This window comes from Pseudomonas sp. WS 5503 (genome assembly GCF_012985385.1).
GTDB lineage: Bacteria > Pseudomonadota > Gammaproteobacteria > Pseudomonadales > Pseudomonadaceae > Aquipseudomonas > Aquipseudomonas paracarnis.
The window spans coordinates 281,470-396,812 of the sequence record NZ_JAAQWI010000004.1; the positions used below are offsets into that span (position 1 = coordinate 281,470).

General features: G+C 61.7%; 98 protein-coding genes (2 of these 98 only partly in view). 49 read left to right on the top strand and 49 right to left on the bottom strand.

Going from position 1 to position 115,343, the window contains the following annotated elements; translation table 11 throughout:
• From flhA to yegS, 15 genes are all read left to right on the top strand, one after another.
• A protein-coding gene (gene flhA / locus HBO10_RS13185) for a flagellar biosynthesis protein FlhA (RefSeq protein ID WP_034126796.1) crosses the window boundary here: on the top strand, positions 1-1,665 show its 3' portion. It extends 450 nt beyond the left edge of the window; the window shows 1,665 of its 2,115 coding nt (coding positions 451-2,115); its start codon lies beyond the left edge, outside the window; it ends in the stop codon at positions 1,663-1,665.
• Positions 1,666-1,676: 11 nt separating this feature from the next.
• Positions 1,677-2,993 carry a flagellar biosynthesis protein FlhF gene (gene flhF, locus HBO10_RS13190; protein WP_003192914.1) on the top strand — a complete coding sequence of 439 codons (1,317 nt, stop codon included), beginning with the start codon at positions 1,677-1,679 and terminating at the stop codon, positions 2,991-2,993.
• A gap of 105 nt (positions 2,994-3,098) precedes the next feature.
• Entirely contained in the window at positions 3,099-3,932 is an 834-nt protein-coding gene (gene fleN / locus HBO10_RS13195; RefSeq protein ID WP_003192912.1) for a flagellar synthesis regulator FleN, read from the top strand.
• On the top strand, positions 3,929-4,669 hold the full coding sequence (gene fliA / locus HBO10_RS13200) for an RNA polymerase sigma factor FliA (RefSeq protein ID WP_003192909.1): 741 nt from the start codon (positions 3,929-3,931) through the stop codon (positions 4,667-4,669). Before fleN ends, fliA begins: the two co-directional genes overlap by 4 nt.
• 167 nt (positions 4,670-4,836) lie before the next feature.
• Positions 4,837-5,211 carry a chemotaxis response regulator CheY gene (locus HBO10_RS13205; protein ID WP_003192908.1) on the top strand — a complete coding sequence of 125 codons (375 nt, stop codon included), beginning with the start codon at positions 4,837-4,839 and terminating at the stop codon, positions 5,209-5,211.
• An 18-nt stretch (positions 5,212-5,229) separates the two neighbouring features.
• Positions 5,230-6,018 (top strand): protein phosphatase CheZ, encoded by a 789-nt coding sequence (locus tag HBO10_RS13210; RefSeq protein WP_003192906.1) that lies wholly within the window; start codon positions 5,230-5,232, stop codon positions 6,016-6,018.
• Positions 6,019-6,029: 11 nt separating this feature from the next.
• The gene (locus HBO10_RS13215; protein ID WP_034126797.1) at positions 6,030-8,237 is read left to right on the top strand and encodes a chemotaxis protein CheA; all 2,208 of its coding nucleotides are present in this window, start codon (positions 6,030-6,032) and stop codon (positions 8,235-8,237) included.
• Positions 8,238-8,285: 48 nt separating this feature from the next.
• Positions 8,286-9,416, top strand: coding sequence for a chemotaxis response regulator protein-glutamate methylesterase (locus HBO10_RS13220; protein WP_169922004.1), 1,131 nt, complete (start codon positions 8,286-8,288; stop codon positions 9,414-9,416).
• Positions 9,416-10,156, top strand: a complete 741-nt coding sequence (locus tag HBO10_RS13225; RefSeq protein ID WP_003192902.1) for a flagellar motor protein — start codon at positions 9,416-9,418, stop codon at positions 10,154-10,156. The genes HBO10_RS13220 and HBO10_RS13225 overlap by 1 nt, the downstream gene beginning before the upstream one ends.
• 205 nt (positions 10,157-10,361) lie before the next feature.
• Positions 10,362-11,249, top strand: a complete 888-nt coding sequence (gene motD / locus HBO10_RS13230) for a flagellar motor protein MotD (RefSeq protein ID WP_034126799.1) — start codon at positions 10,362-10,364, stop codon at positions 11,247-11,249.
• A gap of 51 nt (positions 11,250-11,300) precedes the next feature.
• Complete coding sequence (locus tag HBO10_RS13235; protein WP_014719332.1) at positions 11,301-12,089, top strand: ParA family protein; 789 nt, start codon at positions 11,301-11,303, stop codon at positions 12,087-12,089.
• On the top strand, positions 12,089-12,880 hold the full coding sequence (locus HBO10_RS13240; protein ID WP_034126800.1) for a CheW domain-containing protein: 792 nt from the start codon (positions 12,089-12,091) through the stop codon (positions 12,878-12,880). Before HBO10_RS13235 ends, HBO10_RS13240 begins: the two co-directional genes overlap by 1 nt.
• 79 nt (positions 12,881-12,959) lie before the next feature.
• Entirely contained in the window at positions 12,960-13,442 is a 483-nt protein-coding gene (locus HBO10_RS13245; protein ID WP_003192896.1) for a chemotaxis protein CheW, read from the top strand.
• Entirely contained in the window at positions 13,443-13,835 is a 393-nt protein-coding gene (locus tag HBO10_RS13250; protein ID WP_034126801.1) for a DUF2802 domain-containing protein, read from the top strand.
• A 273-nt stretch (positions 13,836-14,108) separates the two neighbouring features.
• Entirely contained in the window at positions 14,109-15,029 is a 921-nt protein-coding gene (gene yegS, locus HBO10_RS13255; protein ID WP_034126802.1) for a lipid kinase YegS, read from the top strand.
• On the opposite strand, the gene HBO10_RS13260 is transcribed toward yegS, so the two are convergent.
• The 3 genes from HBO10_RS13260 to HBO10_RS13270 all read right to left on the bottom strand — a co-directional run bounded on the left by HBO10_RS13260 (position 14,988) and on the right by HBO10_RS13270 (position 17,339).
• The gene (locus HBO10_RS13260) at positions 14,988-15,647 is read right to left on the bottom strand and encodes a response regulator transcription factor (RefSeq protein WP_034126803.1); all 660 of its coding nucleotides are present in this window, start codon (positions 15,645-15,647) and stop codon (positions 14,988-14,990) included. The two genes, yegS and HBO10_RS13260, sit on opposite strands and share 42 nt — an antisense overlap.
• On the bottom strand, positions 15,644-16,537 hold the full coding sequence (locus HBO10_RS13265; protein ID WP_034126804.1) for a sensor histidine kinase: 894 nt from the start codon (positions 16,535-16,537) through the stop codon (positions 15,644-15,646). The genes HBO10_RS13260 and HBO10_RS13265 overlap by 4 nt, the downstream gene beginning before the upstream one ends.
• 358 nt (positions 16,538-16,895) lie before the next feature.
• Positions 16,896-17,339 carry a hypothetical protein gene (locus HBO10_RS13270; protein WP_169922005.1) on the bottom strand — a complete coding sequence of 148 codons (444 nt, stop codon included), beginning with the start codon at positions 17,337-17,339 and terminating at the stop codon, positions 16,896-16,898.
• A gap of 547 nt (positions 17,340-17,886) precedes the next feature.
• Here HBO10_RS13270 and HBO10_RS13275 point away from each other — a divergent pair.
• The gene (locus HBO10_RS13275) at positions 17,887-18,822 is read left to right on the top strand and encodes a chemotaxis protein CheV (RefSeq protein ID WP_034126805.1); all 936 of its coding nucleotides are present in this window, start codon (positions 17,887-17,889) and stop codon (positions 18,820-18,822) included.
• Positions 18,823-18,860: 38 nt separating this feature from the next.
• Positions 18,861-19,667 carry an MOSC domain-containing protein gene (locus HBO10_RS13280; protein WP_034126806.1) on the top strand — a complete coding sequence of 269 codons (807 nt, stop codon included), beginning with the start codon at positions 18,861-18,863 and terminating at the stop codon, positions 19,665-19,667.
• Positions 19,668-19,714: 47 nt separating this feature from the next.
• Here the strand turns inward: HBO10_RS13280 and HBO10_RS13285 are convergent, their stop codons facing one another.
• The 8 genes from HBO10_RS13285 to HBO10_RS13320 all read right to left on the bottom strand — a co-directional run bounded on the left by HBO10_RS13285 (position 19,715) and on the right by HBO10_RS13320 (position 29,122).
• Positions 19,715-19,999: a pyrimidine/purine nucleoside phosphorylase gene (locus HBO10_RS13285; protein ID WP_003226701.1), complete on the bottom strand. Its 285-nt coding sequence runs from the start codon at positions 19,997-19,999 to the stop codon at positions 19,715-19,717.
• Positions 20,000-20,221: 222 nt separating this feature from the next.
• Positions 20,222-20,764 (bottom strand): exonuclease domain-containing protein, encoded by a 543-nt coding sequence (locus tag HBO10_RS13290; RefSeq protein ID WP_019818536.1) that lies wholly within the window; start codon positions 20,762-20,764, stop codon positions 20,222-20,224.
• A 74-nt stretch (positions 20,765-20,838) separates the two neighbouring features.
• Complete coding sequence (locus HBO10_RS13295; protein ID WP_034126807.1) at positions 20,839-22,722, bottom strand: acetyl/propionyl/methylcrotonyl-CoA carboxylase subunit alpha; 1,884 nt, start codon at positions 22,720-22,722, stop codon at positions 20,839-20,841.
• A 109-nt stretch (positions 22,723-22,831) separates the two neighbouring features.
• Positions 22,832-23,593: an enoyl-CoA hydratase-related protein gene (locus HBO10_RS13300; protein ID WP_034126808.1), complete on the bottom strand. Its 762-nt coding sequence runs from the start codon at positions 23,591-23,593 to the stop codon at positions 22,832-22,834.
• Complete coding sequence (atuD, locus tag HBO10_RS13305) at positions 23,590-24,747, bottom strand: citronellyl-CoA dehydrogenase (protein ID WP_034126809.1); 1,158 nt, start codon at positions 24,745-24,747, stop codon at positions 23,590-23,592. Before atuD ends, HBO10_RS13300 begins: the two co-directional genes overlap by 4 nt.
• Positions 24,748-24,840: 93 nt before the next feature.
• Positions 24,841-26,454 carry a geranyl-CoA carboxylase subunit beta gene (gene atuC / locus HBO10_RS13310; RefSeq protein WP_169922006.1) on the bottom strand — a complete coding sequence of 538 codons (1,614 nt, stop codon included), beginning with the start codon at positions 26,452-26,454 and terminating at the stop codon, positions 24,841-24,843.
• A gap of 4 nt (positions 26,455-26,458) precedes the next feature.
• Positions 26,459-27,331, bottom strand: coding sequence for an SDR family oxidoreductase (locus HBO10_RS13315; protein ID WP_034126811.1), 873 nt, complete (start codon positions 27,329-27,331; stop codon positions 26,459-26,461).
• A 12-nt stretch (positions 27,332-27,343) separates the two neighbouring features.
• The gene (locus HBO10_RS13320) at positions 27,344-29,122 is read right to left on the bottom strand and encodes an acyclic terpene utilization AtuA family protein (protein ID WP_034126812.1); all 1,779 of its coding nucleotides are present in this window, start codon (positions 29,120-29,122) and stop codon (positions 27,344-27,346) included.
• A 153-nt stretch (positions 29,123-29,275) separates the two neighbouring features.
• Here HBO10_RS13320 and HBO10_RS13325 point away from each other — a divergent pair, with 153 nt between their 5' ends.
• Both HBO10_RS13325 and HBO10_RS13330 read left to right on the top strand, forming a co-directional pair.
• Positions 29,276-29,899, top strand: coding sequence for a TetR/AcrR family transcriptional regulator (locus tag HBO10_RS13325; protein ID WP_034126813.1), 624 nt, complete (start codon positions 29,276-29,278; stop codon positions 29,897-29,899).
• A 92-nt stretch (positions 29,900-29,991) separates the two neighbouring features.
• Positions 29,992-30,780 carry a transporter substrate-binding domain-containing protein gene (locus HBO10_RS13330; RefSeq protein ID WP_034126814.1) on the top strand — a complete coding sequence of 263 codons (789 nt, stop codon included), beginning with the start codon at positions 29,992-29,994 and terminating at the stop codon, positions 30,778-30,780.
• Positions 30,781-31,246: 466 nt separating this feature from the next.
• Here the strand turns inward: HBO10_RS13330 and HBO10_RS13335 are convergent, their stop codons facing one another.
• Positions 31,247-31,798 (bottom strand): RNA polymerase factor sigma-70, encoded by a 552-nt coding sequence (locus HBO10_RS13335; protein WP_032904207.1) that lies wholly within the window; start codon positions 31,796-31,798, stop codon positions 31,247-31,249.
• A gap of 301 nt (positions 31,799-32,099) precedes the next feature.
• Here HBO10_RS13335 and HBO10_RS13340 point away from each other — a divergent pair, with 301 nt between their 5' ends.
• The gene (locus HBO10_RS13340) at positions 32,100-32,852 is read left to right on the top strand and encodes an alpha/beta fold hydrolase (protein ID WP_034128165.1); all 753 of its coding nucleotides are present in this window, start codon (positions 32,100-32,102) and stop codon (positions 32,850-32,852) included.
• Positions 32,853-32,903: 51 nt separating this feature from the next.
• Complete coding sequence (locus HBO10_RS13345; RefSeq protein WP_034128164.1) at positions 32,904-45,800, top strand: non-ribosomal peptide synthetase; 12,897 nt, start codon at positions 32,904-32,906, stop codon at positions 45,798-45,800.
• Between the two features lie 645 nt (positions 45,801-46,445).
• Here HBO10_RS13345 and dsbG read toward each other — a convergent pair.
• From dsbG to dsbD, 3 genes are read right to left on the bottom strand one after another with little or no spacing between them, the layout of a single operon-like run.
• Positions 46,446-47,207, bottom strand: a complete 762-nt coding sequence (dsbG, locus tag HBO10_RS13350) for a thiol:disulfide interchange protein DsbG (RefSeq protein WP_020302229.1) — start codon at positions 47,205-47,207, stop codon at positions 46,446-46,448.
• Positions 47,183-48,028, bottom strand: coding sequence for a TlpA disulfide reductase family protein (locus HBO10_RS13355; RefSeq protein ID WP_034126122.1), 846 nt, complete (start codon positions 48,026-48,028; stop codon positions 47,183-47,185). Before HBO10_RS13355 ends, dsbG begins: the two co-directional genes overlap by 25 nt.
• The gene (gene dsbD / locus HBO10_RS13360) at positions 48,028-49,755 is read right to left on the bottom strand and encodes a protein-disulfide reductase DsbD (protein ID WP_034126123.1); all 1,728 of its coding nucleotides are present in this window, start codon (positions 49,753-49,755) and stop codon (positions 48,028-48,030) included. Before dsbD ends, HBO10_RS13355 begins: the two co-directional genes overlap by 1 nt.
• Positions 49,756-49,930: 175 nt before the next feature.
• On the opposite strand from dsbD, the gene HBO10_RS13365 reads away from it, so the two are divergent.
• The 5 genes from HBO10_RS13365 (at position 49,931) to HBO10_RS13385 (ending at position 54,803) form a co-directional block, all read left to right on the top strand.
• On the top strand, positions 49,931-50,611 hold the full coding sequence (locus HBO10_RS13365) for a response regulator (protein ID WP_034126124.1): 681 nt from the start codon (positions 49,931-49,933) through the stop codon (positions 50,609-50,611).
• Entirely contained in the window at positions 50,611-51,930 is a 1,320-nt protein-coding gene (locus HBO10_RS13370; protein ID WP_020302232.1) for an ATP-binding protein, read from the top strand. The genes HBO10_RS13365 and HBO10_RS13370 overlap by 1 nt, the downstream gene beginning before the upstream one ends.
• Positions 51,931-52,053: 123 nt before the next feature.
• Positions 52,054-52,821, top strand: a complete 768-nt coding sequence (locus HBO10_RS13375; RefSeq protein ID WP_034126125.1) for an N-acetylmuramoyl-L-alanine amidase — start codon at positions 52,054-52,056, stop codon at positions 52,819-52,821.
• Positions 52,822-53,095: 274 nt separating this feature from the next.
• Positions 53,096-54,496: an aspartate aminotransferase family protein gene (locus tag HBO10_RS13380; protein ID WP_034126126.1), complete on the top strand. Its 1,401-nt coding sequence runs from the start codon at positions 53,096-53,098 to the stop codon at positions 54,494-54,496.
• Between the two features lie 82 nt (positions 54,497-54,578).
• On the top strand, positions 54,579-54,803 hold the full coding sequence (locus tag HBO10_RS13385) for an MbtH family protein (protein WP_003192847.1): 225 nt from the start codon (positions 54,579-54,581) through the stop codon (positions 54,801-54,803).
• A gap of 110 nt (positions 54,804-54,913) precedes the next feature.
• Here the strand turns inward: HBO10_RS13385 and HBO10_RS13390 are convergent, their stop codons facing one another.
• The 8 genes from HBO10_RS13390 to minC form a co-directional block, all read right to left on the bottom strand.
• The gene (locus tag HBO10_RS13390; protein ID WP_034126127.1) at positions 54,914-56,260 is read right to left on the bottom strand and encodes an amidohydrolase; all 1,347 of its coding nucleotides are present in this window, start codon (positions 56,258-56,260) and stop codon (positions 54,914-54,916) included.
• Between the two features lie 16 nt (positions 56,261-56,276).
• A complete protein-coding gene (locus HBO10_RS13395) occupies positions 56,277-58,442 on the bottom strand; it encodes a mechanosensitive ion channel domain-containing protein (RefSeq protein ID WP_034126128.1) in 2,166 nt (721 codons plus the stop codon).
• A 72-nt stretch (positions 58,443-58,514) separates the two neighbouring features.
• Positions 58,515-58,682, bottom strand: a complete 168-nt coding sequence (locus HBO10_RS13400; protein ID WP_003192842.1) for a hypothetical protein — start codon at positions 58,680-58,682, stop codon at positions 58,515-58,517.
• 200 nt (positions 58,683-58,882) lie between these two features.
• Entirely contained in the window at positions 58,883-60,172 is a 1,290-nt protein-coding gene (locus tag HBO10_RS13405; protein ID WP_034126129.1) for a M18 family aminopeptidase, read from the bottom strand.
• Between the two features lie 171 nt (positions 60,173-60,343).
• Entirely contained in the window at positions 60,344-60,979 is a 636-nt protein-coding gene (locus HBO10_RS13410) for an RluA family pseudouridine synthase (RefSeq protein ID WP_034126130.1), read from the bottom strand.
• 106 nt (positions 60,980-61,085) lie between these two features.
• A complete protein-coding gene (minE, locus tag HBO10_RS13415; RefSeq protein ID WP_003175252.1) occupies positions 61,086-61,340 on the bottom strand; it encodes a cell division topological specificity factor MinE in 255 nt (84 codons plus the stop codon).
• A gap of 3 nt (positions 61,341-61,343) precedes the next feature.
• Positions 61,344-62,156, bottom strand: a complete 813-nt coding sequence (gene minD, locus HBO10_RS13420; RefSeq protein ID WP_003192835.1) for a septum site-determining protein MinD — start codon at positions 62,154-62,156, stop codon at positions 61,344-61,346.
• Positions 62,157-62,355: 199 nt separating this feature from the next.
• On the bottom strand, positions 62,356-63,093 hold the full coding sequence (gene minC, locus HBO10_RS13425; RefSeq protein ID WP_003192832.1) for a septum site-determining protein MinC: 738 nt from the start codon (positions 63,091-63,093) through the stop codon (positions 62,356-62,358).
• Positions 63,094-63,212: 119 nt separating this feature from the next.
• Here minC and HBO10_RS13430 point away from each other — a divergent pair, with 119 nt between their 5' ends.
• Together HBO10_RS13430 and HBO10_RS13435 are read left to right on the top strand one after the other, a co-directional pair.
• Complete coding sequence (locus tag HBO10_RS13430; RefSeq protein WP_034126131.1) at positions 63,213-64,148, top strand: lipid A biosynthesis lauroyl acyltransferase; 936 nt, start codon at positions 63,213-63,215, stop codon at positions 64,146-64,148.
• Between the two features lie 160 nt (positions 64,149-64,308).
• Positions 64,309-65,451: a patatin-like phospholipase family protein gene (locus HBO10_RS13435; RefSeq protein WP_034126132.1), complete on the top strand. Its 1,143-nt coding sequence runs from the start codon at positions 64,309-64,311 to the stop codon at positions 65,449-65,451.
• 112 nt (positions 65,452-65,563) lie between these two features.
• Here HBO10_RS13435 and HBO10_RS13440 read toward each other — a convergent pair whose 3' ends face one another.
• From HBO10_RS13440 to puuE, 8 genes are all read right to left on the bottom strand, one after another.
• Positions 65,564-66,349 carry an outer membrane protein OmpK gene (locus HBO10_RS13440; RefSeq protein WP_003192827.1) on the bottom strand — a complete coding sequence of 262 codons (786 nt, stop codon included), beginning with the start codon at positions 66,347-66,349 and terminating at the stop codon, positions 65,564-65,566.
• A 23-nt stretch (positions 66,350-66,372) separates the two neighbouring features.
• The gene (locus tag HBO10_RS13445) at positions 66,373-66,741 is read right to left on the bottom strand and encodes a hypothetical protein (RefSeq protein ID WP_152612737.1); all 369 of its coding nucleotides are present in this window, start codon (positions 66,739-66,741) and stop codon (positions 66,373-66,375) included.
• 44 nt (positions 66,742-66,785) lie between these two features.
• Positions 66,786-68,129 carry a nucleobase:cation symporter-2 family protein gene (locus HBO10_RS13450; protein ID WP_032896003.1) on the bottom strand — a complete coding sequence of 448 codons (1,344 nt, stop codon included), beginning with the start codon at positions 68,127-68,129 and terminating at the stop codon, positions 66,786-66,788.
• Between the two features lie 195 nt (positions 68,130-68,324).
• Positions 68,325-69,608, bottom strand: a complete 1,284-nt coding sequence (locus HBO10_RS13455) for a urate hydroxylase PuuD (RefSeq protein ID WP_003192825.1) — start codon at positions 69,606-69,608, stop codon at positions 68,325-68,327.
• A 51-nt stretch (positions 69,609-69,659) separates the two neighbouring features.
• Positions 69,660-70,163, bottom strand: coding sequence for an ureidoglycolate lyase (locus HBO10_RS13460; RefSeq protein WP_003192823.1), 504 nt, complete (start codon positions 70,161-70,163; stop codon positions 69,660-69,662).
• Positions 70,164-70,298: 135 nt separating this feature from the next.
• Positions 70,299-71,294, bottom strand: coding sequence for an allantoicase (gene alc, locus HBO10_RS13465; RefSeq protein ID WP_017137848.1), 996 nt, complete (start codon positions 71,292-71,294; stop codon positions 70,299-70,301).
• Between the two features lie 41 nt (positions 71,295-71,335).
• Entirely contained in the window at positions 71,336-71,851 is a 516-nt protein-coding gene (uraD, locus tag HBO10_RS13470; protein ID WP_014719293.1) for a 2-oxo-4-hydroxy-4-carboxy-5-ureidoimidazoline decarboxylase, read from the bottom strand.
• On the bottom strand, positions 71,848-72,774 hold the full coding sequence (puuE, locus tag HBO10_RS13475; protein ID WP_014719292.1) for an allantoinase PuuE: 927 nt from the start codon (positions 72,772-72,774) through the stop codon (positions 71,848-71,850). The genes uraD and puuE overlap by 4 nt, the downstream gene beginning before the upstream one ends.
• A 411-nt stretch (positions 72,775-73,185) precedes the next feature.
• Between puuE and uraH the strand changes: the two genes are divergently transcribed.
• Entirely contained in the window at positions 73,186-73,569 is a 384-nt protein-coding gene (gene uraH, locus HBO10_RS13480) for a hydroxyisourate hydrolase (protein ID WP_169918711.1), read from the top strand.
• A 158-nt stretch (positions 73,570-73,727) separates the two neighbouring features.
• Positions 73,728-78,959 (top strand): DUF6543 domain-containing protein, encoded by a 5,232-nt coding sequence (locus HBO10_RS13485; protein WP_034126135.1) that lies wholly within the window; start codon positions 73,728-73,730, stop codon positions 78,957-78,959.
• Here HBO10_RS13485 and HBO10_RS13490 read toward each other — a convergent pair.
• Positions 78,943-79,581, bottom strand: coding sequence for a LysE family translocator (locus tag HBO10_RS13490; protein ID WP_034126136.1), 639 nt, complete (start codon positions 79,579-79,581; stop codon positions 78,943-78,945). The two genes, HBO10_RS13485 and HBO10_RS13490, sit on opposite strands and share 17 nt — an antisense overlap.
• 66 nt (positions 79,582-79,647) lie before the next feature.
• Complete coding sequence (locus tag HBO10_RS13495) at positions 79,648-80,994, bottom strand: NCS2 family permease (RefSeq protein WP_034126137.1); 1,347 nt, start codon at positions 80,992-80,994, stop codon at positions 79,648-79,650.
• Positions 80,995-81,285: 291 nt separating this feature from the next.
• On the opposite strand from HBO10_RS13495, the gene HBO10_RS13500 reads away from it, so the two are divergent.
• Positions 81,286-81,888: a glutathione S-transferase family protein gene (locus HBO10_RS13500; RefSeq protein WP_034126138.1), complete on the top strand. Its 603-nt coding sequence runs from the start codon at positions 81,286-81,288 to the stop codon at positions 81,886-81,888.
• Positions 81,889-81,990: 102 nt separating this feature from the next.
• Here HBO10_RS13500 and HBO10_RS13505 read toward each other — a convergent pair whose 3' ends face one another.
• Complete coding sequence (locus tag HBO10_RS13505; protein WP_034126139.1) at positions 81,991-82,887, bottom strand: LysR family transcriptional regulator; 897 nt, start codon at positions 82,885-82,887, stop codon at positions 81,991-81,993.
• Between the two features lie 110 nt (positions 82,888-82,997).
• On the opposite strand from HBO10_RS13505, the gene HBO10_RS13510 reads away from it, so the two are divergent.
• Genes HBO10_RS13510 through HBO10_RS13520 form a run of 3 tightly spaced genes read left to right on the top strand, consistent with a single transcriptional unit; the run spans position 82,998 to position 85,934 of the window.
• The gene (locus HBO10_RS13510) at positions 82,998-84,290 is read left to right on the top strand and encodes a citrate:proton symporter (protein WP_034126140.1); all 1,293 of its coding nucleotides are present in this window, start codon (positions 82,998-83,000) and stop codon (positions 84,288-84,290) included.
• A gap of 1 nt (position 84,291) precedes the next feature.
• The gene (locus HBO10_RS13515; protein ID WP_034126141.1) at positions 84,292-85,617 is read left to right on the top strand and encodes an acyclic terpene utilization AtuA family protein; all 1,326 of its coding nucleotides are present in this window, start codon (positions 84,292-84,294) and stop codon (positions 85,615-85,617) included.
• Positions 85,614-85,934 carry a hypothetical protein gene (locus HBO10_RS13520; RefSeq protein ID WP_034126142.1) on the top strand — a complete coding sequence of 107 codons (321 nt, stop codon included), beginning with the start codon at positions 85,614-85,616 and terminating at the stop codon, positions 85,932-85,934. Before HBO10_RS13515 ends, HBO10_RS13520 begins: the two co-directional genes overlap by 4 nt.
• 120 nt (positions 85,935-86,054) lie before the next feature.
• On the opposite strand, the gene HBO10_RS13525 is transcribed toward HBO10_RS13520, so the two are convergent.
• The 5 genes from HBO10_RS13525 to HBO10_RS13545 form a co-directional block, all read right to left on the bottom strand.
• A complete protein-coding gene (locus tag HBO10_RS13525) occupies positions 86,055-86,426 on the bottom strand; it encodes a glutathione S-transferase N-terminal domain-containing protein (RefSeq protein ID WP_020302241.1) in 372 nt (123 codons plus the stop codon).
• A 101-nt stretch (positions 86,427-86,527) separates the two neighbouring features.
• Positions 86,528-87,073 carry a GTP cyclohydrolase I FolE gene (gene folE / locus HBO10_RS13530; protein ID WP_014719282.1) on the bottom strand — a complete coding sequence of 182 codons (546 nt, stop codon included), beginning with the start codon at positions 87,071-87,073 and terminating at the stop codon, positions 86,528-86,530.
• Between the two features lie 78 nt (positions 87,074-87,151).
• On the bottom strand, positions 87,152-87,709 hold the full coding sequence (locus HBO10_RS13535; protein WP_003192796.1) for a Smr/MutS family protein: 558 nt from the start codon (positions 87,707-87,709) through the stop codon (positions 87,152-87,154).
• A gap of 75 nt (positions 87,710-87,784) precedes the next feature.
• A complete protein-coding gene (locus HBO10_RS13540; protein WP_014719281.1) occupies positions 87,785-88,105 on the bottom strand; it encodes a hypothetical protein in 321 nt (106 codons plus the stop codon).
• A 136-nt stretch (positions 88,106-88,241) separates the two neighbouring features.
• Positions 88,242-88,832, bottom strand: coding sequence for a cysteine hydrolase family protein (locus HBO10_RS13545; protein ID WP_014719280.1), 591 nt, complete (start codon positions 88,830-88,832; stop codon positions 88,242-88,244).
• A 240-nt stretch (positions 88,833-89,072) separates the two neighbouring features.
• Here HBO10_RS13545 and prmB point away from each other — a divergent pair, with 240 nt between their 5' ends.
• The gene (gene prmB / locus HBO10_RS13550) at positions 89,073-89,981 is read left to right on the top strand and encodes a 50S ribosomal protein L3 N(5)-glutamine methyltransferase (RefSeq protein WP_034126143.1); all 909 of its coding nucleotides are present in this window, start codon (positions 89,073-89,075) and stop codon (positions 89,979-89,981) included.
• Positions 89,982-90,109: 128 nt separating this feature from the next.
• On the opposite strand, the gene HBO10_RS13555 is transcribed toward prmB, so the two are convergent.
• Positions 90,110-90,913 carry a hypothetical protein gene (locus tag HBO10_RS13555; RefSeq protein WP_034126144.1) on the bottom strand — a complete coding sequence of 268 codons (804 nt, stop codon included), beginning with the start codon at positions 90,911-90,913 and terminating at the stop codon, positions 90,110-90,112.
• Positions 90,914-91,012: 99 nt separating this feature from the next.
• Positions 91,013-91,975, bottom strand: a complete 963-nt coding sequence (locus HBO10_RS13560; RefSeq protein WP_019818577.1) for an alpha/beta fold hydrolase — start codon at positions 91,973-91,975, stop codon at positions 91,013-91,015.
• A gap of 143 nt (positions 91,976-92,118) precedes the next feature.
• Between HBO10_RS13560 and aroC the strand changes: the two genes are divergently transcribed.
• The 4 genes from aroC to HBO10_RS13580 all read left to right on the top strand — a co-directional run bounded on the left by aroC (position 92,119) and on the right by HBO10_RS13580 (position 95,455).
• On the top strand, positions 92,119-93,210 hold the full coding sequence (gene aroC / locus HBO10_RS13565; protein WP_003192786.1) for a chorismate synthase: 1,092 nt from the start codon (positions 92,119-92,121) through the stop codon (positions 93,208-93,210).
• A 75-nt stretch (positions 93,211-93,285) separates the two neighbouring features.
• The gene (locus HBO10_RS13570) at positions 93,286-94,449 is read left to right on the top strand and encodes an MFS transporter (protein ID WP_034126374.1); all 1,164 of its coding nucleotides are present in this window, start codon (positions 93,286-93,288) and stop codon (positions 94,447-94,449) included.
• Positions 94,446-94,976: an acireductone dioxygenase gene (locus HBO10_RS13575; protein WP_034126145.1), complete on the top strand. Its 531-nt coding sequence runs from the start codon at positions 94,446-94,448 to the stop codon at positions 94,974-94,976. Before HBO10_RS13570 ends, HBO10_RS13575 begins: the two co-directional genes overlap by 4 nt.
• A gap of 209 nt (positions 94,977-95,185) precedes the next feature.
• Positions 95,186-95,455: a helix-turn-helix transcriptional regulator gene (locus HBO10_RS13580; protein WP_034126146.1), complete on the top strand. Its 270-nt coding sequence runs from the start codon at positions 95,186-95,188 to the stop codon at positions 95,453-95,455.
• Positions 95,456-95,514: 59 nt separating this feature from the next.
• Here HBO10_RS13580 and HBO10_RS13585 read toward each other — a convergent pair whose 3' ends face one another.
• Positions 95,515-95,793, bottom strand: a complete 279-nt coding sequence (locus tag HBO10_RS13585; RefSeq protein WP_003172952.1) for a DUF3509 domain-containing protein — start codon at positions 95,791-95,793, stop codon at positions 95,515-95,517.
• Positions 95,794-96,245: 452 nt separating this feature from the next.
• On the opposite strand from HBO10_RS13585, the gene HBO10_RS13590 reads away from it, so the two are divergent.
• The 5 genes from HBO10_RS13590 (at position 96,246) to HBO10_RS13610 (ending at position 101,998) form a co-directional block, all read left to right on the top strand.
• Positions 96,246-98,072: a long-chain-acyl-CoA synthetase gene (locus HBO10_RS13590; RefSeq protein ID WP_034126147.1), complete on the top strand. Its 1,827-nt coding sequence runs from the start codon at positions 96,246-96,248 to the stop codon at positions 98,070-98,072.
• Between the two features lie 106 nt (positions 98,073-98,178).
• Positions 98,179-98,694, top strand: a complete 516-nt coding sequence (locus tag HBO10_RS13595) for an ankyrin repeat domain-containing protein (RefSeq protein WP_014719271.1) — start codon at positions 98,179-98,181, stop codon at positions 98,692-98,694.
• A gap of 41 nt (positions 98,695-98,735) precedes the next feature.
• Positions 98,736-99,266 (top strand): hypothetical protein, encoded by a 531-nt coding sequence (locus tag HBO10_RS13600; protein WP_034126148.1) that lies wholly within the window; start codon positions 98,736-98,738, stop codon positions 99,264-99,266.
• Between the two features lie 67 nt (positions 99,267-99,333).
• Entirely contained in the window at positions 99,334-99,525 is a 192-nt protein-coding gene (locus HBO10_RS13605) for a PLDc N-terminal domain-containing protein (RefSeq protein ID WP_003192770.1), read from the top strand.
• A gap of 385 nt (positions 99,526-99,910) precedes the next feature.
• Positions 99,911-101,998 (top strand): LTA synthase family protein, encoded by a 2,088-nt coding sequence (locus HBO10_RS13610; protein ID WP_034126149.1) that lies wholly within the window; start codon positions 99,911-99,913, stop codon positions 101,996-101,998.
• A gap of 173 nt (positions 101,999-102,171) precedes the next feature.
• Here the strand turns inward: HBO10_RS13610 and HBO10_RS13615 are convergent, their stop codons facing one another.
• Complete coding sequence (locus HBO10_RS13615) at positions 102,172-102,324, bottom strand: DUF3309 family protein (RefSeq protein WP_003192767.1); 153 nt, start codon at positions 102,322-102,324, stop codon at positions 102,172-102,174.
• A 329-nt stretch (positions 102,325-102,653) separates the two neighbouring features.
• On the opposite strand from HBO10_RS13615, the gene HBO10_RS13620 reads away from it, so the two are divergent.
• A complete protein-coding gene (locus tag HBO10_RS13620; protein WP_034126150.1) occupies positions 102,654-103,469 on the top strand; it encodes an SDR family oxidoreductase in 816 nt (271 codons plus the stop codon).
• A 127-nt stretch (positions 103,470-103,596) separates the two neighbouring features.
• Positions 103,597-103,800, top strand: a complete 204-nt coding sequence (gene csrA, locus HBO10_RS13625) for a carbon storage regulator CsrA (protein ID WP_034126151.1) — start codon at positions 103,597-103,599, stop codon at positions 103,798-103,800.
• Between the two features lie 10 nt (positions 103,801-103,810).
• On the opposite strand, the gene HBO10_RS13630 is transcribed toward csrA, so the two are convergent.
• The 5 genes from HBO10_RS13630 to mnmC form a co-directional block, all read right to left on the bottom strand.
• Complete coding sequence (locus HBO10_RS13630; RefSeq protein ID WP_003192759.1) at positions 103,811-104,038, bottom strand: YheU family protein; 228 nt, start codon at positions 104,036-104,038, stop codon at positions 103,811-103,813.
• Between the two features lie 72 nt (positions 104,039-104,110).
• The gene (locus HBO10_RS13635; protein ID WP_034126152.1) at positions 104,111-105,295 is read right to left on the bottom strand and encodes an osmoprotectant NAGGN system M42 family peptidase; all 1,185 of its coding nucleotides are present in this window, start codon (positions 105,293-105,295) and stop codon (positions 104,111-104,113) included.
• A 157-nt stretch (positions 105,296-105,452) separates the two neighbouring features.
• Entirely contained in the window at positions 105,453-107,198 is a 1,746-nt protein-coding gene (gene ngg, locus HBO10_RS13640) for an N-acetylglutaminylglutamine synthetase (RefSeq protein ID WP_034126153.1), read from the bottom strand.
• A gap of 3 nt (positions 107,199-107,201) precedes the next feature.
• Positions 107,202-108,974 carry an N-acetylglutaminylglutamine amidotransferase gene (locus HBO10_RS13645; protein WP_034126154.1) on the bottom strand — a complete coding sequence of 591 codons (1,773 nt, stop codon included), beginning with the start codon at positions 108,972-108,974 and terminating at the stop codon, positions 107,202-107,204.
• A gap of 136 nt (positions 108,975-109,110) precedes the next feature.
• Complete coding sequence (gene mnmC, locus HBO10_RS13650; protein WP_034126155.1) at positions 109,111-111,111, bottom strand: bifunctional tRNA (5-methylaminomethyl-2-thiouridine)(34)-methyltransferase MnmD/FAD-dependent 5-carboxymethylaminomethyl-2-thiouridine(34) oxidoreductase MnmC; 2,001 nt, start codon at positions 111,109-111,111, stop codon at positions 109,111-109,113.
• Between the two features lie 154 nt (positions 111,112-111,265).
• Here mnmC and pap point away from each other — a divergent pair, with 154 nt between their 5' ends.
• From pap to HBO10_RS13665, 3 genes are all read left to right on the top strand, one after another.
• Positions 111,266-112,780, top strand: a complete 1,515-nt coding sequence (gene pap / locus HBO10_RS13655) for a polyphosphate:AMP phosphotransferase (protein WP_014719262.1) — start codon at positions 111,266-111,268, stop codon at positions 112,778-112,780.
• A gap of 199 nt (positions 112,781-112,979) precedes the next feature.
• Entirely contained in the window at positions 112,980-114,164 is a 1,185-nt protein-coding gene (locus tag HBO10_RS13660; RefSeq protein WP_034126156.1) for a thiolase family protein, read from the top strand.
• 188 nt (positions 114,165-114,352) lie between these two features.
• Positions 114,353-115,309, top strand: a complete 957-nt coding sequence (locus HBO10_RS13665; RefSeq protein ID WP_034126157.1) for a DMT family transporter — start codon at positions 114,353-114,355, stop codon at positions 115,307-115,309.
• On the opposite strand, the gene HBO10_RS13670 is transcribed toward HBO10_RS13665, so the two are convergent.
• Positions 115,306-115,343, bottom strand: the end of a protein-coding gene (locus tag HBO10_RS13670) for a class II fumarate hydratase (RefSeq protein WP_014719259.1). It continues 1,345 nt past the right edge of the window; the window shows 38 of its 1,383 coding nt (coding positions 1,346-1,383); its start codon lies off the right edge, out of view; its stop codon occupies positions 115,306-115,308. The two genes, HBO10_RS13665 and HBO10_RS13670, sit on opposite strands and share 4 nt — an antisense overlap.

Sequence of the window (115,343 nt, forward strand, 5' to 3'; positions counted from 1 at the left end):
ACCCTCGACGCCATGCCCGGCAAGCAGATGGCCATCGACGCCGACCTCAACGCCGGCCTGATCGACCAGGGCCAAGCCAAGGCGCGCCGGGCGGAAGTCGCCCAGGAAGCCGAGTTCTACGGTTCCATGGACGGTGCCAGCAAGTTTGTGCGCGGCGACGCCATCGCCGGCCTGTTGATTCTGTTCATCAACCTGATCGGCGGCGTGGCCGTCGGTATGTTTCAGCACGGCATGACATTCGGCGATGCCGGCAAGGTGTATGCCTTGCTGACCATCGGTGACGGTTTAGTGGCGCAATTGCCATCACTGTTGTTATCCACAGCGGCGGCCATCATGGTTACCCGTGCTTCGGGCTCCGAAGACATGGGCAAGCAGATCAGTCGGCAGATGTTCGCTTCGCCCAAGGCCCTGGCCGTGGCGGCGGGCATCATGGCGATCATGGGCATTGTGCCGGGCATGCCGCACTTTTCGTTCCTGAGCATGGCGGCCCTGGCGGGTGGTGCGGCGTACCTGTTCTGGAAAAAGCAGAACCAGGTCAAAGTCCAGGCCCAGCAGGAAATCGCCCGTCAACAGGAGCTGCTGCCATCCCCGGCCCGCGCCCAGGAAACCAAGGAATTGGGCTGGGACGACGTCACGCCCATCGACATGATCGGCCTGGAAGTCGGTTACCGCCTGATCCCGCTGGTCGACCGCAACCAGGGTGGGCAACTGCTGGCGCGGATCAAGGGTGTGCGCAAGAAGCTGTCCCAGGACCTGGGTTTCTTGATGCCCACGGTGCATATCCGTGACAACCTCGACCTGGCCCCCAGCGCTTATCGCCTGACGCTGATGGGGGTAATCCTGGCCGAAGCCGAGATCTACCCGGACCGCGAACTGGCGATCAACCCCGGCCAAGTGTTCGGTACCCTCAACGGCATTACCGCCAAAGATCCGGCTTTCGGCCTGGAAGCGGTGTGGATCGAAGTCAGCCAGCGCAGCCAGGCGCAGTCCCTCGGTTACACCGTGGTGGATGCCAGCACCGTGGTCGCCACGCACCTCAACCAGATTCTCTACAAGCACTCCCACGAGTTGATCGGCCACGAGGAAGTCCAGCAATTGATGGGCTTGCTGGCCAAATCGTCGCCAAAACTGGCCGAAGAGCTGGTGCCTGGCGTGCTGTCACTGTCGCAGTTGCTCAAGGTGTTGCAAGCGCTGTTGGCCGAACAGGTGCCCGTGCGCGACATTCGCAGCATTGCCGAGGCCATCGCCAACAATGCCGCCAAGAGTCAAGATACTGCCGCTCTGGTGGCGGCGGTGCGTGTCGGCGTGTCCCGCGCAATCGTGCAAAGCATTGTAGGGACTGAGTCGGAGCTGCCTGTGATCACCCTGGAGCCCAGGTTGGAACAAATATTGCTCAATAGTATTCAGAAGGCAGGGCAAGGCCAGGAAGAGGGCGTTTTACTGGAGCCAAGCATGGCTGAAAAGCTGCAGCGTTCGTTGATCGACGCCGCACAGCGCCAGGAAATGCAGGGCAACCCGGTGATCCTGCTGGTGGCCGGCCCGGTTCGCGCGATGTTGTCGCGGTTCGGACGCCTGGCCGTACCGAATTTGCACGTGTTGGCTTACCAGGAAATTCCTGACAATAAGCAAGTGACTATTGTCGCGACAGTTGGGCCCAATGGCTGAGGTAGTGGGTTATGCAAGTTAAGCGTTTTTTCGCCGCCGATATGCGTCAGGCCATGAAACTGGTCCGTGATGAGCTGGGCGCCGATGCCGCGATTATCGGTAACCGTCGGATTGCCGGCGGTGTCGAGCTGACGGCTGCCCTGGATTACACGCCCCAGGCGCTGGCCCCGCGCGTGCCAAACATGGAGCTCGAAGACGAGCTGCGCAAGACCGCCTCGCGCATTGTGTCGGCCCAGGCTGAACTGAGCATGCGTGGCGACAGCGATGCCAGCACCAATCGCCAGTTGTTTGCCGGCCTGCCGCTGACCGCCGCCGAGCCGCTGGTTGAACCCACCTTTGTCGAACCGCCGCGTCCTGCAGCGCCTGCCCCGGCTGCCGCAGTTGACCAGCGCGTGATTGACTCGATGCGTTTTGAACTCAACGGCCTGCGTGAATTGCTCGAAGTGCAGCTCGGCTCGCTGGCCTGGACCCAACTGCAAGGCAGCAAGCCGCAGCAAGCCAACCTCTGGCGTCGCCTGCAACGCATCGGCCTGTCCGGCCCGTTGTCCCGCGACCTGCTGGCCTTGACCGCTGAAGTCGAAGAGCCGCGCCAGGCCTGGCGCATGCTGCTGGCGCACTTGGCGCGCATGATTGCCACGCCGGAAATCGAACCCCTGGAAGAGGGCGGTGTAATCGCCATGGTCGGCCCCGCCGGCATGGGCAAGACCACCACCCTGGCAAAGCTTGCGGCCCGTTACGTGCTTAAATACGGCGCGCAGAATATCGCCCTGGTGAGCATGGACAGTTACCGTATCGGCGCTCAGGAGCAGCTCAAGACCCTGGGCCGCATCCTCAACGTGCCGGTAACCCATGTCGACCCGGGCCAGTCCCTGGCCAATGCCCTCGACCCGTTGCTGCGCAAGCGCGTGGTGCTGATTGATACCGCCGGCCTGCAAGCCAGTGATCCGGCGCTGCGCATGCAGCTCGAAAGCCTGGCCGGGCGAGGCATCAAGTCAAAAAATTACCTGGTGCTTGCAACCACCAGCCAGAAACAGGTTCTTACCGCTGCTTATCACAGTTACAAGCGTTGCGGCCTGGCCGGTTGCATCCTCACCAAGCTCGATGAAACCGCGAGCCTGGGCGAGGTGTTGAGCCTGGCCATCAGCCATGAATTACCGGTTGCCTACCTCACCGACGGGCCGCGGATCCCGGATGATCTGCATCTGCCGCGCCGTCATCAGTTGGTCAGCCGTGCCGTGAGTGTGCAAATGCAAGACGAGCCTAGCGAGGAAGCGATGGCCGATATGTTCGCCGACCTTTACCACCACCCGGCTAAACGGGTGGGTTGAGGCAGGATGAACACCGTGAAATGTACCTACATCGATGGTCTGCAAGCGATTCACGCGGCCAAGCCATGTAGCCTGCGTCTAAGCAAGACAAGGTAAAGAAATAAAATGGGCAGCATGCATCCCGTACAGGTGATCGCGGTGACCGGCGGCAAAGGTGGCGTCGGGAAAACTAACGTGTCAGTGAATTTGTCCCTGGCCCTGGCAGAGCTTGGCCGTCGCGTCATGCTGCTGGATGCTGACCTGGGCTTGGCGAACGTGGACGTTCTGCTGGGGCTGACACCCAAACATACCCTGGCCGATGTGATCGAAGGCCGTTGTGAGCTGCGCGACGTGCTGCTCCAGGGCCCCGGAGGCATTCGCATCGTGCCGGCGGCCTCGGGCACCCAGAGCATGGTGCACCTGAGCCCCGCGCAGCATGCCGGGCTGATCCAGGCGTTCAGCGACATCGGCGACAACCTCGACGTGCTGGTGATCGACACCGCCGCCGGGATCGGCGAGTCGGTGGTCAGCTTTGTGCGCGCAGCGCAGGAAGTGCTGTTGGTGGTGTGCGACGAACCCACCTCCATCACCGACGCCTATGCGCTGATCAAACTGCTTAACCGTGACTACGGCATGAACCGCTTTCGCGTGTTGGCCAACATGGCCCAGAGCCCGCAGGAAGGGCGCAACCTGTTCGCCAAGTTGACCAAGGTCACGGATCGCTTCCTCGATGTGGCCTTACAATACGTCGGCGCAGTTCCCTATGACGAGTGTGTGCGCAAGGCCGTGCAAAAGCAGCGTGCGGTCTACGAAGCGTTCCCTCGTTCGAAATGCGCACTGGCGTTCAAGGCCATTGCCCAGAAGGTCGATACCTGGCCGTTGCCCGCCAACCCGCGGGGGCATCTGGAGTTTTTCGTCGAGCGTTTGGTGCATCAGACGAGCGCAGGACCGGTGCTATGACATCCAGCGGCTACAACCTTTACAAAAAGTCGGCACGTGACAGCCAGGGCGAATTGATCGAGCGCTATGCGCCGTTGGTCAAGCGCATTGCCTATCACCTGTTGGCGCGCCTGCCCGCGAGTGTGCAGGTCGAAGACTTGATCCAGGCCGGCATGATCGGCCTGCTTGAAGTCTCGACCAAATACGACGCCAGCAAGGGTGCCAGTTTCGAAACGTATGCGGGTATCCGTATCCGTGGCGCGATGCTCGATGAAGTGCGTAAAGGCGATTGGGCGCCGCGTTCGGTACACCGCAATACGCGCATGGTCAGCGATGCAATTCGTGCAATTGAAGCAAAAACCGGCCGTGACGCTAAAGATCATGAAGTTGCGGCCGAACTCCAATTGAGTCTCGACGATTACTACGGGATTTTGAACGATACCTTGGGCAGCCGCCTGTTCAGTTTCGACGACCTTTTACAGGACGGCGAGCACGAAGGGCTGCACGAGGACGGCGCGAGCGCGCATACGGAGCCGTCGCGCGACCTGGAAGATGAACGTTTCCAGGGCGCGTTGGCCGATGCAATCGCCAATTTGCCAGAGCGTGAGCGGCTGGTGCTGGCGCTGTACTACGACGAAGAGCTGAACCTCAAGGAAATCGGTGAGGTCCTGGGGGTCAGCGAATCGCGTGTCAGCCAGTTGCATAGCCAGTGCGCAGCCCGCTTGCGGGGCCGATTGGCCGAGTGGCGCGCGCGCTGACAGGCAGTGTGGGGGCACTGCAGACGCTGCCGTGAGATCGCAAGGTTTCGCGGCTGTGTGCCGTGGTGCCCTGGGCAGTCCTTTTTGTGTAACGCCTGTTGATTGAAATGGCGCGTCCAGGTGCTGGGCGCGTTTAAGACTGCTTGGAGGTCGAATTGGACAAGAACATGAAAATCCTCATCGTTGATGACTTCTCAACGATGCGGCGGATCATAAAAAACCTGTTGCGTGACCTTGGGTTCACCAACACGGTCGAGGCGGATGACGGCCTGACGGCCATTCCGATTCTCAACAGCGGGAGCATCGACTTTCTGGTGACCGACTGGAACATGCCGGGCATGACCGGTATCGACCTGCTGCGCCATGTGCGCGCCGATGAAAAACTACGCAGCCTGCCTGTGCTGATGGTGACCGCCGAAGCCAAGCGCGAACAGATCATCGAAGCCGCCCAAGCCGGGGTCAACGGTTACGTGGTCAAGCCATTCACGGCACTGGCCTTGAAAGAGAAGATCGAGAAAATCTTCGAACGCATCCACGGCTAATGCCATCGCGGGGGAGCTATGGAGCATAACGAAACGTCACAGGGCGACTTTGAGTCGACCCTGAAAAAACATGCTCACCAGTTGGTCGACAGCCTGGAAAAAGGCCAGTTCGCCGATGCGGTGCAGTTGATCCATGAGCTTAACCAGACCCGTGACCGCGGCCTGTACCAGGAAGTGGGCAAGCTCACACGCGAGCTGCACAGCGCAATCGTCAATTTCCAGATTGACCCGCGCATGCCCCAGGCCGAAGAAATTTCCCAGATCACTGATGCCACTGAGCGCCTGTCCTATGTGGTCAGACTGACTGAGGCGGCGGCCAACCGCACCATGGACCTGGTGGAAAACGCCACGCCTCTGGTCAACGGCATGGCCACCGAAGCCCAGGCCTTGAGCCAGGACTGGGGCCGCTTCATGCGCCGCGAAGTGGGCGCTGAAGAGTTTCGTGAATTGGCGCGTCGCGTCGACGGGTTCCTGTCGCGCAGCGAACAGGAAAACCGCACGGTGGCCAGCAACCTCAACGACATCCTGCTGGCCCAGGATTACCAGGACCTCACCGGCCAGGTGATCAAGCGCGTGACCCAGTTGGTCACCGAAGTGGAAAGCAACTTGCTCAAATTGGTGCTGATGGCCGGCCAGGTCGATCGTTTTGCCGGCATCGAACATGACCGCGAAGCGATCCTCTCGGAAAAAGATCCACAAAAACATCTCGCCAAGGGTGAAGGTCCGCAGATTCATGCCGATAAACGTGAAGACGTTGTGTCAGGTCAGGATGACGTAGATGACCTGTTATCCAGTTTAGGCTTCTAAGGAGCACCCACATGAGCTTCGGCGCCGATGAAGAAATCCTTCAGGATTTCCTTGTAGAGGCCGGCGAAATTCTAGAGCAACTGTCCGAACAACTGGTCGAGCTGGAAAGCCGACCGGATGATGCGAACCTGCTCAATGCAATTTTTCGCGGTTTTCACACTGTAAAAGGGGGCGCCGGCTTCCTCCAGCTCCATGAGCTGGTGGAGTGCTGCCACATCGCCGAGAACGTCTTCGACATCCTGCGCAAGGGTGAGCGTCACGTCGACTCGGAATTGATGGACGTGATTCTCGAAGCACTGGATGCGGTCAACGGCATGTTCAGCCAGGTGCGTGAACGTGCACCGATCACTGCCGCCACCCCGGAACTGCTGGCTGCCCTGGCGCGCCTGGCCGAACCTGCCGACACCGCGGCTGCGCCGGTGGTCGAGGCTGCGCCGGAGCCGGTGGCGCAAGCCGAGCCGGACGTGACCGACAGTGAGTTCGAACAACTGCTCAACTCCCTCAGCGCGGTCAAGGCCGAAGCTGAAGCGCCGGTGCAGCCTGCCGCGACGCCGAGCAGTGAAGACATTACCGACGCCGAATTCGAGTCGTTGCTCGACCAGTTGCACGGCAAAGGCCAGTTCGCAGCAGATGCCGTGGCCCCGCCTGCAGCTGCGCCAGAAGCACCCGCTGCCAACGCCAGCACCGACATCACCGACGACGAGTTCGAGGCACTGCTCGACCAACTGCATGGCAAAGGCACCTTTGTGGCCGAAGCCTTGCCCGAGGTGGCGGCCACTGCCGCCGCTGCGCCAGCGGCCAGCACAGCACCTGCCGATGATGGGCTGATCTCCGATCACGAATTCGAAGCCCTGCTCGACGAGTTGCACGGCAAAGGCAAGTTCAGCGAAGTGGCCCCGGCCGCTGCCGCCCAGGTTACAGCGCCAGCCGCTGCCACTGCGGCACCGGTTGCTGCCAAACCTGCGCCGGCTGCCAAGCCAGCACCTGCCGCCGCCCCGGCCCCTGCGCGTGCAGCCACGCCGGCTGCTGCGGAAAAACCCGCCAGCGAAGCCGAAACCACCGTGCGCGTGGATACCGCGCGCCTTGACGACATCATGAACATGGTGGGCGAACTGGTGCTGGTGCGTAACCGCCTGGTGCGCCTGGGCCTTAACAGTGGCGACGAAGCCATGCAGAAGGCCGTGTCGAACCTCGACGTGGTCACCGCCGACCTGCAAACCGCGGTGATGAAAACGCGGATGCAGCCGATCAAGAAAGTCTTCGGCCGTTTCCCGCGCCTGGTTCGCGACCTGGCGCGCCAGCTCAAGAAAGAAATCAACCTGGAGCTGGTGGGCGAAGAAACCGACCTCGACAAAAACCTCGTCGAGGCCCTGGCCGACCCGCTGGTCCACTTGGTGCGCAACGCGGTCGACCACGGGGTAGAAACCCCGGAAGAACGCGAAGCCGCCGGCAAGTCCCGCAACGGCAAGGTGATTTTGGCGGCGGAGCAAGAGGGCGACCACATCCTGCTGTCGATCACCGATGACGGCAAAGGCATGGACCCGACCATCTTGCGCAATATCGCGGTCAAGCGCGGCGTGATGGACAAGGACGCCGCCGACCGCCTGACCGACACCGAGTGCTACAACCTGATCTTTGCCCCGGGCTTTTCGACCAAGACCGAGATCTCCGACGTGTCCGGGCGTGGCGTGGGCATGGACGTGGTGAAGACCAAGATCAGCCAGCTCAACGGCTCGATCAATATCTACTCGACCAAGGGCCAGGGCTCCAAGATCGTCATCAAGGTGCCGTTGACCCTGGCGATCATGCCGACCCTGATGGTGATGCTGGGCAACCAGGCGTTCGCCTTCCCGCTGGTCAACGTCAACGAGATCTTCCACCTCGACCTGTCGCGCACCAACGTGGTGGACGGCCAGGAAGTGGTGATCGTGCGCGACAAAGCGTTGCCGCTGTTCTACCTCAAGCGCTGGCTGGTGGCCTCGGCCGCCCATGAAGAACAGCGCGAAGGCCATGTGGTGATTCTGTCCGTGGGTACCCAGCGCATCGGCTTTGTGGTCGACCAACTGGTGGGCCAGGAAGAAGTGGTGATCAAGCCTTTGGGCAAGATGCTGCAGGGCACCCCGGGCATGTCGGGCGCAACCATTACCGGTGACGGTCGCATCGCACTGATTCTCGATGTTCCGAGCATGCTCAAGCGTTACGCCGCACGGCGTATTTGATTCTGGTGGGGCAGGGCGGTCATGCCCGCCCCGCCTAACGGAGTGTTTATGGCAGTCAAGGTCCTGGTGGTGGACGATTCGGGTTTCTTCCGCCGCCGCGTCTCGGAAATTCTTTCCGCTGATCCAACGATCCAGGTGGTCGGCACGGCCACCAACGGCAAAGAGGCGATCGATCAAGCCATTGCCTTGAAGCCGGACGTGATCACCATGGACTACGAGATGCCGATGATGGATGGCATCACGGCCGTGCGCCACATCATGCAACGCTGCCCCACACCGGTATTGATGTTTTCGTCGCTGACTCACGAAGGCGCGCGGGTGACCCTCGACGCCTTGGATGCCGGCGCGGTGGATTTTTTGCCGAAGAATTTCGAAGACATCTCGCGCAACCCCGACAAGGTCAAGCAGATGCTGTGCGAGAAGGTGCACAGCATTTCCCGCAGTAACCGTCGCAGCTTGTTCAGCACGCCCGCGCCAGCTGCCACGCCTGCGCCCGCAGCAGCGGCGCCGACCTCGTCGTTTGCGCGCCCGGCGCCTGCGCCCGTGGCCCGGCCTGCGGTCGGACCGGTACGTGCCGCCGCAGCGCCGAGTGCGCATTCGCCCGCGCCCAAGCGCAAGGCTTACAAACTGGTCGCCATCGGCACCTCCACCGGCGGCCCGGTGGCCTTGCAGCGGGTGCTGACCCAACTGCCGGCCAACTTCCCGGCGCCGATTGTGCTGGTGCAACACATGCCGGCGGCGTTCACCAAAGCCTTCGCCGAGCGCCTGGACAAGCTGTGTCGTATCACCGTCAAGGAAGCCGAGGATGGCGACATCCTGCGTCCTGGCCTGGCACTGCTGGCGCCGGGCGGCAAGCAGATGATGGTGGACGGGCGTGGCGCGATCAAAATCCTGCCGGGCGATGAGCGCCTGAACTATAAGCCGTGCGTGGACATCACCTTCGGTTCTGCAGCCAAGTCCTACGGCGACAAAGTTCTGGCGGTGGTGCTCACCGGCATGGGCGCCGATGGCCGTGAAGGTGCGCGCCTGCTCAAACAGGGCGGTAGCGCCATCTGGGCCCAGGATGAAGCCAGTTGCGTGATCTATGGCATGCCCATGGCGATCGTCAAGGCTGACCTGGCCGATGCGGTCTACAGCCTGGACGACATCGGCAAGCACCTGGTGGAGGCCTGCCTCTGATGGATGTCTTGAGCCTGATCGGCATCACCATGGCATTTGTCGCCATCATTGGTGGCAACTACCTGGAAGGCGGCCACCTCGGCGCCTTGGCCAACGGCCCGGCAGCGCTGATCGTGATCGGTGGCACCGTGGGCGCGGCGTTGTTGCAGTCGCCCCTGAGCTCGTTCAAGCGTGCCATGCAGATTCTGGTGTGGATCATTTTTCCGCCACGGGTCGACCTGGCAGGCGGCATCGACCGCGTGGTCAATTGGAGCCTCACCGCCCGCAAGGAAGGCCTGCTGGGCCTGGAAGGCGTGGCCGATGCCGAACCTGACAGCTACGCGCGCAAAGGCCTGCAACTATTGGTCGATGGCGCCGAACCGGAAGCGATCCGCAGCATCCTCGAAGTGGATTTCTACACTCAGGAAAGCCGTGACATCAATGCCGCCAAAGTCTTTGAAAGCATGGGCGGCTATGCGCCGACCATCGGCATCATCGGCGCGGTAATGGGCCTGATCCATGTGATGGGCAACCTGGCCGACCCCTCGCAACTGGGCAGCGGCATTGCCGTGGCGTTTGTCGCGACCATCTACGGCGTGGCCAGTGCCAACCTGGTGTTGCTGCCGGTGGCCAGCAAGCTCAAGTCGATTGCCATGCGCCAGTCGCGTTATCGCGAAATGTTGCTCGAAGGCATCCTGTCGATTGCCGAGGGCGAAAACCCGCGCTCCATCGAATTGAAGCTTCAGGGCTTCATGGATTGATGGGTATGCACATTGACCTGTGGCCAGTGAGCTTTATGTGGCGAGCGAGCTTGCTCGCGCTGGGCTGCGAAGCAGCCCCAAAACCAGGTACCGCAATCTGTCTGAACAAACGCGTTGCCTGGATGGGGGCCGCTTCGCGCCCCAGCGCGAGCAAGCTCGCTCGCCACAGTAGAGCGGCCAATAGCGGTCAGGGAGGTATTTGCCTGTGAGCCGTCGCCGTCGCGAGCCTGAAGAACACGTCAACCACGAACGCTGGCTGGTGTCCTACGCTGACTTCATCACCTTGCTGTTCGCGTTTTTCGTGGTGATGTACTCGATCTCGTCGATCAACGAAGGCAAGTACAAGATCATTTCCCAGGCGCTGGTCGGCGTGTTCAACGATGCCGAGCGGGCGCTCAAGCCGATCCCCATCGGCGAAGAGCGGCCCAAGACGGTGACCCCGGCCAAGCCCCTGGTCAATGACAGTGATGAAACCGCCGCCGGCATCGGCGGCACCAGCGACCCGCTCAAAAGTATCGCCGACGATATCAGTGCCGCCTTTGGCGACCTGATCAGTTCCAACCAGATGACCGTGCGCGGCAATGAGTTGTGGGTGGAGATCGAGCTGAACTCCAGTCTGTTGTTCGCCAGTGCCGATGCGTTGCCCAGTGACCAGGCGTTCACGATCATCGACAAGGTGGCGGCGATCCTCAAACCGTTTGAAAACCCGATCCACGTGGAAGGCTTCACCGACAATTTCCCCATCAGCACCGCGCAGTACCCGACCAACTGGGAACTGTCCTCGGCCCGCGCGTCGAGCATCGTGCGCATGTTGGCCATGCAGGGCGTGAACCCCCAGCGCCTGGCGTCGGTGGGCTATGGTGAATTCCAGCCGGTGGCCAATAACGCCACGGTGGAAGGCCGCGCCCGTAACCGCCGGGTGGTGCTGGTGGTCTCGCGCAACCTGGATGTGCGTCGCAGCCTGACCGGTACTGGCACTGCCAATGCCACCCCGGATGCGGCGTTGAAGCGTGCTGGCACACAAACTGCACCGCCCGTTGTCAAGCCGCCGGTCCGACCGAGTAACGTCAATTCTCCGTCGCTGGCTCAATAACCGTATGCAATGTCTCGGTCGCGCCTGTGCCCGCCGGGAGGAACCAACCGAATGAGAGTCTGGGCAGTTGCCAATCAAAAGGGTGGGGTCGGCAAGACCACCACTTCCATCGCCTTGGCCGGCTTGCTGGCCGAAGCGGGCAAGCGTGTGGTCGTGGTTGACCTGGACCCCCATGGTTCCATGACCAGCTATTTCGGCTACGACCCGGATGCGCTGGAACACAGCTGCTATGACTTGTTTTTGCACAAGGGCAGCGTGCCGGCGGATCTGCCTGGGCAACTGCTGTTGCCCACCAGCAACGAGAGCATTTCCCTGCTCCCGTCGAGTACTGCCCTGGCCACCCTGGAGCGCCAGTCGCCAGGCCAGAGCGGCCTGGGCCTGGTGATCGCCAAGACCCTGGCGCAGCTGTGGCAGGACTTCGATTACGCGATCATCGACAGCCCGCCGTTGCTCGGCGTGCTGATGGTCAATGCGTTGGCGGCCAGCCAGCAATTGGTGATCCCGGTGCAGACCGAGCACCTGGCGGTCAAGGGCCTGGAGCGTATGGTCAGCACCCTGGCGATGATCAACCGTTCGCGCAAGCAGGCGCTGCCGTTCAGTATCGTGCCGACCTTGTTCGACCGTCGCACCCAGGCGTCCCTCGGCACCTTGCGCGTATTGCGCGATGCCTACCCGGACACCATCTGGAATGGCTACATCCCGGTGGACACGCGCCTGCGTGACGCCAGCCGTGCCGGGCTCACACCGTCGCAGTTCGACGGCAAGAGCCGTGGCGTGCTGGCCTACCGTGCGTTGCTCAAGCACCTGCTGTCGCAACAGCTTGTGGCGCAGGTGGCGTGATGAACCGTCCTGTCGAATTCAAGACCCGCCCGCAACTGGCTCTGGAATCCTACCTGGATGCCTTGCTGCAGGATGCGACGGCCGAGGAACTGCCAGAACCGATTCTGGTACTTGAGCCTGCTGTCGAACCCGAAAGCCCGCTGGATGAATTCCAGCAGGCGGTGATGGAAGAACAGGCGCGGGATGCGCAGGTGGTGGAGGCTCCCGTGGTGGTGCCAAGCGTCCCGGCGGTGTTGGCGCCCCCGGTGGTTGAACCGCTGGTGGAAGTGCACCTGCCGCCCAGCCTCACGCCGCCGCCGGTGACGGGCGACGGTCGCCCTTCGTGGGCCGCCGAGCCGTTCGAGTGCCTGCTGTTCGACGTCGCCGGGTTGACCCTGGCGGTGCCGCTGGTGTGCCTGGGCTCGATCTATTCCCTGGAAGGCCAGGAGCTGACGCCGCTGTTCGGGCAGCCGGAGTGGTTCCTCGGCATCCTGCCCAGCCAGGCCGGCAACCTCAAGGTGCTGGATACGGCGCGCTGGGTGATGCCCGACCGCTACCGCGATGATTTTCGCCAGGGCCTGCAATACGTGATCTCGGTGCAGGGCTACGAGTGGGGGCTGGCGGTGCATCAAGTCAGCCGCTCGTTGCGCCTGGACCCCAATGAAATCAAATGGCGCAGCCACCGCGGCCAGCGGCCGTGGCTGGCGGGCACTGTGATCGAACACATGTGCGCGTTGCTGGATGTCGCCGAACTGGCCGAGTTGATCGCCAGTGGTGCGGTGAAGGCAATGCCACAGAACAAACGCAGTTGATTGAACAATAAGGGCCGTGCGGTTGCGCGGCCTACGTGCACACACGCCGTCGATAGCGGCATTTGAAGGGGTCAGATGAATGAACAAGTCAGCGTCCGCACAAGGTTTGGATGATCCGATCCTGCAATGGGTGACCTTCAAGCTGGACAACGAAACATACGGCATTAACGTGATGCGCGTGCAGGAAGTGCTGCGCTACACCGAGATCGCCCCGGTTCCAGGCGCGCCAAGCTACGTGCTGGGCATCATCAACCTGCGCGGCAATGTGGTGACGGTGATCGACACCCGCCAGCGGTTCGGCCTGGACACGGTTGAAGTCAGCGACAACACCCGTATTGTGATCATCGAGGCCGACAAGCAAGTGGTCGGCATCCTGGTCGACAGCGTGGCCGAGGTGGTTTACCTGCGCCAATCGGAAGTGGAAACCGCACCGAACGTCGGTAACGAAGAGTCGGCCAAGTTCATCCAGGGCGTGTGCAACAAGAACGGCGAACTGCTGATTCTGGTTGAGCTGGACAAGATGATGAGCGAAGAAGAGTGGTCGGAACTGGAGAGCATCTGATTGTTCCTTGAGGCAGCGGTGATTGTCCTGGCCCTGTTGTGGGCCGGGACCTTGGCGTTTGTGCTGCGCTATGTGCGCCAGCAGCGGGAGTTGGCCTTGCAACAGGCCGAGCGCGATGCGGTGCGTGACCGGCGCATTCTGGAACTGGTCAAGCGTGTTGATCACTTCCAGCAAAGTGCGGTGCGGGTTGGGGATGAAGTGCATGAACTGCGCGCGATTCTCGCGCCGTTGCCCGACAGGTTGGTGCAGTTGGAGCAGCGTGATCCGTCGAACCTGTCGTTTGCCCAGGCGGCCAAGCTGGTCGGCATGGGGGCGACGGTGGATGAGCTGACCCAGTCGTGTGGGCTGACCCAGGCTGAGGCGCAGTTGATGAGTAAGTTGCACAAGGGCTGATTCTCGACGCGGCTTGGCCGCCGCAGCGATCAACTGTGGGAGCTGGCTTGCCTGCGATGACGGCCTACCAGCCGACACCTCTCTACCTGACACCCCCCGATCCAACTGTGGGAGCTGGCTTGCCTGCGATGACGGCCTGCCAGCCGACATCTATCTGCCTGACAGCCCACATTTTGATCTGCATACCTCAATCAATTTTCTCCAGCCACAGACTTTTCCTGTTCCCCAAAGGTCAACATCCTTCAAGCACCTTGACCCAGGAGATTCTCCCAAATGACCGCCCCCAAAGCCCTGTTGATCCTCCACGGCAAACAAGCACTCAACGAGGATGTGCGCGCTGCTGTGCTGGCGCGGCGTGAGCAGGGTGGGGAGTTGGCGGTGCGGGTGACCTGGGAGGGCGGTGATGCCCGGCGACTGGTCAATGAAGCCCTGGCCGAGGGGTACACCCATATCATTGCCGGCGGTGGCGACGGCACCTTGCGCGATGTGGCCGAAGCCATGGCCCATGCCAACACTGACGCCAGCCTGGTGCTGATGCCCCTGGGCACCGCCAATGATTTCGCCAAAGCCGCCGGCGTGCCGTTGGAGCCGGCTGGCGCCCTGGCCTTGCTGGACGTACAGCCCAGGGCGATCGACCTTGGCCAGGTGGGTGGGCAAATCTTCTTGAACATGGCCACCGGTGGTTTTGGCAGCCAGGTCACGGCCAACACCTCCGAAGACCTGAAGAAGGTCTTGGGCGGTGCCGCGTACCTTTTCACCGGTTTAACCCGCTTCAGTGAATTGAAAGCCGCCTACGGTGAATTGGAAGGCCCGGATTTCCATTGGAAAGGCGAGTTGCTCGCGTTGGGCATCGGCAACGGTCGCCAGGCCGGTGGCGGGCATGTGCTGTGCCCCGGAGCATTGGCTGATGACGGGCTGTTGGATGTCAGCATCTTGCCGGCGCCTCAAGAGGTGGTCGGCACGTTGCGTGAGTTGATGAACAACGGCTGGGGCCTGGACACCATGTTCGTGCGCGCACGCCTGCCCTGGGTGAAGATCAAGGTCGCACAAGGCTTGTACATCAACCTCGACGGCGAGCCGCTGGAAGGCGACGACCTGCACTTCGAGGCGCTGCCCAAGGCCCTGCGCGTGCACTTGCCGCTGGGTTCGCCGTTAGTCGTCCAGGCTGATGATCTGCTCACGCACGGCAAATAGCACCAGGCCCGCCACGTCAAAAATCTGCAAGCGCTTCATGATCTGCGAGCGGTGGGCTTCGACAGTCTTGATGCTCAGGCCCAGGCCGTGGGCAATTTCCCGGGTGGATTTGCCGCGCACGATCAAGCGCAGGATTTCCAGTTGCCGCGCCGTCAGGTTGTGGCTGTGGGCGACAGGCGCGCTGGAGTCCTGGCTACGGATCAGCGCCTGGTTGATCACTGTGTGGGCGATGGCGGGGCTCAGATAGCGTTCGTTGTTACGCAGAGCCAGCAGGGCATGTTCCAGCTCGTTGGCGGTGGTGTCCTTGAGCAGGTAGCCGTGGGCACCAGACTCCAGGGCGCGCATGATCATCTCGGGATCGGTGTGCATCGACAGGATCAGCACTTTGCACTTGGGGTAGGCGCGCTTGAGCTGCTGCAAGGCATCCAGGCCCCCGGTGTGTTTCATCGACAGGTCCAGCAGCACAATGTCGGGCTGCAGGGCGCAGAATTTCTCAAGCAGTTGCGCGCCATCGCTGGCCTCTCCAACGACGGCGTAGCCGGGGATATCCAGGATCAGTGCACGCACGCCGGCGCGGATCAAGGCATGGTCATCGACCAGGAGCAGATTGCAGGTCACCGGAGAACCTTATGGGCACTGGCCCGTTCGAGGGCGCGGGGGGCCCAGGGGAAAAGTGCGTGGATGCGTGTGCCGTTGCCCGGCTGGCTGCTGACGGACACGGTGCCGCCCAACTGGTGGGCCCGTTCGCACATGCCGGCCATGCCCCGTTGGCCTTCCTTGCCGGGGTCGGCGGCAGGTGCGAAGCCCTGACCGTCATCGCATATCGTCAGTGACAGCCCTTCCGGCAAGCGTTGCAGGCGCACCAGCAGGTTGTGTGCCTTCGCATGGCGCAGCATGTTGGTGACCGCTTCCTGGGTGATGCGAAAGGCCGCCACGGCCATTTCTTCGGGAATGCCGGTGAGGCGTTGCTGACACTCCAGGCTCCAGCACACCTGGGTATTTTCCAGGGCCTTGAGCAGGTGCGCGCGCAGGCTGGCTTCCAGCCCCAGGCTTGCCAGTTGGCGAGGGTTGAGAATGGCGGACACGTCGCGCACCTTGGCCAGGGTTTCATTGAGCGTATTGCATAGCACCGAGCAATGAATTTGCAGGTCTTGGGGTAGTCGACGCTGCAACCATTCGCTCTGCAACTTGGCGGCGGTCAGCAGTTGGCCGATGTCATCGTGCAGCTCGCGGCTGAGGCGGTGGCGTTCGTTTTCCTGGACTTGCAGCAGGCGGTCGGCCAGCTCCTGGGGCTGGAACTTGATGGCTTTGCGCGAGCGCCACTGGTGCAGGGCGACCACTGCCAACGTGACCAGGTTGAGCAACACAATCACTAATGGCAGCGGCGCGCCTTGCAGGTAAACCCACAGGCTGACCAGCAGTGAGCACAGGCACAGGGCAAGGATGAGGGGGCGCGCATGGCGGCGGGACACGAACCTTGCGATGAGTGACTTGAGGCTGGCGTACATAGCGGATGGAGCCAATGAGGGTTCACTGCGCGAAGACCGGTCACGGCGGTTGACTGGGCTCTGTCGAGAGTGCGGTGCCGGATCGTGGTTATCCATAATGAAGTTGCTTCATTTCGAGCGGGGCATGGTACCACCACTATTACCGTTGGTCGCCTGGCATATTCCTCCCTCGATATATTAACCACGTCAATGCCCTGACGGTCAGGCCAGCGCTCTTGAGTTGTATTAGTTAGACTGATTTGTACAATTTTCAAGGTGCTGGCTAATTGATATTTCTTCAGTCTCTAGAAGTGTTTCATCTTTGCCTTAAACGGTCGCTTTTAGATAACACGGGTATTAAATACGACCTCTCCTTGATTTAAGACCTCTGGTGTAGACGCTGCTGATGGCCGTAGTCTTTTTGCGGAATCTGCGAGGTCACCGTGGCAATCAGCGAAGTTTGCTCACTGTCATCCAGGCCCAGTTCTCCGGTACGGATGTCAATCAGCTCCAGTTGCCAAGCCAGTAACCTCAGGCAGTCGTGCAACGCCTCCAGGGCCTGGTCATGCAGTTGCACCGGGCTCACGGCATTGGCGATCAGGTATTGAATATGCCGGGAGAACTCGCTGATCGCCTGCAAGGCCAGGCCATCGGCTTTTTCTGCCAGTTTGGCCAAGCTGGTTTTCATGCAGTCGATGGCGTCGCTGTCATTGCGGATCAAATGCAGGTGGTTCAGGCATTCCTCGGACTTGGCCAGCAGCATTTCGGCTTCCAGCAAAAACTCGGGAAGCGCGGTTTGCCATTCGTTCGCGCTATTCATCATGCAAGTCTCCACAACTTAAGGTCGGGTGATGAGATGTCGCACCGGGTGAATGGCTTAAAACTAGCGCTGAAATACGACTGGGGCGTGTAGGTTGCTTCCGATAAACCAGTAGGACGTTTATTGAAAAACTCACGAATGCCGCCTTTAACCGCTGTTAGGCGGGATGACGCAACTTCAGTTGCCGATACGTGAGTGCCTGAAAGGCCCGTAGACCAAGGGCTTGGGTGGGCAAACAAAAGCCTGACTCCATTCATGCAATGAGAATGGCGTCACATTAATGGCTATTAGATATCGCGAATATCAGGTTGGGCCTGATTGCGTATAGGGGAATCCCCTATGTGGTGGAACTGCACGTCAATTCGACTGTCGCGCAAGGCGGCTTGATAGAGCATCAAGGGCCCAAGCAGTAAAGCATGATGTCAGTGTGACATCAATGGATTTACATGGCATTTTATTGGGGTCAAGGTCCGGCGCTTGCCGCCGATAACGTGCTTATACAGCTGCATACCCTTTCGCGCGCCTGCGGCGTGTACACCAGGAGCTTTTAATGGCCGGCATTCTCGACACGGTAGATCAACGCACGCAATTGGTGGGTGAGAATCGCCTGGAAATTCTCATGTTCCGCCTCTTCGGACGGCAGTTGTTCGCGATCAACGTGTTCAAAGTGCAGGAAGTGCTGCAGTTGCCCAAGCTGACCCTGATGCCCCAGCGCCACCCGTTCGTGTGTGGGGTGGTCAACCTGCGTGGCCAGACCCTGCCGGTGATCGATCTGTCCCAGGCCATCGGCATGCGTCCTTTGGTGCCGGGCCCCAACAGCACCATTATCGTCACCGAATATAATCGCTCGGTGCAGGCGTTCCTGGTGGGCGGTGTCGACCGCATCGTCAACATGAACTGGGAAGCCATCCTGCCGCCGCCGACCAGCGCCGGTCGCCAGCACTACCTCACCGCCATCAGCAAGGTCGATGAGCAACTGGTGGAAATCATCGACGTGGAAAAAGTCCTCGCCGAGATCGTGCCCTACAACGCCAAGGTCTCCCGGGACAAACTTGAAGACCCGGTGCTGGAGCGTGCCCGTGGCCGCGAAGTGCTTCTGGTGGATGATTCCAACGTGGCGTTGTCGCAGTTGCGTGACACCCTGGGCCAGTTGGGCGTGAAGATGCACGTCGCCAGCGACGGTCTCAAGGCACTGAACATGCTCAAGGCCTGGGCCGACAGCGGCCAGGTGATGACCGACAAACTGCTGATGATCTTCACCGACGCCGAAATGCCCGAGATGGATGGCTACCGTCTCACTACCGAAATCCGCAACGACCCGCGCCTGCGTGGTCTGTACGTGGTGATGCACACCTCGCTGTCGGGCAGCTTCAATGACTCGATGGTCAAAAAGGTCGGCTGCGACAATTTCCTCTCCAAATTCCAGCCGGACAAGCTGGTGGACGTGGTACGCCAGCGACTGATGTTGGACGAAATGCCCGCCTGACTTTAGGATGACACTTTGTTTCCTAGGAAGGCAGGCCCATGCTGCGTCTCAGCGCGTTGTACCGTTACCCCTTGAAGTCCGGCAAGGCCGAAGCCTTGCAGCAGATTGGCCTGGATAAACTCGGGTTGGACGGGGATCGACGCTGGATGCTGGTGGATGAAGCCAGCGGGCGGTTCCTGACGCAACGGGCCGTGGCGAAGATGAGCCAGCTCTCGGCGTTGTGGAACAGCAGCGGGGGCCTGACCCTGAGTTCGCCGGGCTACGCGTCTTTGGATGTGGCATTGCCGGGCAGCGCCGGCGAACTGCGTGGTGTGACCATCTGGCGCGACACCCTGCGTGTGCCGGATGCTGGCGATGAGGCCGCGGCCTGGGTCAGTGCATTCATTGGCAAGCCGACGCGCTTGGTGCAACTGCCCCTGGAACGTGCGCGCACCACCGAAGCCGGGTATGGCAAGGATGACGACAAGGTCGGCTTCGCTGACGGCTACCCGTTGCTGTTGATCGGCCAGGGCTCCCTCGACGACTTGTGTGAAAAGATCGGCCGCCCGATGGAGATGCTGCGTTTTCGTCCCAACCTGGTCATCGAGGGCGCCGAGGCTTTCGCCGAAGACGGCTGGAAGCGCTTGCGCATCGGCGACGTGGAGTTTCGGGTGGTCAAGCCGTGCTCGCGGTGCATCCTCACCACAGTCGACCCCCAGACCGGTGAGCGCAGCCCCGACCGCGAGCCTTTCGCGACGCTGGAAACCTACCGCAAGACCGAAAAGGGCGCGATGTTCGGCCAGAACCTGGTCAACGATGGCATCGGGCGCCTGGAAGTCGGCATGCCGGTAACGGTGCTGGAATAAAAAAGCCCGTCTCGTGGGAGACGGGCTTTTTGTGTGCCGGGTACCGCTTAGCCGCGGTATTCACACAGGTAGGCGGTGTCCACCGCAACCTTCAACTGGAACTTGCTGTTGGCCGGTACGTTGAACTGGCTGCCGGCAGCGAAGGTTTCCCAGTCGCTGCTGTCGGGCAGCTTCACGGTCAGGGCGCCGGAGACCACGTGCATGATTTCACGTTGGGCGGTGCCGAATTCGTATTCACCCGGAGCCATCACGCCGATGGTCGCCGGCCCTTCTGCGGTGCCGAAAGCGATCGACTTGACGGTGCCGTCGAAGTACTCGTTGACTTTGAACATGGGTGAATCCTCGGAAAAGATGGATGCTTACGCTCATCACTGCAGGCGCGGGCTTCTGTGGCGAGGGAGCTTGCTCCCGTTGACTGCGTAGCAGTCCCCGTTTTTTGGGGGAGCTTCGCACCCCAGCGCAAGCAAGCTTGCTCGCCACAGGATTTCGTTGGTGCAGGTGGGCAGCATCAAAGGAAAATGGCTGGCCAGTATGCCCAAGGCTGTGGACGCTGCCTAGACCGGCAATATCAGCGGCAGCAGGCGTGCGGTGTTGCGTGCATCCTCCAGGGCGCGATGCTGCTGGCCATTGAACTGCATTCCGGCCAATTGCAGCGCACCATTGAGCCCCAGCGGCTTGTCCAGGCGCCGGGCCTTGGCAAAGCGTTGCTTGAGGTTCACATGCGGCGTATCGCCCAGGGCGCTGGCGAGGCCATGGCGCTGCCACTCCAGCTCAAGCTGCACGCGATCATAGTCACCCCAACTGGCCCAGCCTTCCAGGCGTGGCTGATGTTGGCCCAGCCAGCGCTCGAACAGCGGCCACACCTCGGTGATCGGCGCGGCCATGTCGATATTGGCCTGGGTGATATGGGTGAGTTTGCGGCAAAAGGGTGTCAGCAATGGCCGGCGCAAGGGCCGCACAAAGCGCTGGAAGTGGTCCAGTTCGCGGCCCTGGCGGTTGACCAGGCTGGCGCCGATCTCGATGACTTCCATCTCTGTCACGGGCCAGCCGCCGTCATCCGTTGTGGCTTCAAGGTCAATAATCAGCCAATGAGGCATGTGCAGGTTCCCGTACTCGTCCCTTCCTGATGGGGATAGAGCGTAGCCCGGCCCTGTAGTTCCGCCTAGGGGCGTTATTCGATCTCCAGCAAAACCTGACGGTTGCGCACCTGGTCGCCCGTCATGACGCGCATCTCCTTGACGGTGCCATCGATGCCGGCCTTCAACGGGTGCTCCATTTTCATCGCTTCGAGCACCAGCAACAGTTGGCCTTTGCTGACGGTCTCACCGACGCACACCCGTATATCGACGATGGCGCCGTCCATGGGCGCCTGGACCGTGCCGCTGCTGGCGTCGGCCTGGCGGCTGGCGACTTGCTGGGTGCGGTCTGTGACGGTCAGCCCTGGTAGCCATAGCCGGTTGCCGTCCAGGTGATAAGCGATGCGGCGGCGGACCCCCTTGATGACGAGGCTGGCGTGACGGCCGTCGGTGGTGAGTTGCAGGTCGTCAACGCTGACGCTGTGGAGTTGGCCGTTGGCCTCCAGACGGTACGTTACGGGGACACTCGCCGTATTGCGCCAGCGCGCAAGTGTTTGGGTGTGCTGGTTGGCGCTGTGTTGATAAAACAGCGCGGCGGCCAGCTTGAGCTGTTCAGCGGTCGCCGTTTGCTGTGGGATGACGCTGAAGTGTTCGGCGATCAACCCCGTGCTGAAGTCGCCATTGATAAAGTCCGGGTGCTTGAGCAGGTCGATGAGCAAACGCTGGTTGGTCGCCACGCCCAGCAATACGCTGTCTTCCACGGCCCGCAGCAGTTTTCGCCGGGCTTCTTCGCGGCTGGCGCCGTGGGCGATGATCTTGCCCAGCATCGGGTCGTAGAACGGGCTGACGGTTTGGCCTTCAAGCAATCCATGGTCGATGCGTACGCCGGGGGCTGGTTCCCAACGCAACACGTCACCGGTTTGCGGCAGGAAGCCCTGGGCCGGGTCTTCGGCGTACAGGCGTACTTCCATGGCGTGGCCGGTCAGGGTCACCTGTGATTGGGTGAGTGGCAGCGGTTGGCCGGCGGCGATCTGCAACTGCCAGTCCACCAGGTCGAGGCCGGTAATTATCTCGGTGACGGGGTGTTCGACTTGCAGGCGCGTGTTCATTTCCAGGAAATAAAACTGGCCGTTGCGGTCGAGCAGAAACTCCACGGTGCCGGCACCTACATAGCTCACCGCCCGCCCGGCCTTGAGCGCGGCTTCGCCCATGGCCTGGCGCAGATCGGGCGTCATCACGGGGCAGGGCGCTTCTTCAATGACTTTCTGATGGCGGCGCTGTATCGAACAGTCGCGTTCGCCGAGGTAAATGAGGTTGCCATGGCTGTCGCCGAACAGCTGCACTTCCACGTGGCGCGGGTCGATCAGCGCCTGTTCGAGGATCAGCTCGTCGCTGCCGAACGCATTCATGGCTTCCGAGCGTGCGGTGCGCAGTTGCTCCAGCAGCTGTTCGCGCTGGTGCACCAGGCGCATGCCACGCCCACCGCCGCCGGCGCTGGCCTTGATCATCAGTGGGAAGCCGATGCGTTCGGCTTCCCGTTGCAGGGTGGCATCGTCCTGGGCACTGCCTTGATAGCCGGCGATGCAAGGTACGCCGGCGTCGAGCATGGCGAGTTTGGACAGGCGTTTGCTGCCCATCAGTTCGATCGCCTCGGCGCTGGGGCCGATGAAGGTGAGCGTGGCCTGCTGGCAGGCGCGGGCGAAGTCGGGGTTTTCCGAGAGGAAGCCGTAGCCGGGGTGAATGGCGTCGGCGCCGGTCAGTTGGGCGGCGGCGAGGATGGCCTCTGTGTTCAGGTAGGACTGCTGTACGGGCGCTGGGCCGATGTGTACGGCTTCGTCGGCCATCTGTACGTGCAGGGCATCGGTATCCGCGTCGCTGTACACGGCCACGGTGCGGTAGCCGAGGGCCTGGGCAGTGCGCTGGATGCGGCAGGCGATTTCGCCGCGGTTGGCGATCAGGATCTTGGTGAATGCGGGCATTGGGTTATCCCTTGGTGGATGTGGCGTGTGTTGGGGCCTCTTCGCAGGCAAGCCAGCTCCCACATTTGAAATGTCTCCCCCTGTGGGAGCTGGCTTGCCTGCGATGGCGTCATCGAGTCCAACTCGGCTTTCGCTTCTGCACAAACGCCTGCGTCCCCTCAACCCCTTCTTCACTCCTCACCGCCTCGGCAAACCACTGCGCCCCGCGATCCAGCACGGCCTCAAGGGGCTCATCCACACTGGCCAGCAACAGCGCTTTAGTCCGTGCGTTCGCCCCCGGCGCACACTGCAACACCTGCCCCAATACCTCATCCACCCGCTGCGCCAATGCCTGGGCGTCGTGCTCGACAAAATGCACCACTCCCAGCCGCCCAGCCTCCACCCCATCAAACCGCGCCGCTGTCAGCGCCAGGCGCCGCGTGTGGGTGAGGCCAATACGCTTAACCACAAACGGCGCAATCTGCGCCGGCAACAAGCCCAGGCGGGTCTCGGGCAAGCCGAACTGCGCCTGGCCCTCTGCAATCGCAATATCACTCACGCACGCCAGCCCGAACCCACCGCCCAGCACCGCGCCTTGCAGCACCGCGATCACCACGGGTGTCAGTGCCTGCACCTCTTGCAGCAAGGTGCCAAATGCGCGGTTCAACGCTTGCAGTTGATCCCCCGCGCTGACCAGATCCTTCACATCGGCCCCCGCGCAAAAATGCCCGCCCGCGCCGCTGATCACCACGGCGCGCACCTGGCTGTCCAACTGCGCCAGTACCGCGCGCAGCTCATTGACCATTTCAAGGCTCATTGCATTGCGGCATTCGGGCCGGTTGAGGGTGATATGCAGCACGCCGTTGTGGGCTTCTAGCAGCAAGGTGTTCATGGTTTTTTACCGGGCAGGGTGCCCATCAGTTTGCAGATGATGCCCAGCATGATTTCGTCGGCACCGCCGCCAATCGACACCAGGCGCACGTCGCGATAGGCGCGGGCTACCGGGTTGTCCCACATGAAGCCCATGCCGCCCCAATATTGCAGGCAACTGTCGCTGACCTCACGGCCCAGGCGCCCGGCCTTGAGTTTGGCCATGGAGGCCAGCCGCGTGACATCCTGGCCCTTGATGTACTGCTCGGTGGCCTGGTAGACCAAGGCGCGCAGGCATTCGATTTCGGTGGCCAGTTCCGCCAGGCGGAAGTGGATTACTTGGTTGTCGATCAACGCCTTGCCGAAGGTTTGGCGCTCCTTGCAGTATTCGATGGTGCTGTCGATGCAGTACTCCAGGCCCTTGATCATATTGGCCGCGCCAAACAGGCGTTCCTCCTGGAACTGCAACATCTGCATCATGAAGCCCGCGCCTTCGTGGCCGATGCGGTTGCGTTGCGGTACGCGCACGCCGTCGAAAAACACCTGGGCGGTCTCGGAGCTGTGCATGCCGAGTTTTTCCAACGGCGGGCTGACGCTGATGCCGGGGCTGTTCATCGGCACCATGATCAGGGATTTGTTGATGTGCGGCTTGTCGTCCGAGGTGTTGGCCAGCAGGCAGATGAAGTCAGCGCTGGGCGAATTGGTGATCCACATCTTGCTGCCATTGATCACGTAGTCGTCGCCGTCCTTGCGCGCATGGGTCTTGAGCCCGGCCACGTCGGAGCCGGCGGCGGTTTCCGAGACGCCGATGCAGCCCACCTGTTCGCCGCTGATGGCCGGGCGCAGGAACTCTTCGCGCAGTTCATCGGAGCCGAAGCGCGCCAGGGCCGGGGTGCACATATCGGTCTGCACGCCGATGGACATGGGGATGCCGCCGCAGCGGATGGTGCCGAACTCTTCGGCGGCGACAATGGAGTAGCTGTAGTCCAGGCCCATGCCGCCGAATTTTTCCGGTTTGGAGATGCCCAGCAGGCCGAGGTCGCCGGCCTTGCGGAAGATTTCGTGAATGGGAAAGCGCCCGGCTTTTTCCCATTCATCCACGTACGGGTTGATCTCGCGGTCGACGAAGGCGCGCACGGTGCGGCGCAGTTCCTGGTGTTCCTGGGTGAAGATCATTTTTATTGTTCTCCCTGTTGGGACGCGGAGCGTCCTGGTTTGCATTCCCACGCGGAGCGTGGGAACGATCACCCACGTGGAGCGTGGGAACGATCAGCGCGCCACGCCAAAGCTGTTCGGTTGCAGTTGCCGCAGTTCGGCTTCGTGACAGATATCCAGCACAAACCCGAGCAAGGTGCGGGTATCCCGTGGATCAATCAGCCCGTCGTCCCACAGGTTGGCGCTGCTGTAGAGGGCGGTGGACTGGCTGTCGAGCTTCTGCGCGGTGACCTGTTCGAGCATGTCGAGCACCTTGGGGGCGGGCACCAGGCCGTCCTTGAGTTGCTTGGCCTCGGTGACAATGCGCAGCACCTTGCCCGCTTGTGCGCCGCCCATCACCGCGGTGCGGCTGTTGGGCCAGGCGAAGATAAAGCGCGGGTCCAGGCCGCGGCCGCACATTGCGTAGTTGCCGGCACCGTAGGAGCCACCGACCACGATGGTGAGTTTAGGCACACGGGCATTGGCCACCGCCTGGATCATCTTCGCGCCGTGCTTGATCACCCCTTGCTGTTCCGACTCGGTGCCCACCATGAAGCCGGTGGTGTTGTGCAAAAACAGCAGCGGCGTGCGGCTTTGGTCGCACAGCTGGATAAACTGCGCGGCTTTGCTCGCGCCCTTCGGCGTGATGGGGCCGTTATTGCCGATCACTCCCACGGCGCGCCCCTGGATATGCAGATGGGCACAGACGGTGTGGGGGTCGAACTCGCCTTTGAATTCCAGCAGGTTGGAACCGTCAGCCAGGCGCGCCAAGATCTCGCGCACGTCGTAGGGTTTTTTCGGGTCATCGGGGATCAGCCCCAACAGCTCTTCAATCGGATACAGCGGTTCGCGATAAGAGCGTTGTGGCGCGTGCGGCAAGCGATCATTCCAGGGCAGCAGGCCCACAATTTCACGCACGATGCGCACGCCGTCGGCATCGTCTTGGGCCAGGTACTCAGCGGTGCCGGCGGTTTGCGCGTGCATCTGCGCACCCCCCAGTTCTTCATCGGTGGCGACTTCGCCAGTGGCGGCCTTGAGCAACGGTGGCCCGGCGAGGAACAGCTTGGCCTTGCCGCGCACCACCACCACGTAATCCGACAAGCCCGGCTGATACGCACCACCGGCCGTGGCCGAGCCGTGCACCACGGTGATCTGCGGCAAGCCCATGGCGGACATGCGTGCCTGGTTGGCAAAGCTGCGCGCGCCTTCGACGAAAATCTCGGCTGCGTAGTTGAGGTTGGCGCCGCCGCTTTCGGCGAGGGTCACCACTGGCAGTTTGTTCTCCATGGCGATCTGTTGCAGGCGCAGGGATTTTTTCAGCCCGGAGGGGGAAATGGTGCCGCCTTTGATCGCGCTGTTGTTGGCCACCACCAGCATGCGCACGCCGCTGACATAGCCGATACCAGCGATCAGCCCGCCACCGGCGGCGCTACCGTCCTTGTCGTCGTGGAGTTTGTAGCCGGCCAGACTGGCCAGCTCCAGGAAAGGCGCGCCGGGGTCCAGCAGCAGGTTGAGGCGCTCACGGGGCAGCAATTGGCCGCGCTTGTCGAACTTGGGCTTGGCTTCCTGGGCCTTGGCCAGCAGGGTGTGTTCCAGTTGGCGTAGCTGGGCAATGGACGCCAGCATGGCTTCGCGGTTTTGCGCGAACGCTGGGCTGTTAGGCTCGATCATGGTTTCAATGACTGGCATGGCGTTATTGCTCCGCCTTGAGCACATCCGGCAGGTAGGCGCGGTGGAACCCGTTGAATGGCTCGCTCGGCGCCTGCGCCTTGTGCAGCGGCCATGCGCGGCTGCCCAGGCTGGCGGCGCCGTCGATGCGCAGGGTGCTACCGCTGATAAAGGCCGCAGCCGGGCTGAGCAGGAAGACGATGGCCGCGCTGACTTCCGACTCGGTGCCGATGCGCTTGAGCGGTACATGCTCACGCAGGGTGGGAATCACCGCCTTGAACGCGCCTTCGTAGGTGTCCATGCCGCTGGAGGCAATCCAGCCAGGCGCCACGGCGTTGACGCGCACCCCGGCATAGCCCCACTCAAACGCGGCGGTCTTGGTGACGTTGTCCATGCCGGAGCGCGCCGCGCCGGAGTGGCCCATGCCGGGCATGCCGCCCCACATGTCGGCGAGCATGTTGACGATCGCGCCACCGTGCTTGCTCATCGACTGGTTGAACACTTCCCGCGCCATCAGGAAACCGCCCACCAGGTTGGTGCGCAGTACGGTTTCAAAGCCCTTCTGATTGATCGCCGCCAGTGGCGACGGGTATTGGCCGCCCGCGTTATTCACCAGGCCATGGATGGGGCCGTGGTCGTGCAGGATCTGCGTGACCAGCGCTTTCACCGCCTCTTCCTCACGAATGTCACAGGCATGCCAATGGGCGACGCCGCCATCTTCAGCAATTTCCGCCGCGACCTTCTGCAGTTTTTCTGGCTTGCGCCCCACCAGGATCACGCAGGCACCAAGGGCCGCCAGCTCATGGGCGGTGCAGCGGCCAATGCCACTGCCGCCTCCGGTGACAATCACGGTTTGCCCCTTGAACAGGTCGGCTTTGAAGATCGAGTCGAAGGCCACGGCGACGGTCCTTTAGGTGAGTTGATCGGCAATGTGTTGCGGCACGGCGATGGGGATTTCCAGCAGTTGCTGAGCGAAGGCTTTGCCTTGCGGGTCGATGCGCAGGCTGGCGATACCGCCGCCGCCCAGGGCATTCTCCAGCAGGAAATTCAGGCTGTGGCTGCCGGGCAAGTACCAGCGTTCGACGCGGCCATGGATCGGGTCGAGCACGTGGTCCATCCAGTCGACGATCACCTCCGGGGTCAGGGCTTCGGCGATCCACGGCAGGTAGTCGGGGTGGCGGGCTATCACGCCAATATTGCTATGGTTGCCCTTGTCACCAGAGCGCGCCACGGCGAGTTTCACCAGCGGCACACTGGCATCGGCACGGCCCTCCGGCTTGGCCGGCTCGATGGGCACAGCCGGCGTGAGCAGAGACGCGGAGGCGGGCAGCTCGACGGCATGACGTTGGCCTTGGTACTCGATGGCGACGCTACACCGTGATTTGTCGACCAGGAACGAAAACAGCCGAATCAGCGGATACACCGTCGGCCGCCCGCCCACAATGCCGGTCAGCCCCGGTGCCATGCCGGTGGCCGCCTGGGCGATCTCGCGAGCGAACAGCACCAGCGCCTGCTTGTTCGGATGCCGCACCGCCAGCTTCACCACCACTTCACGGCAATCCGCACGCCGGGCGTGGGCGCCGTAGGTGGCTTCGCTGCCAAGCAGTTCGATGTTGACGTCGGTGTAGGGCGCCCAGCCGCGCTGGCTGAACAGCTCCGAAGTCTTGTTGATGAGCGCCTGGCTGACCCGCTCGGCCTTGGCCACCGCGTCGATGCCGGCGAGCAGGCAACTGGCGGTGCAGCGAAAGCCATCGGGGTAAGTGGCGCTGACCTTGTACTGGTCGGTGGGTGGCAGGCCCTTGGCGCCGTGCAGGCGCACCGCGTGTTTGCCTTGTTGCTGCAGTTTGACCTGGCTGAAATCGCAGATCACGTCCGGCAGCACATAGGCGCGCGGGTCACCGATTTCATACAGCAGTTGTTCGGCCACGCTGAGTTCGCTGATCAGCCCGCCGCTGCCTTCGACCTTGTTGACGGTGAACTGGCCGTCGGCGCTGACTTCGACGATGGGGAAGCCGATGTGTTCGTAGTCGGGTACGTCACGCCAGTCGGTGAAGTTACCGCCGGTGCATTGGGCGCCGCATTCGATGATATGCCCGGCCAGGGCGGCCTGGGCCAGGTGATCGTAGTCCTGCCATGACCAATTGAATTCATGCACCAGTGCCGCGCTGACCACTGCGCTGTCGACCACCCGGCCGGTGATGACAATATCGGCGCCGAGCCCCAATGCCTGGGCAATGCCCGGTGCGCCGAGGTAGGCGTTGGCGGACACGCACAGGGGCGGCAGCGGGGCGCCGTTGTACAGGTCGGTGACAGGCGGCAGCTGTTTGAGTTGAGGGTGCAGGTCATCGCCGAGCAACACGGCGATTTTCAGCGGGATGTGGGCGTTATCGCAGGCCGCTTGCAGGGCGGCGGCGCAGGCCTGGGGGTTGATACCGCCGGCATTGCTGATCACTCGGATGCCCTGGCGCTGGATATCCGCCAGCAGGGGCGTAAGCACCTCGACAAAATCCGTGGCGTAACCGGCCTTGGGGTCTTTCAGGCGGGCACCGGCGAGGATCGACATGGTGACTTCCGCCAGGTAATCGAACACCAGGTAATCCAAGGCACCGCCCTGCACCAATTGGGCTGCGGCGGTGCAGGTGTCGCCCCAGAAGGCGCTGGCGCAGCCGATACGTACCGTCTTGCTCATGAGAAATCCTTCCTCCAAGGGCTGGTGCCGAGACTACCAAGCAAGCGCTTGGTTTGTAAACTCCAGTCACAAGTTTTACCCAAGCGCTTGCTTGGGTGGCAGTCACGGCCTAAATTGCCGGCCAAGACGACAGTAGACGTGAAGGAGAGCAGCATGGATGAGCACAAAGCCCTGGGGGTGATGCGCACCATGGTCGATGGTGGCCAATTGACCGACCCCGAGAGCGCCCGCGGCAAGTTGCTGCAAACCGCAGCTCATCTGTTTCGCAACAAGGGGTTCGAGCGCACCACTGTGCGAGATCTGGCCAGCGCCGTGGGCATCCAGTCCGGCAGCATCTTTCATCACTTCAAGAGCAAGGATGAGATATTGCGTGCGGTGATGGAGGAAACCATCCATTACAACACCGCGATGATGCGCGCTTCACTGGAAGAGGCGAGCACGGTGCGCGAACGCGTGCTGGCGCTGATCCGCTGCGAGTTGCAGTCGATCATGGGTGGCAGTGGCGAGGCCATGGCGGTGCTGGTCTACGAATGGCGCTCGCTGTCGGCCGAAGGCCAGGCGCACGTGCTGGCCCTGCGTGACGTGTATGAGCAGATCTGGTTGCAGGTACTGGGCGAGGCCAAGGCCGCTGGCTACATCCGGGGCGATGTGTTTATCACCCGGCGCTTCCTCACTGGCGCCTTGTCCTGGACCACCACCTGGTTTCGCGCCCAAGGCAGCCTGACCCTTGAAGAGTTGGCCGAAGAGGCTTTGTTGATGGTGCTGAAGTCGGACTGAGGCGCAAGTTATTAATTTGCTGGCGAAAGTTGTCTCCCCCAGTAAAAACGCCTAGCTTATCGGCATTGAACTCTTCAACGGTGCGTGCCTCGATGTTTTCGCCATGGCGGCTGGCTGCAGGACTTACTTTATGGGCACTGGGCACCGCCGCGTGGACGCCGGCCGGTGCCGCGCAGTTGGTGAGAATCGGCGCGGCGCATTTTCCGCCCTACACCGTACGCCCCGAACAAGGCGCCGACACCGGGTTGCTGCCGCAATTGGTCGAGGCGTTGAACGCTGCGCAAACCGATTACCAGTTCGTGGTGGTGCCTACCTCGATCCCCCGGCGTTTTCGTGACTTCGAGCAAGGCCGGGTCGACATGGCCATCTTCGAAAACCCGTCCTGGGGTTGGCAGAATATTGCCCATACCAGTGTTGATATGGGGCTGGAAGATGCGGAAATATTCGTTGCCCAGCGTCAACCCGGGCGCGACCAGAGCTACTTCGCCGACCTCTCCGGTAAGCGCCTGGCGGTATTCAGCGGGTATCACTATGCCTTTGCCGACTTCAATCCCGATCCCAAGAACATGGCCGAGCGTTTCAACGCGACGTTGACCTATTCCCATGACAGTAATTTGCTGATGGTTGCTCGTGGGCGTGCGGATATTGCGCTGGTTACCCGTTCGTACCTGAGTGATTTCATGGTGCGCAACGCAGACATGGCGGGGCAGTTTTTGGTGTCGGAGCGTATTGACCAGGTGTATCACCACTACGCGTTGTTGCGGCCCAAGGCACCGATCACTGGTCCGGCGTTTGCCGAACTGCTCAAGCGTCTGCGCGACAGTGGCCAGATGCTGAAGATTTTTGAGCCGTATCGTATTGATGTGACGGCGCTGCCCTGAGGTCTTAGTAAGTAAAATCCTTCGGGCTCAGTGGGATCAACTGTGGGAGCTGGCTTGCCTGCGATGACGGCCTGACAGTCAACACAGTTGGACCGTGTACATATCCATTCCTGCGGTAACGGCCACTTAGGGTTCCGCTTTTACAGCGTCTCACTTTTGAAAAGCGCAAAAGTAAGCAAAACGCTCTTGCCCCACCACTCGGCACCTCGCTTAGGCTCGGTGTGCCCGTAATCCGCCAGTGATTTGGGGGGCCGCCGCCACGCGCCATCCATGGCGCGGGGCGGCTAAACCGGCATCCCTGCCGGTTTACCCCCCAAATCCCTGTCGAATTCCGGCCAGCGTGGTTTAACGGGGCGCCTAAGATCAAAAGCCAGATCAAGATCACAAGCAGATCAAGATCAAGAGCGACTCGCTTCGCATCGTGGTTACCGTCGCAAGCCCTCACCTACAGATATCTGTGCTGCGCTCAAACCCGCCGCGCAAACGTATCACTATGACTGCCCGACACCTTGCGGCAATGCACCAGCGCATCGCGAATCATAAAGTTCACCAGCGTCGGCGACACCCCAAGCTCCTTGGCGATGTCTTTTTGCGGCACGCCATGCAAGCGGTACATCTCGAACGCGTAGCGGGTGCGCTGGGGCAGTTGCGTCAGGGCGTCGGCGATGTTTTCCAGGGTGTTGAAATTGATGTGCGAGGTTTCCGGTGAAGCGCCATGAATAACCACATTCAAGCCTTCCTCTTCGGTCCCGGAGTATTTGAGCTCCAGGGCCTGCTTGCGGTAATGATCGATCGCCAGGTTGCGCACGATCTGAAACAGATAACTCAGTTGGGCCTTGAACGATGAGGTGATGGTCGGCGCCGACTGCAGCCGGAAGTAGGCGTCCTGCACCACGTCTTCGGCGCGGGAGCGGCACCCGGTGATACGGGCCGCGATCTTCACCAAAATCAGTCGATTGTCGACGAACGCCTGGAGAAGGGGTGAATCGCACCTGCCTGTGGATACTTGTTCCGTCATGGAAATCACCTTGCTGCGAATAGGTTAGGGGAGGGCATCCCTGCTGAGGCCTCCTACATATCGGGCAACAAATTATGCTTAATGATAATGATTGTCAAATGAGAAGACGAACTAATCTTATGCCTTGGACAAAGGTGTGAACCACGTCTCGCTCGCCCCCGGCGACTAATTATTTGAAGGCTCCGTCCGTTCTCATGGGTGACAGGTTCGTTAGTACAACGGCCAAGGATCAGCACCCGCAGGAGGACCAGATGGGTTTTTATCGTGCATTCAGCGTGTTTCAGTTCGGAGTCCTCGCGGGATGAGTACGTCCCTGCGGCTGCGCCTGTTTTGCCTGCCCCACTCAGGCGCCAGCGCCTCGGTCTACGCTCGCTGGCGCCGGGTCCTGCCGGACTGGCTGCAAGTGTGCCCGCTGGAATTGCCGGGACGCGGCATGCGCATGGACGAGCCATTGCAGCGCGATATCAAGGCCTTGGCCGCGCAGCTTGCTGAAGAAATCAGCCGTGATCTCGATGGCCCCTATGCCTTGTTCGGCCACAGCCTTGGCGGGTTGTTGGCGTTTGAATTGGCTCACGCTCTGAACGCGCGCAATCTGCCCGCGCCCCTGGCGTTGTTCGCGTCCGGCACGGCGGGCCCGGCGCGTCGTGATGTGAGCGAGTACGCCGTCGAAAAGACCGATGCCCAACTCATTGCCCGGCTGCGCGAATTGCAGGGCACCGCCGAAGAAGCCCTGGCCAACCCCGAGCTGATGCAACTGATGTTGCCGATCCTGCGCGCTGATTTCCTGCTGTGCGGCAGTTTCACCTATGGCGAGCGTCAGCCTCTGACGCTGCCGATTCACGTGTTCGGTGGCAAGCAAGACAGCGTGCGTGCCGACCAGTTGCTCGACTGGCAACTCGACGCCGCCAGTGGGTTTTCCCTGGACATGTTTGACGGCCATCACTTCTTCCTCGTGCAGCACGAAAGCGCCGTGCTGCGCTGCGTGCGTCGCTATGCCGACGAGCACTTGGCGCGCTGGCGCATTGGCGCGGCGCGGCAGCTCGTCGCCGGCTGAACCCCACCGACTTCCCGAATTTCCCGTAAGCCGATTTCAGGCAGGAACCCCATGATGGACGCCTTCGAACTCCCCCGCACCCTGGTCCAGTCCCTTCAACAGCGTGCTGCGCAGACGCCGGACCAGGTGGCGTTGCGCTTCCTCGCCGAGAGTGCCGAGCACAGTGTGGTGCTCAGTTATCGCGACCTCGACCAACGCGCCCGCACCATCGCCGCTGCCTTGCAAGCCAACGCTGGCCTGGGCGAGCGTGCGGTGTTGCTGTTCCCGAGCGGCCCGGACTATGTGGCGGCGTTCTTTGGTTGCCTGTACGCCGGGGTGATCGCGGTGCCGGCGTATCCACCGGAATCCACGCGTCGTCATCACCAGGAGCGCCTGCTGTCGATCATCAGCGATGCCGAGCCGCGGCTGCTGTTGACCATTGCCAGCCTCAGCGAGGGCCTGGCGCAGATTGAAAACGCGCCCAAGGTGTTGAGCGTCGACACCCTGGAGGCGCAGCAGGCCGACCAGTGGGTCGAGCCCGACCTCAAGGCCGACGACATCGCGTTCCTGCAATACACCTCTGGCTCCACCGCATTGCCCAAAGGCGTGCAAGTCAGCCACGGCAACCTGGTGGCCAACGAAGTGCTGATCCGCCGTGGTTTTGGCATCGACCTCAACCCCGATGACGTGATCGTCAGCTGGTTGCCGCTGTACCACGACATGGGCCTGATCGGCGGCCTGCTGCAACCGATCTTCAGCGGCGTGCCCTGCGTGTTGATGTCGCCGGCCTACTTCCTTGGCCGACCTTTGCGCTGGCTGGAGGCGATCAGCGAATACGGCGGCACCATCAGCGGTGGCCCGGACTTCGCCTACCGCCTGTGCAGCGAACGAGTCAGTGAGTCGGCCCTGGAGCGCCTGGATTTGAGCCGCTGGCGCGTCGCCTATTCGGGTTCCGAGCCGATCCGCCTCGACACCCTGGAACGCTTTGCGGAAAAATTCGCGGCCTGTGGTTTCACCCCGAATAATTTCTTCGCCTCCTACGGCCTGGCCGAGGCCACCCTGTTTGTCGCCGGCGGTACCCGTGGCCGTGGCATTCCCGCCCTGCGCCTGGACGAACAGGCGCTCGCCGCCAACCGTGCCGAACCGGGGCAGGGCCCTGCGATCATGAGTTGCGGCACCAGCCAGCCGGACCACGCCGTGCTGATCGCCGACCCGCACACCCTCACCGAGCTGCCCGACCAGTGCGTCGGCGAACTCTGGGCCACGGGCCCGAGCATCGCCCACGGCTACTGGCGCAACCCGCAAGCCAGCGCCAAGACCTTCGTCCAGCATGCTGGCCGCACCTGGTTGCGCACCGGTGACCTGGGTTTTATCCGCGACGGTGAGGTGTACATCACCGGGCGCCTGAAAGACCTGCTGATCGTGCGCGGCCATAACCTCTACCCCCAAGACATCGAACAGACCATCGAGCGCGAAGTGGAAGTGGTGCGCAAGGGCCGGGTCGCCGCGTTTGCGGTCAATGACCAGGGCCTGGAAGGCATCGGCATCGCCGCGGAAATCAGCCGCAGCGTGCAGAAAATCCTGCCGCCCGAAGCGCTGATCAAGGCGATCCGCCAAGCCGTGGCCGAGGCCTGCCAGCAAGCCCCGAGCGTGGTGGTGCTGCTCAACCCAGGCGCTTTGCCGAAGACCTCCAGCGGCAAAGTGCAGCGTGCCGCCTGTGCGATTCGGCATGCCGATGGCAGCCTCGACAGCTACGCGCAGTTCCCCGGGCAGCCGGGGCAGGCGAGCGAAGTGGCGCTGGAATCGGACCTGCAACAGCAGATCGCGGCGATCTGGTGCGAACAACTGCAACTGGCTCATGTGGCGGGCGACGATCACTTTTTCCTGCTGGGGGGCAACTCCATCACCGCGACCCAAGTGGTCGCCCGCCTGCGCGAAAGCCTGGGGCTGGAGCTGAACCTGCGCCTGTTGTTCGAAGCGCCGACCCTCGCCGCCTTCGCCACGGCCGTCGCGCAGCTGCAACAGGATGGCGGCGTGGCCCAAGGCGCAATCCACGTGCTGTCACGTCAAGAAGACCTGCCCCAATCCCTGGCACAGAACCGCCTGTGGATCACCTGGCAATTGGACCCTCACAGCAGTGCCTACACCATTCCCGGCGCCTTGCACCTGCGCGGCGAGCTGGATGAAGACGCACTGCGCCACAGCTTCCAGCAACTGATCCAGCGTCACGAAGCCCTGCGCACGCGCTTCTGCGAGCGCGACGGCCAGGCGTTCCAGCGTGTCGAGGCTACGGCGGATTTCGAACTGTCGATCATCGACCTCAGCGACCTGCCCAACACCGAGCGCGAAGCCCGTGCGCAAGAGGTTCGCGAAGACCAGGCGCGCAGCCCGTTCGACCTGGAAACAGGCCCGTTGCTGCGGGTCACCCTGGTGCGCCTGGACGACGAAGAGCACCAATTGCTGGTGACCTTGCACCACATCATTGCCGACGGTTGGTCGCTGAATATCCTGATCGACGAGTTCTCGCGCCTGTACGCCGCTGCCGCCCAAGGCCAGTCCCTGGAGTTGCCGCCGCTGGCCTTGCAATACGCCGACTACGGCACCTGGCAGCGCCAATGGCTGGCCGAAGGCGAGGGCCAGCGACAGCTGACGTACTGGAAAGCGCAGTTGGGTGACGAGCACCCGGCCCTGAACCTGGCCACCGATCACCCGCGTGCCGCCCAGCATCGGCACAGCGCCTCGCGCCATCGCCAGCGCCTGGATGCGCGCCTCAGTGCGGCGATCCGCCAGACCGCCCAGGCTCATGACTCAACACCGTTCATGCTGCTGCTGGCGACGTTCCAGACCTTGCTCTATCGCTACAGCGGCCAACGCGACATCCGTATCGGCGTGCCCAATGCCAACCGCCCACGCCATGAAACCCAGGGCCTGATCGGCTTCTTTATCAACACCCTGGTGCTGCGCGCCGAACTGGACGGGCGCCTGCCGTTCAATCAGTTGTTGGCCGCCACCCGCGAGACCACATTGGCCGCCCAGGCGCATCAGGACCTGCCCTTCGAACAACTGCTGGAAGCCTTCCCCCAGGCCCGCGAGCAGGGCCTGTTCCAGGTCATGTTCAACCACCAGCAGCGCGACCTCAGTGCCTTGCGCCGCCTGCCGGGCCTGCTGGCCGATGAGTTGCCCTGGCACAGCCGCGAAGCCAAGTTCGACCTGCAACTGCACAGCGAAGAAGATCGCAATGGGCGCTTGAGCCTGTCGTTCGACTACGCCGACGAGCTGTTCGATTGCGCGACCATCCAGCGTCTGGCCGAGCACTTCATCCATCTACTTCAAGCTGTGTGTACGCAACCACAACACGCCATCGGCGATCTGCCGTTGATGCAGGCTGACGAACAGCAACCCTGGAGCGAAGCCCCCTGCGCGCCGGCCCGGCACTGGCTGCCCGAGCTGCTCAATCAGCAGACGTCGGACGCCACCGCATTGGTCTGGCAGGACGGCAGCCTGACATTCGCCCAATTGCACACCCAGGCCAACCGCCTGGCCCATTACCTGCGCGACAAAGGCGTCGGCCCGGACGTGTGCGTGGCCATCGCCGCCGAGCGTTCGCCGCAACTGCTGATCGGCCTGCTCGCCATCATCAAGGCCGGTGGCGCCTACGTGCCGCTGGACCCGGATTACCCCGCCGAACGCCTGGCCTACATGCTCAAGGACAGCGGCGTGCAACTGCTGCTCACCCAGACCGCGTTGCTGCCCCAACTGCCCAGCGCCGAAGGCGTGTGCGTGATTGCCATGGACAGCCTGCACCTCGACAGCTGGCCGACCCAGGCGCCAGGCTTGCACCTGCACGGCGATAACCTCGCCTACGTGATCTACACCTCCGGTTCCACCGGCCAACCCAAAGGCGTGGGCAACACCCACGGCGCCCTGGCCGAGCGTTTGCAGTGGATGCAGGCCACCTATCAACTGAACGAAACCGATGTGCTGATGCAAAAGGCGCCGATCAGTTTCGACGTGTCGGTGTGGGAATGCTTCTGGCCATTGATTACTGGCTGCCGCCTGGTATTGGCCGGGCCGGGCGAACATCGCGACCCGCACCGCATCGCGCAGCTTGTGCAGGAACATGGGGTGACCACGCTGCACTTCGTGCCGCCGCTGTTGCAGCTGTTTATCGACGAGCCGCTGGTGGCCGAATGCACCAGCCTGCGTCGCCTGTTCTCCGGCGGCGAAGCCTTGCCCGCCGAACTGCGTAACCGCGTACTGGCGCGCTTGCCAGCGGTGCAGTTGCACAACCGCTATGGCCCGACCGAAACCGCGATCAACGTCACCCACTGGCAGTGCGCCGTCTCGGATGGCGAGCGCTCGCCGATTGGTCGGCCGTTGGGCAATGTGATCTGCCGCGTACTGGACGAGCAGCTCAACCCGTTGCCGGCCGGTGTGCCGGGCGAACTGTGCATCGGCGGTATCGGCCTGGCGCGGGGTTACCTGGGCCGTGCCGGGCTGACGGCCGAACGTTTTGTCGCCGACCCGCTGGGCGCGGCGGGCACCCGCTTGTATCGCACCGGTGACCGTGCGCGCTGGAACGCCGATGGCGTGCTCGAATACCTCGGGCGCCTCGATCAGCAGGTCAAACTGCGGGGGTTCCGGGTGGAGCCGGAAGAAATCGAAGCGCGCCTGCTGGCCCAGGTAGGCATTGCCCAGGCCGTGGTGCTGGTGCGTGATGCACAGTTGATCGGCTACTACACCGCCGACACCGAACTGGATGAGCAAAGGGTCAAAACTGCCCTGGCCGCCGAGTTGCCGGAGTACATGGTGCCCGCGCTGCTGATGCGCCTGGACGCCATGCCCCTGAGCCCCAGCGGCAAGCTCGACCGGCGTGCCTTGCCAGAGCCGGTATGGCAAACCCGCGAACACGTCGAACCGCACACACCTTTGCAACTGCAAATCGCCGCGATCTGGCGCGAGGTGCTTGGCCTGCCACGCATCGGCCTGCGCGATGACTTTTTCGCACTCGGCGGGCACTCGTTGCTGGCCACGCAAATCATCTCTCGCACCCGCCAGGCCTGTGACGTCGAACTGCCCCTGCGCACCCTGTTCGAAGCCAGCGAGCTGGGCGATTTTGCCCAGCAGGTCGGGCTGATCCAGGCGGCGGGCCAGCGCAACCAACAGACTGCCATCGCCAAAGTCGACCGCAGCCAGCCGGTCCCCTTGTCCTATTCCCAGCAGCGCATGTGGTTCCTCTGGCAGATGGAACCGGACAGCCCGGCCTACAACGTCGGCGGCATGGCGCGCCTGCGCGGGGTACTGGATGTGGGGCGTTTCGAGGCCGCCTTGCAGGCCTTGATCATGCGTCACGAAACCCTGCGCACCACCTTCCCAAGTGTCGATGGTGTGGCGTGTCAGAAGGTCTCGGCGCAAACCGGCGTGCGCATGGACTGGCAGGATTTCTCCGCGCTGAATGAGCCGCAGCGCCAGCAGCGTTTGCAGCAACTGGCCGATGTCGAGGCGCACACGCCGTTCAACCTGGAAACCGGGCCGCTGTTGCGCGCCTGCCTGGTCAAGGCCGGCGAGCAGGAACATTACCTGGTGCTGACCCTGCACCATATCGTCACCGAAGGCTGGGCAATGGACATCTTTGCCCGTGAACTCAGCGCCTTGTACGAAGCCTTTATCGACGAGCGCGACTCACCGCTGCCAGCGTTGCCGGTGCAGTACCTCGACTATAGCGTGTGGCAACGCCAGTGGATGGAAGCCGGTGAGCGCCAGCGTCAGCTGGACTACTGGACCGCCCAACTGGGCAACGAACACCCATTGCTGGAACTGCCCGGCGACCGTCCGCGGCCACCGGTGCAAAGCCATCGGGGCGAGCTGTACCGGTTTGATTTGAGCGATGAGCTGGCCGCCCGCGTGCGTGCCTTCAACGCCCAGTACGGCCTCACGCTGTTCATGACCATGACCGCGACCCTGGCGGTGTTGCTCTACCGCTACAGCGGCCAGACCGACCTGCGCATCGGCGCGCCAGTGGCCAACCGTATCCGCCCGGAAAGCGAAGGCTTGATTGGCGCGTTCCTCAATACCCAGGTGCTGCGTTGCCAGCTCAATGGGCAGATGCAGGTCAGCGAGTTGTTCGAGCAGGTGCGCCATACCGTGATCGAGGGCCAGTCCCACCAGGACCTGCCGTTCGACCATCTGGTGGAAGCCCTGCAACCGCCGCGCAGCGCGGCGTACAACCCGTTGTTCCAGGTGATGTGCAACGTGCAGCGCTGGGAATTCCAGCAAAGCCGCCAACTGGCTGGCATGACCGTGGAGTACCTGGCCAACGATGCGCGGGCGACCAAGTTCGACCTCAACCTGGAAGTCACCGACCTCGACCATCGCCTGGGTTGCTGCCTGACCTACAGCACCGACCTGTTCGACGAGCCGCGTATCGCGCGCATGGCCGAGCATTGGCGCAACCTGCTCGAAGCGTTGGTCGCCGATCCCGGCCAGCGCCTCAGCGAATTGCCGTTGCTGAGCGCAGATGAACAACGCGCCTTGCAGGACAGCCTGGGGGTGGAGAAGGGCGAGCATCGCCTCGACCAGTGCATCCATCAACTGTTCAGCCAGCAGGCCAGCCAGCGGCCGGATGCCCCGGCGCTGACCTTTGCCGGTGTGACCCTCTCGTATGCGCAACTGGATGAGCGCGCCAACCGCCTGGCCTGGATGCTGCGCGAGCGTGGCGTGGGCCCGCAGATGCGCGTGGGCCTGGCGCTGCCGCGTTCGCTGGAAATGGTCGTCGGTTTGCTGGCGATCCTCAAGGCCGGCGGTGCCTATGTGCCGTTGGACCCGGAATACCCGCTGGACCGCCTGCATTACATGATCGAAGACAGTGACATCGGTCTGCTGCTCAGTGATGCGGCCCTGTTCGAAGCTCTTGGTGAGTTGCCGGCGACGGTGGCGTGCTGGTGCCTGGAGGATGACTCGCCGGTGCTGGCGAATTACCCCGCCGAAGCGCTGGCGTTCGTGAGTCTGGCGCAACACCAGGCGTACCTCATCTACACCTCGGGTTCCACGGGCAAGCCCAAAGGCGTGGTGGTGTCCCACGGTGAGATCGCCATGCATTGCCAGGCGGTGATCGAGCGCTTTGATATGCGCCCGGATGACTGCGAGCTGCACTTTTACTCGATCAACTTCGATGCTGCCACCGAGCGTTTGCTGGTGCCGCTGCTGTGCGGGGCGCGGGTGGTATTGCGCGCCCAGGGCCAGTGGGATGCGGAGGAAATCTGCGCGCTGATCCGTACCCATCGCATCAATGTGCTCGGTTTCACCCCGAGCTACGGCAGCCAGTTGGCGCAGTGGCTGGCGACCCAGCAACAGACGCTGCCGGTGCGCATGTGCATCACCGGTGGCGAAGCCTTGACCGGCGAACACCTGCAACGCATCCGTGCGGCGTTTACGCCCCAGCTGTTCTTCAACGCCTACGGTCCCACCGAAACCGTGGTGATGCCCCTGGCCAGCCTGGCGCCCGAGCAGTTGGAGGAGGGCGCTGGCAGCGTGCCGATCGGCAGCATCGTCGGCGAGCGCGTGGCTTACATTCTCGACGCCGACCTGGCGCTGGTGCCCCAGGGCGCCAGCGGTGAGCTGTACATCGGTGGCGCCGGCCTGGCCCAGGGTTATCATCAGCGGCCGGGGATGACGGCGGAGCGCTTTGTCGCAGACCCGTTTGCTGGCAAGGGCGGGCGCCTGTACCGCACAGGCGACTTGGTACGGCAACGCGCCGATGGCCTGGTGGAGTACCTGGGGCGCATCGACCATCAGGTGAAGATCCGCGGTTTTCGCATCGAGCTGGGCGAAATCGAAACGCGCTTGCTCGAACATGAAGCTGTGCGCGAAGCGGTGGTGCTGGCACTGGATGCGCCGAGCGGCAAGCAATTGGTGGCGTACCTGGTCAGCGATGCCGAGCACGCCGCCTTGCGCGACGCGTTGAAGGCGCACCTCAAGGCGCAACTACCGGACTACATGGTGCCCGCGCATCTGATCGTGCTGCAGAGCATGCCGCTGACCGCCAACGGCAAGCTCGACCGCCGCGCCTTGCCTGAGCCGGACCCAGAGGCCAATCGCCAAGCCTACGTGGCGCCGCGCAGCGAGCTGGAACACAGCCTGGCCGCCATCTGGTGCGCGGTGCTGAACGTGGAGCAAGTGGGCCTCGACGATAACTTCTTTGAACTGGGCGGCGACTCGATTCTGTCGATCCAGGTGGTGAGCCGGGCGCGGCAGGCCGGCATTCATTTCAGCCCCCGTGACCTGTTCCAGCACCAGACGGTACAGAGCCTGGCTGCTGTGTCGACCCGTTCGGAGCGCGTCATCGCCGAGCAAGGGCTGCTGACCGGCCCCTCGGGCCTCACGCCGATTCAGCACTGGTTCTTCGACACCGATATCCCGGCGCGCCAGCACTGGAACCAGGCGTTGGTGCTCAAGCCACTGCAACTGCTCGATGCCCATCGCCTGGAGCAATCGCTGCTGGCGGTGCTGGAACACCACGACGCGCTGCGCTTGAGCTTTACCCCGCGCGATGCGCAATGGCATGCCGAACACCTGGGCGTGCCGGAAGGCGGCGTGCTGCTGCAGGCGCAGGTGCGCGACATGCAGGCGTGCACGGCGTTGTTCACCGACACTCAGCGCAGCCTCGACCTGGCACAGGGGCCGCTGCTGCGCGCCTTGCTGGTGGACGGGCCGCAAGGTCAGCAGCGCTTGCTGATCGCCATCCATCACCTGGTGGTGGACGGCGTGTCGTGGCGCGTCCTGCTGGAAGACCTGCAAAACGTTTATCGCCAACTCAGTGAAGGCCAGTCCGTCAGCCTGCCGGCCAAAACCAGCGCGCTGCGCGATTGGGCTGCGCGCTTGCAAGCCTATGCCCATAGTGAGTCCTTGCGCGAAGAGTTGAGCCTGTGGCAAGCGCAACTAGCTGGCCCCACCGTGGCCTTGCCAGTACAGCGTCCCCGAGGCGCACGGCGCAATAGCGATGCCGAAACGGTTAGCGTGCGCCTGGATGCCGAGCGCACCCGGCAGTTGCTGCAACAGGCGCCGAGTGCCTATCGCACCCAGGTCAACGACCTGTTGCTGACCGCCCTGGCCCGCGTACTGTGCCGCTGGAGCGGGCAGGCCTCGGCACTGATCCAACTGGAAGGCCATGGCCGCGAAACCTTGTTCGATGATATCGACCTGACCCGCAGCGTGGGCTGGTTCACCAGTGCCTATCCGTTGCGTCTGACGCCGCAGGCCGAGCAGGGCGACTCGATCAAGGCAATCAAGGAGCAACTGCGTGGCGTGCCCCATAAAGGTTTGGGGTATGGCGTGCTGCGTTACCTGGCCGATGACCTGTGCAAGCAGAGCATGGCCGCATTGCCGAGCGCGCAGGTCACCTTCAACTACCTGGGTCAGTTCGACCAGAGCTTTGGCACTGACGCGCTGTTCCATCCGCTGGAGGAATCCGCCGGCCTGGCCCATGACCCGGATGCGCCATTGCCCAATGAACTGAGCATCGACAGCCAGGTCTACGGCGGCGAGCTGGTGCTACGCTGGACGTTCAGCCGTGAGCGGCATGATCAGCAGGTAATTCGCGATCTGGCCGAAGCTTACCTGGCCGAATTGCACAGCCTTATCGCCCATTGCCTGCAGGACGATGCCGGTGGCCTCACGCCGTCCGACTTCCCCCTGGCGCGCCTGACCCAGGTGCAACTGGACGCCTTGCCGGTATCGGCCAGCGCCATCGAAGACGTCTACCCGCTGACTCCGATGCAGGAGGGCTTGCTGCTGCACACCCTGCTGGAGCCCGGCACCGGCCTGTATTACATGCAGGACCGCTACCGCATCAACAGCGCCCTGGACCCGGAGCGTTTTGCCCAGGCCTGGCAAGCGGTGATCGCCCGCCACGAAGCCTTGCGCGCCTCGTTCTGCTGGAACGTCGGCGAAGACATGCTGCAAGTGATCCACAAGCCCGGCAGTACGCCGATCGAGTACCTAGACTGGAGCGCCGACCCGCAGGATGAGCACGAGCCGCGTCTGCAAGCCTTGCTCAAGGCCGAGCGCGAAGCCGGTTTTGACCTGCTCAACCAGGCGCCTTTCCACTTGCGCCTGATTCGCGTGGGCGAGGCGCGCTACTGGTTCATGATGAGCAACCACCACATCCTGATCGATGCCTGGTGCCGTTCGCTGCTGATGAATGACTTCTTCGATATCTACACAGCCCTGGGCGAAGGCCGCGATGCGCAACTGGCGACGCCGCCGCGCTATCGCGACTACATTGCCTGGCTGCAACGCCAGGACCTCAACGAGGCGCGCCAGTGGTGGCAGCAAAACTTGCAAGGCTTCGAGCGCGCCACGCCGATCCCGAGTGACCGCCCGTTCCTGCGCGAACACGCCGGTGGCAGTGGCGGCATGGTGGTGGGCGACTGCTACACCCGCCTGGATGCCCGCGACGGTGCGCAACTGCGCGAACTGGCCCAGGCGCATCAGCTCACCGTCAACACCTTCGCCCAGGCGGCGTGGGCCTTGGTGCTGCGGCGTTTGAGTGGCGATCGCGACGTGCTGTTCGGCGTCACCGTGGCCGGGCGCCCGGTGGACATGCCCGAGATGCAACGCACCGTGGGGCTGTTTATCAACAGTATCGCGCTGCGGGTGAAACTGCCCGAGGACGGCCAGACGTGCAGCGTGCGCCAGTGGTTGAGCGCCTTGCTCGACAGCAATATGCAACTGCGCGAGTACGAATACCTTCCGTTGGTGACGATCCAGGAACACAGCGAATTGCCCAAAGGCCAGCCGCTGTTCGACAGCCTGTTTGTGTTTGAGAACGCGCCAGTGGAAGTCTCGGTGCTGGACCGTGCACAAAGCCTGAACGCCACCTCGGATTCCGGGCGTACCCACACCAACTTCCCGCTGACGGCGGTGTGCTACCCCGGCGATGACCTCGGTTTGCACCTGTCCTACGACCAGCGTTATTTCGACGAAAGCACCGTGCAAGGCATGCTCGCTGAGTTCAAGCGCCTGTTGCTGGCGCTGGTGCAGGGCTTCCATGGCGACATGGCCGAGCTGGCGCTGATTGGCGAGCAGGAACGTGAATTCCTGGTGGCGGGCTGTAACCAGAGTGAGCGAGCCTATCCGCTGGAGACGAGCTACATCGAGCTGTTCGAGGCCCAGGTGGCAGAGCATCCGCAGCGCATCGCCGCCAGTTGCCTGGACCAGCAATGGAGCTACGACGAACTGAACCGCCGCAGTAACGGCCTGGGCCACGCGTTGATTGCGGCCGGTGTGGGCCTGGACCAACCGGTGGCGTTGCTGGCTGAACGTGGGTTGGACTTGCTCGGCATGATCATCGGCAGCTTCAAGGCCGGTGCCGGTTACCTGCCGCTGGACCCAGGGCTGCCCGGCCCGCGCCTGAGCCGCATCATCGACATGAGCCGCACGCCGCTGCTGGTGTGCACCGAGGCGTGCCGCGAGCAGGCCGTCGAGTTGCTGCAAGGGGTTGATTGCCAACTGCTGGTGTGGGAGGAAGTGCCCGCCCGTGGCGAAAACCCCGGTGTCTACAGCGGCCCGGACAATCTTGCCTACGTGATCTACACCTCGGGTTCCACCGGCTTGCCCAAGGGCGTGATGGTCGAACAGCGTGGCATGCTCAATAACCAGTTGAGCAAGGTGCCGTACCTCAACCTGAGCGATGCCGATGTGATTGCCCAGACCGCGTCGCAAAGCTTCGATATTTCCGTGTGGCAGTTCCTCGCCGCGCCGCTGTTTGGCGCACGGGTGGACATTGTGCCCAATACCATCGCCCATGATCCGCAAGGGTTGCTGGCCCATGTTCAAGCACAGGGCATCACCGTGCTGGAGAGTGTGCCGTCGCTGATCCAGGGCATGCTGGCCCAGGAGCGTATCAGCCTCGAGGGCCTGCGCTGGATGTTGCCGACCGGGGAGGCCATGCCACCTGAGCTGGCCCATCAGTGGCTGCTGCGTTACCCGCAGATTGGCCTGGTGAATGCCTACGGCCCGGCGGAATGCTCCGATGATGTGGCGTTCTTCCGCGTCGATCTGGCGTCGACCCGTGGCACTTACCTGCCGATTGGTACGCCGACCGACAACAACCGCTTGTACCTGCTGGACGGCGCTTTAGAGCTGGTGCCTCAAGGGGCGGTGGGCGAGCTGTGCGTCGCCGGCACCGGTGTCGGTCGTGGCTATGTCAGCGATCCGCTGCGCACCGCCCAGGTGTTTGTACCCAACCCCTTTGGCGCGCCTGGTGAGCGCCTCTACCGTACCGGCGACCTGGCACGGCGTCGCAGCGATGGGGTGCTGGAGTATGTCGGTCGTATCGACCACCAGGTGAAGATTCGCGGCTACCGCATCGAACTGGGTGAAATCGAAGCGCGCCTGCATGAACAACCCCTCGTGCGCGACGCGGCGGTGGGTGTGCAAGAGGGGGCCAATGGCAAACATCTGGTCGGCTACCTGGTGGCCGCCGATGCCACACTCGACCCGAGCGAGCAGTTGGAGCGCATCAAGCAACGCCTGCGTGCCGAACTGCCGGAATACATGGTGCCACTGCATTGGCTATGGCTTGACCGCCTGCCCCTGAATGCCAACGGCAAGCTCGACCGCAAGGCCCTGCCGGCCCTGGAGATCGGCCAGTTGCACAATCAGGACTATGTGGCGCCGTGCACTGAACTGGAAACCACGTTGGCGGGTATCTGGGCCGAGGTGCTGAAGGTCGAGCGGGTCGGGGTGCAGGACAACTTCTTCGAACTGGGCGGGCACTCGCTGCTGGCCACGCAGATTGCCTCGCGGGTGCAGAAGACACTGCAACGCGATGTGCCGTTGCGGGCGATGTTCGAGTGCAGCACCGTGGCGGAGTTGGCCGAGTATATCGAGGGGGTGGAGGGCAATGAGATCAGTGCCGAGAAGGTGGATCGGTTGAGCGATTTGATGGCGGAGTTGGAGGGGCTTTGATCTTCGTTGTCTGTCAGGGCCTCATTGCAGCATAGGCATCTACACAGCTGGACCTGTGGCGAGGGAGCTTGCTCCCGTGACGGCCTGGCAGCCGACGCTGATCGAGCTGGTGCACCGCGATCCAAATGTGGGAGCTGGCTTGCCTGCGATGGCGGCCTGACAGCCGACGCAGTTATACCGAGTACATATCCATTCCTGCGGTAACGGCCACTTAGGGTTCCGCTTTTACAGCGGCTCACTTTTGAAAAGCCGGAATGCCGGCCCAGACAAAAGTAAGCAAAACGCTCTTGCCCCACCACTCGGCACCTCGCTTAGGCTCGGTGTGCCCGAACACAGGCTTGAATCCGTGGGCCGCCGCCACGCGCCATCCATGGCGCGGGGCGGCTAACCCGGCGTCCTGCCGGGTTACCCACGAATTCAAGCCTGCGTTCGGCCAGCGTGGTTTAACGGGGCGCCTGAGATCAAGATCAAAAGCAGATCAAGAGCGACTCGCTTCGCATCGTGGTTACCGTCTGCTGTTACAACCCACAAAGTTGTGTAGATACCTATGCTCATCGCAGGCAAGCCAGCTCCCACATTTTGAGTTGTGAATACATTCAAATGTGGGAGCTGGCTTGCCTGCGATGGCGCCCGCGATGGCGGCGCTTATTTTGGTCCGAGAATCTTCACTAACTTATCCGGCGAAGGCGCCCCTTGCTGCTGCTGCAACCCACCCTTGTCATCCAGATAGAAGATCGCCGGCGTCGCCGACAGCTCCAGTTCATCCATCAGCTTCATATTGGCATCAAGCTTGGCCTCGACCTCGGCCGGGATCTTTTCCAGCGCCTTGAGCTTGCTGCCCTTGCCGGCGGCTTCGTGTTCTTGCAGGGCTTTTTGCGGGTCTTTGGCGGCGAGCAGGGCGGCGGATTTGCCTGGGCTGTCTTCGCGGATGATGCCGACCATGATGTGGCGCAACTGCACCTTGCCGGCCTTCACCCACGGGCGGGCCTGTTCCCAGAACATGTTGCAGTACGGGCAGTTGGGGTCGCTGAACAGGTAGACGGTGCGCGGGGCGTTTTTATCGCCGTCCTGGATCCAGCTGCTGTTTTCCATCTTGGCCCAGACTTCCTTGGCCATCGGCGCGTACACCAGTTTTTCCAGGGGCGCGGTGCTCAGGTCATTGCCTTGGGCGTCGTACAGGTTGCCCGCGATCACGTGCTTGCCGTCGGCGGTCAGGTACAGGGCCATGCCACGGTTCTGGTACTGGGCGGCGTAGCCGGTGAGGCCGCTGGGGGCATCGAATTTGCCGATGATCTTGGCACCTTTGGCTTCGATCTGTTTGATCGGGGCCGGCAGGTCTTCGGCCTGGGCCAGCGTAGCGGCTAGCGTCAAAGGCAGCAGGGTCAGCAGGTGGCGGAGGCGAGGCATGTCGGTTTCCTTGTCGTGGTGTTGTCGAAGGGTTCCATGGCACGGGCCAGGCTGGCTTCGGAGAGTTCGCCCAGGTGGCTGTTGATCAGGCGCCCATCGGCTTGGTAGAACAACGTAGTCGGCAGCGCCATGGAACCCACGGCCTGGCCGAGGCGGCCGCTGGCGTCGAACAGCACGTTGTCGAGGTTCAGGCCCTGGGTGGCCAGGTAAGTGCTGACGCTTTGCATGCTTTCGGCCTGGTTGACGAACAGGAAGGTCACATCGGGGCGCATGCGCTGGGCGTTTTCCAGCACCGGCATTTCGCGTCGGCACGGCGGGCACCAGGTGGCCCAGAGGTTGATCACCAACGGGCCGCCTTGATAATCCGCCAGTTGCACCACCTCGCCATTGGCATTGCGCAGGGTGATATCCGGCAGGCGCGTGCCTTTTTCGTACAGACTGAGGGACAGGCTGGTCATGCCCCAGAACACCAGGCCGGTGATCACCCCGGCGCTGAGCGGCTTGCGCAGGGCAGGGCGACGCCAGCCGTAGACCAGCGCGCCGAGGATCAGCGCGATGATCCCGGGCCAGGCGAGAAAGCCGCCGTCACGCAGGTCGACCATCTCCACCCAGTCGTGGCTGTAATAACTCCAGTACATCAGCACAAAGCTGACGCGGGCGGCGAGCAGGCCCAGCAGAAACAGGCTGAACAGCACCGACTCCGGGTTTTCGCCGCCGCGCTTGGCCACGCGCCAGCCCACCAGGGTGGCGAGAATCAGCGCGCTGATCAGCAGCAGGTGATTCAGGGCGATGGCGAAGGTGCCGATGGTGAGGGTCAGCATCAGAGAGCGTCCCGCGTCTGGGTCCAGCGTTGCAGGAAGGCGGCGGCGTCTACTTCGCCGGTGATGCGTTGGGCGCGGCGTTCTTCACCGTCCGGGCCGATCCACACGAAGCTCGGTGGCCCTGGCACTTTGTAGCGGCCCAGCAGCTCGCGGCTGGCGGCGTTGTCGGCGGTGACGTCCAGGCGTAACAGGCGCACGTCTTTGAGCGCGTCCATCACCTCGGGTTTGCCGAACACCTGTTTCTCCATGATCTTGCACGACACGCACCAGTCGGCGTAGTAGTCCAGCAGCACCCATTGGCCCTGGGCCTTGGCACTGTCGAGCTGGCTTTGCAGCACGGCCGGGTCGTTGATCGTGGTGAAGGCATCGTGGGCGCTCGGTGCACCGGCGACCTTTGAGCCGCTGTAGACCTTCAAGGGTTGCCACAGCTCATCGCTGCCACCGGCCGCCCCCACCACCAGCACCGCGCCCCACAGACCCAGCACCAGGGAACCAGCGCCGAATACCTTGGCCGCCAGGCCGGACTCACGGGCCAGCGCCCAGCCACAGTACGCCATCACCAGCGCCAAGGCGCCCCACAGGCCGATCCACAGGCTGTCGCCGACCACCGGGCGAATCATCAGCACCGCGGTGCCCAGGAACAGGAAGCCGAAGATGCCCTTGAGCACGTTCATCCAGGTGCCCGGCTTGGGCAGGAAGCGATTGCCCACAGTCACCAGCAGCAACAGCGGGATGCCGATACCGATGCCCATGGCAAACAGGATCAGCCCCCCGTGCAGCGCATTGCCGCTCTGGGCGATGTACAGCAGGGCGCCAGCCAGGGGCGCGGTCATGCACGGCCCCACCAGCAGGCCGGACAACGCGCCGAGCACACCGGCACCTACCAGGCTGCCACCGCTTTGCTGGCGGCTGACGTTATCGAGGCGGTCGCGCAGGAAGGCGGGCAGTTGCAGTTCAAAGAAGCCGAACATCGGCAGGGCGAGCAGCACGAACAACGCCGCAAAGCTGCCGAGGATCCACGGGGTTTGCAGTAACGCCGCCAGGTTGGCGCCGAGCAACGCGGCCATCACCCCCAGGGCGGCATACACCAGCGCCATGCACACCACGTAGCTGCCGGCCAGGGCAAAGCCGCGACGCGGGCTGGCGCCGCTACCGACCACCAGGCCAGCGAGGATCGGCAGCATCGGCAACGAGCAGGGCGCAAACGCCAACAGCAGGCCCAGGCCGAAGAACACCAGCAGGCTCCACCCCAGGCTGCGCTGCTGCAGGCCGCTGGCCAGGCTTTGATCCTGGGCTTGCGCGGTCGCGGCGACGGCCGGGTTGCCGCCCAGGTCCACGGTGATCGACTGCGGCGGATAGCACAGGCCCGCATCGGCGCAGCCCTGCCAGCCGAGCTTGACCTGGCCGGTGGTGCCAGCGGGGATCTTCACTTCCAGGCCCTGGCGATACACCTGTTGTTCACCAAAGAACTCGTCGCTATGGGCTTCACCCTCGGGCAGCACGGGTTTTTCGGCCAGGCCGTCGAACTTCATGCGCTGCTGGTACAGGTAGTAACCGTCGGCAATCTGCCAAAACAGCTGGGTTTCGCCGCTTTCAAGACGTTCGGAGGTAAAGGCGAAGGCTTTGCCTACCGGGAGGAAGTCGGGTTTGGTTTCGAAGGGGCTGCCCGGCGCTGCCTGGGCGAATCCCGCGAACAACACCAGCAGAAAGGTAAACAGATGCCGCATGGTCAAGCCTTAGTTCGATGCAAGTGAGGCACACAATGTGTGGCGTTGATTAACCGATGATTAACCGCCGCTATTCTAGAGCGTAGGGATTGTCCGGTGTTGCGAACTTTAGCGGCATAATGCGCGCTTAATCCGTGGCTTTTCTAATCGCGCCATCTTTCATGAAGGGTTAACCATGCACGTACTGGTCTGTGAAGACGACGAACTGATCGCCAGTGGCATCGTGGCCGGCCTGACCGCCCAGGGCTTTACCGTGGAGCGCGTGGCCACGGCCTCGGCGGCGCGGGCGATGCTCAAGGCCGCGGCCTTCGACATCATGGTGCTCGACCTCGGCCTGCCCGACGAAGACGGCCTCAAGCTGCTGCAACAACAGCGCAGCCAGGGGTTGGACATTCCGGTGCTGATCCTCACCGCGCGGGACTCGGTGACCAACCGCGTCGATGGCTTGCAAGCCGGCGCCGACGATTACCTGCTCAAGCCCTTCGACTTGCGTGAACTCGCCGCTCGCCTGCAAACCCTGTTGCGCCGGGTGGCGGGGCGCAGCGTCAACCTGATCGAACATGGGCGCCTGGCCTACGACCCCAGCAGCCGCGAGACCTTCCTCGGCGGCCAGCCGGTGGATCTGTCCCGGCGTGAACAGGCGTTGTTGCAGGCACTGTTGCACAACAAGGGCCGCGTACTGTCCAGCGAACAGCTCAAGGACAGCGTCTACGGCTTCAGCGACGAACTGGAAAGCAACGCCCTCAACGTGCATATCCACCACCTGCGGCGCAAGTTGGGCAATGGCATCGTGGAAACCGTCAGGGGGCTGGGCTATCGCCTGGGTACGGCTGATGGGGGAGACAACACGCCGTGATGAGCTTGCGTCTGCGCCTGACGTTCAAGCTGGGCGCCGCTTTTGTACTGATCTGGGTGCTGGCGGCCGCCTGGATGCTCAACGACTTGCGCAACCAGATGATGTTTTCCCTCGACCAGCGCCTGGTGGCCTCTGCGCGCATGGTGGCCGGGCTCACCGAGCAGATGCCGGGCCTGGCCAGCGTCAGCGGGGGCGCGCATTTGCGCACCGAACAACTGAATGTGCCGGGTGGCATGGCTTGCCAGGTCAGCTCCTTGCGTGGCGAGATCCTGGCGCGCAGTCATACCACGCCGGAGGAAGGGTTGGAGTCGCGCCGCAGCGGCTTTCGCGACCAGATCATCGACGGCGTGGGCTGGCGCAGTTTTACCCTGTCCCGTGGCGACTTGCTGATCACCACCGCCGACCGCCAGGTGGAGCGTGAAGCCCTCAACCTGTCGATCCTGCTGGCGGCGTCGGTGCCGGTCGGCGTGGCATTGCTGGGCTGCCTGTGCCTGCTGTGGCTGGGCATTGGCCAGAGCCTGGTGCCGCTCAACCGTATGCGGGATGCCCTGATGCGGCGCAGTGTCGACTCCCTCGAGCCTCTGCAGATTCATCCTCTGCCCAGTGAACTCAAGCCGTTGCTCGACACCCAGAACCAACTGCTGCAGCGCATCGCCAAGACCATCGAGCGCGAACGTCGCCTGACCGGTGACGCCGCCCATGAACTGCGCAGCCCGTTGACCGCGATCAAGACCCACCTGCAAGTCGCGCGCATGACCGAGGGCGCGGCCCGCGACCAGTCCCTGGCGCACGCCGAGGAGGGCGCCGATCGCTTGCATCGCACCCTGGAGCAACTGTTGTTGCTGGCGCGGGTGGAGGGCAGCCTGTCGTTTGACGATGGCCTGCAGTCCAGTGCCGAGGAAGTCGCCCGGTTGGCGATCCAGGATGCCAACGCCGGCGACAATTCACGCATTGATCTGATCCTGGCGCCGGATCTTTCCCCTGTTCCAGTGGCAATGCCTGTGGGCCTTGCCGTCGCGGCCTTGCGTAACCTGCTGGACAACGCCTTGCGCCATACCCCGGCCGATACCCGCGTGGAACTGCAGGTGTTTTCTACCCCGGATAACGTGGTGTTCCGCGTGCGTGACCATGGCCAGCAGATCTCCAGCGAAGACCTGCAATACCTCACCCAACGCTTCTGGCGCAATGGCAGCAGCGAAGGCTGTGGCCTGGGCCTGGCGATTGTCCAGGCGATCGTGCAGCGCTGTTCCTGCTCGTTGCACTTCGACAGCCAGCCCGATGGTATGCGGGTCGATCTGGGCATGCCGTTGCGGCGCTGAGCAGTCCTATTCACGTGGCAAATAATTACCGCCCGCCTGAGGCTCAAGCCTTCAGGATGGCGGTAATTTTTTTGCGCTTGAACGGGCCGAATGAGTCGGCCTGAATTGAAAAGGACTGTTCTTATGTTGGTAATCGACACCAGTTTCCCTGCCAGGGATTTCAACGACCGCCGCGGCGAATCCGTGCAACAGGTGATTGTGCACTACACCGCTGCGCCCTTTTCTTCATCGCTACGCACCCTCACCCAAGATGGCGTCAGCGCTCACTATCTGCTGCCCGACCCCGCTGAACCCAGCTACCGCGCTGCCGGTTATGAAGAGCTGCGGGTGTTTCGCCTGGTGGGCGAGGACCAGCGCGCCTGGCACGCAGGCGTGAGCTATTGGGCGGGGAAGGCCGATCTCAACAGCCGCTCGGTGGGCATTGAAATCGTCAACCTGGCGCGGGATGAAGCGGGGGTCTTTACCTTTCCGGAGTACGCACCGGCACAGATTGACCTACTGATTGAATTGCTTCGCGACCTGCTGGAGCGCTATCCACAGGTGGGCCCCACTGACTGGCTCGGGCATTCGGACGTGGCCTACTGGCGCAAGAGCGACCCTGGGCCTCGGTTGCCCTGGCGTGTGCTGCATGAGGCCGGCATCGGGGCCTGGTTTGATGAATCGAGCCGGGCGATGTACCAGCGCCGCTTTTGTCTCGGCTTGCCGCCGGAGGTCGAAGTGGAGCGGGCGTTTCAGCGTTATGGCTACAAGCCCGCGCAGAATCGCCGGGCCTTTGAACAGCGCACCCGGGCGTTCCAGATGCACTTTCGACCACGGGATTATTGTGGATTCCTGGATGCAGAGACCTGCGCGATCTTGTATGCCCTGAACGAAAAGTACCGCGGGATTTAATACCGAGCACTGTTCAAATGTAGGAGCGAGCTTGCTCGCGAAAAACGTCAACGATACCGCGGGCTTTCTGGATAAACGCGGCGCCGGGGAGTTTTTCGCGAGCAAGCTCGCTCCTACAATTGGATCTTCATTCGTCAGTTAACAACCCTCGTCCCCTAAATCCTTTTCACGCTGAAGCGTCTCCACAACAGGAAATCCGTGCGCATGCCCTTGGGCCAGACGCCAACGGATCGGCAGTTTGGTCACGATCATCAGCGTATTGAGGGATCCACAGATGTCAGTCGCTACCAGCCGTATCGAAGACGCCCCGGTGCAGGCCGCGGAAACGCTCTATCAGTTTGACGAAAGCCCGCTGCTGGCCCGCCAGCGCCAGCAGGAATCCAACGCCCGCAGCTACCCACGGCGCATCCCCCTGGCACTCAAACGCGCCAAGGGCATTTACGTGGAGGACGTGGAGGGGCGGCGGTTTATCGACTGCCTGGCCGGCGCCGGAACCCTGGCGCTGGGGCATAACCACCCGGTTGTGATCCAGGCCATCCAGCAAGTGCTGAGCGACGAACTGCCCCTGCATACCCTGGACCTGACCACGCCGGTCAAGGATCAATTCGTGCAGGACCTGTTCGGTTTGCTCCCGTCGGAACTGGCGCGAGAAGCGAAAATCCAGTTCTGCGGCCCCACCGGCACTGATGCGGTGGAAGCCGCGTTGAAGCTGGTGCGCACTGCTACCGGGCGCAGCACCGTGCTGTCGTTCCAGGGCGGCTATCACGGCATGAGCCAGGGCGCGCTGAGTTTGATGGGCAGCCTGGGGCCAAAGAAACCCTTGGGCGCCTTGCTCGGCAATGGCGTGCAATTCCTGCCATTCCCGTATGACTACCGTTGCCCGTTTGGGCTGGGTGGCGCCGAAGGTGTGCGGGTCAACCTGCATTATCTGGAAAACCTGCTCAACGACCCGGAAGCCGGCGTGCTGTTGCCAGCGGCGGTGATTGTCGAAGTGGTCCAGGGTGAGGGCGGCGTAATCCCGGCGGACCTCGACTGGCTGCGTGGCCTGCGCCGTATCACCGCGCAAGCGGGGGTGGCGCTAATCGTCGATGAGATCCAGAGCGGTTTTGGGCGTACCGGCAAAATGTTTGCCTTCGAACACGCCGGCATCATTCCGGACGTGGTGGTCATGTCCAAGGCGATTGGCGGCAGCCTGCCGTTGGCGGTGGTGGTGTATCGCGACTGGCTTGACACCTGGCTGCCGGGCGCCCATGCCGGGACCTTCCGCGGCAACCAGATGGCGATGGCGGCGGGCTCGGCGGTGATGCGCTACCTCAAGGATCACGACCTGGCAGGCCATGCGGCGACCATGGGCGAGCGCCTGGGCGAACACCTGCGCATCCTGCAGCGCGACTCCCCGCACCTGGGGGATATCCGTGGGCGTGGGCTGATGCTGGGGGTGGAGCTGGTAGACCCGACTGGCACGCCTGATAGTCAGGGCCACCCACCGGTGCATCGCCAGTTGGCGCCGCTGGTGCAGCGCGAATGCCTCAAGCGCGGGCTGATCCTGGAACTGGGCGGGCGCCATGGCAGTGTGGTGCGTTTCCTGCCACCGCTGGTGATCACCGCTGGCGAAGTCGACCAGGTGGCTGAGATTTTCGGGCGCGCCTTGGCGGCGGCCGTGGCCAGCCTGTAATTTTCCAGGCCCTTGGTACGTTTCTACAGATATCAGTGCTGCGCGTGGTGCGCAGCCAGCCTTTGAGCGACGGAGAACAGCAATGACCTCAGTATTTGACCGCGACGACATCCTCTTTCAGGTAGTGGTCAACCATGAAGAACAGTATTCGATCTGGCCCGACTACAAGGCCGTGCCGGAAGGCTGGCGTACCGTGGGCAAGAGTGGCATGAAGAAGGAATGCCTGGCGTATATCGAGGAAGTGTGGACCGACATGCGGCCGTTGAGCCTGCGCCAGAAAATGGATGGCGCGGCCCTCGCCAACTGATTCACCCAATACCCTGTGTAGGAGCGAGCTTGCTCGCGAAGAGCGCAAGAACGCCGCGTTTACCCTGAATAAACGCGGCGTTCTGAAGTTTTTCGCGAGCAAGCTCGCTCCTACAGGGGGGTATGGGTATAGAGGTAATCCGTCGCCAAAGACGCCAGCGTCCTCACGCCTACCACCAACGCCGACTCATCCACAAAGAACCCTGGGTTGTGATTCGGCGCCGCCTTGCTCATGTCCTGATCCCTTGGGGTCACCCCCAGGAAGACAAACAGCCCCGGCGCCTCCTTGGCATAGAACGAGAAGTCTTCGGCGCCACCCACCAACGGGCCTTGCACCACATCATCCTGAGCCGCCCAGCGCAGGCTCGGCAGCATTTTCTCGGTCAGCGCCGGATTGTTGATGGTGGGGTCGTACTTCTCGATGATCGTCACTTTGGCCTTGGCGCCACCGCTTTCGGCGATTTTCTCTACGGTTTGACGCACGTCTGCATGCAGCTTCTGGCGGATACCGTAGTCGTAGGAGCGAATGGTGCCGCTCATGTCCACCGACTCGGGGATGATGTTATAGCGGGTGCCACCGTTGATGGTGCCGATGCTCACCACAGAGGGGAATGACGAAATATCGGTACGGCGGCTGACCACGGTCTGCAGGCCGACAATGGTTTGAGCGCCAACGGTGATCGGGTCGATACCGTCCCAGGGGCGGCCGGCGTGGGTCTGTTTGCCGAGGATCCTGATGCGCAGGTCATCGGAGCTGGCCAGGGTTGGGCCCGGGCGGTAGGCGATTTGCCCGGCAGGCACACCGGCCCACACATGCAGGCCAAATACCGCATCGGGCTTGGGCGCTTTCATCACGCCTTCCTGCACCATCATCTTCGCACCCCAGGTGTTCTTGCCGTCGGGGATAAAGTCGCTGGGGCCTTCTTCGGCCGGTTGGAAATAAAACACCACGGTGCCGGGCAGGCGCTCGCGCATCCCGGTGAGAATCTTCGCAGTGCTCAGCAGGATAGCGGTATGGGCGTCGTGGCCGCAGGCGTGCATCACGTCGACTTCTTTGCCCAGGTAGGTGCCCTTGGCTTTGGAGGCGAAGGGCAGGTCGGCCACTTCCTTGACCGGCAGCGCATCCATGTCTGCGCGCAGGGCCACGGTCGGGCCGGGCAGGGCGCCTTTCAAGATGGCGACGACGCCAGTGCGGGCCACCCCGGTCTTCACCTCAAGGCCGAGTTCGCGCAACTGTTTGGCGACCAACTCGGCGGTGCGGGTTTCGGTATTGCCCAGTTCCGGATGGGCGTGGATATCGCGGCGGGTTTCCAACAGGCTGGGTTCGAGGATTTTTGCCTGGGCGGCAATGGTTTCCCGGGCACTGTCCTGGCCGCTGCTGGCGGCGATCACTGCACTGCTCGCGACCGCGCCGAGCAGACCCAAAACCCATTGGTGTGTCAGACCGTTCATTCGCATACCAACCTCTCCTTGCTTATTGTTGTGGATCTTTCTCCTGCACGCTGCCGGCAGTCTGCACCTGCACGCTCAAGCGCGGTGTCGCCAGGTCCAGCCCAGCTTCATCCAGGTGCCGCTTGAGCGACAGGTTGAATGCCCGCGACACTTCCCACTGCTTGATCGGCGCGGTCTTGAAGCGTGCGCGCAGGATCGCGCTGCCGGACTCGAAGCTTTCCACGCCCTGGATCTCCAGCGGCGACCAGATATTGCGGCGTTGCAGCGGGTCGTTGCGCATGGCATGGCCGACCTCGCGCATCAGTTTGATCGCGTCGTCGATTTCCATGTTGTAAGGGATCGCCACCCGGAAGATGGCGTAGCCGAACTCGCGGGAGTAGTTCTTGATGCTCTTGATTTCGCTGAACGGGATGGTGTGCACGATGCCGTCGATATCGCGCAGGCGCACGGTACGGATGGTCAGGCCCTCTACGGTACCGAGGTGGCCGCCGACGTCCACGTAGTCGTCGATGGCCAGGGAGTCTTCGATGATGATGAACAAGCCGGTGATCAAGTCGGCTACTAGCGATTGCGCACCAAAGCCGATGGCGATACCGATCACGCCCGCACCGGCCAGCAGGGGCGTGACGTTCATACCCATGTTCGCCAAGGCCACGATGGCGGCGATGATGAAGATGGTCACGAACAGCACGTTGCGGATCAGCGGCATCATGGTTTGCGCACGCGCGTTGGCCAGGCCTTTGCGCGAACGGGTCAGTGCGTGGTGAATCGCGGTGTCGCTGAGGATCCAGATCAGCCAGGCAAACAACAAGGTCCCACCGAGGCCGAACAGCTTTACGGCTATTTCATGACCTTCACCTTCGGTAAAGCGAATCATCGACAGGCCCCAGACCCGCAGCCCCAGTTCGATGAATACCAGCCACACCACCAGGTGCACCAGGGTGTAGACAAAGCCTTTGAGGCGTTCGGAGTACAGCGCGTGGCGTTTGTGCCCGCGTTGCGGCTTGAGAGCGTGGCGGCGCACCAGGCCGTTGATCACCATGCACAACACCAGCAGCACCGTGCACAGCAACGACTGGCGCAGGGCGGTGCTGGTGTCGCCGGCCGACAGGAAGGTGGCGAACAGTGAGATGCCCACCAGCAGAAGAGCCGGGATGTACCAGAAGGTGCCGATGATCGACAGAGTATCGGTGAGGGCGCGGCGGGTCAGTCGGCGCGACAGCGGCTGGTTGCGAATCAGGTGCGCGATGGGCCGGCGGAAACGCAGGATAAACACCCCGGTGGACAACGCCGCCATGACATTGGCCACGGTCGCGGCGGTGTGGGCCAGATGCTGGCCGAGCGCGGCAACCAGGCGCGGGTCGCTCAAGGCTTCGCCGAAGGCGGCAAAACTGCCGATCCACCACAGCGGGCGGAACGCCTGGTGGCGCAGGATATACAAGGCGCGGTGGCGGTGCGGGCCGTCGAGTACGGAGAAGGCAATCACGCAGATTGCCGAGAAACAGGTGCCGACCACCAAGGCATAGGCCAGCACCATGGCCAGGGATTTGCCCAGGGAGGAAGGCAGGGCGTAACTGAGGTAAACCGTAATCACCAAAGCGATCAGCCAGGGGCCCAGCTTGCGCAGGGCAAAGCGCAGCATGTCCCAGGTGCGCGGGTGCTGCGGCAGCTCTTCGGGCAGGCCGAAACGCTCGCGCACCCGATGGCTGAGCCAGATCAGCGCAGCGGCCAGCAGACTCCATACGGCCAGGATCACGGCAAAACCGAAGATGATCGGCAGCCATTCGCTGGCCGGCAACATCAGGGCGGCCAGTTCATCCTTGGCCAGGTCGACTTCATTGGACCAGCGCCCCAGCGGGCTGTCGGCGCCGGAAAACTGCTGCTCAAAGCCCGACAGCGTACTGCCGATCAACCCGAGTACCCCGAGTTCGGCGGCGGGCTGGGCCTTTTGCGTGGCGGCGCGCAGTTTTTTCAGGTCGCTGAGCAACTGGGTGCGTTGCTGGTCGTTTTCCAGGGTTTTGATCACTTCGTCCAGCGACTGCCCCAGGGGCACTTCCGCCTGGGGTTGGGTCTTGCTGGAGCCGCCCAGCATCCCCGGCAAGCCCACGGCTTGGGCGGGCATCACTGGCAGCAGCGTGAGCAGGGCGATCAGCAGGTAGCAGGGCAGGGCAAACAGACGGGAGAACACGAGGCGGTCAACCTTGAAAACGACGAATTGACCGAGTGTACGAGGCCGCTATGCCCAATGCGAGCGCATTTGTCACTGCGCCAGTTTGGCGAGGATCTTGTAGAGCACGGTGCCGAGGATCAACAGCATGCCGATCCACATGCCAAACACGCCCAGAGGCTTGTCGCGAAAGTTGAAGCCGACCGCGAGCATGATCATGCCGATCACGATGGGGATCAGCATGGCGTGGAATGAGGACATTGAGATCATGGCGAGGGGCGGCCTTGTCGGACTGGAAGTTCTGACAAGTCTAGGCCGGATTGGCAGAAGTGCAGTTGATGTGAGTCAGATAGCCTTATATCTGTTTGGAAACCCATCGCGGGCAAGCCCGCTCCCACACTGAAATGCATTCACAGATCAAATGTGGGAGCGGGCTTGCCCGCGATGGGCGCGCCTGGGTCTCAGGGTAAATCGCGACTGGCGTAGAACGCCCCCAGCACCTTGACCAGATGCGCCAGGTCATGGCTGCCGCACAGCTCGCGGATCGAGTGCATGGCAAAGGTCGGCAAGCCGATGTCCACGGTGCGCACGCCCAGGTGGCTGGCAGTGATGGGGCCGATGGTCGAACCACAGCCCATGTCGCTGCGCACCACAAAGCTTTGCACCGGCACTTCCTGGGCCATGCACAGGTGGCGGAAGAACCCGGCGGTTTCGCTGTTGGTGGCGTAGCGCTGGTTGCTGTTGACCTTGATCACCGGGCCGGCGTTGAGTTTCGGGCCGTGGTTGGCGTCGTGTTTCTCGGCGTAGTTGGGGTGCACACCGTGAGCGTTATCTGCCGACACCAGCAGGGATTTCTGAATGGTGCGTACGAATTCTTCACCTTCGGGCAGCAGGCGACGCAGGGTCTGTTCCAGCATCGGGCCATCGGCACCGCAGGCCGAGCAGGAGCCGACTTCTTCGTGGTCGTTGCACACCAGCACGCAGGTTTCATCGGAGTCGCTGGTGAGCAAGGCTTGCAAACCGGCGTAGCACGACAGCAGGTTGTCCAGGCGCGCACCGGCAATGAAGTCGCCATTGAGGCCGATCACGGCAGCACTTTGGGTGTCGTAGAAACTCAGCTCGTAGTCGAGCACCACATCGGCATTCAAACCATGCTCGCGGGCCAACTGTTCGGTGAGCACGGCGCGAAAGTCCACGCGTTCGTCACCGGCAAACTGAGCTAGGATCGGCGGCAGCTCGGTCTGGGCATTGATTGCCCAGCCCTGGTTGGCTTCACGGTTGAGGTGAATGGCCAGGTTGGGAATGATGGCGATCGGCAGCTTGAAATCGATCAGTTGGCTCTCGACCTTGCCATCGCGGCGGAAGGTAACACGGCCTGCCAGGGACAGGTCGCGGTCGAACCAGGGCGCCAGTAGCGCGCCGCCGTAGACTTCCACGCCCAGTTGCCAGAAGCCCTGACGTTGCAGCTCCGGCTGGGGCTTGACCCGCAGGCACGGGCTGTCGGTGTGGGCGCCGACCATGCGGATACCGTCCTGCAGCGGCGATTGGCGGCCGAGCTTGAAGGCGATGATCGAGGAATCGTTGCGGGTCACGTAGTAGCGACCGTTGGCCTCGGTGGCCCAGGTGTCGCGCTCGTCGAGACGCTGGTAACCGGCCGCTTCCAGGCGCTGGGCGAGGGCGGCAGTGGCATGAAAAGGAGTAGGGGAGGCCTTGAGGAAGTCGATCAGGCCTTGATTCAACGCTTCGCGCATAAATAGCTCCAGACAGCAGTGTGCGGAGTTTACCGTATTGGCCCCGCCGATTCATTGTAGGAGCGAGCTTGCTCGCGAAAAACTCAACGGCACCGCAGCCATTCAGGCTATACGCGGTGTTCTCAGGTTCTTCGCGAGCAAGCTCGCTCCTACAAGGTCATCGTCTTTGTCTTAAAAAGGGGCTGGGCACTCGAAACGCAGGCGCTCGCCGCTTTGCGGATGGGTGAAGCTGAGCATGCTTGCATGCAGGCACAGGCGCGGCCACGCGGCCAGGGCTTGTTCATGGGCGTACAAACCATCACCCAGTAATGGATGCCCGATGGACAGCATATGCACGCGCAACTGGTGTGAGCGCCCAGTGATGGGTGTCAGCTCTACGCGGCACCAGTCGCCGCAACGCTCCAGCACTTTCCAGAAGGTCAGGGCATGTTTGCCGAACTCATGGTCGACAACGTGGCGGGGCTTGGTCGGCGGGTCGTAGCGCAGGGGCAGGTCGATGCTGCCGCTGTCCAGTGCCGTTTGGCCCCAGGCCAGGGCGGTGTAGGCCTTTTCTGTCTCGCGGTCGTGAAACTGGCGGGACAGTTCGCGGTGGGTATCCGCGTCCCGGGCCAGCAGGATGATCCCCGAGGTTTCCCAGTCCAGGCGATGGACGATGCGGGCTTCTGGGTAGCCGTTTTCCTGCAGGCGAGTGATCAGGCAGTCCTTGTTGTCGTCGGCGCGACCAGGCACCGAGAGCAGCAGGGTCGGCTTGTTCACCACCAGGACAGCGTCGTCCTGATGCAGGATATGGATATTGGACAGCGGCATTAAACAGTCTCGTAACAAACGCCAACGGCGGCTCCACTGACTGCCCCCTCACCCTGTAGGAGCGAGGGGGCCGTCAGCGGAGCCGCCGTGGCGACCGCCCGTTCGATCAACGATCGGGCAGGGTGATATTGAGTTCCAGAATCGAGCAGCTGCCGTCATTTTCCAGGGCGACATGCACGTCATCGTTGCCGATATTGACGTACTTGCGGATCACCTCGACCAGTTCCTTCTGCAAGGCTGGCAGGTAATCCGGCGTGCTGCGTTGGCCGCGTTCGTGCGCCACGATGATCTGTAGACGCTCTTTCGCTACCGACGCGGTACTTGGCTTTTTGTTGGCGCGAAAGAAGTCGAGAAATTTCATTGTTTAGTTGCCTCCAAAGATACGCTCGAAGAATCCCTTCTTCTTGACATCGAGGAAGCGGTGTTCCACGGTCTTGCCCAGCAAGCGATCCACGGCATCGCTGTACGCCTGGCCGGCGTCGCTCTGGTCGTCGAGAATCACCGGTACGCCCTGGTTGGATGCCTTCAGGACGGCCTGGGATTCCGGAATCACGCCCAGCAGGGTCACGGCGAGGATTTCCTTCACGTCTTCAACACCCAGCATTTCGCCGTTGTTGACGCGCTCCGGGTTGTAGCGGGTGAGCAGCAGGTGCTCCTTGATCGGGTCCTGGCCTTCTTCGGCGCGCTTGGACTTGCTGGCCAACAGGCCGAGCATGCGGTCCGAGTCACGTACCGAGGAGACTTCCGGATTGGTTACCACGATGGCTTCGTCGGCGAAGTACATCGCCAGGTGAGCACCGGTTTCGATACCGGCCGGAGAATCGCAGACCACGTATTCGAAGGTTTCCTTGAGCTCGGCGAGGACTTTGCCGACGCCTTCTTTGGTCAGCGCGTCTTTGTCACGGGTCTGGCTGGCAGCCAGCACGTACAGGTTCTCAAGGCGCTTGTCCTTGATCAGGGCCTGTTGCAGGTTGGCTTCGCCGTTCACCACGTTGACGAAGTCATACACCACGCGACGCTCGCAGCCCATGATCAGGTCAAGGTTACGCAGACCGACGTCGAAGTCGACGATGACTGTCTTGTGGCCGCGCAGAGCGAGGCCGGTACCGATAGCGGCGCTGGTGGTGGTCTTACCCACACCACCCTTGCCGGATGTAACCACGAGAATCTTGGCCAAGGTGTTTCACCCCTAAGGAAAAAGGACTTTCGGTCCCTGAAAAACATCTCTTGGAACTCGCCGCAGGCGGACAGCCTTTGCAGGAAAAAGACGGGGTTTCCATGGGGAAACACCAACTTCCAAAAAGTCCTACACAAGTCTTGCCGGTTTCGCTTTGCTATCAGAGTCTAGAGATGCTTGGAAAATGCGGCAGTATCCGTTAAAGACGGATGATGTTCAACACATCGCCCGACAGGTTGACCTGTACCGAAGCGCCCCACAGTGGATCGCGGCGCAAATCTTCGGAAACCTTGTACTGACCCGCGATAGAAACCAGCTCGGCGGTCAACTGCTGGCAAAAAATACGTGCCTTGGTATCACCCTTGATGCCGGCCAGGGCGCGTCCGCGCATCGGGCCGTATACATGGATGTTGCCATCGGCAAGAAGTTCCGCCCCCGGGCTGACCGAGGAAACCACCACAAGGTCGCCGCCCTGGGCGTAAATCTGCTGCCCGCCGCGTACCGGCGAGGTGATGATCTTTGTAGGCCTGATCGCAGGCTCCGGTGGTTTTTCCGGTTTTTTCTTTTCTTCGCCGACCAATGGCTCCAGCGCACGCTCGCGGGCGCCGGACGGTGGCAGTACTGGCAGTTCAATGGCGATGGCGGCGGCAATGTCTTCGATGCGGCTGGCGCGAATCGCCAGTGTGCGCAGGCCATGGGAACGGCATACGCGCATCAGGCCGGGCAAATCAATCACGCCCTGGCCAGCCGGCAGCTTGTCCAGCGCCAGCACCAGCGGGGCGTTGTTGAAGAAGTTCGGCGCCAGGGCGACCTTGGCGGCCAGTTGGCGGTCCAGGGCGTCGAGGTCATTGCGGGCCAGTTCCAGCACGGTAATGGCGAGCATGCTGCCTTTTAGCTGGAACACGGGATCTTGGTCTAGCGGTTCGGTTTGGCTCATGGTCGGCGAAAGCGGCTTGTCACGAAAAGTGTCGAGACTTATAACGAGAACACTCACCCGCCGCAAGCCGAGTCGAACCGTTGTAGAATGCGCGGCCCTTGTCTTTACCGGAATCTGTAATGGATCGCCCGCGTTTTCGAGCTGTATTTCTTCACCCGCGTTTTTGGCTGCTATGGCTGGGGCTCGGCCTGCTGTGGCTGGTCACTCAATTGCCGTATCGGGCGCTGTTGACCATTGGTCGCCTGCTGGGCGCGGGCATGTACCGCGTGGCAGGTGATCGTCGCCGCATCGCGGCGCGCAACCTAGAGCTGTGCTTCCCGGAAAAATCTGTCAAGGAACGCAAACGCCTGCTCAAGGAAAACTTCGCTTCCACCGGCATCGCCTTCTTTGAAATGGCCATGAGCTGGTGGTGGCCCAAGCCGCGCCTGGCGCGCCTGGCCCATGTCGAAGGGCTGCAACACCTCACGCAGGCACAGTTGGAAGGCAAAGGCGTGATCCTCATGGCGCTGCACTTCACCACCCTGGAAATCGGCGCGGCGCTGCTGGGGCAGAAGCACACCATTGACGGCATGTACCGCGAACACGGCAACCCGCTGTTCGACTTTATCCAGCGCCGTGGCCGTGAACGCCATAACCTCGATTCCCTGGCCGTGGAGCGCGACGACGTGCGCGGCATGCTCAAGCTGCTGCGCGCCGGCCGCGCCATCTGGTACGCGCCAGACCAGGACTACGGCGCCAAGCAAAGCATCTTCGTGCCGCTGTTCGGTATCCAGGCGGCCACCGTCACCGCTACCAGCAAGTTCGCACGCCTGGGCAAGGCGCTGGTGGTGCCGTTTACCCAGGAGCGCCTCGCTGACGGCAGCGGTTACCGCCTGGTGATCCATCCGCCGCTGACCGACTTCCCGGGTGAAACCGACGAGATCGACTGCCTGCGCATCAACCAGTGGGTCGAAGCCTCGGTGCGCGAATGCCCCGAGCAATACCTGTGGACCCATCGCCGCTTCAAGAGTCGGCCGCCGGGTGAGCCCAAGCTGTACGAAAAGCGCCGTCGATAACCCTGCTGCCATTGTAGGAGCGAGCTTGCTCGCGAAAAACCCAATAACACCGCGTTCACCTAGGATGTACGCGTAATCATTGGCGATCTTCGCGAGCAAGCTCGCTCCTACAGTGATATGACGTTGATAAGCCCAACTTTTCGCCACATGGAGTGACGCAATGCGCCCAGTTGAACCGGTCACAGGCTTGATTCTTTCCGGCGGCGGGGCGCGAGCGGCTTATCAGGTGGGGGTGCTGGCGGCGATTGCCGAATTGCTGCCGCCAGGGGCACCGAATCCTTTTCCGGTGATCGTCGGCACCTCCGCCGGCGCCATCAATGCGGTGAGCCTGGCCAGTGGGGCCAGTGACTTCTGCGCGGCTGTCCAACGGCTGACAGCGTTCTGGCAGGGCTTTCGCAGCCATCAGGTGCTGCGCAGCGATTGGCCGGGGGTGATACGCCAGGCCAGTCGCTTCCTGATCCACAGCCTGTTGGGCCTGGGTGCCCAGGTGCCGGTGGCGTTGCTCAATAGCTCCCCCCTGCGTGACTTGCTGCAAGCGCGTTTGAACCTGGACGGCATCGACGAGGCTATCCGCCGCAAGCACTTGCAGGCGGTGGCGGTGACGGCCTTTGGTTATGAGTCCGGGCAAGCGGTGACCTTCTATCAGGGCGGCGGCACCATCGATGCCTGGCTGCGTCATCGGCGCATTGGGGTACCGACCCAACTGACGGTAGAGCACCTGTTGGCAAGCTCCGCGATTCCGCTGTTGTTCGCTCCGATCAAACTTGACGAAGAGTACTTCGGCGATGGCGCAGTGCGGCAGTCCGCGCCCATCAGCCCGGCCTTGCACCTGGGGGCCAGCCGCGTATTGGTCGTCGGTGTGAGCGGCAACCCAAGGGGCAATGAAGCCTCGACGCAACGCACCTACACCGGCCAGCAACCGACCCTGGCGCAAATCGGCGGGCATATGCTCAACAGCACCTTCATTGACAGCCTGGAAAGCGATATCGAACTGTTGGAGCGCTTGAACCAGTTCAGCCGCGTCGTGCCTGCGGATGCGGCGGTGCAGGGCCTGGCGCCGGTAGAGGTGTTGGTGATTGCCCCCAGCCAGCCCATCGATGAAATCGCCGCGCGACATCGCCAGGAATTGCCGGCGGCGTTGCGTGTGTTTTTACGGGGGCCTGGGGCAACCAAGACCAGCGGGGCAGGAGTGTTGAGCTATCTGTTGTTCGAGGCGGGGTATTGCAGTGAGTTGATCGAACTGGGGCGCAAGGATGCGCTGGCCAAGCGCGAAGAAATCACCCGTTTCCTGGGCCTGACGTGAACCTTTGTAGGAGCGAGCTTGCTCGCGAAAAACCTGAGAACGCCGTGTTTATTCAGCATGAGCGCGGTGATCTTGAGTTTTTCGCGAGCAAGCTCGCTCCTACACAGGGCCGTCAGAAGTGGTACTTGACCAGGAAGCTTGCTGTGTCCTGAGTCGTCTTGAAGGCGCCGCTGTCTTCAATCCCGTATTTGTTCTTCCAGTAGTCGTATTCAAAACCCACATACAACTGCTTGTCGCCCCAATGCAGCGCCTTGCCCAGGTCGTATTTGACCTGTGGGTTGAAGTGCAGGTTGGCGTGATAAGTGCCGCGGGCGTTCTTGTCGTTATCCACCACCCAGTCCATGAAACCGTCGATCAGCACGTCGGAATTACCCACGGGAATGGTGTACGACCATACCGGAGTGATCTGCCACACGCCGTCACCCGGACGATTGCCCTCGGTCTGGCGCTGGTAGAAGTTCAACTGGAAGTAGTCGAAACCGGGGATGTTCAAGTCGAACGCCGGACCCAGGAGGTAGGACTCGTTATCGCCCTCGCCGAACTCATAGGTGAAGGCCAGCAGCACGTCCTTGATCGGGCCGAACGACAGGTCCTTGTCTAGGATCTTGCCGAACGACAAACGCGGGCTGAACTCGCCGTAGTAAGTATTCGGGCCGACATTGCCGTCTTCCTTGCCGTTGTAAAAGATACGGTCGAGGAAGAAGAAGTTGTCGCCGTACTTCCATGCGTCGGCATGTTCGAAGGTGACGGTTTGCTGGATCTGCGGGTTGACGGTAAAGCTCTTGCCCCACAGATAAGTCAGGCTGTTGTTTTGCCACTGCAACAAGTCACCGGCTACGGCCTGGCCACCGGCCAACAGTGATCCAGCCAGCATCAGGCCTTTGAACATAGGTTTCATTCGGTTGCTCCCGAGTTAAAATTTTATGGTTTTTCTTCTACGCAGGCGCTCTGGTGTGGCGCCTTTTGGTTCGCTGCAAAAATCGTCTGTTCGGTCAGCTTTGATGCTTTTAGCAAGAGCTGCGCCAAGGTGCTGAAAAAGCCAAAAAATCCTCGTCGGCTGCAGCGGATGCAGTCGAATTCAGGGGACTTTTTTGCACTTTGGCAGCAAACATCAGGCCGGGATAAGTTGGCCTTGAGGTCAGCTTTTACATTCGCTGTTTTTTTTTGAGTCGATTCGAGCGGGCGCGGAGAATACTGGCTCCCAGGCCTGGGCTCAAGTGCGCTGTAACAGAGCGCGAGGGGCAAGAATGGGGCGCGGCGTGTGGCCGGCCCCATGTCAAGGTTGTGCATGCGGGGGTTCCCTGTTTGTTGTTATTTTTGTACTAACAAAGGAATCAATGCGTATGCGCGACTTCGGGGCGCTCAGCGCCGCCGAGGATGTTGAACAGGATGTTCAGCGACAGCGCGCTGAGGGTGGCCATGGCAATGCCACTGTGGGTAATCGGGCTCATCCACAACGGCAGCTGTGCGAAGAACTCCGGGCGTACCACGGGGATCAGGCCCATGCCGATACTCACTGCCACCAGCAACTGGTTACGGCGGTCGGCGATGTCGGCTTCCTGCAGAATCTTGATCCCGGTTGCCGCCACCATCCCGAACATCGCAATCGCCGCGCCGCCGAGTACCGCAGGTGGAATTGAAGCCACCAGATAGGCCGCCTTGGGCAACAGGCTGAGCACGATCAAGAACGCGCCGGCCATGAGCGTGACCGAGCGGCAGCGCACGCCGGTCATCTGCACCAGGCCGATATTCTGCGCGAAGGAGGAGTGGGTAAAGGTGTTGAAGAAGCCGGCAAAGAACGATGCGCCGGCATCACACAATAGGCCTCGTCGCAGCATCTTCGGCGTGACCTCCTGGCCGGTGATCTTGCCCAGGGCGAGGAACATGCCGGTGGACTCGACAAAAATGATCACCACCACCAGGCACATCGACAGGATCGGCGCCAACTCGAACTTGGGCATACCGAAGTGCAACGGCGTCACCACCTGCACCCACGGCGCCTGGGCCAGGCCACTGAGGTCGACCATGCCGATCACACCACATAGCGCGTAACCCAGGCCCATGCCGATCAGTACCGAGATGTTCACCCAGAAGCCGCGCATGAAGCGGTTGATCAGCAAGATCGTGGCCAGTACCAGGGCGGCAATCGCCAGGTAGACCGGCGAGCCAAACGTGGCGGCGGCGCTGCCCCCGCCGGCCCAGTTCACCGCCACGGGAAACAGCGAAAGGCCGATGGCGGTGATCACCGTACCGGTCACCAGCGGCGGGAAAAAGCGCACCACCTTGGACATGAACGGTGCGATGAGCATGCCGAAGAACCCGGCGGCGATGGTCGCGCCGAAGATGCCCTGCAAACCGATGCCGGGCATACCGGCCATGGCGACCATGCTGCCCACGGCGGCAAAACTGGCGCCCATCATCACCGGCATGCGGATGCCCATGGGGCCGATGCCGAACGACTGCACCATGGTGGCGATACCGGCCACCAGCAGGTCGGCGTTGATCAGAAAGGCGATTTCTTCACGGCTCAAGCCGGCGGCCTGGCCAATGATCAGGGGCACGGCGACAGCACCGCCGTACATAAGCAAGACGTGTTGCAGGCCTACCAGGATCAGTTGCAAGAGGGGCAGCCGCACCATGGCGGGCGCGGCAGGAGTCTGCGTTTCTAACTGGGACATGCAACACCTCGAATCTTTTTATTTTTGTGTTGTTTGGCATTCAATTGCCGGATGAAACTTAATCTTCAAACCATCACTGATCTCCCTTGTGGGAGCTGGCTTGCCTGCGATGGCGGTGTGTCAGTCACCGAAAATGTTGGTGATCTGCCGCTATCGCAGGCAAGCCAGCTCCCACATGGGAACGGTGTGAAACAGTCAGTTGGTACGGGCCCCCTGATTAATCCAGGTGCCGATCAAATCCCGTTCCTGCTGGGTCATCTGGGTAATGTTGCCCAGCGGCATGATCTGGCTGGCCACGGCCTGCGCTTGAATCCGCGCCGCCTGCTGCTGGATCTGTGCCGGTGTGTCGAACATCACCCCAGCCGGTGCCGTACTGAACAGCGGGCTGGTGGGCTTGGCCGAATGGCACACGGTGCAGCGTTGCTCGATCACGTGGTGCACCTGGCCGAAGTCCGTGGTGGCCTGGGCCGGTGCCGGTTCAGCGGCGGGTGCGGCAGGCGCGGCCGGTTTCAAGCCACCGCCCAGTGCGGTTTCTGGCAGGGGTTGGTACTCGATGGCAGCCGGTGCCTTGGCAATCGGTTCAGCCGGCTTGGGCCCGGTCACGTAGGCCAGGCTGATCATCGCCAAGGCGCCTACGGGCAAGGTCCACGCATACTTCTGGCTGTCATGCCGGGTGTTGAAGTAATGGCGCACCAACACTGCTGCCACCGCGATACCGGCCAGGATCAGCCAGTTGTATTGGCTGCCATAGGTGCTCGGGAAGTGGTTGCTGATCATGATGAACAGCACCGGCAAGGTGAAGTAGTTGTTGTGGCGTGAGCGCAGCAGACCTTTGGCCGGCAGCGCCGGGTCGGGCGTGCGATTCTCGGCGATGGCCGCCACCAGCGCGCGTTGGGCCGGCATGATGATACGGAACACGTTGCCCACCATGATCGTGCCGATCACTGCACCCACGTGCAGGTAGGCACCGCGGCCGCTGAACACCTTGCTGAAGCCGTAGGCCGCCGCAATCAACAGCACGAACAGGATCAAGCCGAGCAGAGCGGGGCGTTTGCCCAGGGCCGAGTCGCAGAGGAAGGAGTAGATGAACCAGCCGGCGAACAGTGAGCCGATGCCCAGCAATACGCCTTCGGTACCGCTGAGGCTGCTGCCGGGGGCGAGCAGGTATAGCGTCGGGTTGAGGTAGAACACCACGCACAGCAGCGCGACGCCCGACATCCAGGTGAAATAGGCTTCCCATTTGAACCAGTGCAGGTTGTCCGGCATGGTCGGCGGGGCCAGTTTGTATTTTTCCAGGTGGTAGATACCGCCACCGTGGATCGCCCACAAGTCACCGGCCAGGCCGTTCTTGGGGTTGACGCGATTAAGGTTGTTTTCCAGCCAGACGAAGTAGAAAGAAGCGCCGATCCAGGCGACGCCAGTGATCATGTGAACCCAGCGCACGCTCAGGTTCAGCCATTCCAACAGATGTGCTTCCACAGTCTTTACCTCTCGCCTGTCACCCTTGTTGTCGGGTGATCAGACCTTCTCTTATTGGTGGGGGGCGAGGATCAAACGCTCATCCTCTTTGAAAAAATGCTCATCGCAGTTATTGCCTGTGCCACTGCGATCAACCACCAGGAAGTCATCCCGCTTTTCGATCGTCAGCACCGGGTGGTGCCAGACGCCGCGATGGTAATTAATGCCCTGCCTGCCGTTGGTGACGAAGGCGCGGACCAAGCCCGATACAGGTTCATCGCCAAGTGGCGCGACCACGATCAGAAAGGGGTTGCCGAGCAGCGGAATGAAAGCCTGGCTGCCCAGCGGGTGTCTCTCCAGCATGCACACGGTCAGCGGCATGTCCTGCGCGTCGGCGCGGAAGATGCTGATGATGGCGTGGTCTTCCGGCTTCGCGGTTTCGACCGTGGCCAGTTTGTGAAAGCGCATGGTCGACCCGTTGTTGATCATGAAGTGATCGCTGCCGTCGGTTTCGATAACGTCTCCGAAGGGGGCGAAGGCTTCTTTGGTCAGGGGTTCGATCATCAGTGTGCGCATGGCTGTCTTCTTGTCTTGTCTATAGATCGTTCCCACGCTCTGCGTGGGAACGCTGCCCTGGACGCTCTGCGTCCGCTGTGTGACGCGGAGCGTCACGGGGTGCATCCCCACGCAGAGCGTGGGGACGATCGGGTGTTATTTGGCGACCTTGCCCAGGACGCGCAGGCGACTCACACCACCATCAGGGAACACGTTCAAGCGGATGTGGGTAATCGGCCCCAGCGCCTTGATCTGCTCGGCGAAGGTGTGTTCGGCGTGCATTTCCAGCTTCTGCGCCGGCAGCAGTTCGCGCCAGAACAGCGACTGGGTTTCGATCTGGCTGTCGGTGCCGCCTTTCACGAAGGCGCCCTGGATCGAGCAGGTGTCAGGGTAGTTGCCCTTGAAGTGCAGGGTGTCCACCACGATTTTCTCGATCTCGCCCGGGTGGCCCAGGGCGACGATCACCCAGTCATTGCCTGGCGTGCGACGACGTGCGGTTTCCCAGCCATCGCCCATGTTGATGCCGCGGCCCGGGTTGAGGATGTTGCTCATGCGGCCGAAGTGTTCGTCGGAACAGGCCAGGGCACGACCGCCATTGAGCGCGGCGGCCAGGTCGACCTGTTCGTTGTCGCCCACCGAAGACCAGTCGCGGAACGGCACGCCGTACACACGCAGACGGGCCACGCCGCCATCCGGGTAGATGTTGAAGCGCAGGTGGCTGAACGCCTGGTCGTTGTTGATCTCGTGGTAGTGGTGGCTGTTGCCTTGCAGCTCGACGGCTGACAGCACTTCCACCCATTGGGTGTTGGCATCCGGCTCGCCCGAGGCCAGGAAGCAGGCTTCCAGCGAAGCCGACGGCGGGAAGTTGCCGGTGAAGAATGAAGTGTCGATGTCCACGCCTTTGATCGAACCCGGCACGCCCAGGCGGATCACCGCACTGTCGTAGCCTTCGAAGCGCTTGCGGCGTGACTCCCAGCCGTCCATCCACTTGCCGTTGTCATCGAAAACGCCCTCCTTCCACACGGCCGGGGTCGGCTGGAACAGGCGGTTGGCGTCAGCGAACCAGTCATCGGTCACCGAGATGATCTTGGTGCCCAGGCGGGCGTCGGCCAGGTTGACGAACTTTTCGAAAGGTACGGCGTAAGCTTTCATTCTTCTTGTCTGCCTTAGATAGAGTGGCTGGGGATGGACTGCTAGAGGGTCAGTAAGCGGAACAACGCGATCTTGTTGATCTCGTCCAGCGCGCACTTGAACTCGGTGTCTGCCGAGTTGTGGATGCGCGTTTCGAACGCGGCGAGGATCTGATGCCGGTTGCTGCCTTTTACCGCCATGATGAAGGGAAACTTGAACTTGGCTTTGTAGGCCTCGTTCAGCTCGGTGAAGCGAGAAAACTCTTCGGCCGTGCATTGGTGAATACCCGCGCCCGCTTGTTCATCGGTGCTGGCTTGGGTCAGTTGGCCCTGGACGGCAGCTTTTCCGGCCAGGTCCGGGTGAGCATTGATCAGCGCCAGTTGCGAGGCGTGATCAGCACTCAACAGGATATCGCTCATGCGCTGGTGCAGGGTTTCGATCTGGTCGATCGACGCGTCCTGGCCCAGGTCGAAGGCCTTTTCGGCCACCCATGGCGAGTGTTCGTAGATATCGGCAAAGGCCTGGACGAAGGCGTCGCGGCTCAAGGTCGAAGGTTTCAGGGTCTGGAACGCAGTCATTTCGCCGCTCCCGGGAAAGGGTGGGTTTGGTGCCAGTGACGGGCGATGTCCACGCGGCGGGTGAACCACACCTGATCATGGCCTTTGACATATTCAATGAAGCGCTTGAGCGAGGCCAGGCGTGCCGGGCGACCGATCAGGCGGCAATGCAGGCCGATCGATAGCATCTTCGGCGCTTCGGCGCCTTCTGCGTACAGCACGTCGAAGGCATCCTTGAGGTACTCGAAAAAGTCATCGCCCTTGTTGAAACCCTGCACCTGGGTGAAGCGCATGTCGTTGGTGTCCAGGGTGTAGGGGATTACCAGGTGCGGCTTGCCGTTCGGGGTGTTGGGTTCCCAGTAGGGGAGGTCGTCGTCGTAGGTGTCGCAGTCGTACAGGAAGCCGCCTTCCTCCATCACCAGGCGACGGGTGTTGGGGCCGGTGCGGCCGGTGTACCAGCCCAATGGGCGTTCACCGGTAAGTTCGGTGAGGATGCGGATGGCTTCGAGCATGTGCTCGCGCTCCTGGGCCTCGTCCATGTACTGGTAGTCGATCCAGCGGTAGCCGTGGCTGCAAATCTCGTGGCCGGCGGCGACCATGGCGCGGATCACATCCGGATGCCGCTGAGCGGCCATGGCCACAGCGAAGATGGTCAGCGGGATGTCGAATTCTTTGAACAACTTGAGGATGCGCCACACACCGGCACGGCTGCCGTACTCGTACAGCGACTCCATGCTCATGTTGCGCTCGCCTTGCAGCGGTTGCGCCGAGACCATTTCCGAGAGGAAGGCTTCGGACTCTTTGTCACCGTGCAAAATGTTGCGCTCGCCGCCTTCTTCGTAGTTGAGTACGAACGACAGCGCAATGCGTGCCTTGCCCGGCCAGTGGGGGTGAGGAGGGTTACTGCCGTAACCGATCAGGTCGCGTGGGTAGTCAGCGCTCACTGCAGTCTTCCTTCTTGTTCGTGGTAGCAGGTGTGTGTGGCGTCCGGGCAGTGGAATGACTGAGTGGCGTCACAGCGATGAGTGATTGTATACAACTTATTGCAAACTTTGTAAGCCTGCATTTCTGCATTTTTTCTGAACGGGCTCTCTACGGGTCTCTGCAAGAAACTTGCCTGAGTGGTCAGGTTAAGATCAAAAAGCCCACTGTAGGAGCGAGCTTGCTCGCGAATAACCTGAGGGCGCCACTTTTCATCCTGGGAGCCCGCGTTATCGTTGGCGTTTTTCGCGAGCAAGCTCGCTCCTACAGGGGGTTGAAGCGCTGTGAAATTTATTGTGTACAATTTTCTTTGAAAATGTCTTAATCAGCCATCGCCGGCTTTTTCACTGCCCTGAAAGAGTGCGGGTTTCTCTATGACTGACTTCGGGAGGCGCATAAAAGCCATGGGACGTTTGACCACACACGTTTTGGACGCCGCGCACGGTTGCCCCGGCAGCGCAATCAAGGTTGAGCTGTACCGCGTCGAAGGTGCGCAGCTTGAGCTGGTCGCTACCGCCACCACCAACAGCGACGGCCGCTGCGATGCGCCGCTGTTGCAAGGCGACGATTACCGCAGCGGTGTCTACCAGCTGCAATTCAACGCGGGCGATTACTACCGCGCCCGTGGCGTGCAATTGCCGGAGCCGGCTTTCCTGGATGTAGTGGTACTACGCTTTGGCATCAGCGCCGAGCAAGAGCATTACCATGTACCCCTGTTGATTTCGCCTTACAGCTATTCCACCTATCGCGGTAGCTGAGTCGTCACCTCGCTTCATACCCCCAAATGCTCTTCGTTGGTTTCGCCCGCGCACACTGCGGGCTTTTTTTCGCCCGTGGTGTGTTCAATTATCTAACGCCTTTTGAGCCGCGACGCTGCCTAGGCTGGTGTTTGTCCTTCCATCAAGAAGAAAGCACCATGACTTCAGCCATCGGCAACATCTATTCAGATGATCCGGATATCACTGCCGAACGCGTGCAGCAGATGCGCGATCAACTGACTCGGCGCATCAACACTCATCCCCAGCCCGGCCGCCTGATCAACCAGCTCGCGGAGGCCGACCGGCGGTGTTTCCAGTCGACCAGAGTGCTCGCCCGCTTGATAGGTCATGCGCCCCGGGTTCTGGGAGTGATTCGTGCCGCGCTGCGCAAGGAATTTGAAATTGACCCCGACAGCCTGCTGTTTACCCAGGCGGCATTGCCGGGGGCGGCCGCCAAAGTTGACAGTTTGACCGACCGGGCGCTGCTGTCGCTGGCATTGCCTTCGGTACCGGACAACCTCAATCAATTCACCTCCTTGAGTGTCAAGGGCGATCCAAACCGTCGGCTGCCGTATACGCCTTTGCAGGTGTTGCGACGCATGATCGCGATGAACCTGCTGGAGCGGCTGCCTCAAGCGGTAACGGAATATTGGCAGGCCTTGGCGCATGGATCGTGGCACACACGTCAGGAGTGCTGGGCTGAATCATACGCCGCAGCTTTTGCCGAGCAGGCTTTCATGGCACGGCAACTGGATGAGATTTCCATTGCGGGAATGACCCTGGTCCAGCAACTGGTGGATGCCCCCGACACCGAGGCGCGCCAGCGCGCCGGGGGCAGTTGGGCCAGCGTGCGGGTAAGCCAATTGATGTGGCCAGGCTTGCCTGCAGTCGCGATTCCCGGGGCACTGCATATTTATCGAGATGGCGACCCCGAGGGCGCGCCGCATGTGATTTACCTGCCGGGCGTGGCCCGCCATTTTTACGAGTACCCGTCGTTCTTCTCGCTTCAATGCGGCCTGTTGGCGTTGACCAGTCAGACGCTGTTCGATGAACTCTGGCAATGCTTGCCACTAAAGCGTCGTCACCAATTATGCCGACCCGATCACCTGAGCCCAGCCTCCGTTGTCGTGCGTGGCGCGGCGGTGACGGAGGATGCGTTGGCGCTGAGCGCCCGGGCATTGCTGGATGGCCAGTGGGCGAATGAGTTGGCCTGCGCGCTGGCGATCAATCATGCGCATGTGTTCGCTGCAAGCAGGCCGCGGCCTGAAACGTTGTCGGCCACGGCCTTTCTCCGTTCGATCGAGCAAGCTCGCAAACGGCTGGCAGGCAGCGCCCGGCTGCACAACGTGTGCGACCAATTACTTGCCTGGGACCGGCAACGACGGCAGCCAGAAATCCTGTTTGCCAGTGCGATGCCCGAGCTGGCCCGGCTTACGGCAGAGCAACAGGTCAAACGCTATGAAAAAGGCCTGGTTGCGTTGCTTAACCAGGATGATCCGAGTGCGCAGAGCGCGGCGTTTGAGCAGGTGTTGGCGCTCGAGCGTCAGCGCAAGGAGCACACGCAGGTGCTGAGCGCACAGATCAAGGATGCGCAGCATCAACTGTTCGATTTGCCGTTCTGGCTTGCGCGCCCTGGGGGAGGGCGCAGGCGTGCTGCGCTGTTTTTGCGCGCCCAGGTCGAAGCATTGCGCTGTGAGGTTGAGTTGCAACACCAGCTCAAGCTCATATCCACGGCGCATCGTGACGTGATTAGCGAAGTGCTGGACCAGCCTGCAGCGCGCAAACGCCCTGGCAGTCAAACCCAGGTGCTGTCGGTCTCGGTGGGCAGCGCGCCGGATGCCTTCTATCCGCTGCATAACCTGTGGGTGGTGACGCGAGTGACCGCGCTGAAAAACCCGACAGGCGCAATTCCGGTGGTGTTGTATGCGTTTGGAGACTATGGCGGGCTTATGGCTTTTTCCGGCCTGGAGGCGCTGACGCAGGGGCTCAAAGCGACACTGGGCAGCAGTGACTATTCCAGGTTATGGGGTTGTGTCGAACGGGATAAGCTCCACGACTTGCGCGCCCATGCGGTGCGCAACACGCTGGCTGTGCGTTACGAGCCTGTCGACATCAGCCCCACGGGTCTCTCGCTGAAAAACCTGGTGATGTACTACGCAGGGTTGAGCAAACGCATCGGTGGCATGGCGAGGCTTTTCGGCGAGGTGAAGGATGCGATGGTCAGCCGCTTGTTGTGGGTGGTCGAGCTGCACCAACATCTGGCGTTTCCTCCCAACCATGCCTTGAGCCAGGCGTTGGCCAATGTGGACGTGCTGCGCAAAGTTGCGCTTGAGATGAAAAGTTCCCCAGCATGGCTGGCCAGCGCAACGCCTACCCAAGTCAAACAATTCCAACGCCTCAAGCGCAGGTACCTGGGCAGTGCCGCTGCCGCTGAAAGCGGGCTCGTGCAGATCCTGCCTGACCTGGACACCTTCGCCCGCAGTGCATTGATCGCTCGTTTGACTGAAGACGGTTTTTACCCGGAACTGGACATCGACAAGCCGTTGATCGACTTGCCGGATGACACCTACAGCAGTTTTTGTGGCCACGAAAGTCGCTGCACGCCGGGCGATCGCAAAGTCATCGTGACACCCAGCCTCAAACGCCACACGTTCAGCATGCTGCAACTGACGTTGCATAACCTTGACTCGCAAGCACCCTGGACACGCCCGCGATTGACACGCGGCCGCTATCTGCAACCGCAGTGGCGCCAGCGACTGAACGCCGATTATCTGATCAACACCGTGTCTTCGCTGGATATCGGCGGTCATTACGCGATACGGGCCCACCGTGCATTTTACCCTGCGGGGGCGAGCGGTCAGAGGGAAGAACGTATCCCTGTGCTGATAAATCGCACGTTGCGGGACTGCGCGCAGATGCAGCTTTTTTCGGCGACCGCCCAGAGTTTGAGCGCCCAGGCGCAGAGCCTGTTCAAGGTTGCAATGGCAGCCCGCACGGCTGAAGACCTGTTAAAGAACGGGCATCGGCTGACGCTCAGTGTGGTTCATTTGGTAGGACACACGATGCTGCATGATCGTTACATCGCAGGCATTGTGGTGATGGCGGACCAGGCCAGCGGACGCTGCGTGGTTTACTGGCCGGCCGCGCCCCAAGCCTTGGTCATCAGCGAATACACCAGTGTGGGAGTAGCCCTGGCGGCGCTCAATCGTATGGCTGCAGAGCCCGATTACGTTAAGGTTCTGGCGCGACAGGTTGCACCGGGTTGGGCATTCGAGGCCATCGCCCATAACGTCGATGCAACAAACAAGAACAGCTCGATTTATGACGTGGACCATATCCTCGCCGGTTTTTCATTCTTCGAAGGTGTGTGGAGGAGCTATGAGTTTTTCCGCTCATTCAAAATCACGCACCTTGAGCCTACGCCAGCGGTCAATGAAATCGAAGAGCTGATCCACGAGCAGATTGCCAGTGCACCATCGAACTGGTTGGCGGTGGTGCCCACCACCTACCGTGACGCCAGGGCACTGCTGTACGCGGCCAGCTCGCTGGAGCTGCAAGGGCGGGTTCAAGCCGTCAGTAACTCCAGCTGGATGTTGGCGACTTATCGGGTTCAACGTCTTGAAGAGCAGAGCGAGGCCACCCGGCGCGGGTTGCTGGGTATTTTGATTCCGTTATTCGGTAAGGCTAACGACTTCCATGATTTGCTGTTGGCTGCCCGACGCTATCATCGCTTTGGCGACCCTAACGATGCCGTGGATGTGGCGTTCATGACCCTGTTTCTGGCGGTCGAACTGGCGACAGACTTTGCGCCTGTTCCCAAAGTGAAGGGCGGTAAGGTCATAGGTATGCGTTCGCCGATGAAGGTTCTGAGTCGTATCCGTCGCTTGCCGATGGCAATACGTAGTCATTTGCCCAGCGCGTCTTCGTCGCTGGTGACGCAATCGAAGCTCTTGGACCGTTTCAGAATCAAGGGTAAGCCCGAGGGCGCCGTAGCGTTGAAAGGGCCGGGCAGGCAAGGCGTGCATGTCAAGAACGGCGAGCAGTTCATAGCGGACGATACGCACCATTACCCGGTTTACCAGCGCGAAAGTGAAGAGGTATTTCGCCTGCGAAATAGCCGGGAACCGGGGCTGGATGAGTTGGTCATCAACATTCAAGAGCCTAAAGAGTGGTTGTTGGGCATGAATGCGCCACAACCTGGGCCCAGCTCCGGGGTGCATAACCCATGGCCCGTTTCCCCATTGCCGGATTGGCAACCCCCTCGTACGCGCACGGCTACCGAGAACCGGATTGTGCGGTCACGTACAACGGATACTCACTGGCTGAGTTGGCGTGTTCAAGTCCAACCCAGTCAAATTGTGGACTTTCCGGCGGCTGGCGTGTTTGAGGTAGGCGTGGGGCCCAGAGGTTCTGAGCTCAATGCCAGGTTTTTACGCGTGGCGCCTCCTTATACCGCCATCCAGGATCCGAGCAGCGGTTTCTACCGGATGCTCCCGCAGGGTGATCGTGCACCGTTGAACGGCCTGGTGTTTATCACCCGAAATGAGCCACCGGGGCGATCCGCGCTAACCGATATCATGCGCTGGACAAGCACTGATATTCGCGACCAGCCTATTCCCGTATCACGCCTGCCTTCAGGGGGGTGGCAAAATCATCCGGCACTGTTCGACAGGCCGTTGAGGCAGTATGTGACCATGGCCTTTCCCACCCTGACGAATGATGCTCGAACGTTTGCCGTCATAAGGTTGGTTGAATTGTCAGGTCCTTCCCGGGCTGCCACGGCAAGCCATTTGCTCGACATCCGCGCGACGCTGGACGAATGGCTACCCGCGCCTCCTGCGAGGAGCGGTCAAACGGATGATTTACTGCGGATGTTGCGACCTAATGAACGTCGCAGCGAATATCTATACATCGGTTTTGAAGGCAAGGCGCCCGGCTTCACGCGTGTCGACTTCATACCGCCTCATCCGTTAGACCCGAGCCTGCAATATGCTGTCAGACCGGTCAGGACGCAGAGGCTTGAAGCAGAGCGCGCCGCCGTCAGAACCGTGTTGGAGCAGCAGGGTTACCGCATTGTGGACTTGTCTGTGCGACGTCCAGGGTTACCTGTTGGAGAAAACAGTATTGAATCAGTCGTGACTCATCCCCGTTCGAGCACAATTTACTACGTGGCCTACCAATGGTTTGAGACAGGGCGAATTAGCGTGAGAACGAAGCTTTCGGACAAGTGGGTTAGGGTAGCCATCAACTCCCACCCTGACTCTGCTTTATTAAGGGCGGTTGACAACGCGATGCAAGAACAACGCTTGGTGCGGATTGTGGCCGGCATTCAGTGGCCCACAAAGGGGCAGTTGGCCCCCACTGTCTATTTCGTCAAATTGAACCCTTAGCGTTGATGAGAGCCATTGCACCGGCGCCGCCAAACAGCGCAGCGCTGGTGCGGTTGAACCAGCTCTGGCCCGAACCGCTGCGCAAATACCGCGCGGCGCCATGGGCGCCCAAGCCGTAAGCCAATTTGCACAACAGGTCGAGCACCGTCCAGGTGGCGATCATGATCAACAATTGCGGTAAAAACGCCTGCTCGGCGCTGAGAAACTGCGGCAGGAAGGCCGCAAAAAACAGGATGTCCTTGGGGTTGCTGGCCCCCAGTACGAAGGCCCGGCCAAACAACGCACCAAAGCGCGGCACAGCCGGGGACTGCGGCACTTCGGCGCCTGCGCTCGGCAGGCGCGATTGCTGCCAGCTTTGCCAGGCGAGGTAGAACAGGTACAGCGCGCCGACGATCTTCAGTGCGCTGAACAATTGCTCGGATGCCAGCAACAGCGCGCCGAGGCCAAGTGCCGAGGCGCTCAGCAGACAGATCGAAGCAAATACGCCGCCCAGAAACGCCGGGTAAGAGCGGCGCAGGCCGAAGTTGAGGCTGTTGCTGATCATCAGCAATGACAGCGGGCCGGGGATCAGGATCACCACCAGCGCAGCGCCGCTGAACAACAGCCAGGTATCCAGGTTCATCTACAGTTCTCCCTTACGTGCAAAAGCCCCACCCGAAGGTGAGGCGGTTTTTCAGCCCTTCCTGAACTACAGAAAGATGAACTTGGCGATAAAGATCGCGCACAGCACCCACAGGCTGATGGAAATCTCACGGTACTTGCCGGTGCCGGCCTTCAACGCCACATAGGTGATAAAGCCCAGGGCAATCCCGTCGGCGACCGAAAATGTCAACGGCATCATGATCGCGGTCACGATGGCCGGAATGCTGTCGGTGGCTTCATCCCAATTGATATGGGCCATGCTCGCCATCATCAGCATTGCCACGTAAATCAATGCGCCCGCCGTGGCATAGGCGGGAATCATGCCGGCCAGCGGCGCGAAAAACATCGCCGCCACAAACAGCACGCCTACGGTCACGGCAGTCAAGCCGGTGCGGCCGCCGGCAGCTACACCGGCAGCGCTTTCCACATAGCTGGTCACAGGCGGCACGCCAACCATGGCGCCGAACACGCTGGAAGCACTGTCGGCCTTTAATGCACGAGACAGGTTGTCGATCTTGCCGTCTGCCTTGACTAGCCCTGCGCGTTGGGCAACGCCCATCAGTGTACCGGCAGTGTCGAACATGTGTACAAAAAGAAAGGCAAATACCACGCTTATCATGCTCACATTGAACACACCCATCACGTCCATGGCCATCCAGGTCGGTGCCAAGCTCGGTGGGGTAGAGAGAATGCCGTTGTAATGCACCAGGCCCAGGCCCCAGCCCGCCAGGGTCACGGCGATGATGCTGATCAGGATCGCGCCGAATACGCGGTGGTAACTGAGGATGGCGATCAGCAGGAAGCACACCGCCGCCAGCAGTGGGGCGGGTTCATGCAGGGAGCCGAGCTTGATCAGGGTGGCCGGGCTGTCGACGATGATGCCGGCGGTTTTCAGGCCGATCACCCCCAGGAACAGGCCCACGCCCGCGCCCATGGCATGACGCAGGCTGACCGGGATACTGTTGAGCAACCATTCGCGGATACGCGACAGCGTCAGGATCATGAACAGCACACCCGAGACAAATACCGCACCGAGGGCGGTTTCCCAGTTGTAGCCCATGGTGCCGACCACGGTGTAGGTGAAAAACGCGTTCAAGCCCATGCCCGGCGCCAGTCCCACTGGCCAGTTGGCGTACAGGCCCATCAACAGGCAGCCCAGCGCGGCGGCGATGCAGGTGGCGACGAAAGCCGCGCCGTGATCGATACCGGCATCGGCCATGATGTTGGGGTTGACGAAAATGATGTAGGCCATGGTGATAAAGGTGGTGAGGCCGGCGATCAGCTCGGTCTTCACTGTGGTGCCATGCAAGCGCAGTTTGAACAGGCGCTCCAGCCAACCGCCTCGGGGCGCGGCCAGATCCAACGTAGGGGCTTCGGTTTTACGGCTATCCACAGCGAGTACTCCTCAATCGTTTTATTGTTATTTCCAGCGCCGGTTACATGAGTGGGCAACCGCGCTTTGAGGTACTGGCGGGCTTTGTTGACCAAAAGGTCAGGAACTCGCACGAAGCGAATTATGCTTTTGTATACAAATAAAGCAAATAATGTTTTCGATTATCTTGGCGAAAAGGGATGAAAGGCCCAGGCCAAGGGATTTATTCTGCACGACGCCTTGAAACAAGCCTTCGATACCCGCACCTTGTGGGCGCAAGCATTCGGTCAGCGCGGTGAAAAGGGGAGCCCCATGTACAAGGTTTATGGCGATTACAAGTCGGGCAATTGCTACAAGGTCAAATTGATGCTCAATCTGTTGGGCATCCCGTATGAATGGATCGATATCGATATCCTCAAGGGCGATACCCAGACCCCGGCGTTCCTGGCCAAGAACCCCAATGGCAAGGTCCCGGTATTGGAGCTCGAAGATGGCACCTGCCTGTGGGAGTCCAACGCGATCCTCAACTTCCTCGCCGATGGCAGCGAATTCCTGCCGACCGAACCGCGCCTGCGCACGCAAGTCCTGCAGTGGCAATTCTTCGAGCAATACAGCCACGAGCCCTACATTGCGGTGGCGCGGTTCATTCAGTTCTACCTGAACATGCCCGAGGATCGGCTGGAAGAATACAAGACCACCCACAAAGGCGGTTACAAGGCCTTGAGAGTGATGGAGCGTCAGCTTCAAGCCACGCCTTATTTAGTGGGCGAGCAGTTTTCCATTGCCGATATTGCGTTGTATGCCTACACCCATGTGGCCCATGAAGGCGGCTTTGACCTGGCGCCGTATCCGGCGGTGCAGGCGTGGTTGCAGCGCGTGGCCAGTCATCCCAAGTACGTGGCGATGCTCGACTGACTCCCTCGGTCCTATGTGGGAGCTGGCTTGCCTGCGATAGCGTCACCCTGGTGCCCCGGCTAAACCGAGGTGTCTGCATCGCAGGCAAGCTTGCTCCCACATTCAGCGCGGCGGCGTGTCAGGCAGTGCTTTGTTGAGCAGTTCAAAGCAGCGCTGCGCCGCCGGGCTCAAGCCCATCCCGCTACGGCTGATCAACCCGATCTCTCGATTCACTCCGGGATGATCGATGCTGATCCGCTTCAAACCTTCCAGGCTATCCGCCGCTGACTCCGGCAACACACTGATGCCCAGGCCCTGGCGCACCAAGGCCAATACAGTCGACATGTAGTTGGCCTCCATGCCGGCGTTCAGCGTCAGCCGTGTCTCATCGAACAGCGTGTCTACTTGCTCGCGCACACTGCTGTCGCGGCCGGTCAGGATGATCGGCTGGTCCGCCAATTGTTCCAGCGTCAGTTGGCGATGGCGGGCGAGCGCATGGCCCGATGGCACAAATGCGCACAGCCGATCATTGAGCACCGGCACGAAGTCCAGCCCGTGGCTCAGGCGGGCGCGCACGCCGATGCCGAAATCCACTTCGCCGTTGCGAACCTTTGCATGAATGCGCTGGGCCACCAGGTCATGCAGGCGCACTTCGATGCCGGCGAAGCGTTCGCGAAACAGGCGCAAGGCCGGGGGCAGGGCGCCAGCGCAGACTGAGGGCAGCGCGGCGATGGTTACCACTCCACGGCGCAAGGCGGCGAGGTCGCGGGAGCCGGTGACGATGTTGTCCAGGTCCAGCACCAGTTTTTCCATGGGCCCGCGCGCCTCCTGGCCCGCAGCGGTAATGCTCACGTGGCGCGGGCTGCGGTCGAGCAGGGCGACGCCGAGCCAGTCTTCCAGTTGTTGCACCTGCACGGTGAGGGCCGACGGCGAAAGGTGTAACTCGTTGGCCGCTTTGGTGAAACTGCCAGTGCGGGCCACCGCGAGGAACGCCTGGATGTGCTGGATGGAGTTCTTCATTTTGTTTTTCCGAACGAGCTAGGCCGAATATTCCAATTTACAAAGACTAACCCGCTTCCAATACTCCAGGGAAAACAATAACTGGCCAACCAGGCCGCCTGGAGTAACCCATGCTCGCAACCCTGGGTGTCATCACCATCCTGTGCCTGCTCGCTGCCGTCATGAGCAAGCGCCTCTCGCCACTGGTGGCTTTGATCGCCTTGCCGATCATCGCTGCGCTGATCGGCGGCTTCGGCCTGCAAACCAGTGCCTTCATCATTACCGGTATCAAGAACGTCGCCCCTGTGGTCGGCATGTTTGTGTTCGCGATCCTGTTTTTCGGGATCATGACCGACGCGGGCATGCTCGATCCCATCATTGATCGCATCCTGCGCACGGTCGGCACGCGTCCTACACGGATTGTGGTGGGGACCGCGACCCTGGCGTTGCTGGTGCACCTGGACGGCTCTGGCGCGGTGACCTTTCTGGTGACGGTGCCGGCGATGCTGCCGCTGTATACGCGGCTGGGCATTGATAAACGCATCCTCGCCTGCGTGTGTGCGATGGCCGCCGGCGTCAACTTCCTGCCCTGGACCGGCCCGGTGCTGCGTTCGTCGGCGGCGCTGCATGTGCCAGTGGCCGACCTGTTCCAGCCACTGATCCCGGTGCAGATCGTCGGGTTGATCTTTGTTTTCGCCTGCGCCTGGTGGCTGGGCCATCGCGAAGAAAAACGCCTGGGCCTGGGCGCCGGTTCCAGCGTGGAGGCGGTGCCGCAACGAGTGCTCAGCGATGACGACATCAAGCTGCGCCGTCCACGGTTGTTCTGGGTCAACCTGGTGCTGACCGTGCTGGTGATGGTGGTGATGATCGCCGGCTGGGTCGACCCGGTGGTGATGTTCATGCTCGGCACCGTGGTTGCGTTGTGCATCAACTATCCCAACGTGGACGCCCAGCGTGCGCGCATTGACGCCCATGCGAAAACCGCCCTGACCATGGCCAGTATCCTGCTCGCCGCCGGGGTATTTACCGGCATCATGCAAGGCACCGGCATGCTCAAGGCCATCGCCGAAGTGGCGGTGGCGCAGATTCCGGCGGGCCACGGCAAGTTGATCCCGGCCGTCGTGGGCTTTTTGTCCATGCCCATGAGCATGTTGTTTGACCCAGATTCCTACTATTTCGGCGTGATGCCGGTGATCGCCGAAGTCGGCAAAGCCCTGGGCGTCGACCCGCTTCAGGTGGCCCAGGCTTCGCTGCTGGGCGTGCACACCACCGGCTTCCCGGTCAGCCCGCTGACCCCTGCGACCTTCCTGCTGGTGGGCCTGTGCAAGATCGAACTGGCCGATCACCAGCGCTTCACCATTCCTTTCCTGTTTGCCGCCTCGGTGTTGATGACCCTGACGGCGTTGCTCCTGGGAGTGATTTGACATGAACACCTTGCGCATCGGCTCCGGCGCCGGCTACTCCGGCGACCGTATAGAACCTGCCGTGGAACTGGCCGAACACGGCGACCTGGATTACCTGGTCTTCGAATGCCTGGCCGAACGCACCATCGCCCTGGCGCAACAGGCGCGTATCAGCGACCCGCAAGGCGGTTATGACCCGCTGCTGGCTGAGCGCATGCGCCGTGTCTTGCCCTTTGTGGGGCAGGGGGCGGGGCGTCGACGCCTGCGCGTGATCACCAACATGGGCGCGGCCAACCCGCTGGCGGCGGCCAGTCAAGTACGGCGCATTGCTGGCGAGCTGGGCCTGGGCCTCAAGGTTGTGGCGGTGGTCGGGGATGACGTGCTGCATACCTTGTCTGCCGAACAGTTGCTGGATAACGGCCAGACCGTAGGCGCGTTGGGTGAGCGGTTGATTTCTGCCAATGCCTACCTGGGCGTGGAGGGCATTGTTCAAGCGTTGCGCGCCGACGCCGATGTGGTGATCACCGGGCGCGTGGCCGACCCTTCGCTGTTCCTGGCGCCGCAGATGTTCGAGTTCGGCTGGGCCTTCGATGATTGGCCGCGACTGGGCCGGGGCACGTTGGTGGGGCATTTGCTGGAGTGCGCGGGGCAGGTCAGTGGCGGCTATTTCGCCGATCCAGGCTTCAAGGATGTGGAGGATCTGGCGCGCCTGGGCTTTCCCCTGGCCGAGATCGACGCCGACGGCAACGCAGTGATCACCAAGGTGGCAGGCTCGGGTGGGCGGGTCAGCCGCGCGAGCTGCGTCGAACAACTGATTTATGAAGTTCACGACCCGGCAGCTTATTTGACCCCGGATGTGACGGCCGACTTTTCCCTGGTGGGGTTTGTCGAGGAGGGCGTGGACCGGGTGCGTGCCCAGGGAGCCAGTGGGCGTGCCCGGCCTGATCAACTGAAGGTCAGCGTCGGTTATCTGGACGGTTGGATTGGTGAAGGGCAGATGTCCTACGGTGGTCCCGGCGCTGTCGCACGGGCCGAGTTGGCGCGGGAAGTGGTGCTCAAGCGTCTCGCGTTGATCGGGGTCAACATGCAGGACCTGCGTGCCGAGTTGATCGGCATGGATTCATTGCACGGCCCTCGCAGCAGCGTCGAGCCTTGGGAAGTGCGCCTGCGGGTTGCCGCCCGTTGTGACGAGCGCAGCGACGCCGTGCGGGTCGGCAATGAAGTAGAGACCCTCTACACCAACGGCCCGGCCGGCGGTGGTGGGGCGAGCAAGAGCGTGCGTCAGGTGGTGGCGGTGGCGTCGTTGCTGTTGCCCCGTGAAGCGGTCAAACCGAGGATTGAAGAATGAAACTGCACAGGCTGGCCCATTCCCGCACCGGGGATAAGGGCGACACGTCGAACATCTCGATCATTGCCTATCGCGCCGAGGATTATCCGTTGCTGTGTGAACAGCTGACGGCTGAGCGCGTGGCCGAGTTCTTTGCCGATTTACGCGATCCCGATGCGGCACCGGTTCAGCGCCATGAGCTGCCGAACGTGCAGGCGCTGAACTTCGTCCTGCCGGGAATCCTGCGCGGCGGCGTAACCCGCTCGCTGGCCCTGGACGCCCACGGCAAGTGCCTGGGTTCGGCACTGTTGGATCTCGACCTGGCAATACCCACCTGATTTCTGTAGGAGCGAGCTTGCTCGCGAAGAACTCACAGGCACCGCGTTTATTCAGGCAGCCCCCGTTATCGTTGACGTTTTTCGCGAGCAAGCTCGCTCCTACATTGGTCGCCGCGGGCTTCAGATCGCAGCGAAGCGCTTGTCCAGGTAGTCAATGATCACCTTGGAGTCATACATCCAGGTGGTCTGGCCGTTCTCTTCGATGCGCAGGCACGGCACTTTGATCTTGCCGCCTTGCTCCAGCAGGGTCTGGCGGTCCTGCTCGTTGTTCTTCGCATCCTTGAGCGCCACCGGCACATTCAGGCGGTGCAGGGTGCGACGGGTCTTCACGCAGAACGGGCAGGCGTGGAACTGATACAGGGTCAGGTCCTTGGCCGCAGCATTGACCTTGGCCTGTTGTTCGGCAGGGCGTTGCTTTTTGCGTGGGCGGGTAAGAAAGTCGCCCGCGATGATGACGTGGCCGAGGCCCACTCGAAGTGCTTTGACGAACATGGCTGAAACCTCTTGCCCATGACTGAGGGGGCGCAGCTTACCTGATTTCTGCAGGCGAAAAAAAACCGGCGATGAACGCCGGTTCCTTCCTGCCCAGCCGGTTACTTGATCAGGCTGAGAAATTCGCTGCGGGTGGCCGCGTTCTCGCGGAACTCACCCAGCATCACCGAGGTGATCATCGACGAATTCTGCTTCTCCACACCGCGCATCATCATGCACATGTGCTTGGCCTCGATCACCACGGCCACGCCCAGGGCGCCTGTCACTTCCAATACGGCGTCGGCGATCTGGCGGCTGAGGTTTTCCTGGATCTGCAGGCGGCGCGCATACATGTCGACAATGCGTGCGACCTTCGACAGGCCCAGCACTTTGCCGCTCGGGATATAGGCCACATGGGCCTTGCCGATAAACGGCAGCAGGTGGTGCTCGCACAACGAGTACAGCTCGATGTCCTTGACCAGCACCATTTCGCTGTTGTCAGAGCTGAACAAGGCACCGTTGGTGACTTCCTCGAGTGTCTGTTCATAACCGCGGCAGAGATACTGCATTGCCTTGGCGGCACGCTTTGGCGTGTCGAGCAGGCCCTCGCGGGACACGTCCTCGCCGAGTTGGCCGAGGATCGCGGTGTAATTCTGTTCCAGGGACATGAAACTACCTGTGGGATTTTCGCAAAGCGCAAGGTTACGGTGGCGGACACATCGCTGCAAGCCTGACGATGGCACTTGTTACTCGTCGCGCCCTTCCATCATGGTGCGCTTGAGCATCACATACACCGCGCCGGCACCGCCGTGACGAGCCTGGCAGGAGGTAAAGCCGAGCACCTGGGCATGCTGGCGCAGCCAGGTATTGACGTGACTCTTGATCATCGGGCGCTTGCCGTCCAACCGCACAGCCTTGCCATGGGTGACGCGCACGCAGCGGATTTCGAATTTGGTCGCTTCGGCCAGGAAGGCCCAGAGGGTTTCCCGGGCTTTTTCCACGGTCATGCCGTGCAGGTCGAGGCTGCCTTCGAACGGGATCTGGCCGGCCTTGAGCTTGCGCATCTGGCTTTCCTGCACGCCGTCGCGGGCCCACATCAGTTCATCTTCGGGGCCGACGTCGATCACGAACTGGTCCGACAGGCCGTCCACGGTAGTGGCATCGGTGCGCACGGTCGCGGCCTGGCGCAGCTTGGCGATCTGCGCGCGGTCAGTCTTGGGTTTGCCGGTGTCGGCGCGGTCGTGCTTGATCGGCTTGACGCCGCGCAGCTCGTTTTTGAACAGGGAAAAATCGTCGTCTTGCATGTCAGCCTCCGCGAAGGGCGGGCAGTTTACCTAAATCGCGGCGGCCAGGGCGCAGGAAACGCTATCCAAGCGCCATCAGTCGTGCTTTTTCATCAGGTGAGAGGCGATATTCAACGACAGCGGCTGGCGCATTTTCCGGCGACTGCGACGCCACAGCCACACGCCCAACCACAGCACCAGCAAGCCGATCCCCAGCAGGAGTGCCGAGCCGCCCGGGCTGGCATTCAGTTCGCCCAGGGCGGGCGAATGCCCAAACAGGCCGGCGCCACCAGCGCCTGCCAACAACAAGCCTACTATCGCCAGCAACGCGGCCATGCACGCTACCAGGCGCAGACGCCAATTGCTCGGGCCCTTGGGGCGCAAGCGACGAGCATCAAAACCATCGGATATCTTCATTCCGACCTTTCCTCCAGGGTATCGGCCCTTCGACCGGAAGATACACAGGTTGTTCCGGGGGGAGAGGTAAATGCGCCAAATGAGAGGGCTTTGCGGATGAGCGGAGCAATAAACACACCGCTCACCGCCAGCAGCATCAGATCAAGTCTTTGGCCAGCGCCAGGGTGGCGAAGTTGTCTGCCATGATGGCCATTTCGGTTTGCTGCACATGCTCGGCGCTCAGGATACCGCCCTTGTAGGGCAGGTCGCGGGTGGCGCAGGCGTCTTCCACCAGGGTGCAGCGAAAGCCCAGGTTCTTGGCCGCGCGCACGGTGGTGCTGACGCTGGAGTGGCTCATGAAACCGCAGACGATCAGGTCCAGGGAGCCGAGGTCTTGCAGGTGTTTTTCCAGGCCGGTGCCATGGAAGGCGCTGGGCAGCAGTTTGCCGATGATGGTTTCGTCACCCTCAGGCTCGAGGCCCGGAATGAATTCGCCGCGCTCGCCCTGGGGGTCAAACAGGCCGCCCACGGTGCCCAGGTGGCGCACATGCACAATCGGGCGCCCGGCACTGCGCGCTGCGGTCACAAGCTGCTTGATGTTCTCTACCGCCGCGTCCATGCCCGAGAGGGCGAGCGGGCCGCTGAGGTATTCTTTCTGGGCGTCGATGATCACCAGGGTCGCATGATTGAGGTTGGCTGCTGCGTAACCGCGACCGCTGAGTTGAAACATCGTCTTTGGAACGGACATTCTGGGGCTCCTGTGAGTGGGGCTTTTGCGACATTGTCCACTGGCTGAGCGCTTCTGTGAATCGCTACTATCGTAAGGTACGCCGTTGCTGGCGTGCAGCCATGTCAAGAGGCAGGCCTGTTTAACACAATGCGGGCAGATTCGATGAAATCCGACGTACGGCGCCAGGTTTTTCGTACATCGTCGGTACAGGTGAAGGCTGTTAGAATCGCCAGTCGTTTTTTCCAGGAGCTTGCCCCCGTGATCACTTCTCGCCTGCGCACCTTGCGCGACCACATCCGTTGGGCTGTCAGCCGTTTCCATGGGGAAGACCTGTTTTTTGGCCATGGCACCGACAATGCCTGGGACGAAGCCCGGCAGTTGGTGCTGGGCGCCTTGCACCTGCCGTGGGAAATCGCCGACAGTTATTTGGATTGCAACCTGGAAGAAGAGGAAATCTCCCACGTGCAGCGCTTGCTGCATCGCCGTATCCATGAGCGAGTGCCAACGGCCTACCTGTTGAAGGAGGCCTGGTTTTGCGGCATGTCGTTTATCGTCGATGAGCGCGTATTGATCCCGCGTTCACCCATAGGCGAGCTGATTGAAGACCGCTTCGAACCCTGGCTGGCCCAGCCGCCGGCACGCATCCTCGACCTGTGCACCGGCTCCGGTTGCATCGGCATCGCCTGCGCCTATGAATTCCCCGAGGCCGAAGTGGTGCTGGGAGACTTGTCCTTCGAAGCCCTGGAAGTGGCGAACCAGAACATCGAGCGCCATGGCGTCGACGAGCGGGTCTACACCGTGCAGGGCGATGGTTTTGACGGGCTACCCGGCCAGCGTTTCGACCTCATCGTGTCGAACCCGCCCTACGTGGATGCCGAAGATTTCGCCGACATGCCCGATGAATACCAGCACGAACCGGAACTGGGCCTGGCCTGCGGCGACGACGGCCTGAACCTGGTACGCCGGATGCTGGCTGAAGCTGCGGACCACCTGACCGAGAAGGGCCTGCTGATTGTCGAAGTGGGCAACAGCCAGGTGCATGTCGAGGCGCTGTACCCGGAAGTGGATTTCGCCTGGCTGGACTTCAAGCGCGGTGGGCATGGGGTGTTTATGTTGACGGCTGAGCAGTGCCGCCAACACCAGGCCGTTTTCGCTGCCCGGATATAACTGCAGAAACTCGGTCAATGTGGGAGCTGGCTTGCCTGCGATAGTGGTGGGTCAGCTTGCACTTGTGCTACTGATACATCGCTATCGCAGGCAAGCCAGCTCCCACATTTTGATTGCATTTCAATCTATCAGCGGTGTGTGGCAATCCAGATCAACAACCCCGCCTGAAACACCGTAAACGCCACCAGACAGGTGATGGTGAAGCGCAGCCCGCTGTCTTCACGCTTGAACTTGGTGACTTTTTCCTCTTCCTTGCGCAGCTTCACTTCCTGCTCCGCCAGGTTCTGCTCTGCCTGTTGCAGCATCTGCGCGGCTTCCAGGATCTCCACGAACTGCACTTTCTCGGTGTTCCAACTGTCCAGCACGTCGCTGACCTTGCCGGGTTGCACATTGCCCTTGAGGTGCTGCACATCGGCGTAGGCCACATCGAAACCCTGGATACGCAGGAAGTGATCGCGGCGCAGGCGCGTGGCTTCGTTGAGGGCGTCCTTGTTGGCCAGATCCACGCCGTCGACGCGGTAGTGTGACCACTTCTTCTTCGCCCAGGCGGCGCCTTGGGCCACCAGGAAGCGCCCGATACCGCGGTTGGCCGGCTCGATTTCCAGGCTGTTGCCGGGCCCGAAATGCACGCGGTGTTTATCGTGATCGACCCAGATATCCAGGTGGTTCTGCTCGCGCCGTACTCGCTGGCCCGGTAACTGGATGACCATGCGCAACAGGCTGTGGTGTTTATCATGGCGCTCGGCATAGCCGAACTGCACAAAGCGCAACGGCCGTGCGCCGGTCGCGCGGTCGGTGGCCAGCGGGGCCAGGCGCAGCATCTTGAAATGTTCGGCGTGAACGTCGGCCCACGGCAGGGCCGCTGCGGCGCCAGCTTCGGTTGCGGCCGTAGTCTCGGCGGTAGATTCGGGTGTTGTTTCGGTGGTTGTCATGCGGCGCGATCCTGTCCAAGCCCTGCGAGCCGACAGTCTTTTTACTGTCGACTCTGGACTTATCGGCCGTTTTTCCCAGGACTGGAGGCCAATTGCCGCTTAACGGGGTTGAAGTCCTTCGATAAAGCTGACGATACGTTGGCCCAGCTCCGCAGCCAGCGGCAGTTTCGGGTCATTGTAGGAGGCCAGTTGCTGCTTCACGTTATTGGGCACGATGCGCATCACGTGGTTCATGCCTTCGATCACCGTCAACTGCGCGTCGGGCTTGGCCTGCTTCAGTTGCCGGGCGTCGCCTACGCCAACCTGGATATCGTTGGTGCCCTGAATGATCAGCGCCGGCATGTCCAGGCGCGCAAAGGCGGCCGACGGATCGGCGCGGAACAGGCTGATCAGATACGGCTGCACGCTGGGTCGGAAAATACCCTCCAATGGGCGCGGCACGTCGGCGTCCACCTGGCCGGCCTTGAGGTGATCGAGTATTTCATTGCTGCGCAGCAGCAGGGCAGGGGGCAAGTGATCGGCCAGTTGCTGACGGATCACCTGGTCCACCGGGCGGGCGCTGCCAGACAAGGAAATGACCCCGGCCGGTTCAAGTTGCGGCGCGGCGAGGGCGGCGACCAGCGCGCCCTCGCTGTGGCCCAGCACAATCAGCGGGCCCATGCGCTTGTCGGCCTTGAGTAACTTGCCCCAGGCCACGGCGTCGGCCACATACGCCTCCAGGGTCAGGTTGCGTTCATCCGGCGTGGCCGCCAGGCTTGCGGCCACGCCGCGCTTGTCGTAGCGCACGCTGGCGATGTTATGCCGGGCCAGTACCCAGGCCAGGCGCTTGAGGCTGTCATTGCGCGCGCCGTCGGCGCTGTTGCCGTTACGGTCGGTGGGGCCGGAGCCGGCGATGATCAGCACCACCGGCACCGGTTTATCCGATTGCGGCAACAGCAGGGAGCCAAAGAGTTGGCCGCTGCCGGTGTCCAGGCTGATCGGGCGTTGCAAGACAACAGGGGAGGCGGCCTGGGCCACGGCGGTGAACAGGGTGAGGGTGAACAGCAGAACTCGCAGCATCATAGCGCCATCATTGGAGAGGTGCCGGTTGGACCAACGTCTACCGGTAAGGTTTCGAGGATGAACTAGTCGGTTAGCCTGCGTATACTGGCCGTCTTAAGTTATTACGGTTGACTTGATTCAACTGATTTCACGGAGCGCCCTGCATGTCCGGCAATACCTTCGGCAAGCTGTTCACTGTCACCACCGCGGGCGAAAGCCATGGCCCGGCGTTGGTCGCCATTGTCGACGGCTGCCCGCCAGGCCTGGAGCTGAGCCTGGACGACCTGCAGCGCGACCTCGACCGCCGCAAGCCCGGCACCAGCCGCCACACCACCCAGCGCCAGGAACCGGACGAAGTCGAAATCCTCTCCGGAGTGTTCGAAGGTCGCACCACGGGCTGCGCCATTGGCCTGTTGATTCGTAACACCGACCAGAAGTCCAAGGACTACTCGGCGATCAAGGACCTGTTCCGCCCGGCCCATGCCGACTACACCTACCACCACAAATACGGCGAACGCGACTACCGTGGCGGTGGCCGCAGCTCGGCGCGTGAAACCGCCATGCGCGTGGCCGCTGGCGCCATCGCCAAGAAATACCTGGCCACCCAGGGCATCGTCATCCGTGGCTACATGAGCCAGTTGGGCCCGATTGAAATCCCGTTCAAGACTTGGGACAGCGTCGAAGACAACGCCTTCTTCTGCCCCGACCCGGACAAGGTGCCGGAACTGGAGGCCTACATGGACCAGTTGCGCCGCGACCAGGACTCGGTCGGCGCGAAGATCACCGTGGTGGCCGAAGGCGTGAAACCGGGCCTGGGTGAGCCGATCTTTGATCGCCTCGACGCCGAACTGGCCCATGCGTTGATGAGCATCAACGCGGTGAAAGGCGTGGAAATCGGCGCCGGCTTCGCCTGCGTATCCCAGCGCGGTACCGAGCATCGCGATGAGATGACCCCTGAAGGTTTCCTCAGCAACAACGCGGGCGGCATCCTCGGCGGTATTTCTTCCGGCCAGCCGATCGTGGCGCACCTGGCGCTCAAGGCCACGTCGAGCATTACCACGCCTGGCCGTTCGATCGATGTGCACGGCAACCCGGTGGACGTGATCACCAAGGGCCGCCACGACCCGTGCGTCGGCATCCGTGCCACACCGATTGCCGAAGCCATGATGGCCATCGTGTTGATGGACCATCTGCTGCGCAACCGCGGGCAAAATGCCGATGTGCGCGTGAGTACCCCGATACTGGGCCAACTGTGATCGCCTGGGGCAATGAGCGAGCTTGTTGTGGCCAGCGAGCTTGCTCGCGCTGGGCTGTGCAGCAGCCCCAATAACATGCTCCCACCGCTCCCATACTGGCGCCTCTCCAGCTTCTACCTCTTCTATTTCGCCCTGCTGGGGGCGACCGCGCCGTTCCTGGCGCTGTACTTCGATCACCTCGGTTTCTCCAGCGCGCGCATCGGCGAGCTGGTGGCCATTCCCATGCTGATGCGCTGCGTGGCCCCCAACCTGTGGGGCTGGATCGGCGACTACACCGGCCGGCGCCTGGCCATTGTGCGATTCGGCGCGGTGTGCACCCTGGCCAGCTTCTGCCTGATTTTTGTCAGCAAAACCTACGCCTGGCTGGCGCTGGTGATGGCCCTGCACGCGTTCTTCTGGCACGCGGTGCTGCCGCAGTTTGAAGTCATCACCCTGGCACACCTGCACAAGCAAACCTCGCGCTACAGCCAGATCCGTCTGTGGGGCTCCATTGGTTTTATCCTCACCGTGGTGGTTATGGGGCGCCTGTTCGATTGGCTGAGCCTGGATATTTACCCGGTGGTGGTCGTGGTAATCATGGCCGGCATCATCGGCGCCAGCCTGTGGGTACCGAACGCGCAGCCGGCCAGCCACGGCAACCGCCTGGCCGGCGATGGCTTTCTCAAGCAATTGCGCAGCCCAGGCGTGCTGGCGTTTTATGCCTGCGTGGCGCTGATGCAAATGAGCCATGGCCCGTATTACACCTTCCTCACCCTGCACCTGGAGCATTTGGGCTACAGCCGTGGCGTGATCGGCCTGCTGTGGGCGCTTGGGGTGGTGGCGGAAGTGCTGATGTTCCTGGCCATGAGCCGTATTCTTGCGCGCTTTTCGGTGCGCCGGGTGCTGCTCGCCAGCTTCTTGCTGGCGGCGCTGCGCTGGTGGCTGCTGGGTTCATTTGCCGAGGTTTTCTGGCTGCTGCTGGTGGCGCAGTTGATGCACGCCGCCACGTTCGGCAGCTTCCACGCGGCGGCAATTGCCTTTGTGCAACGCAGCTTCGGTGACCGCCAGCAAGGCCAGGGCCAGGCCCTTTATGCCGCGCTGGCCGGCACCGGCGGCGCGCTCGGCGCCCTGTATTCCGGTTACAGCTGGAATCTGCTGGGGCCAACCTTCACGTTCAGTATCGCCAGCCTCGCGGCCCTGGCCGCCGCCATTATCATTGGCCTTCGATTGCAAGAGCCGAACCAAGGAACCGTGCAATGAGCTATGTAGCCGTCTACTCCATCGCCACCCCGGACACCCCGAACAAAGTGTTGACCCATGCCGACGACATCCAGTCGACCCTGGCCGAGCACGGTGTGCGGTTCGAGCGCTGGCAGCCCAGCCCAATCGAGAAGGGCGCCAGTGCGGCGCAGATGATCGCCGCGTACCAGGCGCAGATCGATGCTCTGGGCTACGCCGCTGTTGAAGTGGTCAGCGTGACCCACGACCATCCACAGAAAGACGAGCTGCGCGCACAGTTCCTGGATGAACGTACCTACAGTGAAGATGAAGTGCGTTTCTTCATCGCAGGCCAGGGGCTGTTTACGCTGCACATAGGCGACTATGTGTACAGCTTGCGCTGTGAGAAGAATGACTTGCTGATCATCCCGGCCGGTGTACCGCACTGGTTCGACATCGGCGAAAACCCGCACTGTGTGACACTGCGTTTGTTCAACACGGCCGAAGGCGTTGTGCCCTCTTTGACCGGTGATGCGATTGCCACCCGCTTTCCAGGGCTGGATGACTAAGCATAGATAACTGAATGTTCAACCCTGGCAAGTTGGAAGTTGCTGTGGGAAGAAACTTAATTATTTGTAGGGCAACGCTGTTTGTTCGGTGCTGTGCGCTTTGATTCCACTCTTTATGTAACTCTCTGTTCGGCGTCAATGTTTATGCCATCTGTCAATGGGAGGAATCCGAAAGATGGCAGCGCATCAGCAGATATAAGGAGAGAACAATGAGTGGCCCCGAGGAGACGTATCGCCCGTTGGTTATCGTGCCGACGGCTATCAGAAAACGCATGAGCTTGTCCGGCAAGCCCCTGACTTCCACCGAGCTGGAAATCCTGCGATGGGCCTCCGAGGGCAAGACCGTCTGGGAAATCAGCCAGATTCGCGCCACCTCTGAAGCCACGGTTAAATTTCATCTGCGCAACATCTACGGCAAGTTGGATGTCACCAACCGTGTGCAGGCAAAGAATGAGGCGGTTCGGCAGGGCTTATGTTAATAGCATGAAAAAGGGCCGCGACGCTGAGTAGCGTCGCGGCCCTTTTTCAGAGGTGTAGATTAGGCCGAGTGATAGGTCGGCAGCGCAAAGCGGTTCTGGCTTTGCAACATCGAAATCTGCGGCAGTTCGCTGGCTTGTTCGGCCAAGTCACGGCGAATAGCGCTAATCACCCAAGTCAGTTGGTCGGCAGTGTGCAGCTGCTGATAAGAGATCGAGCGCTTGACCTGCTTACCTTCGCTGTTGCGCAGGGTCAACAGGATACCGCCGTCCGGACGTGGCTGGGTGGTGACGTCGTAGTTGGAAAATACCGAAGCGAATTTATCTTGGATCAGGCTCATGTCTATCAGCTCCATTGGCTCAAGTTGGCAAGCATGGAGTGATAGGTGCAGTGATTGTGCCAGTATTGGATTTTCTAGAAAATCCTTATAAATCAGTCATTTATAAATTTATAGGATTTTCATTTTCGTGCAATTTGCATGAAGGGCCATCGTGCATCCTGCATTTTGCGCTATCTGCCCGGTGATTTTCCCGGCGGGAGGGGAAGGGCTGTAATGATACTGACCGCCTTTTGCCAGGAAAAATCCCGGTCGGCTGGCAGGCCGTCATCGCAGGCAAGGCGGCTCCCACATTTAAATGGTGGAGTGTCAGGGAGATAAGCATCGGGCGGCCGCCACGGGATACAAAACTTTTCAAATCCCGCGTGTACAGCCAAAGAACCGCTGACGTATTTTCCGCTACACCAGTCGATGTACCTGGACCAGACCAAGAATAAGAAAAGGGACGTCCCGCCATGACTCATCAGCAAGTCGACATGATCACCTGGCGCATGATGCTGCGTAAGGTGCCTGCCATCGTTCGGGCGCTACCACGGGTGGTGCGCGGCATGCGTGCGGCCAACGTCACCGACCCCAGCCAACCCTGCGGCCTGGGCTGGCATTTCGAACAAGCCACGTTGCGTAACCCGGACGGTGCTGCCCTGCTGTATGGGGACAGCGTGATCAGCTACCGCGACGCCAATCAGTGCGCCAATCGTATTGCCAATCACTTGCAGGCCCAGGGCATCCGCAAGGGTGACGTGGTGGCGCTGTTTATCGAGAATCGCCCCGAGTTGCTGCTCAACGTGCTGGCCGTGGCCAAGCTGGGCGGCATCTGCGCCATGCTCAATACGGCGCAAACTCAAGGGGCGCTGGTACACAGCCTGACCCTGGTCAATCCGGTTGCCATTGTGGTCGGTGCCGAATTGCTGAGCCCTTACGCAGCAGTGCGCGATCAAGTCCAGATCCCGGCCGAGCGCACCTGGTTCGTGGCCGATCAGCCCGGCAGTAGGGTGCCCGACGGCTACATCGACCTGATGGCCGCCAGTGCCGAAAGTCCGGTGGACAATCCGGCGAGTTCGGCGCAGGTGTTCTTCCACGATCCCTGCTTCTATATCTACACCTCCGGCACCACCGGCTTGCCCAAGGCCGGCATCATGAAGCACGGGCGCTGGACCAAAACCGCCGTGAGCTTCGGCAGTATCGCCCTGGACATGGGGCCGCAGGACGTCCTCTATTGCACCTTGCCGCTGTACCACGCCACCGGCCTGTGCGTGTGCTGGGGGGCGGCGATTATCGGCGCGTCCGGCTTTGCCATTCGGCGCAAATTCAGCGCCAGCCAGTTCTGGGACGATGCACGCCAGTTCAAGGCGACCACTCTGGGCTATGTCGGTGAGCTGTGCCGCTATCTGCTCGACCAGCCCGCGAGTGCGCAGGACCGCGATAACCAGGTGACCAAGATGGTCGGCAACGGCCTGCGCCCCGGTGTGTGGGCGCAGTTCAAGCAGCGTTATGGCGTGGAGCACATCTGCGAACTCTATGCCGCCAGCGACGGCAATATCGGCTTTACCAACGTGCTGAATTTTGACAACACCATCGGCTTTTGCCTGCAGCATTGGGCGCTGGTGGATTACGCCCATGACACCGGTGAGCCGCTGCGCGGCAACAATGGGTTCATGGTCAAGGTGCCCACTGGCGGGCAGGGCCTGCTATTGGCGCGCATTGATGATAAGTCGCCCTTCGACGGTTACACCGACCCGGAAAAGAACCGCAAGGTGGTACTGACCGACGTATTCGAAAAAGGCGACCGCTATTTCAACACCGGCGACCTGGTGCGCAGCATCGGTTTCGGCCATGCGCAATTTGTCGATCGCCTGGGGGATACCTATCGCTGGAAGGGCGAAAACGTCTCGACCACCGAGGTGGAAAACGTCCTGCTGAAACACCCGCAGATCGCTGAAGTGGTGGCCTATGGCGTCGAGATCAACAACACCAACGGCCGCGCAGGCATGGTCGCCATCACCCCCAGCGAATCCCTGGCCAGCCTGGACATGCGCGAACTGCTGCAATTTGCCCTCGGCCAGTTGCCCCCTTATGCGGTGCCGTTGTTTTTGCGGATCAAGGTGAAGATGGAAACCACCGGCACGTTCAAGTACCAGAAAGTGAAGCTCAAGGAGCAAGGGTTCGACCCGGACAAGGCTGGCAATGACCCGGTCTACGCCTGGTTGCCGGGTTCGGACACCTATGTGCCGGTGACCGGGCAATTGCTGGCGCAGATCCAGGGCGGCCAATTCCGTTATTGATTCTGGCTATGGCGGCTTTTGACAAAAAAGCCATGACACCGGGGAACTCCATCGCGACACTGGGCGCCTTAAACAGTTATGTCAGTCGCCTCAGCAAGGAGCCCCCATGTCAGATCAACCTAAACAAATGACCGAAGACGAAGCCGCCGAGTTTGCCGAGCAAGTCTTCGACGTCGCCCGGCGCGGCGACGCCGCGATGCTTGCCGCACTGTTGGCGAAAGGCCTGCCGGCCAACTTTCGTAATCACAATGGCGACACCTTGTTGATGCTCGCGGCGTACCACGGCCATGCCGAGGCGGTCAAAGTGCTGTTGGAGTTCAAGGCCGACCCCCTGATCGCCAACGACAAGAACCAGTTGCCGATTGCCGGCGCGGCGTTCAAAGGCAACCTGCCGGTGGTCCAGGCGTTGATCGAGGGCGGCACGCCGATTGACGCGGCCTCCTCGGACGGGCGTACGGCCTTGATGATGGCGGCGATGTTCAACCGCGTTGACATGGTTGATTACCTGCTTGGTAAAGGCGCAAACCCCAAGGCCACCGATGCACAAGGCGCGACGGCACTGGCCGCGGCGCAGACCATGGGCGCGGTGGATACGGCGGCGCAGTTGCAGAAACTGGTGTAGGCTACGCGCCCTTCAAAACTTGCCCGTTACAGGATCGCCCCATGAAAACCGCCCTCGTCGAACTCATCAGCAAAATCAGCGCCGGCGTCATGGGGGAGGATGAGGTAGCGCGTATTGCCGACGAAGCGGCCCAGGCCTACGCGGACCCGGCGGCGTTCCTGGCGGCCAATCCGGATATCAACTACGACGACAGTTTTCCGATCCCGCTGGGGGAGTGGGTGGTGGTCGGTAGCCTGCCGGACACGGTGTTGTTCCAGGCCGATACCTATGGCGACCTGTTTGCCCAGATCGTTGCGTCGTTCGGTCCGGGCGTGGCGTTCAACCTCAAGCCCAAGCAACTGGCCAAGACCGAAGACCTGACCGCGCTCAACCGCATCCAGATCCAGATGAGCGCCCTGAGCCCGGAAGATGGCGGTTATGTGCTGATGAACTTCAGCCAGTTGTTGGATGACGAGATCCAGGCAGTGCTGGTGTTCGGCAACGACCTGGCGCGAGTGCTGGAACTGTGTGCCGAAGTCGGCATCAAGGCCGCGCCCTCGCTTGAAGCCTTGAAGATTGCCGTACACGTCTGAAATAAAACGGAACCCGCGCCAAGGCTGACTATCCTACAAGTGCATGCCCTCACTTAGGAGCGACACCATGGGTTCCACGTTTAATAGTCTGATTGGCCTGATCATCCTCGCGCTGGATATCTGGGCGATCATCAACGTGTTCAAAAGCGGCGCCAGCACCGGCGCCAAAGTGCTGTGGATCCTGTTGATCCTGCTGTTGCCAGTGCTGGGCCTGATCATCTGGGCTATCGCCGGGCCGCGCGGTAACGTGCGGATCTGAGCCCTAATGCCAGTGTAGGAGCGAGCTTGCTCGCGAAAAACGTCAACGATAACGCGTGCTTCCTGGATGAACGCGGTGACTTTGAGTTTTTCGCGAGCAAGCTCGCTCCTACAACAGCAGATTTGTGTGTCGAAAGTATTCGCCGCACGAAATTTTCACATCCCATCCAAGACAATTCTCCGGCTTTATCCGGCTGCCAGGGCTCTATCTCCAGTGCCCTTAAAGGCAGGGCCGTGGCATGCGTTCAGTAATTAATAGCCTTGCCGGCCTTGATCGGGCACCATTTGTGCCACCGCGTTAACCGCCTACCCCAGCCAGCCTGGGCGAGGGACGGACGCCACTGCATTATTTCGCAACTTAAACTTCCAATGGGTCCTAAAACGACATGGCAAACCCGGACGCCCTGAATCAGCAGCGAGCTTCAAATCGCCTGCTGCAACCGACCGTCAAATCCCATCTGGCGTACACGCTGCTCTGCGCACTGGTCATGATGGTGATGTTTTCCCTGCTGCGCCTGGCGTTGCTGGTCTACAACCGCGAGATGATCCTCGATACGCCGGCCTCGACGTTCCTCGAAGCCTTCGCCAACGGGCTGCGCCTGGACATTCGCCTGGTGATGTACCTGCTGATCCCGCTGCTGTTGGCGCTGTTCAGCGTGCGGGCCATGGCAGCGCGCGGGTTCTTCCGTTTGTGGCTGACCGTCGCGTCCAGCATCGCCTTGTTCCTTGGCCTGATGGAGATGGACTTCTACCGCGAATTCCACCAGCGCCTCAACGGCCTGGTCTTCCAGTATGTGAAGGAAGACCCGAAAACCGTGATGAGCATGCTCTGGTACGGTTTCCCGGTGGTGCGCTACCTGCTGGCCTGGGCCGTGGGCACGCTGATCCTGAGCATGGCCTTCAAGGGCGCTGACCGCGCAACGCGCCCACGGGGCCCCTTCAGCGGCGGCACTATCAGCACGCGCCAGGTGGCGCCATGGTACAGCCGCATCGCAGTGTTCATGGTTTGCCTGCTGGTCGCTGTGGTCGCCATCCGTGGCACCCTGCGCCAGGGGCCACCGCTGCGTTGGGGTGACGTCTACACCACCGATTCGAACTTCGCCAACCAACTGGGCCTCAATGGCACTCTGTCGCTGATCGCAGCGGCCAAGGCGCGCTTCGGTGAAGACCGCGCCAACATCTGGAAGGCGACCCTGGAACAACCGCTGGCCACCCAGACCGTGCGTGACATGCTGGTGCTGCCGCAAGAGAAGCTGGTAGACACCGACACCGCTGCCGTGCGCCGCGACTTCACGCCACCGGCCGAGAAAACCCTGCCGATCAAGAACGTCGTGGTGATCCTGATGGAAAGCTTCGCTGGTCATTCGGTGGGCGCATTGGGACGTCCGGGCAATATCACCCCGTACTTCGACAAGCTGACACACGAGGGCTTGCTGTTCGACCGCTTCTTCTCCAACGGCACCCACACCCACCAGGGTATGTTCGCCACCATGGCCTGCTTCCCGAACCTGCCGGGTTTCGAATACCTGATGCAGACTCCGGAAGGCAGCCACAAGCTGTCGGGCCTGCCGCAGTTGCTCAGTGCGCGTGATTTCGACGATGTGTATGTCTACAACGGCGATTTCGCCTGGGACAATCAGTCGGGCTTCTTCAGCAACCAGGGCATGACCAACTTTATCGGCCGCAATGACTTCGTCGACCCGGTGTTCTCCGACCCGACATGGGGCGTGTCCGACCAGGACATGTTCAACCGTGGCCTGGAAGAACTGAAGGCGCGCGAAGGCGGCAAGCCGTTCTACGCACTGCTGCAAACCCTGTCCAACCACACGCCGTACGCATTGCCGACCCCGTTGCCGGTAGAGAAAGTCACCGACCGTGGCAGCCTCAACGAGCATTTGACGGCCATGCGCTACTCCGACTGGGCCTTGGGCCAGTTCTTTGAAAAGGCCCGCAAGGAGCCGTACTTCAAGGAAACCCTGTTCGTGATCGTCGGTGACCACGGCTTTGGCAATGAGCAGCAGATCACCGAGATGGACCTGGGTCGCTTCAACGTGCCGATGCTGATGATTGCACCGGGCATGCGCGAGAAGTTCGGTGAGCGTGACCACACCGTGGGCACCCAGATCGACATCGTGCCGACCATCATGGGCCGCCTGGGCGGCGATACCTTGCACCAGTGCTGGGGCCGCGACCTGCTGAACCTGCCGGAAGGTGACAAGGGTTTCGGCGTGATCAAGCCATCGGGCAGCGACCAGACCGTGGCCTTGCTCACCGGCGACCGCGTACTGGTATTGCCCAAGGAAATGCCACCCAAGTTGTGGGAATACACACTGGGCGCCGAGCCGACTGGCAAGGTGATTCCTGAGTCGCCGGACGAAGCTGTGCTCAAGCAGAAGCTCGAGTCGTTTCTGCAGACCGCGACCAAGAGCCTGCTGGATAACACCGCAGGTGTGGTAGATGGCAAACCGGACTAACTGACCGGCAATAAAAAAGAGGCCCTCTAGAGGGCCTCTTTTTTTTGCTTTCTTACTTGTAGGAGAGAGCTTGCTCGCGAAGAAGGTCAACGATAACGCGCGTCCTGAATAAATGCGGCGCCTGTACCTTTTTCGCGAGCAAGCTCGCTCCTACAAAAAGCGTAGCGCGGCGTTTATATCTTGCCGAGCAACAACAGCACCAGCAGAACAACCAGCACCACACCCAGGATACCCGACGGTCCATAACCCCAGTTACGCGAGTGCGGGAACACGGGCAGGCCACCGACCAGCAGCAGGATCAGGATAATAATCAGAATGAGGCTCATGGTTTTATTCCTTATAGGTTCTTTGCAAAAACCGGCTGTTTAACCGTTGGTTCGTCCATGTACAGTGGGACGCCTTACCCATTCCGACCCTGCTACTTCGTAGAAAATTCATTGTTTTTATAAAACATTTTGATGTGACGCTTATTTCTTTTAACGCGTGCGCAACTTGAACTAATCAGTTGAAAAAAATTGAACTTAGTCTATAGGCACGCTTGCGACCGAGCCCGCGGTTTGCCCGGGGCATTCATCACCCTGATGGTGCGTGGGTAGAGCAAAAACCTTCGCTACACTGCCGGTCACTTCTTTCGTGAACCACAAGGCTACCTCCTATGCAAAACCGCATGATGATCACTGGCGCCGGGTCTGGCCTGGGTCGCGAAATCGCTCTGCGCTGGGCCCGTGAAGGCTGGCAGTTGGCGTTGTCTGATGTCAGCGAGCCCGGTTTGCAGGAAACCCTCAAGCAGGTTCGCGAAGCAGGGGGGGATGGCTTTATCCAGCGCTGTGACGTGCGTGACTACAGCCAGCTCACGGCCTTCGCCCAGGCCTGTGAGGTGAAGCTCGGGGGCATCGATGTGATCGTCAATAACGCCGGCGTGGCCTCGGGCGGGTTCTTCGCTGAACTGTCCCTGGAGGATTGGGACTGGCAGATCGCAATCAACCTGATGGGCGTCGTCAAAGGCTGCAAGGCGTTCCTGCCGCTGCTGGAAAAGAGCAAGGGCCGCATCATCAACATCGCGTCAATGGCAGCGCTGATGCAGGGCCCCGCCATGAGCAACTACAACGTGGCCAAGGCGGGCGTGGTGGCGTTGTCCGAGAGCCTGTTGGTGGAGCTCAAGCAACAGGAAGTGGGCGTGCATGTGGTGTGCCCGTCGTTTTTCCAGACCAACCTGCTCGACTCGTTCCGTGGGCCAACCCCAGCCATGAAGGCTCAAGTGGGCAAGTTGCTTGAGAGTTCGCCCATCTCGGCGGCGGATATTGCCGACTACATTTACCAGCGCGTGGCCAAAGGCGAATTCATGATCCTGCCCCACGAGCAAGGCCGCATGGCTTGGGCGTTGAAACAGAAAAATCCGCAGTTGCTGTATGACGAAATGACCCTGATGGCCGACAAGATGCGCGCCAAGGCGCAAGCTGTGAAGGGCTGATTTGGCTGGGGTCTGTCAGGCAAGTTACCTACCTGTGTAGGCAGCGCCTGATTTGCCCGCAAGCCATTGCCGGTCCAGTGCCAAGGGGGCATGGTCGAGGTCCTGTTATTTGCAAAGGACAACCGCCATGCTGGTCTTAAGCCGTGCCATAGGCGAAGCCATCGCCATTGGCGATGACATCACCGTGCATATCCTTGAAGTGAACGGTACTCACGTGAAATTCGGCATCGAGGCACCGATGGATGTCAACGTGTACCGCGCCGAGGTGTACCGCAAGATTCTCAAAGGCGAGGGCCAGGCTACCCATCCCGTGCCGGTACCCAACCTTTAGGCGCAGCTTTTCAGTCGAACAGGTGCTTGGGCACATCGTGCTTGAGCATCAACTGGCATTGCTCGCTTTCGGGGTCGAAGACGATCAGCGCCTGGCCTTTGGTCAGCGCCTGGCGCACGCGCAGTACGCGGGTTTCCAGGGGCGTGTCGTCGCCATTGTCGGTGCCGTCGCGGGTGACGAAGTCTTCGATGAGGCGGGTCAGGGTGTCGACTTCAAGTGCATCGTAGGGAATCAGCATACAAGCCTCAGGTGTCAGGTCCCGGCGATGCTACTGCGCCGGGACCTTTGTTGCCAGTATCAACTCACCGCGTCAGGACTTCTGGCCGACCAGGCTGTCTACCGACGGCACGCGGGTGTCGCTCTCCATTTGCGTTTCATGCTCGATCTGATGACTGAACCGATCCAGTGAGCCCTGGGCCGGTTGCGCATCGCTGGCAAACACCGGCGGGCTGAGGATGTAAGCGCCCAGCAAGCGGCTCAGGGCGGCCAGGCTGTCTATATGGGTACGCTCGTAACCGTGGGTGGCGTCACAACCGAAGGCCAGCAGGGCGGTGCGTATATCATGGCCGGCGGTGACCGCCGAGTGCGCATCGCTGAAGTAATAGCGGAACAGATCGCGGCGTACCGGCAGGTCGTTCTCCGACGCCAGGCGCAGCAAGTGGCGGGACAGATGATAATCATAGGGCCCGCCGGAGTCCTGCATGGCCACGCTCACCGCGTGTTCGCTGGAGTGCTGGCCGGGGGCGACTGGGGCAATATCGATGCCGACAAACTCACTCACATCCCAGGGCAGGGCGGCCGCTGCACCACTGCCGGTTTCCTCGGTAATGGTGAACAGCGGGTGGCAGTCGATCAGTAAGGGTTCGCCACTGTCGACGATGGCCTTGAGCGCGGCGAGCAGGGCAGCGACGCCGGCCTTGTCGTCCAGGTGGCGAGCGCTGATATGCCCGCTCTCGGTGAACTCGGGCAGTGGGTCGAACGCCACGTAGTCACCGACGCTGATGCCCAGGGAGTCGCAGTCGGCACGCGTGGCGCAGTAGGCGTCCAGGCGCAGTTCCACATGGTCCCAGCTCACCGGCATTTCATCCACGGCAGTGTTGAACGCGTGCCCGGAGGCCATCAACGGCAATACGCTGCCGCGAATCACGCCGTTGTCGGTGAACAGGCTGACCCGGCTGCCTTCGGCAAAGCGGCTCGACCAGCAGCCCACCGGCGCCAGGGTCAGGCGCCCGTTGTCCTTGATCGCACGCACGGCGGCGCCGATGGTGTCCAGGTGGGCGGAGACGGCGCGGTCAGGGCTGTTTTTCTGGCCCTTGAGGGTAGCGCGAATGGTGCCGCGCCGGGTCATTTCAAACGGAATGCCCAGCTCTTCCAGGCGTTCGGCGACGTAACGCACGATGGTGTCGGTAAAACCGGTGGGGCTGGGAATGGCGAGCATTTCCAGCAGCACTTTTTGCAGGTACGCGAGATCGGGTTCGGGAATGGTTCGGGTCATGGAAACTCCTGATGAGTTGAGGGCGATCGACGCGCTGCGATCGTGCGATCGTTCCCACGCTCTGCGTGGGAATGCCTCAGGGACGCTCTGCGTCCGCTGTGGTGACGCAGAGCGTCACAGGCTGCATTCCCACGCGGAGCGTGGTAACGATCGGTAGTCAGGTAGCCGGCTGACTGTGTGGAAACAACAAATCCACAAACTTCTCAGCCGTGGGTTGCGGTTCATGGTTGGCCAGGCCGGCCCGTTCGTTGGCTTCGATAAACACATACTCTGGCTGGTCGGCCGCAAGTACCATCAGGTCCAGGCCGACCATAGGGATATCCAGGGCACGGGCCGCACGCACGGCCGCGTCCACCAGCGTGGGGTGCAGGATCGCCGTGACATCTTCCAGGCAACCCCCGGTGTGCAGGTTGGCGGTGCGTCGCACGGCCAGTTGCACGCCACGGGGCAGGATGCTGTTGTAGTCGTAACCTGCGGCTTTGAGGGTGCGCTCGGTTTCTGCATCCAGCGGGATTTTGCTCTCGCCGTCGGTGGCCGCCTGGCGACGACGGCTTTGCGCCTGGATCAACGCGCGAATCGAATGTTGGCCGTCGCCGATCACTTCGGCAGGGCGACGAATCGCAGCCGCGATCACTTCAAAACCGATCACCAGAATCCGCAGGTCCAGGCCTTCGTGGAAGCTTTCCAGCAACACGCGGCTGTCGAACTGGCGCGCCGCTTCGATCGCCTGCTGCACGTCTTCGATGCTGCGCAGATCCACTGCGACGCCATGGCCTTGCTCGCCATCCAGCGGCTTGACCACGATGCGCTGGTGTTCGTCGAGAAACTCCAGGTTGTCGTCGGCGCTGCCCGCCAACTGTTGCACCGGCACCTGCAGGCCCGCCGCCTTGAGCACCTTGTGGGTGAGGCTCTTGTCCTGGCACAGGGTCATGCTGATAGCGCTGGTCAGGTCGCTCAGGGACTCACGACAACGCACGCGACGCCCGCCGTGGCTAAGGGTGAACAGGCCCGCATCGGCATCGTCCACTTGCACATCAATACCGCGTCGGTGGGCTTCTTCGACAATGATGCGCGCGTAAGGGTTGAACTCCGCCTGCGGCCCCGGGCCCAGAAACAGCGGTTGATTGATGCCGTTCTTGCGCTTGATTGCAAAGGTGGTCAACGCCCGAAAGCCGAGCTTGGCGTAAAGGCTCTTGGCCTGGCGGTTATCGTGCAGCACCGACAAGTCCAGGTAGCTCAAGCCTCGGCTCATGAAGTGCTCCACCAAGTGGCGCACCAACACTTCACCGACGCCAGGGCGGGTGCATTGAGGGTCGACGGCCAGACACCAAAGGCTGCATCCGTTCTCCGGGTCGTGGAAGGCCTTGTGATGATTGAGGCCCATCACGCTGCCAATCACCGCGCCGCTGTCTTCGTCTTCGGCCAGCCAGTACACCGGGCCGCCTTGATGACGTGGGGTGAGGCGTTCCGGGTCGACAGGTAGCATCCCGCGGCCCTGGTAAAGGTGGTTGACCGCTTGCCAGTCGGCCTCGCTCTGCACCCGGCGAATACGAAAGCCGCGAAATACACGGGTGGCCGGGCGGTAGTCGGTGAACCACAGGCGCAGGGTGTCGGACGGGTCGAGGAACAGTTGCTGCGGGTCAATGCCCAGGATTTGCTGAGGCGCGGCCACGTACAGCGCGATATCACGCTCGCCGGGCTGCTCGTTGAGCAGTTCCTGAGCCAGGCTTGCCGGGTCGGGAAAGGTGTGGCCGATCAACAAACGGCCCCAGCCGCAATGCACGGCAATCGGGTCGGCGGCCAGTGCGCTGCCATCTTCGGCCAGGCGCGCTTGCAGGCGCTCGTAGGTCGGCGCCTGGCCCTTGAGTAAGCGTTGGCTGTAAGCCGCGGCATTCGGTTTCATGGATCAGATTCCTTGTTCGCTCAGCCACAGGTTCAGCGCCGCCAGCTGCCACAGCTTGGAGCCGCGCAGCGGGGTCAATTGGCCTTGCGGGTCGGTGAGCAAGCGGTCGAGCATGGCCGGGTTGAACAGCCCGCGGTCCTGGCTCGGGTCCAGCAGCAACTCGCGCACCCAATTCAAGGTATCGCCCTGCAGGTGCTTGAGGCCGGGCACCGGGAAGTAGCCTTTCTTGCGGTCGATGACTTCGCTGGGGATCACCCGACGCGCCGCTTCCTTGAGCACCTGTTTGCCGCCGTCGGGCAGCTTGAACTGGGCCGGCACACGGGCCGACAGTTCTACCAGGCGGTAGTCGAGAAACGGCGTGCGCGCTTCCAGACCCCAGGCCATGGTCATGTTGTCGACGCGTTTGACCGGGTCGTCCACCAGCATCACCGTGCTGTCCAGGCGCAGGGCCTTGTCCACCGCTGCGTCGGCGCCCGGCATTGCAAAGTGCTCGCGCACGAAATCGCCAGCAGCGTCGTTGGCGGTCAGCCATTTGGGCGCGACGGTGGCCGCGTAGTCGTCGTAGCTGCGGTCGAAAAACGCCTCGCGATAGGCCGCGTACGGGTCGCTGGCACCGTCCACTTGCGGGTACCAGTGGTAACCGGCGAACAGTTCATCGGCGCCCTGGCCGCTCTGCACCACTTTGCAATGCTTGGCCACTTCCCGCGACAGCAGGTAGAAGGCGATGCAGTCATGGCTGACCATCGGCTCGCTCATGGCGCGGAAGGCTGCTGGCAGTTGCTCGATGATCTCGCTTTCGGCGATGCGCAGTTGGTGGTGATGGGTGCCGTAGTGTTTGGCGATCAGGTCTGAGTACTGGAACTCATCGCCACGTTCGCCGCCGGCGTCTTCAAAGCCGATGGAGAAGGTCGACAAATCCTCCACGCCCACTTCACGCAGCAGGCCGACGAGCATGCTCGAGTCGACGCCGCCTGACAGCAGCACACCCACATCCACCGCCGCACGTTGGCGGATGGCCACGGCTTCGCGGGTGCTGTCGAGCACGCGGTCGGTCCAGTCTTCCAGGGTCAGGTGTTTTTCGTCCTCATGGGGGCCGTAGGGCAGGGTCCACCAGGTTTTCTGTTCAGTCTTGCCGCTGGCGTCGATGCGCATCCAGCTGGCGGGCGGCAGCTTTTCGATGCCGGCCAACAGCGTGCGCGGCGCGGGCACCACGGCGTGGAAATTCAGGTAGTGGTTGAGGGCGACCGGATCGAGGATCGGGTTGATATCCCCACCCTTGAGCAACGCTGGCAACGCCGAGGCGAAACGCAGGCGCTGGCCGGTGCGCGACAGGTACAAGGGCTTCACACCGAGACGGTCACGAGCGATGAACAGACGCTGGGCATCACGCTCCCAGATGGCGAAAGCGAACATGCCGTTGAGCTTGGGCAGCAGCGCTTCGCCCCAGGCGTGATAACCCTTGAGCAACACTTCGGTGTCGCCACCGGAATAGAAGGCGTAACCCAGGGCTTCCAGCTCTTGGCGCAGCTCCGGGAAATTATAGATAGCGCCATTGAACGCCAGGGACAGCCCCAGATGGGCGTCGACCATCGGTTGGGCAGAGCCGTCCGACAGGTCCATGATCTTCAGGCGGCGGTGGCCCAGGGCAATCGGCCCTTGGGCATGAAAGCCCCAGGCGTCGGGGCCTCGGGGGGCGAGGTGGTGCGTGATGCGTTCTACGGCTGCCAGGTCGGCAGGTTGATGATCAAAGCGTAACTCGCCAGCTAGTCCACACATAAATTCCTTACCGGTTTTTCCGTTGGGGAGGGGTCAATACTCAATACGCCCAAAAGGGCGCGTACCCAGAAACTGACCCAGTGCTATGCGTGGAGTTTTAGACCGATAAGTTATAAGGCAGATAGCCGCCTTGCCTTTAATCCGGCTTTTTTTGTGCAGCGCCTTGGCCTCGCACCAACGCGCGCAGGGCAAATCGATTGGGGTGGCAAGCCTCGGCTACGCTGGTGGGCACTGGCAGGGGCTCATCACTCAGCCATGCAGCCAGCAGTTCGCCGCACAACGGCGCAGTGATCAGGCCACGCGAGCCATGGCCGCTATTGAGAAACAGCCCCGGCAGCCACGGGCAGGGCGTTTGCGGCACTTGCCGGGCGTCTTTGCCCAGTACCGCATAAGCCTGCTCAAACGCCGCATGGTCGGCCAGTGGCCCAACGATGGGCAGGTAGTCGGGGCTGGTACAACGAAACGCGGCACGGCCTTCCAGTTGTTCGGCCGCCAGGCGGTCGGCACCCAGGCGCTGCAGCAGGTCGGTAGACATCTCGCGCAGCATCTGCAGGTTGCCGCTGTGTTCGGCGGGCGTGGGCGTGAGGTCTTGATTGTTGAAGTCAAAACTCGCGCCCAGGGTGTGTTCGCCAAGCCGGGCCGGCGCGACGTAGCCCTCGGCACAGACCACCGTGGCCAGCGCTTTACTCGCGCAGGTTTGCGCCAGCCGAGTGATCTGCCCACGGATGCGCTTGAGCGGTATGTCAGCACTGAAGGGGAAACGCTTGATCTCCGCAGCCCCTGCGAGCACCACGACACCGGCGCTGGCCAGCACGCGGTCACCGGCGCGGGCTTGCCATTGGTCGTCGAGCCGGTGCAGTTCCAGTGCCTCGTGGTGGGTGAGCACTTCAATCAGTGGATGTTTGGCCTGCCACTGGCACAGCGCGGGCGGATGCACCCAACCGCCCTCTGGAAAAAACAACCCGCCGTGGGCCAGTTCGATTCCCGCCTTTTGCTGCGCCTGCTCGCGGTCCAGCAGATGCAACAGGTCCGGAGCAAAGGCGTTTGCCAATTGAGCCTGACGCTGGATTTCCTTGGCGTCAAACGCCAGTTGCAACACGCCACAGCCGTCCCAATCGACACCTCGGTGCAAGTGTTCCAGCAGGCGTCGGGTGTGGCCAAAACCGCTGACTATCAGCTGGGACAAGGCCGTGCCATGGGCCGAAAGCTTGAGGTACAACACACCCTGTGGGTTGCCCGACGCTTCCTGTGCCAAGCCGGCGTGGCGCTCCAGAAGGCTGACACGCCAACCCCTGGCGGCCAGGCTGGCGGCGGTCGCGCACCCGGCCAGGCCACCGCCGATGACCAGGGCATGACGTTCTCCCTCGATGGCGGGTGGCCGGGCGAACCAGGGTTTACGTGGGGCCGGCGCGGGTAAGTCGGCGGGCCAACCGACAAACTCCCCACGCAGGATCTCCCACTTATGGCCGATGCCTGGCGTGCGTTTCATCTTGAACCCGGCGGCATTGATCAACCGCCTTACCCAGCCGGTGCTGGTGAAGGTGCTGATGGTCGAGCCCGGTGCCGCCAGGCGCGCCAGGTGGGCGAACAGCTCGGCGGTCCACATGTCGGGGTTTTTCGCCGGGGCGAACCCGTCGAGAAACCATGCATCGACCTGGGCGTCCAGTTGCGGCAATTGTTCCAGCGCATCGCCGATCAACAGGGTCAGGGTCACGCGGCCATTGTCCAGTACCAGGCGCTGGAAACCCTGGTGGATGGCAATGTATTGCGCCAGCAGTTGCTCGGCCAAGGGTTGCAGTTCGGGCCAGAGGGCGAGGGCGCGTTGCAGGTCGGCATGGCTGAGGGGGTACTTTTCCACGCTGACAAAGTGCAGCCGCGCACCGGCGACTGCGTGCTGTTCGAACAACTGCCAGGCGCAGAGGAAGTTCAAACCGGTGCCGAAGCCAGTTTCACCAATCACCAGGCGCCCATCTGCGGGCAAGGCGGCGAAGCGTACCTGCAAGCGGTTCTGCTCCAGGAACACGTAGCGGGTTTCTTCCAGGCCCGACTGGTCGGAGAAATACACGTCGTCGAATACCCGCGAATGCGGGCGGCCTTGGTCATCCCAGTCGAGCTGGGCGTGAGTGATGGGGTTCATGGCGGCTCATAAAAGGAAAGCGGGTAAAGGCAAGGCGGCCATTCTAGCCGATCAACAGGCGTTGAATTGATCCATGGCAAGGCTGGGTTGTATTTCCTTGCGCGTGTCGGGGCCCAATCCGCTAGTCTTGAGCCATCTTGAAACGGAGCTGCCCATGTTCGAATCCGCCGAAATCGGTCACGCCATCGACAAAGACACCTACGACGCCGAAGTGCCGGCCTTGCGTGAAGCCTTGCTGGAAGTTCAGTACGAGCTGCAACAGCAGAAACGCTTCCCGGTGATCATCCTCATCAACGGCATCGAGGGCGCGGGCAAGGGTGAAACCGTCAAGCTGCTCAATGAATGGATGGACCCGCGCCTGATCGAAGTCCGCACCTTCGACCAGCAGACCGACGAAGAACTGGCGCGTCCACCGGCCTGGCGCTACTGGCGGCAACTGCCGGCCAAGGGCCGCATGGGCATTTTCTTCGGCAACTGGTACAGCCAGATGCTGCAAGGCCGCGTGCATGGGCAGATCAAGGATGCGCGCCTGGACCAGGCCATCGCCGGCGCCGAACGTCTGGAAAAGATGCTCTGCGATGAAGGTGCGCTGATCTTCAAATTCTGGTTCCACCTGTCCAAAAAACAGATGAAGGCGCGCCTCAAGGCCCTGGCCGACGACCCGCTGCACAGCTGGCGCATCAGCCCATTGGACTGGCAGCAGTCCAAGACCTACGACAAGTTCGTGCATTTCGGTGAGCGTGTGCTGCGCCGCACCAGCCGCGATTACGCGCCGTGGCATGTGATCGAAGGCGTCGACCCCCATTACCGTGGGCTGACCGTGGGCAAGATCCTGCTCGATGGGCTGCAAAGTGCCCTGAAGCAGGCCAAGGTCAAGGCCAGCGGCATGAACCCGGCGCCGTTGCTTGCCTCGGTGGACCAAAAGAGCCTGCTCGACAGCCTCGACATGACCCTGCGTCTGGACAAGGATGATTACGAAGAACAACTGATTACCGAGCAGGCGCGCTTCTCTGGGCTGATGCGCGACAAACGCATGCGCAAGCACGCGCTGGTAAGCGTGTTCGAGGGCAACGACGCGGCGGGCAAGGGTGGGGCGATCCGTCGAGTGGCGGCAGCACTGGACCCGCGCCAGTACCACATCGTGCCGATTGCCGCGCCCAGCGAAGACGAACGGGCCCAGCCTTATCTATGGCGGTTCTGGCAGAAAATCCCGGCGCGCGGCATGTTCACCGTGTTTGACCGCTCCTGGTACGGTCGCGTGCTGGTGGAACGCATCGAAGGCTTCTGTACCCCTGCGGACTGGATGCGCGCCTATGGCGAGATCAATGACTTCGAAGAGCAACTGCGCGATGCGGGGGTGATCGTGGTCAAGTTCTGGCTGGCCATCGACAAGGAGACGCAACTGGAGCGCTTCCAGGCCCGTGAAGAAATCCCCTTCAAACGCTTCAAGATCACCGAAGACGACTGGCGCAATCGCGACAAGTGGGACGACTACCGCGCGGCAGTGGGCGATATGGTTGACCGCACCAGCACCGAGGTGGCGCCCTGGACTCTGGTCGAGGCCAACGACAAGCGCTGGGCGCGGGTCAAGGTGCTGCGCACCATCAACCGTGCGCTGGAAGAAGCGTTTGATAAAAGCGACAAGCACGACAAGAAGAAAAAGAAATAGCCTGTAGGAGCGAGCTTGCTCGCGAAAAACGTCAACGATAACGCGTGCTTCCTGAGTGAACGCGGCGCCTATTAGTTTTTCGCGAGCAAGCTCGCTCCTACAGAGGCTCCATGCTTTTGCATCCACGCAGTGAATGATCATCGCGGTCGGCCAGGCCTGGATCTATCCTCGATCCACAACCACAAGATCGAGGTAGCCCATGCGTGAAGTAGTGATCGTCGACAGCGTGCGAACCGGCCTGGCCAAATCCTTTCGCGGCAAGTTCAACCAGACCCGTCCCGATGACATGGCGGCCCATTGTGTCAATGCGCTGCTGGCCCGCAACGGTATCGACCCTGCGACGGTAGAAGACTGCATCGTCGGTGCCGGCTCCAACGAAGGCGCCCAGGGCTATAACATCGGGCGTAACGTGGCGGTGCTCTCGCAACTGGGCACCGGTACGGCGGGCATGACTCTCAACCGTTTCTGTTCGTCGGGCTTGCAGGCGATTGCCATTGCCGCCAACCAGATCGCTTCGGGCTGCAGCGACATCATTGTTGCCGGTGGCGTGGAGTCCATCAGCCTGACCATGAAGAGCGTCAACACCGATAACCTGATCAACCCGCTGCTTAAAGAACAGGTGCCGGGCATTTACTTCCCCATGGGCCAGACCGCCGAAATCGTTGCGCGCCGCTATCACGTCAGCCGCGAAGACCAGGACCTTTATGCGCTGCAAAGCCAGCAACGCACCGCCCAGGCCCAGGCTGATGGCTTGTTCAACGATGAAATCGTGCCGATGGCGGTCAAGTACAAGGTCGAGGACAAGAACACTGGCGCGGTGCAGATCCTGGATGGCGTGGTAGACCGGGACGACTGCAACCGCCCGGACACCACCCTGGCCAGCCTCAGCGGCCTGAAGCCGGTATTTGCCGAGGATGGCTCGGTAACGGCAGGTAACTCCTCGCAGCTCTCCGACGGTGCGTCGATGACCCTGGTGATGAGCCTGGAAAAAGCCTTGGCACTGGGGCTCAAGCCCAAGGCGTTCTTCCGTGGCTTTACCGTGGCCGGTTGCGAGCCGGATGAAATGGGCATTGGCCCGGTGTTCTCGGTGCCCAAGTTGCTCAAGGCCAAGGGTTTGCAGGTGGCGGATATCGACTTGTGGGAACTCAATGAGGCCTTTGCTTCCCAGTGCCTTTACGCACGCAATCGCCTGGAGATCGATAACGCCAAATACAATGTCAACGGCGGCTCGATTTCCATCGGCCACCCGTTCGGCATGACCGGCTCGCGGCAGGTGGGGCACCTGGTGCGCGAGCTGCAACGGCGCAACCTGCGTTACGGGATTGTCACCATGTGCGTGGGTGGTGGGATGTGCGCCACCGGACTCTTCGAAGCCGTACGCTGAGTCAGGTGGGAATACCGCCAATGTGGGAGCTGGCTTGCCTGCGATTGCGGTGGGTCAGCGACAGATTGGACACAGATAAATCGCCATCGCAGGCAAGCCAGCCCCCACCTTCAAGACTGTGACGTATCCGAACTCAGTGACTTGCCCCTAGAATGCCTGCTCCACTTCCTCTGGCATCTGGGGCACTCATGCACATCTCTTCCGGCCGCTGGGTCTACGGTTTCTTCCTGACCCTGCTGACCGCGTTTCTGTGGGGCATTCTCCCGATCAAGCTCAAGCAAGTGTTGCAGGTGATGGACCCGATCACCGTGACCTGGTTTCGCCTCATGGTAGCGGGCACGTGCCTGTTCGTTTACCTGGCCGCCACCAAACGCCTGCCCAGCCGCAAAGTGCTTGGCCCCAAGGGTGGGTGGCTGGTGGGCATGGCGGTGTGTGGCCTGGTGGGCAACTACGTGTTGTACCTGGTTGGCCTGAAAATGCTCAGCCCAGGCACGGCGCAGTTGGTGGTGCAGATGGGCCCGATCTTTCTGATGGTTGCCAGTGTGTTTGTGTTCAAGGAGCGCTTCAGCTTGGGGCAGGGGGTGGGGCTGATGATGCTGATCGCAGGCTTTGGCTTGTTCTTCAACCAACGCCTGGTGGAGTTGCTGACGTCCATGGGCACTTACACTGCCGGTGTGCTGACGATCCTGCTCGCCACCACCATCTGGGTGTTCTATGCACTGGGGCAGAAGCAGTTGCTGACGGTATGGAATTCATTGCAGGTGATGATGGTGATCTACTTGTCGTGCGCGGTGTTGCTCACGCCTTGGGCGCACCCGCTGGAGGCGCTGCAATTGAGCCCGCTGCAAGGCTGGCTGCTGCTGGCGTGCTGCATGAATACGCTGGTGGCCTACGGCGCATTTGCCGAAGCCCTGGCGCATTGGGAAGCCTCGCGGGTCAGTGCGACCCTGGCGTTGACGCCGTTGGTGACCTTTGTGGCGGTGGCAGTGTCGGCCTGGCTGTGGCCGGACTATGTGCAAGCCGAAGAGATCAATGCCTTGGGGTATGTGGGGGCTTTGGTGGTGGTGACTGGCTCGGCGATGGTGGCGCTGGCGCCTTCGCTGCTCGCCGGGCTCAGGGCCCGGCGGCTGCGGATGTCGGTTTAAGCGCCGAGCATGTTTTCCGGGCGCACCCACTGGT

What these genes read in the sequence shown, in the direction of transcription:
- flhF (WP_003192914.1), top strand. Translation starts at nt 1,677, where the DNA reads ATGCAAGTTAAGCGTTTTTTCGCCGCCGATATGCGTCAGGCCATGAAA.
- fleN (WP_003192912.1), top strand. Translation starts at nt 3,099, where the DNA reads ATGGGCAGCATGCATCCCGTACAGGTGATCGCGGTGACCGGCGGCAAA.
- fliA (WP_003192909.1), top strand. Translation starts at nt 3,929, where the DNA reads ATGACATCCAGCGGCTACAACCTTTACAAAAAGTCGGCACGTGACAGC.
- HBO10_RS13205 (WP_003192908.1), top strand. Translation starts at nt 4,837, where the DNA reads ATGAAAATCCTCATCGTTGATGACTTCTCAACGATGCGGCGGATCATA.
- HBO10_RS13210 (WP_003192906.1), top strand. Translation starts at nt 5,230, where the DNA reads ATGGAGCATAACGAAACGTCACAGGGCGACTTTGAGTCGACCCTGAAA.
- HBO10_RS13215 (WP_034126797.1), top strand. Translation starts at nt 6,030, where the DNA reads ATGAGCTTCGGCGCCGATGAAGAAATCCTTCAGGATTTCCTTGTAGAG.
- HBO10_RS13220 (WP_169922004.1), top strand. Translation starts at nt 8,286, where the DNA reads ATGGCAGTCAAGGTCCTGGTGGTGGACGATTCGGGTTTCTTCCGCCGC.
- HBO10_RS13225 (WP_003192902.1), top strand. Translation starts at nt 9,416, where the DNA reads ATGGATGTCTTGAGCCTGATCGGCATCACCATGGCATTTGTCGCCATC.
- HBO10_RS13235 (WP_014719332.1), top strand. Translation starts at nt 11,301, where the DNA reads ATGAGAGTCTGGGCAGTTGCCAATCAAAAGGGTGGGGTCGGCAAGACC.
- HBO10_RS13240 (WP_034126800.1), top strand. Translation starts at nt 12,089, where the DNA reads ATGAACCGTCCTGTCGAATTCAAGACCCGCCCGCAACTGGCTCTGGAA.
- HBO10_RS13245 (WP_003192896.1), top strand. Translation starts at nt 12,960, where the DNA reads ATGAACAAGTCAGCGTCCGCACAAGGTTTGGATGATCCGATCCTGCAA.
- yegS (WP_034126802.1), top strand. Translation starts at nt 14,109, where the DNA reads ATGACCGCCCCCAAAGCCCTGTTGATCCTCCACGGCAAACAAGCACTC.
- HBO10_RS13265 (WP_034126804.1), bottom strand. Translation starts at nt 16,537, where the DNA reads ATGTACGCCAGCCTCAAGTCACTCATCGCAAGGTTCGTGTCCCGCCGC.
- HBO10_RS13270 (WP_169922005.1), bottom strand. Translation starts at nt 17,339, where the DNA reads ATGATGAATAGCGCGAACGAATGGCAAACCGCGCTTCCCGAGTTTTTG.
- HBO10_RS13275 (WP_034126805.1), top strand. Translation starts at nt 17,887, where the DNA reads ATGGCCGGCATTCTCGACACGGTAGATCAACGCACGCAATTGGTGGGT.
- HBO10_RS13280 (WP_034126806.1), top strand. Translation starts at nt 18,861, where the DNA reads ATGCTGCGTCTCAGCGCGTTGTACCGTTACCCCTTGAAGTCCGGCAAG.
- HBO10_RS13285 (WP_003226701.1), bottom strand. Translation starts at nt 19,999, where the DNA reads ATGTTCAAAGTCAACGAGTACTTCGACGGCACCGTCAAGTCGATCGCT.
- HBO10_RS13290 (WP_019818536.1), bottom strand. Translation starts at nt 20,764, where the DNA reads ATGCCTCATTGGCTGATTATTGACCTTGAAGCCACAACGGATGACGGC.
- HBO10_RS13295 (WP_034126807.1), bottom strand. Translation starts at nt 22,722, where the DNA reads ATGCCCGCATTCACCAAGATCCTGATCGCCAACCGCGGCGAAATCGCC.
- HBO10_RS13300 (WP_034126808.1), bottom strand. Translation starts at nt 23,593, where the DNA reads ATGAACACCTTGCTGCTAGAAGCCCACAACGGCGTGCTGCATATCACC.
- atuD (WP_034126809.1), bottom strand. Translation starts at nt 24,747, where the DNA reads ATGATCTTCACCCAGGAACACCAGGAACTGCGCCGCACCGTGCGCGCC.
- atuC (WP_169922006.1), bottom strand. Translation starts at nt 26,454, where the DNA reads ATGCCAGTCATTGAAACCATGATCGAGCCTAACAGCCCAGCGTTCGCG.
- HBO10_RS13320 (WP_034126812.1), bottom strand. Translation starts at nt 29,122, where the DNA reads ATGAGCAAGACGGTACGTATCGGCTGCGCCAGCGCCTTCTGGGGCGAC.
- HBO10_RS13325 (WP_034126813.1), top strand. Translation starts at nt 29,276, where the DNA reads ATGGATGAGCACAAAGCCCTGGGGGTGATGCGCACCATGGTCGATGGT.
- HBO10_RS13330 (WP_034126814.1), top strand. Translation starts at nt 29,992, where the DNA reads ATGTTTTCGCCATGGCGGCTGGCTGCAGGACTTACTTTATGGGCACTG.
- HBO10_RS13335 (WP_032904207.1), bottom strand. Translation starts at nt 31,798, where the DNA reads ATGACGGAACAAGTATCCACAGGCAGGTGCGATTCACCCCTTCTCCAG.
- HBO10_RS13340 (WP_034128165.1), top strand. Translation starts at nt 32,100, where the DNA reads ATGAGTACGTCCCTGCGGCTGCGCCTGTTTTGCCTGCCCCACTCAGGC.
- HBO10_RS13345 (WP_034128164.1), top strand. Translation starts at nt 32,904, where the DNA reads ATGATGGACGCCTTCGAACTCCCCCGCACCCTGGTCCAGTCCCTTCAA.
- dsbG (WP_020302229.1), bottom strand. Translation starts at nt 47,207, where the DNA reads ATGCCTCGCCTCCGCCACCTGCTGACCCTGCTGCCTTTGACGCTAGCC.
- HBO10_RS13355 (WP_034126122.1), bottom strand. Translation starts at nt 48,028, where the DNA reads ATGCTGACCCTCACCATCGGCACCTTCGCCATCGCCCTGAATCACCTG.
- dsbD (WP_034126123.1), bottom strand. Translation starts at nt 49,755, where the DNA reads ATGCGGCATCTGTTTACCTTTCTGCTGGTGTTGTTCGCGGGATTCGCC.
- HBO10_RS13365 (WP_034126124.1), top strand. Translation starts at nt 49,931, where the DNA reads ATGCACGTACTGGTCTGTGAAGACGACGAACTGATCGCCAGTGGCATC.
- HBO10_RS13370 (WP_020302232.1), top strand. Translation starts at nt 50,611, where the DNA reads ATGAGCTTGCGTCTGCGCCTGACGTTCAAGCTGGGCGCCGCTTTTGTA.
- HBO10_RS13375 (WP_034126125.1), top strand. Translation starts at nt 52,054, where the DNA reads ATGTTGGTAATCGACACCAGTTTCCCTGCCAGGGATTTCAACGACCGC.
- HBO10_RS13380 (WP_034126126.1), top strand. Translation starts at nt 53,096, where the DNA reads ATGTCAGTCGCTACCAGCCGTATCGAAGACGCCCCGGTGCAGGCCGCG.
- HBO10_RS13385 (WP_003192847.1), top strand. Translation starts at nt 54,579, where the DNA reads ATGACCTCAGTATTTGACCGCGACGACATCCTCTTTCAGGTAGTGGTC.
- HBO10_RS13390 (WP_034126127.1), bottom strand. Translation starts at nt 56,260, where the DNA reads ATGCGAATGAACGGTCTGACACACCAATGGGTTTTGGGTCTGCTCGGC.
- HBO10_RS13400 (WP_003192842.1), bottom strand. Translation starts at nt 58,682, where the DNA reads ATGTCCTCATTCCACGCCATGCTGATCCCCATCGTGATCGGCATGATC.
- HBO10_RS13405 (WP_034126129.1), bottom strand. Translation starts at nt 60,172, where the DNA reads ATGCGCGAAGCGTTGAATCAAGGCCTGATCGACTTCCTCAAGGCCTCC.
- HBO10_RS13410 (WP_034126130.1), bottom strand. Translation starts at nt 60,979, where the DNA reads ATGCCGCTGTCCAATATCCATATCCTGCATCAGGACGACGCTGTCCTG.
- minE (WP_003175252.1), bottom strand. Translation starts at nt 61,340, where the DNA reads ATGAAATTTCTCGACTTCTTTCGCGCCAACAAAAAGCCAAGTACCGCG.
- minC (WP_003192832.1), bottom strand. Translation starts at nt 63,093, where the DNA reads ATGAGCCAAACCGAACCGCTAGACCAAGATCCCGTGTTCCAGCTAAAA.
- HBO10_RS13430 (WP_034126131.1), top strand. Translation starts at nt 63,213, where the DNA reads ATGGATCGCCCGCGTTTTCGAGCTGTATTTCTTCACCCGCGTTTTTGG.
- HBO10_RS13435 (WP_034126132.1), top strand. Translation starts at nt 64,309, where the DNA reads ATGCGCCCAGTTGAACCGGTCACAGGCTTGATTCTTTCCGGCGGCGGG.
- HBO10_RS13440 (WP_003192827.1), bottom strand. Translation starts at nt 66,349, where the DNA reads ATGAAACCTATGTTCAAAGGCCTGATGCTGGCTGGATCACTGTTGGCC.
- HBO10_RS13445 (WP_152612737.1), bottom strand. Translation starts at nt 66,741, where the DNA reads ATGCACAACCTTGACATGGGGCCGGCCACACGCCGCGCCCCATTCTTG.
- HBO10_RS13450 (WP_032896003.1), bottom strand. Translation starts at nt 68,129, where the DNA reads ATGTCCCAGTTAGAAACGCAGACTCCTGCCGCGCCCGCCATGGTGCGG.
- HBO10_RS13460 (WP_003192823.1), bottom strand. Translation starts at nt 70,163, where the DNA reads ATGCGCACACTGATGATCGAACCCCTGACCAAAGAAGCCTTCGCCCCC.
- alc (WP_017137848.1), bottom strand. Translation starts at nt 71,294, where the DNA reads ATGAAAGCTTACGCCGTACCTTTCGAAAAGTTCGTCAACCTGGCCGAC.
- uraD (WP_014719293.1), bottom strand. Translation starts at nt 71,851, where the DNA reads ATGACTGCGTTCCAGACCCTGAAACCTTCGACCTTGAGCCGCGACGCC.
- uraH (WP_169918711.1), top strand. Translation starts at nt 73,186, where the DNA reads ATGACTGACTTCGGGAGGCGCATAAAAGCCATGGGACGTTTGACCACA.
- HBO10_RS13485 (WP_034126135.1), top strand. Translation starts at nt 73,728, where the DNA reads ATGACTTCAGCCATCGGCAACATCTATTCAGATGATCCGGATATCACT.
- HBO10_RS13490 (WP_034126136.1), bottom strand. Translation starts at nt 79,581, where the DNA reads ATGAACCTGGATACCTGGCTGTTGTTCAGCGGCGCTGCGCTGGTGGTG.
- HBO10_RS13500 (WP_034126138.1), top strand. Translation starts at nt 81,286, where the DNA reads ATGTACAAGGTTTATGGCGATTACAAGTCGGGCAATTGCTACAAGGTC.
- HBO10_RS13505 (WP_034126139.1), bottom strand. Translation starts at nt 82,887, where the DNA reads ATGAAGAACTCCATCCAGCACATCCAGGCGTTCCTCGCGGTGGCCCGC.
- HBO10_RS13510 (WP_034126140.1), top strand. Translation starts at nt 82,998, where the DNA reads ATGCTCGCAACCCTGGGTGTCATCACCATCCTGTGCCTGCTCGCTGCC.
- HBO10_RS13515 (WP_034126141.1), top strand. Translation starts at nt 84,292, where the DNA reads ATGAACACCTTGCGCATCGGCTCCGGCGCCGGCTACTCCGGCGACCGT.
- HBO10_RS13520 (WP_034126142.1), top strand. Translation starts at nt 85,614, where the DNA reads ATGAAACTGCACAGGCTGGCCCATTCCCGCACCGGGGATAAGGGCGAC.
- HBO10_RS13525 (WP_020302241.1), bottom strand. Translation starts at nt 86,426, where the DNA reads ATGTTCGTCAAAGCACTTCGAGTGGGCCTCGGCCACGTCATCATCGCG.
- folE (WP_014719282.1), bottom strand. Translation starts at nt 87,073, where the DNA reads ATGTCCCTGGAACAGAATTACACCGCGATCCTCGGCCAACTCGGCGAG.
- HBO10_RS13535 (WP_003192796.1), bottom strand. Translation starts at nt 87,709, where the DNA reads ATGCAAGACGACGATTTTTCCCTGTTCAAAAACGAGCTGCGCGGCGTC.
- HBO10_RS13540 (WP_014719281.1), bottom strand. Translation starts at nt 88,105, where the DNA reads ATGAAGATATCCGATGGTTTTGATGCTCGTCGCTTGCGCCCCAAGGGC.
- HBO10_RS13545 (WP_014719280.1), bottom strand. Translation starts at nt 88,832, where the DNA reads ATGTCCGTTCCAAAGACGATGTTTCAACTCAGCGGTCGCGGTTACGCA.
- HBO10_RS13555 (WP_034126144.1), bottom strand. Translation starts at nt 90,913, where the DNA reads ATGACAACCACCGAAACAACACCCGAATCTACCGCCGAGACTACGGCC.
- HBO10_RS13560 (WP_019818577.1), bottom strand. Translation starts at nt 91,975, where the DNA reads ATGATGCTGCGAGTTCTGCTGTTCACCCTCACCCTGTTCACCGCCGTG.
- aroC (WP_003192786.1), top strand. Translation starts at nt 92,119, where the DNA reads ATGTCCGGCAATACCTTCGGCAAGCTGTTCACTGTCACCACCGCGGGC.
- HBO10_RS13570 (WP_034126374.1), top strand. Translation starts at nt 93,286, where the DNA reads ATGCTCCCACCGCTCCCATACTGGCGCCTCTCCAGCTTCTACCTCTTC.
- HBO10_RS13575 (WP_034126145.1), top strand. Translation starts at nt 94,446, where the DNA reads ATGAGCTATGTAGCCGTCTACTCCATCGCCACCCCGGACACCCCGAAC.
- HBO10_RS13580 (WP_034126146.1), top strand. Translation starts at nt 95,186, where the DNA reads ATGAGTGGCCCCGAGGAGACGTATCGCCCGTTGGTTATCGTGCCGACG.
- HBO10_RS13585 (WP_003172952.1), bottom strand. Translation starts at nt 95,793, where the DNA reads ATGAGCCTGATCCAAGATAAATTCGCTTCGGTATTTTCCAACTACGAC.
- HBO10_RS13590 (WP_034126147.1), top strand. Translation starts at nt 96,246, where the DNA reads ATGACTCATCAGCAAGTCGACATGATCACCTGGCGCATGATGCTGCGT.
- HBO10_RS13595 (WP_014719271.1), top strand. Translation starts at nt 98,179, where the DNA reads ATGTCAGATCAACCTAAACAAATGACCGAAGACGAAGCCGCCGAGTTT.
- HBO10_RS13600 (WP_034126148.1), top strand. Translation starts at nt 98,736, where the DNA reads ATGAAAACCGCCCTCGTCGAACTCATCAGCAAAATCAGCGCCGGCGTC.
- HBO10_RS13605 (WP_003192770.1), top strand. Translation starts at nt 99,334, where the DNA reads ATGGGTTCCACGTTTAATAGTCTGATTGGCCTGATCATCCTCGCGCTG.
- HBO10_RS13610 (WP_034126149.1), top strand. Translation starts at nt 99,911, where the DNA reads ATGGCAAACCCGGACGCCCTGAATCAGCAGCGAGCTTCAAATCGCCTG.
- HBO10_RS13615 (WP_003192767.1), bottom strand. Translation starts at nt 102,324, where the DNA reads ATGAGCCTCATTCTGATTATTATCCTGATCCTGCTGCTGGTCGGTGGC.
- HBO10_RS13620 (WP_034126150.1), top strand. Translation starts at nt 102,654, where the DNA reads ATGCAAAACCGCATGATGATCACTGGCGCCGGGTCTGGCCTGGGTCGC.
- csrA (WP_034126151.1), top strand. Translation starts at nt 103,597, where the DNA reads ATGCTGGTCTTAAGCCGTGCCATAGGCGAAGCCATCGCCATTGGCGAT.
- HBO10_RS13630 (WP_003192759.1), bottom strand. Translation starts at nt 104,038, where the DNA reads ATGCTGATTCCCTACGATGCACTTGAAGTCGACACCCTGACCCGCCTC.
- HBO10_RS13635 (WP_034126152.1), bottom strand. Translation starts at nt 105,295, where the DNA reads ATGACCCGAACCATTCCCGAACCCGATCTCGCGTACCTGCAAAAAGTG.
- ngg (WP_034126153.1), bottom strand. Translation starts at nt 107,198, where the DNA reads ATGAAACCGAATGCCGCGGCTTACAGCCAACGCTTACTCAAGGGCCAG.
- HBO10_RS13645 (WP_034126154.1), bottom strand. Translation starts at nt 108,974, where the DNA reads ATGTGTGGACTAGCTGGCGAGTTACGCTTTGATCATCAACCTGCCGAC.
- mnmC (WP_034126155.1), bottom strand. Translation starts at nt 111,111, where the DNA reads ATGAACCCCATCACTCACGCCCAGCTCGACTGGGATGACCAAGGCCGC.
- pap (WP_014719262.1), top strand. Translation starts at nt 111,266, where the DNA reads ATGTTCGAATCCGCCGAAATCGGTCACGCCATCGACAAAGACACCTAC.
- HBO10_RS13660 (WP_034126156.1), top strand. Translation starts at nt 112,980, where the DNA reads ATGCGTGAAGTAGTGATCGTCGACAGCGTGCGAACCGGCCTGGCCAAA.
- HBO10_RS13665 (WP_034126157.1), top strand. Translation starts at nt 114,353, where the DNA reads ATGCACATCTCTTCCGGCCGCTGGGTCTACGGTTTCTTCCTGACCCTG.